The sequence below is a fragment of the Lactiplantibacillus sp. B652 genome (genome assembly GCF_023806745.1).
GTDB classification, from domain to species: Bacteria; Bacillota; Bacilli; order Lactobacillales; family Lactobacillaceae; genus Lactiplantibacillus; species Lactiplantibacillus pentosus.
In genome coordinates this window covers 1-115,343 of the sequence record NZ_JAMSKY010000009.1, presented here as the reverse complement: position 1 = coordinate 115,343, position 115,343 = coordinate 1, and the positions used below count along the sequence as shown (strand labels likewise).

The window sequence follows — 115,343 nt, the reverse complement described above, 5'->3', positions numbered from 1 at the left end:
CAAGACGAGGGTGCATAGGTCTTCTTCCCCGATTCCACCTGCAACGAATGGATCGATTCCGAGCACACGTGAATTGGTGGTGATGGTTTCAGTCGCGGACATTGCGATGTTCTCGCTGTTGATTCCGGCAGCCGGCCAAGTCCCATTGGTCAGAATCGAGTTTGGAATCGACGTGTAGCGCATCGGATTGTCTGGCAGGTCAACTTCGACCTTACTAATGACTGATTGATAGTGACGTGGTTGGTCTTCGGGGTTAACCACAACTAATCGTTCTGGGTCAAGCGCTTCGTGACCATCATCATTCCGTGAAATAATGGTGGAGCCATCGATTGAGGCATCTTTACCGACTAAAATCGTGGTACATGAACCTTTGATACGTTTTTCCATGATATTAAAAACACTCCTTTTAAGCTATTAATATCATTATACGCTTTCTGAACTAGTCCGGATAGGACGGGCTTTTTTGAGAATGTAATTGATGCCACTGATACTAAAACCAGTGACGGCTGCAATTTCACGATAGGTCTTGCCTCGAGCACGTAATTGATGGACCTGCGCGTAACTGGCGCGGTGCTCATTGGTGTCATCCTGCGAGGCTGGTTCAGTTGTTGATTCAGGATGCGAGGCTTGCAGTGGCACAATGGTCGAGAGTGGTTTCGGTGTCGCGGTAATTTGAACGGGTTGATGACTGAGTTCGGCGAGCTTAACTAGCATTAGTTCAGTTGTCTGAACATCCCAAATTGCATTGTGTTGATGGGGATTGGTGATGCTGAATAGGGCTGCTAAGCCGTTTAATGGTAAGTCGTGGTTGCCACTCTTGTGATTGCCGCGATTGATGAGCATGTTGGTATAGGCTTGGGCATCGAAAATGACGACGGGTTGTTGGACCAGTTCCTGCTCAGACGTGGTCAGTTGTGCATAATACTCGCTTAATAACAGGCGAATATGCTTGATGTCCTGGGTCTGATCCCAGAAGACTAATGGCAGTTGTGGTTGAATGACTTGTTGAATAAATGCTTTGAGCACCGTGAGCGGGGCGCCTTGGGCTTCATAGGCGGCCATCGTTAGCCCAGTCTCGGCTAACCCCGCTAATTTTTTGTCAGGTAAAAAATTGGGGTTGTCGAAATAGCGATTGAAAAAGGGCACGGTCTGGTGGTGCTGACTGAAACCGATGGCACTAAGTTGGAAAATACTGGCATGAGTCCCGGCAGTATCCTGAACCCGCCAGCTGATGGCCTTAGAGGAACCACTTTTGCGAAAGAGTGTGCCAAATTCACAGTCAATGACGATGTAGCTGGTGGGTGCTGCATTCAACGGTGAAGCAGCGGGTAACATTGGGGGAATCGAGGCTGCAGCCTCAGCACTACCGACTGGTTCGTTAGGCACGAACTGGTAGCCAAGCGTCGCCAAAAACTGGCTCGTGCTTTGTTCAAGCATGTTATTGGTCACTTTGACCACTTTTTTTTCGGTCAAGACGAGCTCCTTAGTGGCTTCAAAATCAATATGGTAGCGTTGCTGGTCGTCGCAATTGATTGCAGTCACGCGACCAGCACTCGCATATTCAGGTGCCAGGACCAGCTGATGGTTCTTTTGGATACGATAGACTGGATGGTCAACGAAATAGAGACAGTTCAGATTGTTGGAAATTTTACGTTCAAGTAGAGTTAGATTAGTTGGCATCATATACACAGCTCTTCTGATCTAAGTATCTTCATTCTAGCTGTTTGACGTACTAGCTTGCCAGTGTTTGCACTGCAGATTGGACCATAAATTTAGTAATAACAAATTGATGACGGAAATTATAGTGGCCGTATAGGGCGAGCTTAGCATCCGGTTTTAGTTGATAAAATAGTGTTAGTGCGTGGTGAACGACGATACAATTAATCGGCTTTGCGGATGTATCGCCCATGGGTATCACTTGTAAATACAGCATAAATGGATCTAGTTTGAGAATTTTGCTCTCATTCAAATATTTAACCGTTAAGTTTTCTGATTGAATCGTCATTATCATCACCTCACTTATTGAGTATACGAACACATGTTCTAAAATGCAAGTAAAATTGATCCGATTGCAAAATTATTTTAAGACGACCACTATCGACCCCTGAGCAGTCGTGAAGTTTGCTTGAAAAAATAATGAATCGATAAACTCGTTGGAAAAATGCTACAAAAAATTCGCAAGTCTTGGTATGATAAAAGTTAGTGAATGAGAGGAGGCCGTGCGCCATGGATCGAGGACGACGCGTCACGTTAGAAGAGCGAATTGCAATCGTCAAGTATACGTTGGACCATGCCAACGACTATCAGGAAGCCGCCAAGCATTTCAACGTTTCATACCCCCAAGTGTATACCTGGGTACGGAAATACCGGCAACGGGGGATGGAAGGATTGGTTGATCACCGCGGCCGACCAAAACGAGATTAAACACAGCGTTGTACATAGGAGCGACGGCTGTCACGAGGCTTAACGCCATGCGGAACGTTAAGCCTATCCGAACCTTTTCCAATGGTGGAAGAGGTTTTTTATTTTCTTTCGTGGCTTCGGATGGTTTTGACGTATTTAGTTGGTAACGGGGCCACTTCTTGTCATGGCGTCCCATTCTCGGTAGAATGAAAGTATTAATTCCAAAAAGGAGAGTACCTGCGATGATTGACTTAGCGGCGGCACAGCAAGTATTGAAGACAACGTTTGGGTATGATGAATTTCGTCCCGGGCAAAAAGCGGTCATTGAACAAGTGTTAGCTGGTGAAAACACGCTGGCCATCATGCCAACTGGTGGGGGTAAATCACTCTGTTATCAGATTCCCGCCTTACTATTTCAGGGCATCACGGTCGTCGTGTCACCTTTGATTTCCTTGATGAAGGACCAAGTTGACGCGTTAAATGACAACGGCATTGCCGCGACGTTTATCAATAGCTCACTTGATTTTCAAGCCATCAATGAGCGGTTACAAGAACTGCGCGCTGGTGACTATACTTTGCTTTACGTCGCACCAGAACGGTTGGACTCGGAATACTTCATTCAGGCGCTCGGGCGGCTACCGATTCAACTATTGGCAATCGACGAAGCCCACTGTATTTCCCAATGGGGACACGATTTTCGGCCAAGTTACTTAGCGTTGAGTACGGCGATCGAGCAGTTGCCGACTCATCCGCAAGTGCTCGCACTGACCGCAACCGCGACCGAACAAGTGGCGGCTGACATCTGCGGTCGGTTAGCCATTGATCCGCAACATGAAGTCAATACCGGGTTTGCGCGTGATAATCTCGATTTGACCGTGGTCAAGGATCAGGATACGGACCGCTATATCCTGGATTATTTAAAGGTGAACCATGGGGAAGCCGGCATCATCTACGCCAGCACCCGTAAGGAAGTCATGCGACTCACTAGCCTGCTTCAAAAACACCACATCAATGCGACCCCTTATCATGCTGGGTTGGACCCTGAAGTACGGCGGCATAATCAGGAAGATTTCTTATATGACCGTGTCGACGTGATGGTTGCGACCAACGCGTTTGGGATGGGCATCGATAAAAGCAACGTCCGGTTCGTGATTCACGCGCAGGTGCCTGGAACGCTGGAGGCTTACTATCAAGAGGCTGGGCGTGCTGGACGGGATGGCCTGCCGAGTGAAGCGATTTTACTGTTTCGGCCTAACGACATTCAGCTGCAACATTACTTCATTGACGAATCCGAAATGGACACGGAACACCGCCATTTGGCCTATCGCAAGCTGCAAGTGATGACGCGTTATGCGAATACGCAGGGGTGTCTGCAGCAGTTTATTTTGAAATACTTCGGTGAAGACTCGGAGCCGTGCGGGCGTTGTAGCAATTGTACGGATAAACGGGAAGCTAAAGACATCACGACGGCGGCCCAACAAGTCCTGTCGTGTGTCGTGCGGCTGCACTCGCGATTCGGTAAAGGCGTCGTGGCGCAAGTCTTGACGGGTGCCAATAATCAGCGTATCCGCGAGTCCCATCTCGAAGGCCTGTCAACGTACGGCTTAATGTCCGGTCAGCGCCAAAAAGCCGTCGTTGAACTGATCGACTTTTTGACTGCCAGTGGGTATTTACAAGCGGTTGGCGGGCAATATCCGACATTAACGGTAACGGCGAGTGGCGTCGACGTGCTAAAAGGTAACACGACGGTCCACCGGAAAACGGCGCAAACCGTTCAACAGACGGTTCCTGAAAACAGTGCGTTGTTCGAACAGTTGCGGACATTGCGGCGACAATTGGCAGAAGAACAGGGCGTTCCACCGTTCGTGATTTTCTCTGACAAAACGCTGCATTCGATGTGTGAAGTCATGCCAGAAGATGATCAGGCCTTTCTCACCGTCAAAGGGGTCGGTGCTAGCAAGCTTGAAAAATATGGTGAGACCTTTATGGCGACGATTCGTGCAGCAGCGCACGCTGAAGCGGCAACCGAAGCTGAAACACCTGCGACGGACTAACGGTTGGCGTGTAATTTGAAGAGAAGGGTGACATAACGATGCAATTTACTTGGACCCACCACGGGGAACCACTAGCGATGAAGCGTTTTTTGACGCAGCATGGCATCAGTATGCGGACCATTAAAGCCATCAAACACGGCGCAGGCGATTTTTTGGTCAACGACCAGGCCAAAACGGGTGTTATCACCATTAATACCGGCGATGTCGCTGGTATCCAGCTACCAGACGAGGCGGCAGATGAAACGGTTGCCGTTAGCCATCAACCGCTCCAAGTCCAATATGAGGACGCCAATTGGTTGGTGGTCGACAAGCCTGCTGGATTGACGAGTGTGCCGGGCCCCAGCAATCGGGAGGATACCTTGGTCAATCGCATCAAGGGTTATTTGGTTGCGACCCAGGCACCTAATCAACGACCCCATCTGATCACGCGCTTGGACCGTGACACGAGTGGGTTAGTTTTGGTGGCTAAGCATCACGTGGCACAGGGGATGTTAACTGACCCGAAGTTGGCTGACCAATTAGTCAAAACTTATTTGGCCTGGATTGAAGGCACTTTAACGCCAGCCAGTGGGACGATCGACCAACCGATTGGCCGACTAGATGACAGTCCGAGACGTGGCGTCACGGCTAACGGACAGCGTGCCATCACGACCTACAAGGTTGAGACGTCGACGTTAGCGCACGCCGTTAGCCGGGTTCGACTCCAGTTGGTGACGGGGCGGACGCATCAGATTCGCGTACACTTGTCGGCGCTCGGACATCCCTTGCTCGGCGACGCTCTGTATGACGGTAATCAGACCTGGATCAAGCGCCAGGCGCTGCATGCGGCCAGTTTGCAATTTTATGACCCGTTTGCCGAACAGACCCGACGGTTCGAGGCACCATTACCGGCAGACTTGCAAGCGTTGAACAAGTAATAAGTTGCGTTTAATCGCGGTCGATGGCGACTGCAGTAAGTGTGGTAACGACTTAATGAATATAAAAATCGGGTTCGGTCAAGCCAAGCTGACGTAACTGACCCGGACTAAAAAAGACCTGCACACCAAGGTAAATTCCTAGTGTGCAGGTCTTTTTTAGTAGATGGCGCCTTTAAGCATTTCCCAGTGTGGCATTGTCCGCTGTTAACGTGGCAATGGTCGACTGCAACTGCTGCAATGGCGCAGTTAAGGTCAGAAAATAGATATGTTCGACCCCGTTGCTCCGCATATCGATCACGCCGGCTTCACGCATCAAACGCAAGTGGTGTGATACGGCTGGCCGCGAAATGTTGACCAGGGCAGTAATATCCGTCACGTTGAGTCCGTTATCACTGTTCCCCAATGCAATGATAATTTGACGCCGAATCTTTTCGGCAAAAATATTGATTAATGTGGCACTTTCAGTGAGTGCCGTTTCGGATTGTTGAAAATTAGCCATGGTGACTGCGTCCTTTCAAATTCAATTTACACTTAAGAGCCAATTTCCCCCATCGGCAGTACGCTAAAATAGGTGTTAAGTGTTGGTGTGACAACTTTAATCGTGGGCGATTTGCCCGGCCTTGGAAAATACAAGACATTGAAAGCCTACAAGTTGTCAGGTAGACTAGGTATTATTTGCACGTTCGTACTTATGTATAATTAAAGCAAGTCATTAATCGATTGTCAAACCTTTTTGTTAAAAGTGAATACGATTAGCGGGTTTAATGATTATTGTTCGTTTGATAACCATATTTTTATGTTGAAATGCGTTAAAATATAAGTATATTTGATATTCAAAAAGGAGTGGTTGTGGTGAAAGTTATTGGAATATTGGGCGCTCATCGATCAGATGGGGTGACTGCTCAATTATTGAAAGCGGTGTTAAAGGGGGCGTCGGCCAGTGCTGAGACCGAACTTGTCGACCTCAATGACTACCAATTACGCCCAGATTATGATAACCAATCAAATCCAAGTTTGGACAAATTGGAAGCTAAACTGCTAGCCGCAGACGTCTGGGTCCTGGCAGCACCGACTTATCTGGGCAGCTTGTCCGGGGTCATGAAGAATTTTTGCGACTGTTTTCGGGGACGAATCGCGCGGTTTAACTCGGTTGGTGATGCCGTGCCAGACCGGTTTAAGAACAAGCACTATGTGACGATTACGGACTGTTATGCTGGTGGAATTGAAAACTATCTCACTGGTGTCACCGATGCGGCGTTTAAGACGCTCGATAAGTTTTTAACAATGGGTGGTTTAATTAAATTACGCGAAATTGTGGTGACGAATACTTGGGGCATGCAGACGATTAGTGCGGCTAAGCAAGCCGAATGTGAACGAGTGGGCGCACGCGCTGCGCATAAGAAGGAAAGGGATGACAGTACAGTGAAACGTTATATTCAATTATTCTTTATGATTGCCGTCATGGCATTACTGACAATGGGGATTGAGGCTGGAATCCAGCAATTTATTCCGTTGAATAACTTCTGGGCGTACTACGGCGTCTTTGTCGTCGTCTTCTACGTTTTATTAGCGATGATTCTGCACTTCTTTACGGTTGTTAAACATCGGCGGCGTTAAACAAAAGTCAGATTGTGACTTGGACTGGTGCAGTTCATGATTCATTGTCATTATTTATCAACATAAATAAAATTATCATGTGCTTATCAAACAAGCGACTCCGGGCGTTTTCATCGTCTGGCAGTCGCTTGTTTTGCTATAATGAGAACACTTATCGTCTGATTTGGCGCCTAGAAAGCTGGTACCTCAATTGCGGAACAACGCGTATAATTGAAATTGGTATTATGGTCAAATTAGGAGCAGACTCGCCAGCAATCAATGGTCAGCCGCCGACACGATGACGTTGCGGCAGGCATCATGGCCAGCTAATGATTGCTGAATCAAACGAGTACGCCACATATAAATTTAGAAATATTTACGAGGAGGTAACCTATGCAAGCAGTGGGACAATTTATTGAAACGGTCGGATGGCTCGGACTGGCGTTGATTGCCAGTGAGTTCGGTGCCACCTTGATTTATTGGCTCGGCCAGTGGATTGGGTTTCGCCTGATTGGTGCGCGAATCGTACGTATCGCGGGCTTTCGACTGCAACTCAGTCATTTTCAAGGCCATTGGAAGCTGGAACGCCCCTTAACGCGTCATCCGCACTTAGTGGCGATGCCGCCAGCGGATGCCAAACGCTTCAATCACGCGATTTACTGTTTTAGCGGTGGCTTATTGAACTTATTAACAGTCATGTTGAGCTTGATTACGCTGAACCAGTTCAAGTTTAGCTTCGACTTATGGTTGTTTGCCTTTATCATCTGGATTTGGGTCAACACGTTGAAGGCCGCTCAACTACTGCCAATGAACTTGCACGGCTATCCGACGGCAGGTCAGGAGTTTCGGCAGGCGCGTGCGTCAACCGCTGCGATGACGGCGGCCTATGTGACGGCGGTCGCAGCAGCCATCAAAGTGCAGACGGGGAGTGTGCGTGATTTGGATGCCAGCATGATTGTGATGCCCAGAGACGGCGGCAATCGTAACTATTTGGTCGTTCGTCAAGCCTGGCTGATTTTGGCGTGGGGCGTTCAACATGGTCTCGATACCCCTGAATTATTGGCGGGATTGGCGCGGCTGGAACCGAGTTTTAATACGTTGCCACCGGCTGATTTAGCGCGGTACTTAGATGCGACGTTGTATTGGAATTTACTCACGAATCATCGTGAACCGCAAATTATTGCCTGGTATCAGGACGATGGCGTCCAACAGATTTTGCGTCGTCATCAGCCGTTAGCGCACTACAAATTAACTGCCGTATACGAATGGCGTGTCCACCAACAGCCAGCAGCGGCGTTGACACTGATTGAAAAGGGCCTCAAACTAGCGCAACGTCTGCACGATGAAGACGAAGTGGCGTTGCTCAAAGCGCTCCGAGTCCAAGTCGAGGCGCAAGCAGACTGAAAGCCGATGTTAGCGGTGATGGCGCTTGCCAAAGCCAGAACCGGGTAGCCCCAGTTGCCCATTGACTTTGCCAGGTAGAAGCTTAGGTTCTGGTAAAGATTGCGATTCAAAGCGGTCTGTCAACTAGGCGCGTGCTACACTGAGAACCATTGAAGTGAAAAAAGGTGAAAATGTGAAACAGCGAATCAAACAGCGATGGGGTTGGTGGTTGACGCTCGTGGTGATTGTCCTCGGATTGATTGGAGTGGGGCTGACCCGCGTCAACGCCGGACTTTATCATCAGACGGTCGCGCAGGTCACTCATGTTCAGACCACCGACCGCAGTACGACGACGGATGAGTTTGAGAATAAGGATAAGACGCTGGTCCAAATGGTAACGGTCCGTGTCCTCAATAAAGCGCACCGGGGTCGGACTTATCGCATCAAGAATACTTACACGCGGTCTGGCGCGATGGATCAACCCTACCGTGTCGGCGACCAAGTCTTCTTGCGTATTCCTAGTAGTCAGCACAATGCAGTCACGATTCAGGGGCTCAAACGTGATACCGCGCTCGCATTCGTGGCGTGGTTAGCGCTTGCGTTACTGTTACTAATCATGCGTTTCAGTGGGCTGATGGCGTTTTTAAGCGTGGCACTAAACGCCGTTTTATTTTATGCGGCGATTCAAATTGACCTCGCAACTAACGGGGGTCATATTTACTTGCTATTCGGGGTGTTAGCGGTGCTGTTTGCCGTTCTGACACTGTGGCTGGTCTTGGGGTTCAGCCGCCAGATGGTCGTGACGTTGGGGGCGACCATGGCCGGGACCGGGTTAGCTGTGATCATCAGCCTGATTGTCTTTGCGGTGACCCATGAACGTGGGGTGACCTACGAATCGATGCAATATGTGACCCAGGTCCCGCGGCCGCTCTTTTTGGTGGAAACGGTTCTGGGCTCGCTGGGAGCCGTCATGGACGAATCCACGGATATTGTGGCGTCACTCTTTCAGCTGAAGACGGAACGACCAGATATTGCCCCACGACAAGTCTTTAAGTCGGGCATTCAGATTGGCCGCTCAATTATGGGACCACTGATTAATGTGCTCTTTCTGATTTTTATGGCCGATACGTTTGCGATGACCTTATTGTACTTGTGCAACGGCAATAGCTGGGGTTACACCTTCACGATGAACATGTCGCTCGGGATGGTTCAAAGCCTGATTTCAGGAATTGGGATTGTCCTCGCGATTCCGGTCGCCAGTTGGTTAGCCAGCCGCTTGATGCCTAAGGAGGTGGTCGCATGAACACGATTACCGTGCTTGGGCTGATTCTATTCGGACTGATGACGTTGATTGGCGGTAAGACTGGTGCGACCGCCTTTCTAAGCTTGCTATTTAACTTTGGCTTGCTATTTTTGGCCGTCGTATTGATTTCGTGGGGCTTTCCAGCGATGGGCGTCTCACTCGTGATTGGCACGATTATTTTAGCCTTCACGATTTTCTTCGGTGAGGCGAATGAGGTCGCTGCCAAACCGGCCTATATGGCGGCGTTGATTGTCATGGTGATTTTAGTCCTGATTATTTTTCCGGTCGAAAATTGGATCATGGCCCAAGGATTTAGCCTAGAGGACAGTGAGGACCTGGAAGGCATGTCGTTGGCAATCGGGGTCTCGTTTATTGGCGTCGCGGTCACCGAAGCAATTTTGAGTACGTTGGGTGCGATTGCTGAGGCGGCGATTGCGATTGCGGCGGGATTGAGTGAAATCTTGGCACAACATCCGCAGCTGCCAACTAAACGACTTTACATTGATGGTATCAGCATTGGTAAGCAGATTATCGGGACGACGTTTAATACGCTTTTCTTTGGCTTCTTTGGTGGCTTTTTAGCCCTGTTTATTTGGTTCTCGGGGTTACATTACTCATTTGGTAGTGTCATCAATAATAAAATATTTGTCGCCGAAGTCCTGATGGTTTTATTTTCACTGATTGGCGTCATCCTGGTCGTGCCCGTCACGACATGGGTGATGACGGTTCAGCATCGGCAGCAGGCTAAACACAACGATTGACGCTCGCCAGTAGATTTGCTAGGGTTAAGAAAACAAGTGGGAGCGTTGTTCTTATGGAAATTCGAATTGCAACACCGCAAGACGCGGCGCAGATTGCACCGTTGATTGCGATGATTTATCGAGATATGGAGATGCCAGTGCTCAAACGGGTCAGTGATGCTGATTTAAATGCGATGTTGACGACGTTGTACCAGCAGCCTGCTAATTTGGACGGGTTAGCACAGACGTTTGTGGCTGTGATCGATGACCGAGTCGCGGGCGTGGCCTTTGGGCATCTCGCACAAAATGAAGTGGCCGTTAATGACTTGTTGCGGCAGACATCTGGTCAGCACGCTGGTTTTGAAGCACCCTTGGAACTAGGCGGGGAGACGCGACCGGGCGAATGGTACCTGAGTATGTTAGCGGTTGACCCTAAAGCTCAGGGACACGGCGTCGGCAGTGCATTGTTGGACGCACTCCCACAATTAGTTGGTGAGCTGGGGGCGCACAAGCTGAGTCTGAATGTTGATGACGGTAATCCGCGGGCGGCAAAGTTATACCACCGCTACGGGTTTACGGCGGATGGGCAGCTCATGATTGGGACTCATCCGTATCAGCACCTGGTAAAATCACTATAAAAATGACTAAAACCGTGGTTGTTAGTTATCGACCACGGTATTTTTTTGACCTGATTAGGCCCAGCATTCTTTGAATATTTGAGGTCAGACGGTTAAACTTAGATTATGAGCAAATTAGGAAGGTGAACGTGTCATGCAGATTTATTTTATTCGTCACGGCCGAACGCAGTATAACTTGGAACACCGGTTTCAAGGCGGCCGGGCGGACTCGCCACTGGTCGAAAGTGGTATTGCCGGCGCCAAAGCAGCGGGGACTTATCTACAAAACGTTGAATTTTCAGCCGTGTATAGCAGTCCGCAACAACGGGCGTTGGATACGGCCAAATACATCGTCGCAGCCAATCATTGGCAACCTGAGATCCAGGTCGACGACGGTCTTCGTGAGTTCGATTTTGGTGATTGGGATGGCTTGAAAGAAGACGAGGTTCAGCCACAATCTTACGCACCAATGATTTTCACGAGTCCCGCCGAGTATCAGCCCGAATTAGCAGGTGGTGGTGAGGACTATGCGACATTTGTGTCCCGAATCACAGGCACGATCCATCGACTAGTCGATCAGGTCGGTGTGTCTAACGCCAAGCCACTATTGGTCGTTTCACACGGACTGGTCACCACGATGACAGTCAAGGCGCTGATGGGCGTGCCGTTGGCCAAATTACGAGCACCGTTTATCATCAATGGTCAGGAGATGAAAACGGTCGGCCATGGTATCGTCGATAATGACAGTCTGACGGTATTATCAACCCCTGATAACCGCCAGTTTGAATTGACCCGTTGGAATGAGACGACGTATTTGGAATAGGGTGGCAAGTATAAAGGAGCTAGTATCAGTGCGATAAACGCATGTGGATACTAGCTCCTTTATTTAACTTAATTACCCAAGAAAATCTGTTGCTTCTAAGACCCGCACACAAGCATCATGCTTGATGTGCCGCTGAGCCACGCTGAGAAAGCCTGATTCTGGGTCGCGCCGGTAGAGGATCAGTTCGTTACTGTTCTGATTAGCGCAGAGTAAGAAATGGTTATCCTTGCTCAAACCAAAGTCACGAGGGAAGACCCCTTCAGTCTTGATTTGTTGAATCTTTTCAAGTTGACGCCCATCGTCAAAAATTCGGTAGACGGCTAACGAGTTGTGCCCCCGGTTCGTCACGTACAGGAATTGCTCGTCTGCGGATAAACGAATCGCGGCAGAGCCATTATGACCAACGTAGCCTTCAGGAATATTGGAATAGTCATTTAACCAGGTGATTCGACCAGTAGCGTGGTCATATTCAGCAACTGCCACCCGACTGGCAACTTCGCCAAGGACGTAAATATGGTTCGATTTTTGGGCGATTGCAATCTGCCGTGGCCCGAATCCTGGCTTGGTGCTGAAGGCAGTGACTAAGGTTAATTCACCGTTGTCAGCGACGTCATAGACGAATAGTTTATCGCAACCAAGTCCGCAGACGATTAAGCGGCCGTCTGGTAATAATCGGGTAAAGTGAATGTGAGCGTGGTCTTGCTCGACTTCTGGCCCCGAACCTTCAATTGGATAGTTGTGCTGTTCGCTAATATGCCACTGGTCGTCCAATTTGAACGTGTGAACCGCGTTAGTATTGTAGTTAGCGGCAAAGATGATTCTGCGCGTCGCATCTAGGAAAATGTATGATGGCACGGTGTAACTTAATTCGTTCCAGAAGTACCGGTTAGTTGCGGTATCGTAGGCTTCATAGGCTGGTGTGACACCATTTTGGTCCAACATCTTGGTATCAATCAATTTTCCGGCATCGGCTGTGGCGTCAATCACACCAACACCACCTGTATTTTCATTCTGAGTTAAAACAGTCACTAATTTATGTTGATCGTTGGCAGGGTCAAAATTGAAAAACGCTGGATTATCTAATTTGACGTATGGCTCGATTGAGACGATCTTAGCTTGTTCGGTATCCAGTGTAGCAACGTAAATACCTTCAGATTGGTTGTTTGGCGTATAGTTATCACTCGTATAACCACCGATTAAAAATTTATCTAACATGTTTAAGACTCCTTTTTTATTCGACTGTGAAGATTTGTGATTTAGCAATGGCTTCTGGGGTCAATTCTTGGCCTAGTCCAGGGAGATCAGGAACTTTGAAGAAGCCATTTTCAGGTTGGTAATCGTGAATACAAGTTTTACGGTCGTTTTCATTAAGCGCACGTTGATACTGTTCATGAATTACGAAGTTGGAGATGGCCGCTTCGGTTTGGAGTGCGGCAGCCGTCGCGATTGGACTTCCGCAAACGTGGATCTGCGCATTGATATCGTAAACTTCAGCCATATCGCAGATTTTTTTAGCCTCTGAAATTCCGCCACATAAGCATAAATCGGGTTGGACGACCTTGATGGCACGTTTTTCGAAAAGTTCGCGGAATCCCCAGCGAGTGAAGACCCGTTCACCGGCAGCAATTGGAATATTGACGTGTTGCGCAACTTCCAAGGTATTATCTGGATTGAGTGGGCTGACGGGTTCTTCGTAATACCAGATGTGTAATGGTTCCAACAATTGACCGATTTGAATTGCCGCAGTCGTATCGGTATTGGCGTGCATATCAATAATAATGTCTAAATCATCGCCACCAGCATCTCGCATGGCTTTAACCCGATCATAGGTTGTTTTCATGACCTTGGTCGTGAGGGGACCAGTCGTCGGCCACTGCCCACCGCCATCTGGCTGGTCACTGAAAATAATTGGGTCAAACTTGAGGGCGTCGTAGCCTTCACTCATGACTTTACGAGTTACTTCCGCGTAATCTTCAGGAGTAAGTAGGCGTTCTTTTTCGATATGGGCGCCCCAGTTGTACTGCAACTGACTGGCGTAAGTGCGCAGGTGGTCATTGGTTTTGCCACCGAGTAACTGGTAGATAGGGGTGCGATAATACTTACCTTTAATATCCCAGAGTGCAATATCGATGGCACTGATTGCTGAGTTGACGACGACACCGCCGGCCAACCCCCAGTAAGTCGTCGTTTGTAATTGGTGCCAAATCTTTTCAATATTTAATGGATCTTCACCAATAATGACGTGGCAGAAATCGCGTAGCATCCCGAGGCCACCCCGCCAACCTTTACCGTAAGCTAACCCGGCTTCACCAAAGCCAGAGATGCCCGCGTCGGTATTAAGACGCAGGACGATTGGGGACCAATCTTCTGTGGATCCCTTAGAATTACCACTGAAGCTTGGATCTGCACTTGGAACTTGCATGACATCGGCACTAATAATTTTCATGAAAAGACCTCCAGTAATATTGTGGTTGATAAAACGCTTTCAATAATTATTATAGATACCTTGTGAATTATTCTACAGAGAGCAAACGGACCGCAGGCGAACCAATCGTTGCTGTGATCTTTGCCAAAACACCGCTAGAATAAAAATTAACAAGGTGAATTAAAATAGCTATTGAATAAATCAGGTCGATGATTTATTTTTTTGAAAAGTAAAGTGAAATACATCACATATTAAGGGGTGAGCGGAATGCCATTGTTCATTATTGCGTTAGGTGTTGCGATTTTAGTGTTATTGATTGTTAAGTTGAAGTTGAACACCTTTGTCGCGTTGATTATTGTGTCGACTTTGGTTGGTCTCTTATTAGGGATTCCTATTACGAAAATCAACACGGTAATTGAAAATGGCATTGGTAGTCAGCTAGGTAGCTTGGCAATTGTTTTCGGACTTGGAGCGATGCTAGGCCGGCTGATTGCGGATTCAGGTGCTGGTTACCGGATTGCGATGGTGTTAAGTGAAAAGTTTGGTCGGCGGCAGATTGAATGGGCGATTGTTTTGGCTTCATTCATTATTGGCTTAGCATTGTTCTTTGAAGTCGGTCTGGTCGTTTTGTTGCCAATCGTGTTTGTAATTGCCAACGAGCTAGGAATTGCGATGCTTTATTTGGCCATCCCAATGGCGGCTGCATTGAACGTTGCCCATGCCTTTTTACCACCGCATCCGGCTCCAGTGGCGATTGCTGCAATTTTCAACGCACCACTAGGACACGTGCTGGTCTTAGGCATTTTGGCCGCAATCCCAACGGTTATTATTACTGGACCAGTCTACAACCATGTTCTACATCGGCTTTATCCGAGCGCCTATCATATTAAAACGACCAACAAAGTCCTTGGTGATTACCATCCCTTCGAACTTGCAGATACGCCTGGTTTTGGCATCAGTATTGTCACCGCAACGATGCCGATTATTTTAATTGCCGGTGCAACGATTTCAAAGTATTTGTTATCGGCCAAAACGTTGCCTGATCAAGTCATTCAACTGATTGGCTCACCGGATAGCGCCATGTTGCTGTCATTATTGTTAGCAATTTATACGTTAGGGATTCGGCGACACGTGCCAATGAAAAGGTTAGGACAATCCATGCGTACCGCCGTTGAACAAATTGCGATGATGTTGTTTATTATCGGTGGTGGTGGCGCCTTCAAGCAGGTCCTGGTTACGGGTGGTGTTGCCAAGTATGTAGCGACTTTATTTTCATCCGTTCATTGGTCCCCAATTATCGCAGCTTGGATCATGACTGCCGTTTTACGTGTCTGCATTGGGTCGACTACCGTGGCGGCCTTGACTGGTGCGGGACTAGCGGTGCCACTGATGCAAGCCACTGGTGTCAATCCTGCACTAATGGTATTGGCGGTGGGTGCTGGTTCAGTATTTTGTGACCACGTTAACGGCGCCGGTTTCTGGATGATCAAGCAGTATTTCGATTTGAGCCTCAAAGAAACGTTGCTTACTTGGACGCCATTAACGATGCTCATGTCAGTCGTGGGTCTGGGCTGTGTACTGGGGCTGTCGTTGCTGTTCTAGCAAGCACGTGTCGTGAGACAATATAAATTTAGAGGAATTGACAGTGCGATTGCCTGCCAATTTTTTAGTTTATGGGGCAGAATGCATCTGTATTTATGAAATAATTGTCCCAGTATTTTGTCATGAATCATACCAGTTTGTAGATTCTTGTTCGTCAACTGGGGTGCGTCTTATTCCGACCTCCAGGGCTGGCTGACAACGCTGGAACAGGGCGGACATCGATTTGAACTCACGCAGAAGACCACTGCGCAATTTCAAATACGAGTCTTCTTCTAGCCCGGAAAGTTCACCCGGACAAGAAGAACTTCGCCCTTGAGCATTGTCAGCCAGCCCCTCCGATCGGGAAGCCGCTCGAATAGCGGATGAACGGCCACCTATCTGGGTACAATTGGCAATAAAACTCATCTGGAATTTGCAAGTCAAGATTTTGTTGAGCGAATCTAATCGAAACTACCTTGTCGGTAAGTGACAGGATTACTGATTTCAAAGCATTAATGACTAGTTCATATTTAGTCTGATTCGAAAACGTATCAAGTAAGGGATAATAATCCAGACACTCCTGTACTGACGACACTAGACGATAGCCTAATGATTAAGCAAAAGTTTTAGCCAAAACAAATCTGATAGTCATATAACAGCTGTACCGTTATATGAGTCAGTGATCAATCTTTAAAAAGTTTGGCCCACACATGTCTGCCTTTCGAATACAATCCCGGCTGGAAGGTGTTCTGGGTAAGGCCCAGTTGTGAAATTTCACTTAGCAAGCGTCTTTGGCTTGGTTAGTGAAAGACCAGTATTTAAGACGTGGGTTGTCGGCTTAAATCTGTGTCCACCACGTTACGGCCATTGCCCAGAATGCCTGGAAGCCGGCCTAGGACGAACCTACAACAGCAAGTTTACGTGAACTCGCTTTGTTTCCAGCGGGTCACAGCTGGCAGCTCTTGAACTTAGAAGTAGCATGATTGAATCACCTTTAATATTAGATGATAATGGCGTCTCACGATGAACTTGACCTGAAGTAATAATGCCGCAAAAAAACTCGTTTAGCCACAGTAGCGCTAAACGAGTATGAAGTATCGAATATCGGATTATACGACACCAAGTAATTGCCAAACGGGCACGCAGCAGAGCAAGCCAACGATGTTGATCACCATGTAGCCGAGTGAAGAAGTGGCTAATGAGCGTTTAGAAGCCATCGAGTTATTAACCGCAGCCGATCCAGTTAGGAAAGGTGCATCCATGTAGGACAAGAGCCAAATATTGACACTGGTCGTCACGATGAAGACGATTACGGCTGGGTTGAACGGGGTGGTTTGGAAAAATGGCAGTAGTGCGATAATAATTAAAGTCCCTGTGGAGATTAAGGAAACCACGACAAACTTGCAGATGTAGATAATGATTGGCAGTGCAATGACGGTAATCCAAATATTGCCTAAGATTGGGCTGATGACTGGTTTTAAGATGACACGAAGCCAGGTAGTTAAGCCGACCGTTTGCATAACGTTTCCTAAAGCCATCACGGTCCCGATGAAGATAATCGTATTCCAACTTAAGCGGGTTTTGAAGTCATTAGGGGTCAGAACCTTTGTGGCAACTAAGACACTGACGCCGACAAGTGCGGTGACCGCGGCCGGAATGTTGACGGTTGATTCGAGAATCCAGAAGACGATTGCAACGAGAATGACACCACCAGTGATTTTTTCTTCCCGCGACATTGGTCCTAGGTCCGTGAGTTGTTGATTGATGAACGCTTTAGAAACGGTTTGATCGTTATGTGGTCTAAATAAGAACCGCAAGAGGAAGAAACCACCAACTAGTGCGATAAGCGTCCATGGCAACATCATAATGAACCAATTGCCCCAACTTAATACTGATTGAAATTTATTGGGTAATAACCCTTTGAAAGCGTAGTTCTGAGCAGTCGCACTCAGAAAACTAGCTTCCATGACCAGAAATCCCCAGATGGCGGCCAGAAACAAGCCGGAACTTCCCTTACTCATTGGTTTATAGCCGAGTGCGTTGCTAATCCCCTGGGCAATCGGGGTACTCATCGCTGTTTTGGGATGGGCACTTGGAATCATCGGTGAAATGATTGTCCCAGCCGTAAAGAGTGCTAAAGTTTGACCACTAAAGTTAGCGGGAAACCACGACATAATTTTCAAAGCGATTCGATTAATCAATCCAGTTTTAGTCGCAGCAGCACCTAATCCCAGGCCACCAATAATAATCCACATCGTTGTGGTCGAGAAAATATTGAAAGCCGTTGGAAAGTCGGTTGCGCCTAAAATAACCCATGAAGACAACATCAACAGCCCAGTGGCAAAGCTTGGAATGACATTAAAAATCCAGAAAATATTGGCGGTGACTAACGATGCCAAGACGACCATCCCAGCATGGGTCAGGCCGTGGGGCGTCGGAATCGCGAATGTAATGATCAAACCAAGAATAATACCGACCAAGCCCGCAATCCATTTAGTATGTTTCATAATGGCTACCTACCTTAGTTGTCAAAAACGTCGGGATTAACTGGAAATTGTGGAAGTTTGCCATTTGAAAAATCAATGATTGCTTGTGCCGCACCGATACCCAATGCAGCGTTAGCTTCTTTGGTCGTTCCAGCAATGTGACTGGTCAAAATTGTGTTTTTGCTGTCAAAGAGTGGGTTGTCAGGAGCGGGTGGTTCTGGATTGAATGAATCAATCGCTGCGCCGGCAAGACGGTCATGATTGAGTGCATCTGCCAAGTCAGCTTCGTTAATAATGCCACCACGTGCTGAATTGATAATATAAGCAGTTGGTTTCATCAACGACAATTCTTTCGTTGTGATCATATTTTTCGTTTCTGGTGTCAATGGCATGTTAACGGATAAAAAGTCAGCTAAGGGATAGATATCAGTCAATTGGTCATAAAGTTTTACTGGCGAATCCTTGATGTAGGGGTCATAGCCAATGACGTTCATGCCAAAAGCTTCTGCCAAGGTGACCAACTGTTGACCAATTTTTCCTAGACCTAAAATCGCGAGTGTCTTACCGCGCAGCTCATGGCCGTTCAAGTCATAGTCAGTTGAAAATCCAGGAAGTGAAGTGCCACTCAACTCAGATTTGTGAGCGCGTAACGCCGTATCTGATTTAGTGATTCTCCGGCTGAGGCTCAACATGGTGGTCATCACGTATTCCGCCACGGAAAAGGCATTTGCGCCATTCACTTTGGCAACTAAAACGTGCTGTTTGGTCGCCGCATCAACATCAACATTGTTGATTCCAGTCCCATTACGTGAAATGATTTTCAATTCTTTTCCGGCAGCAATCACATCGGCTGGCAACTTGGATGAGCGCATAATGACTGCGTAGGCGTCTTTAATTGCGGCTTTCATAGAGTCTGCGTCGGTATTTGGGGCGACTTGAACGTCAAAATTATTCTTTTTCAACAAATTGATTCCGGCATCGTCAATTTTTTCACTTAGCAAAACTTTTTTCATAATCGTGTCCTCCCAGATGATGATAGTTTAGTAAATCGCTTACAACTATATTCTAGTGATTAATTTCACTAAAACACAGTACCGAAATGGACAGCTGGTGAACTAAATCGACCATCGAACAGAGGCTAAGCAATAATTGAATCGGTGCTGTTGGCCTTGGAAAGCTGCTGAATTAATTGCTGGAGAATCATGTTCTGATTACTCTTTTTATAAAATAACGTTGAAGAATAGGCCGTGTTAACGTCATCAGTGATTGGCAGAAATTTGATCAGCGGATTTTTACGCTGTTCCAGTGCCAGGAAGGGACTTGGGTAAAACCCAATCGCTTGATTGGCGGCAATCAACATGTCACGTAGCTCAAGTGACGAGACACGATTGATCTGCTGTTCTGGAAAGGCTTGGTCGAACTTTTCATAGAAGATCTTTTTCAAGTAGTGCGACGCGTAAGGACTATAATACAGCACTTCAAGTCCCCGTAAATCAGTTAAACTGACGGCATTGGCATGGGCCAGTTTATTAAGTGCGCTGATACCAACGACTAGATTCCCCTTGGCGAGATCAATTCTTGAAAGACTTGGGTCAGTCATATCGGTTTTCATGTAATAATAGGGAGATACGGCGATGTCCAACGTACCAGTATGGACGAGTTGTTGCAGTCGTTGCCCACTTTCTTGGCGGAATTCTAGTTTGATGTCGGTATCCGTTTTAAGTAGTGGAATGAGCATTTTTTGAACGGTGATTTCTTGGTTGGAAGAAGAAAAGCCGATTCTGAGTCGTTTTTCTTTTGTTTGTTGTTCCGTTTGGATGCGAATTAGTTCATCATTGTAGGTGTTAACAATATCTTCGGCTGCAATCACGAACTTGGACCCGGTTGGGGTTAGGTCAGTGTTGTTATGGCGACGAATGAAGAGCTTGACACCTAGTTCATTTTCCAGCTGATCCATTTGCTTTGAAACGGCTCGTGGGGATAAGAATAGTAACTCGGCAGCTGATTTAAAACTACCATTTTTGGCAATCACTAAGAATGTTTTTAAACGGTTAATTTCCATTAAGTGTTCCTCCTCAGACGGTATTAGTGGCAAGTGAACGTTTGGTTCAGCAAGCGAACAATTTGGTACTGTTCTAATTATTGACCGGACCATATAATAAAGTCAATCAAGCATTGTTACAAAAATCACAAAAAGAGGTCGTTAAAAATGAGTATTCCAAAAATCGTCGACATGTTAGTTTACCCAGTTGCTGGTTATGATAGCATGTTATTAAACTTAAGTGGTGCACATGGTGCGTTCTTTACGAGAAATATTGTCATTTTGAAGGCGGACAATGGTCAGGTGGGGGTCGGTGAAGTCCCTGGTGGTGAGAAAATCACGGAGACGTTGAACGCGTCCAAAGACCTAGTTATCAACGAATCGATTGGTAATTATAAGGCTGCGTTACAAAAGATTCGGAGCAAGTTTTCATACCTAGACCAAGGTGGCCGTGGCAATCAGACATTTGATCAACGAATTATGGTCCATGCTTTAACTGCAATTGAAACCGCTTTTTTGGACTTGTTAGGTAAGCATTTCCATGTTCCCGTTGCGGCGTTATTAGGTGATGGTCAACAACGTGAAAAAGTTGGGGTTCTCGGTTACCTCTTCTGGGTCGGGGACAGCAGCAAGACGGATCTCCCATACTTGCAAGATGATGATGAGACGAGTGAGTGGGGCAAACTGCGCCGTAAACCTGTGATGGATGCGGATGCCCTGGTTAAGCTCGCCCAAGCAGCCTACAATAAGTATGGTTTCAAGACGTTTAAACTCAAGGGTGGCGTTTTTGATGGTGAGACTGAAGTTGCTGCCATCAAAGCCTTGCATGAAGCTTTTCCGGATGCCAAGCTAGACTTGGATCCGAATGGTGCTTGGTCGCTTAAAGAAGCACTACACTACGCGGATGAGCTCAAGGGTGTGCTACATTACATTGAAGATCCTTGCGGTGGTGAAAATGGCTTCTCTGGACGTGAAATTTTATCCGAATTTCAGCGGATTACACACATGCCGACTGCCACAAATATGGTCGATACTGATTGGCGGCAAATGTCACATGCGATTGCGCTAAATGCAGTCTCAATTCCATTGGCTGACCCACATTTCTGGACGATGGAAGGTGCGGTTCGAGTGGCACAGCTTTGCCATGAATTTAACTTAAACTGGGGTGTTCATTCCAATAATCATTTTGATATTTCATTGGCAATGGTTGCAAATGCTGCAGCGGCAGCGCCAGGCAATGTTTATGATGTCGATACGCACTGGATTTGGCAAGATGGTCAGAATCTGACGAAGCACCCATACGAAATTAAGAATGGTCAATTGACGGTACCACGGACCAACGAAGGCTTGGGCGTTGAAGTGGATATGGATGCTATTGAACGTGCTCATCAATTATATGTGGACAACAATTTGGGTGCGCGTGATGACGCGAAGGCCATGCAATACTTGATTCCAAATTGGCAATTTGATGCCAAACGACCTGCACTGGTTCGCTAATTTTTAATAACCACTTAATTAGACGCCATCCAACAGGCGCCATAAAAGGACGTTGCCACAATTGACAACGTCCTTTTTAATCTGCAATAAATTAATACCGTAACGGATGACGCAACTTACCACAAGCCACTAAGGATACTAGCAGCGGCGACACCCCAATAATATTCGGAAGTCCGAGCCGTCTGTTGGTAGAGCGTATTGATCGCAGCGAGTGGCTGTTGCATGTGCTCACGAATCACACGGGCAGCCATACCGTTGACCTTGGTGGCGATTAATAAATAGTTGCCGTTCTTATCCAGCTCGATGGCATAGCGTAACAGTTCCGCGCGCACCTGTTCATCTTGTTTTACTTCAGAATCATTGTAGGCTGTGTCAATTTGCGCCATCAGCCGTTGTGCCTTTTCATGGTTGTTCATGTCTGACGCCTCCCCCTGCAAGCAGTATAGCACAGTACTGCGGGTTCGGCGTCTGCCAAGTTGGGCCACATCATAAGTGTTCCAAATTATTGCGTGACAAAAAAACTAGCGCCGGCATCGTACCTGTCAGTCACTAGTTTTAATTGGTCATGTGGATTAAAATCTGCTAAAAGCTCTTGATAAAGTTAAACGAGCGCTTTAGCCATCACATCCGCCACATCGCAGCTCTGCCAGTATTGGTCAACGAGTGGGGCAAAGGCATGGTTCAAACCTTGATATTGAATGAAGGTCGTCGCGGTGTCTGCCGCCGCCAACCGTTGCGCGTACGCCCATGCTTGCGGCCGGAAGGGGTCGAATTCGCCGACCATAATCGTGGTTGGTGGCGTGAGCGTAAAGTTATCTTGACGTAGTGGTGAAATCAATGGTGAATGCGAGTCGAAGTTGTCTGGGACGTAATAAGCCGTCATGATGCTATCAAGTTGCCGGAAGAGGTCGTGATAGTTGGCTAAAATCGTCCGCTGTGAGTCGATAATTGGAAACGCGGCGAGGTCCCATAACGGTCCAGCGTGGTCAGCGTTGGGTGCAGTGACCGGATACAATAGCAGTTGCTGATTGATTCGGTTGCTGCCCAATTGCTGATTCAGATTGGTCGCCGCCATGATGACATTGGCGCCAGCCGAATCACCAGCCACGGTGATCATCGTTTCCGCATCGCGCTGTTCCAAGTACTGGAAGACAGCGAGGCCATCCAAAATTCCGGCGGGTGCGGGCGCTTCGGGTGCGAGACTGTAATCAACGTTTAATACCTCGCAGTGACTTTGCGCCGCGACCATTTTGAGTAATACGGTATTATTGCCCGGGACGCCGCCGTAGAAGGCACCACCGTGGAAATAAACGAGCACGTGATGGCTCAACACATTTTGTGGGGTCAGCCATTCCACGCTAACCGTCCGATTTAACGCGGTGATGCTCCGATTTTTAACGGTGACCGCCTGTCCAACTGGATCAGCGATTGCGGGTGTTAAGCTCCCAGTGCGCAAGTCGTCCAAGTTGTTTTCCAATATCGCTGGTTTTTCAAACGCGGTCAGGGTTTTGAGTACGAGTGGATCGAATTGCTCGCCACTAACTTCATTATTGAATGGTTTGACGATTTTAGTCACGCCATTGACCGTGGTTTTGACTGAATTAATTGTTGGCATCATATTCAACTTCCTCCTTTTCAGTCGTCACCGTCGCGGATTCATCATTAGCTTGTAGCTGCTTTTCATCCAGCCGGTAGAATTGCATCATGAAGATCATGGCGGCTAGTAAGATGATTGGCATCCAAATGAAGGCCAGGTTGATAAAAGTGATCGTGCGGCCAGATTGAACGGCTGCTTTGGCGTTGAATTGGCCCCATGCCAGGAATTGACCGGCGAGGAAGCCACCGATACCCATCCCGAGTTTGGCCCCAATCATTGGTACGGCAGACAAGAATCCGGTTTCATTTAAGCCTAGCACCTTCGTCGAGTAGTCAACCGTATCGGACAGCATCGCGAAGACGATCGTAAAGGTGATCCCCATCGCGATCAAGAAGATAACGGAGCCGGCAATCAGCAAGCTGACACTCTGCATCTTTTCGGCAACCGGTAAAAAGAGTTGCCCGACTACGCCCAAAATCAGCGAGAACTGCAAAACGTTGCGGTTCTTAAAGTGTTGTGAAAGAAATGGCACGGAGAGGTTCCCGATAACGGAGACGAACCCAATTCCGAGGAAGATGGGGGCCAGTTCTGGTTTGCCATAGACATACTTGATAAAGAAGATGGCGGAGTTCCCCCGGAGCATCCAGAAAGTTTGTAGTAAAATAAATGAGCATGCCAGTAGGAGCCATGGTTTGTTGCGCGCGGCACCTTTCAGACTTTGCCAGATGGACAGTGATTCCGGCTTTTCACCCGTGTTGTTCGGATTCTCGGCACCGTTAGTTTCCTTAAGGTTGAAGAAAGCGAAGACGAAGAGGCCCATGATCACTAATCCTAAAATAACGGCCCATAAGGTGAACCCTTTGGACTGGTTGCCGTTACCAAGCATTTTAACCATTGGTAAGGTAATTGCCGCAACCGCACTGGTCCCAATCGTCGTCATGACCATCCGGGCACTCGCCAGTTTTGTCCGTTCAACACTGTCATCCGTCAAACTTGGCAGAATCGACGTAATTGGCGTGTTGGCGCCTGAGTAAATCAAGCTAAAGAACGTGTAAGTGATTGAAATGTAAACGAGTCGCATCGTGGTACTGCCACCAAACGATGGAATCATGAATAACGACATCGCCAGTAAGCCTAATGGAATCCCGAACCAAACAAAGTACGGCCGTGACTGCCCATATTTAGTATGCGTATGGTCGATCAAGTAGCCATAAATCAAGGCATCGAAGGCGTCAATGAAACGAACCACGAAGAACAACGTCCCCGCAAACGCCGCGGAAATGCCCGCAACCGTCGTATAGTAGAATAGTAAGTAAGTGCTGACCATTTGCCAGATAATATTTCCGGCCATATCTGTGGAACCGTATGCAATTCGCCGTTTCCAAGTTTGAAAAATCGACATAATAATCCCCCCAAACTGTTTTAAACCCCAACAAACAAATTAAACCTAAACCGACAAAGAAGCTTGTGCGTTGAAATGATAACACACATTTGTAATGATAATTAACCCCTTTTATCATCACAATTATATTTCCCGATTAGGTTAATTGTCAAAGAAAGGTGATAGTTTGACCAGTCAATAACCGAAGCGAGTGCAATGCGGATTCTGGACCGTTTGTTAGGGGGAGGGAGCTTGGGTTCGGGACAAAAGCAGCCAGTAGAGGTTCGCTTAAAGCAGATGAGTTAGCGTCAGTCAGCAGTGGTGGGCTGGTTTTCAGGCATTGATGACAATGCTGGAAGGCGATGGGAACGCCAATCCACATCTTAACTAGGAGCCGGCCGCGCTGTCAGCCAGTCCCTAAAGTCGGATGAACACGCGCAGTTGATGATGAACGACACGCAAAAAGAGGCACCATCAGCATTAACAATTCTGATGGTGTCTCTTTTAAATAATCATAGTTTTAGTCAATCGTGGGCTTCAATGCGAGGGCTTTAGCCGCTTCTTCACTGTCATCAAAGTGGTGCTTGGTTCGACCGATGATTTGGTAATCTTCGTGGCCCTTACCAGCGATTAAAACGACGTCGCCAGGTTGTGCAGCTTCAATCGCCTTGGCAATCGCTTCGTGGCGGTCTTCGTAGACGGGCACGTTTGCATCTGGAACGCCTGCGACCATGTCGTTGAGAATCATGGTTGGGTCTTCCGTTCGCGGATTATCTGAAGTGAAGATTGGCTTCGTGCTGTGTTCCACGGCAATTTTGGCCATCTTCGGTCGTTTGGTCTTATCACGGTCACCACCACAACCGACAACACAGTAGATATCCTTAGTCGCAAAGTCTTGAATGGTTTCAAGGGCATTCAGCAAACCATCCGGCGTGTGGGAGTAATCCACGATCACGCTGACGCCGGTGTGTGAAGGAACGGATTGGAAACGACCTTTCACACCAGTAACCTTTTCCAGTGACTTGATGATTTGGTCTTCCGGAATACCACTCGCATAGGCTGCGGCAAAGGCAGCCAGCATGTTGTAAACGTTGAACTGGCCAATCAACTGCATGGTGACGTGGGTCACATGACCGAACACGGAAAGGTCGAATTCAGTGCCGTGGCTCTTGATTTCGACGTTTTGGGCGTTGATCATGGCGTCGGGTTTGAGCCCGAACGTCAAAACGTGGGCAGCGGTATACTGTTCAAACTCCCGACCAACAGGGTCATCGGTATTTAATACGGCGACCTTGTTGGTGCCATCCGCGTTGTACTTGTTGCCAAGTTGGGCGAATAACATGGCTTTGGCTTCCGTGTATTTCGCCATCGTCTTGTGGAAATCCAAATGATCCTGGGTCAAATTGGTGAAGACGGCGATATCGTAATCGATGCCCCAGACCCGACCGAGGACGAGCGCGATTGAAGAAACTTCCATGGCGACCGTTTCAACGCCAGCATCGCGCATGGCGGCCAGGGTTCGTTGCGTCGTAATCGAATCGGGAGTCGTGTTGGCAGTCGGCAGTTTTTCATCTTTGATCTTTCGATACATCGTTCCAATCAGGCCGGTAGCTTGTTGTTGGTCGCGATAAATCTGTTCAATCAAATGGGTGACGGTGGTCTTCCCGTTAGTCCCGGTCACGCCAATCATCCGCATCTTTTGACTAGGTGCGCCGTAGAAGACGTCGGCTAAAATCGCCATCGCTCGTTCGGTATTTTCGACATAAATCACGGGCACGTTGACATCGAGTGGCTTAGAGGCGACAATGATTTTGGCCCCCTTTTCGATGGCTTGGCCGACCAAGTCGTGGCCGTCAACGTGGTAGCCGACAACGGCGATGAACATTGCACCTGGCTGAACTTCGCGCGTATCCTGTGTCAGCATGGTCACGTCAAAATCCGTGGTTAGGGCGGGGCGAACCTGCTTAAATTTTAAACTATTAATTAATTGACTTGCTTGCATAGTATTAGCGTCCTTTTCAATAAAGTTACTGTTTCTAGAATACATGCAAATGCGGCAATTGTCACCCTAAATGAGGACAGAAATCCACCCGAATGACTCGTAACTGGTGATAACTGAACGCAACATTAATCGGGTTTGACGGCTGGTTTCCAGAAATGAGGGTTCAAACAGCAGTTTCGCGAAATGTCGATTTATACAGCGGGTTTCAGAGAATGAAGTCCAAACGGGTGTAAATGAAAATGAACTTAAACGCTGAACAGCCCCACTGAACGCACAACAGAAACTCGCGAAATAGATTGCCGACTTCAGAAGGTCAGCTCGGATTGACGGTAAACAAAAACGTCGCCACAAGAATTAACCGTTAATCCTTGTGCCGACGCCCGTTTATTCGAAACTTAGTTATTCAATCCCTAAGAATTCATCATGGAGTGCGTTCATCGCAGCCTTTAAATCGGCTTGCTTGACCAGCACCCAAATCGTGGTGTAACTATCCGTTGACTGCAAAATATCAATATGCTGAGCGGCCAGTGCCGTGACGATGCGGGCGGTCACACCGGGAGTCCCAGTGATTCCGGCACCGACAACCGAGACTTTCGCACAGTCGGCGATCGCCTGGCAGTGCACGTGGGCATCAGTTAGGAGCTTTTTCGCGACATCCGCATCACCATTCACCAGGTTAAAGACGACTTGGTGGGTCGTGATGTTGATGAAATCAACACTGAGGCCATGTTGGGCCATCAGTTGAAAGATTTCACTAGAGCTCAACGTGTCAGTTGGCACTGTGAATTGAGTCAGATTGGTCTGATGCGCAATACCAGTGACGGTCCGATAGTGCTCGATTTGCGTCGTCGTACGATCGGTGACCAGGGTACCTAATTCATCAGGTTCCTGGTACGTCGAGCGAATCCGCATTGGCACGTGAGCCTGTTCGGCAATTTCAACGGCCCGCGGATGAATGACCTTGGCGCCTTCGTGAGCCATGTTGGCGAGTTCTTCGTAGCTGATCGCCTTGATGAACCGCGCATGTGTCACGAGCCGTGGATCAGCAGTCATCATCCCATTGACGTCGGTAAAAATGTCGACGCGTTTGGCCTTGAGGGCTGCCCCTAAGATGGCTGCGGACGTATCAGAACCCCCGCGACCAATTGTCGTAATGTGACCAGCTTCAGTCGCACCTTGAAAACCAGTGACGACCACCACGTCAGCGTCAATAAACGCATCGGTGATTGGTTTTGGATCAACGCGCAAGATTTTGGCATTTTGAAAATCATCATTGGTGACAATGCCGGCATCTTGACCCGTCATCGCCGTCACGTTCAAGCCTTGTTTGCGGGCGAGTTCCGTGAAAACGGCCGTTGAGATCGTTTCACCAACGGAGACTAACATATCCAACTCCCGATTCGTCAGGCGGGAATGTTCAGCCCCGACTAAACCTAAGAGTGAATCGGTTGCGTATGGCGCGCCTTTACGGCCAATTGCGGAGACGACGACGATGACTTTATCGCCCTGGTCGACCGCGTATTGAACGTGCTTGAGGGCTTGCAGACGAGCGGCCTCATCCTTGACGGAAGTGCCACCAAATTTTTGAACAATAATTTCCATTGGACTAAAACTCCTCGACTTTTTCGGCCACTGCATTGGCTTCAGGACTATCCATCAAGTGGTCGGATTCCACGTATAACTTGTGCCACATCATGAAGGTCAAGACGGTCCAGAGTTTACGTGAGTTATCGCGAACACCGGCACGATGGTCATCCAAGAGCTTCAAGAAGTAATCTTTGTTGAAGTATTGGTCCGTCTGCGAGTCGGTGATAATTTGCTTAGCCCAATCATACATTTCATCTTTGAGCCAGAAACGAATTGGCACTGGGAACCCAAGCTTCTTACGGTGTAGGACGTGGGCTGGCACAATGTCTTCAACGGCTTTACGTAAGATGTACTTGGTCGTGCCGTGACTGATACGCAAATCAGCAGGAATTTCCGCAGCCAGGTTGTAGACTTCACGGTCCACAAATGGGGTCCGGAGTTCCAAACTGTGCGCCATCGTGGTCCGGTCCGCATTGTGTAACAAGTCACCGTTCAACCAAGTGTGCATATCGATGAATTGCATCCGACTGATTGGATCATAGTCGACCGATTCATCATAGAATGGTTGGGTGATGGATTGGAACGGATGGTTCTGATTGTAATTCTTGAAGAACTTTTGTTTTTCTTGTTCGCCAAAAATAAAGGCATTCCCAACGTAACGGTTTTCAAGTGGTGTGGTCCCACGCATTAAGAACGAACGACCGCGCATCCCTTCAGGCATCATCAATGCGATCTGCTTGAGGGCCCCGTTGATCGGTTTCGTATAACGGAATGGCTTCAATGATTCAGGTTCGTGATAGATCGTGTAACCACCGAAGAGTTCGTCCGCGCCTTCACCGGTCAAGCAAACTTTGACGTGTTTGACCGCTTCTTTGGCTAAGAAGTACTGCGGCACAGCGGCCGGGTCAGCCAACGGATCATCCATGCTCCAAACAAAGTGGGGGAAGGCCTTCATAAAGGCTTCTGGTGTGATCGTCATGCTGTAGTTCTTCACGTCTAGTTTTTCAGCCGTTTCTTGGGCGACGTCTAATTCGCTATAACCTTCACGTTCGAAACCGACAGAAATCGTTTCGAGATGCGGGTTAAAGTTCTTCGCAATCGCCACGATGATTGACGAGTCGATCCCACCAGAGAGGAAGGAGCCGACGGGCACATCGGAGCGCATGTGAATCTTGACTGAGTCGATCAAGGCGTCCTTGATTTTTTGAGCATAATCTTCTTCAGAACGTTGGACTGGGTGGAATTCCCGGTGGTAGTAACGTTCGATTCGAGGTGCTGAACCGAGTTGCTTCGTTAACGAGCAGCCAGGAGCCAACATTTTAATTTCTTTGGTTAAAGTTTCAGGTTCTGGAACGAACTGGAACGTCATGTAATCTTGCAAGGCATTCTCGTCAAACGTCTTGTCCTTCAAGATTTTGTAGATGGCTTTACTTTCAGAAGCATAGTAGAAGTCATCGCCACTGATGGCGTAGTAGAACGGTTTGATACCGAACTGGTCGCGGGCAGCAAATAACGTTTTTTCTTGCTTATCCCAGATAACGAATGCAAACATTCCCCGTAAGTACTTGGTAGCGTCGGCATGATATTTGGCGTACATCGCAAGAATAACTTCGGAGTCAGAACTCGTCTTGAATTCGTAGCCTTCTTGTTTGAGTTGTTCACGTAATTCAACGTAGTTATAAATTTCACCGTTAAATGTCATCCAGTAACGTTCATTATCATAAGATAAAGGTTGGTGACCACCGGCTAAGTCAATGATACTCAGGCGCCGAAACCCCATGGTAATGTTGTCGTCAGCAAAATAACCGTCATCATCGGGTCCCCGATGGACAATCATTTTAGTCATTTCGTGGATGGTTTGATCGTATGCAGCGTTATCCGCTTTGGTCCGATCTGTTAAGCAACCAGCAAAACCGCACATGTCTGTTCATCTCTCATTCTTTAAAATTTAGACAGTTCTCTTCAACTTGTGTACAGATGATTCGTTGTTAATTTACCCGTTTTAATGGCGAAAGTAAAGCAATCTGGCCAATTGTAACGGATTCTTACCAATGCTAAGGTCGGCAAAACTTGACAATCGCAAAGTACACTTTCACCATTATACTTGCTTTAATTCATAAGTTAAAGCGATGACGATGCAGTGAACGCTTTCATTCACTAAAATCTTAGTGTTTATCCAGATTAAGACCCGGTTAACCTAAAAATGCCACCACACCCCCAAAGGCTGTGATGGCATTAATTATGTTGATTAACCCCAACCGACGAAGCGTAGGGCGGCCATAGCGACGATGCCGGTAATGACGACTGCCAGCAAGCTTTTTGTCAGCACGCCCGCCAGCACGGCCGGAATCGATGCGTAAATATTAGGTAAGTTGAAGCCTGGCCAGTGTCCAGCGTGATAAACGAGTAGGCTTTCCACAAAAATGGCGGTCATAATGGCGACCGGAACAAAGGATAGAAAGTTGATCAACCAGTGGGGCACCGTCAGATTTTTAATGATGGCAAACGGGACGATCCGTGAGAGCCAGGTGACGAGGCCACAAAGTAAAATCGTGATTAAAATGTAGCTACTCATCTTGACTCACCACCATTCCAAAGCCGCAACCGAGGAGGGTCGCAAAAATCAGGGCCAGATTACCAGGCATCCAGCGCATCAAAAAATACATCGCAAGTGCCACGAATAACACGACCCACAGCTGCGTCGGCAGTGATTTGCTGCGGTCGGTAATGATTTGTAAGTAAAGTAAGCCAATGAACATGCCGACAACGGCGAAGTCCAGCCCAAATTGGTCGGGGTCGCTGATCAGGTTGCCCAGCAAACACCCGACCACGGTGGCGGCAGCCCAGACCAAATAAGCGACTAGATTGGCGGCGTGCAACCAGTGCGGATTAAGCTGTTGATCCGTCTGGTTGAGTTTGTTCATACTGAGCGCAAACGTCTCGTCAGTCAGTAGTGACCCGAGGCCGACGTTTTGCAATAAGGAATCTTTTTTGAAATACTGGGCGACCGACATACTCATCAGAATCATTCGCGAGTTGATTAAAAAAGTCGACAGGACAATGGCTGAGATAGGGCTGCCAGCGAGGAGCATGCTGACAATAATAAATTGCGCTGAACCGGCGTAGACAATTAGCGACATCAACAAAACCGCCCACACGGATAGGTGGCTGGTATTGGCGACGATTCCCATCGCAAGGCCGACGCAGATATAACCAAAGACGGTGGGGATGACGTCCTTGACGCCGGAACGAAAAGATAAACTAGAATCCATACACGTTGACCTCCAATTTTAATGATTAATTTGCTATTGATTTGCGCGCGGTCGGCTGCAATCCTATGTATCACCATGTGGCTAGTGGCATTCGACGCTGATTTTCGGGAAAGCAGCTAGTCGATCATTCAATTAGACTGTCCGAGTAACGTTAATTAGATTAGCGTGCGCGTCGGTTGTTAAACAGCCTGATAAGTTGGGCACTATGATGTAGCATGTTTAGCGAATAGCCAGTGGGGTCTGGTAATTACCCAGTTGCTGGTGGTCACGAGTCCTCACCAGGCCACGTCATCAGATGCAGGGACGGTTAAATTTCAGTGTACTATAGTTGGTGAAAATAATGAAGAAAATTATCACTAAAATTTAATTAATTGCCCATAAAACTTTTGCTTGCATTTATATAGTGGCGGGCGTAACATAATCACATTGATTTTTTGAAAGGACAAATGGTGGGAGAAATGACTCTGGAACAATTAGCAGCCCATAGTGGGGTCGCTGCTGATAAAATCATCGCCTACACCAAGGCCGGGTTATTACCTTGCAAAGATGTCAACGCGCATTTTAGTGCCGATGATGAATATTGGCTAGATATGGTCAATTGCTTCTTAGAAAATGGCTCATCCGTTGAGGATTTGAAAGATTTAATGCCACTTTGTGAACAGTGTGCAGCACAATAATGAACTCATGACAATCACGTCGAGGCTTGCTTGAATCGGTGTGATTGTTTTTTTATGGAAATTGAAATAGCTAGAAACGGCGGACGCATCAGCAATTGACGGGTCCGCCGTTGTTTTAGCTGCAGGTCTCATCCGCAGCAATGTTACTGGTTGATAAAATGCGGTTCAAATCGAATACAAATAAATTAATAATAGCTAGCAGGATCCAGTGACTAACGGTATACTTATTTGAGCATAATCATCAATCAAAAGGATAGTGAAGCAGGGATGAAAACGGGGAAGCACAAAGTCGCATTATTAATGCTGTTATGTTTGATGGTGGTCGGGTTGGCTGGCTGCCGTAATAAGGATTATTCACGGTCCATTGAGAATGGGCTAAACGCGGTCGCTGAGAATAAGTACCAAAAAGCGCTGACGTATTTTGATAACGCTTTAACGCAGAAGCCCAAAGACGCTCAGGCGCAGGCCTACCGCGATCAAACCCAGGCCTATTTGACGACCAAAGCTAAGTTGAAGTCGGGGGAGCTCAAAGCAGCGTTAACGACGGTTGATAAGGGGGTCAACATCGCCAACGGGGCTACTAGTTTGAAGACCAAGTTGAAACGGTTAAAAACGACCGTCACCAGTGATTATCAGGAATATCAACAATTATCGGATGATATTCAGGCTCAGTTAAAGGTCAAAAACGGCAAGTATTCAGCGGACGTGCTCAAACGCTGTGCAGCCATCAACTGGCATAAAAAGCCCTATTTGAAAGCGCTGAAGCCTAAGGTCAAGCAGTTGTTAGCTGCCGCCAAGAAGGCCAAGACAAACTTGAAAGTTAGTGCGGCTGAAGCGAAGCGAGCGGCGGCATTGCGCCAGAAGATTGCCGCTGCCAAAAATAAGTGGGACATGGATTCGTTAGCCGACGTGCCAGACTGGTTCATTTTGGCGCTCTTTGCAGACGATAGTGATATCGATGATGCGGTCGACTGGTTGGATGACGAGTACGACGACAGTGATGCCGATTCGGATCCTGAGACGCAAACGAACGATTCCGATGACGACACGGATGATTCTGATGAAGATACTGCGGACACTGACGATGACGATACTGATTCAAATGAGGATTACGACAGTGACTCGGATACTTACAGTGATACCGATGATGATGCGTCAGACAGCGATGAAGATTCAAATGATGATTACGGAGACGACACTAGTGATTCCGAGTACGAGGATGATAGTGATGAAGAATCTGAAACTGACGATGATTACGCTAATGATGGCGCTGCGTCAGACGATGACGATTACGATTCCGACACTGAGTCTGATGATGACACTGATTATGAAGACGATGACGATGGTGATGACGACGAAGATTACGACGACGTCCAGGGCCTCATTAATCCAGTACCAGCTGAACCAGCAATAACGGACCAATCGTTTGCGTAAATCGTTTAATTATAGTAGTGAGTTTGAGACCAAACAATCATAGCCAATCTAAAAACGAGCACCTACGCTGGCCTGAAGTGACCAACGTTGGCGCTCGTTTTGTTAGTAGAATTGTAATCGTTCACTGAATCAGTGTTTATTTGGTACTGATTAGCGATTATCAGCTACCCTTTGTACGGAGTCGAAACAGACAAATTGTCAGAATGCCCATCAAGATGATGACCATGTTTCCTAATAGGCCGGCCGGGTATTGGACTTGTCTGAGAATAAAATAGGCTAGGAGACCCAAGCCTATTAGCCAACCAAAGCGGCGTAGCTGTCTAAAGATAAAACGATCAGCGTATTTTTTACCTGCGATATAAAGTGTGACATAGAATATGGTGGTCATCAGAAGCCAAAGCCACACTGGCGTTGAGTTGGGCACATAATCATTCCTTTGAGGCGATTAGTCTTAGCAGGCACGCGCATTGTATAAATGCCAGCTAGATTAAGCACCATGTCATTTTGATAGTGTGGTGCAGTAACTGCTTAGGTCCAGCAACTTGATGTGTCATTATCTTATCATTTGCGGATTCCAACAAAAACGGGTTTTCGGTAAACATTGTGTATTGTTTTGGAAAATAAGTATGAAGGTTTTGTAAATGCTCGTCATGGCACGCATGGTGTTAGTTGATTTGTCATGAATCATGATTAAATCATGCTATTTTCAAAGTTCAAGGGCTGCCAGCTGAGACCCGCTGGAAACAGTGCGAGTTCCCGTAAACTTTCTGTTGTAGCCGCGTCCTATGTCGGCTTCCAGGCATTTCTGACAACGCTGGAACGCGATGGACACAGATTTAAGCCGAAAGCCCACGTCTTAAATACTGGTCTTCCACTAACCAAGCCAAAAACGCTTGCCAAGTGGAATTTCATCGCTGAGCATTGTCAGAAACGCCTTCCAGCCTGGATGGTATTCGAAAGGCGGACATGTGCGGACCCAACCTTTGAGGAGCTGGTCGTTGACGCTTAAGTAAACAGCCATTTGACATCTAACTGTAAAGCCGGGCCCCACTAGTCGCCATGTTGGTAGACTCGTGTTCGCGAAACAGCAGCGTTGCCGAGACGTTATATGGATCTTGTCTAATCACCTAAAATAGCAAAGACTACATGCTAAACGAAAGCCAATTCTATCGACTGATTTCAAGATTAGTTGCTATTGAAGTTAATAAATAATCCTCCTAGCATTTAAATACCATAAACCATTATCGATACTGATTAAGCCTTTACCGGAAGGATCAGTCTCTCAAAATTCAATGCCCAATTGTACCCAGATAGGTGGCCGTTCATCCGCCATTCGAGCGGTTTCCCGACTGGCCGGCCCGCCGGACAATGCTCAGTAGTCAAATTATTCTTAGTCGGAAGTGGTCTTCTTCCGGCTTAGAATAAGACTCGTATTTGAAATTGCGCAGCGGCTTTCTGCGTGAGTTCAAATCGACGTCGGCTACGTTCCAGCATTGTCAGCCGGCCCCGGAAGTCGGATTAGGACGATCGCCAACAGACGAACAGTAAACCAAACAATTTGCATGATTTAATCATTTTTAATGCTAAACCTAGCACAATGCGTGTCATGGCTAACCGACGCGCTAATTCTTTGGCGACTACTCCCGCTGAATTATGGTCTGATTATCGAACAAATTGTTGGTTGACGAAGCTTCTATTGAACTGTTTTTTGCCAGTGATATTGTCGAAACGTGTTCGGGCCAGACTGGGACTTCCGGTTAGCTACGCCAGAACGCCAAGCGGAAATTCACCGCTTAACGCTCTAGCTAGGCTAATCCTCAGTCCCAACCCGTCTGGACCTCACACTCCCAAATCATTCGAGAGACAACAAAAGCCCCGGACCTGCCGGGGCTTTTGTGTCGATATGCAACTGTTAATGAACCTTATTTGCTAGCCTTGACCGTTTTAACCATGCTTTGGATCGCATTGGCTTGGTACTGGGCAGCAGCGGCCTTTTGAACTTTGGCCAATTGGGCCTTAGTCATTGACGGGTTCTTAGCCATTGCGGCTTTGACTTGGTTAGCGACGTAGACTTTCGCACGTGCTTTTAGGGTCGCTTGTTGTTGCTTCATCAACTTGCTGAATTGTTTGGCTTGAGTGGTACTTAAGACGACCCAGCTCTTGTTGATGTAGAAGTAATTGGTGCGCTTGATCAACTGTTTATCATTGTTGGCTAAGCCGAACCAGAACTTCATCGCGTTACTTTGATACGTCCACCGCGTGGTCTTAGTGACCAGTTTTGGTGTTGCGGTCGTCGTTTTGACTTGGTTAGCAGTCTTGACGCTCGCAGTCGTGTGACTCACTTTTTTCTGGTTCGTGGTGTTCTTGTAAATGTAGACCCGGTGCTTATCGGCAGTCCCGACGCTTTGGTAGAGCAGTAAGTCTAATTGCTTACTACTACCAGCTGATTTCAAGGACTTAGTGGTCGTCGTGGTCGTTTTGACCATCCCGTAGTGCTGACCGTCATTCAATGAAATGAAGAAGATCGAGCCTACGAGCAAAATTCCGAAAACGACCGATAAACTAATTCGCAAACTGGTTCGGTGAACGTAGATAAATGATAGGAAGAGCGCAACTGCGCTGGCAACGAGTAAGACGAGAATCATTAGTCGTTCACCTCCTTAGTGTTGTTCATGACTGGTTTAACGGAGTGTTGCTTGTTCTTCATGAAGAAGGCAACAATCAAACCAACGACTGAGAAGCCCACGGCAACCCAGAATGCGGCGTGGTAACCATTCAACGTAGCGTTGTAATAGCTATCTTGGTAGCCGAGTGGGTTACTCTTGATCAAGCTGTGCGCTGGTTTGGTGGCATCCGTCACGTTAGACAACACAGAAGTCAAAATGGCGGTCCCAATTGAACTAGCAATTTGACGGGTCGTGTTGTTAACGGCAGTCCCGTGTCCCATCAATTCAACAGGCAGGGCGTTCATCCCGGCAGTGGTTGATGGCATCATGACCATGGCGATCCCGAACATCCGAACGGCGTACAAGACCACGATATAAACGGTGGCCGTATTCCGTGTAATGAAGGCGAATGGCAACGTCCCGATGGTTAATAGGAACATCCCTAAGATGGCCAAACGTTTGGCACCAAAACGGTCAAAGGCCCGGCCAGTAATTGGGCTCATAATCCCCATCATTAGGGCACCAGCCAAGAGTGACAGTCCGGATTCAAATGCTGAGAAGCCGTGAATGATTTGCAAGTAGAGCGGAATAACCATTTCGGCTCCGACCATCGCCATGTTGGCAACGGAACTTAAAACAGCGGCAATCGTAAATTCAGCGTGTTTGAAGACGCGTAATTGTAAGAATGGATTTTCCATTGTTAATTGACGCCAGATGAACCCAATAATAAAGATGACCCCGATGATCAAGGTTGAGAGGACAACTGTGGAAGTCCAACCATTGTCACCAACGGATGAAAAACCATAGAGTAGGCTCCCGAAACCAATCGTCGATAAAACAAGTGAAGCAAAGTCTAATTTTGGTTTGGACGTTTCAAGCACGTTCGCCATGAAGAACAGGCCGGCAATCAAGACGATTGCCACGATTGGGACGATCAAACCGAATAAATCACGCCATGATAAGTTATCAATGACCCACCCAGACAAGGTTGGGCCGATCGCTGGGGCTAAGCCGACAACGATTCCGGCAGTCCCCATGGCAGCACCACGCTTGCTAGCGGGGAAGATCGATAACATGATAGTTTGAAGTAACGGCATCGTGACCCCAACACCGACGGCTTGAATGAGACGTCCGGCAAGTAAAGTCCCGAAGTTAGGTGCGGTCCAGCAAATGATGGTTCCAATTTCGAAAATCCCCATTGCTGACAGGTAGAGCCACTTGGTAGAAATACGTGAACTCAACCAAGCACTAACGGGAATCATAATCCCGTTGACTAACATAAACCCGGTTGTTAACCATTGAACGGTCGACGTTGTAATATCAAAATCTTTCATCAACGTTGGGAAGGCAGTGGTTAAAATCGTTTGATTAAGGACGGTACAAAAGGTACCGACTAACAAAACTGCAATGAGCAAGCCACGATTATACGGCTTCCCATGCGTATCAACAGGAGTTGACAAGTAAATCTCTTCTCTCTAAAAAAGTACGTTGTCTAATATAATCGGATTTATTGCTTTTGTCAACAAACTTGACATTAATATTAAAAACCATATACTGAGTATTGAAAATGTTAGAAAAGAGGTTGACCCGTGGATAATCAAGAAGATGGCGTATTTTTCAAAAAATTCAAAGACCAACTGCGCAAGCACCAGTTTACGATTGGTATCACTGATTTAGCGAAAATGACGGGGGTCTCCCAGACCCAATTACGCTACTGGGAACAGAAAAATTATATTCATAGTTTGCAGACAGGTGAGAAGAACACGACCCACCGCTATTCGTATGGCACGTTAATGCGCGTGCATTTTGTAAAGATGATGTTAGATGAAGGATTCACACTGGCGGCTGCGGTCGAACGGGCCAATGGCTATAGTAATCAGATGGAGATGATGCGCATCTTCATGATGACGGCCTTTCAAGGGATTGAGGAACGCGATGGGCATCACATGGTCAAGCTCGGTTACTTTGATGAGGACCAGACCCAACAATTGTACTGCTATATTTTAGATGGTAAGCCACATTATCGACTGTATCCGGCAAAATCGGAAGGTTAGCGACCTTCAGCTTGTGTAACCGGTTAATTAATGTTAAATTTAAGTTGGCAAGTATCGGTAAGTCATTTGGGCATTTAAGTTTCCCGTTCGTCAACCGATCTTATGGCTGGGTTGACCGTTGTCATGTTGGTCGTGTTTTGAAGTTTAACTTTGCAAAAGGATTTACAACGGAGCGCGAATAAGCGCTGAGAGATGCCTAGCTCGGCTAGGTAGTAATCGTGCATAAAACAACGTGTAATTGAAACTAGTAGTAGTCTTCAATCGCCCGGTGATGATACTTGCCAGAGGTCCCAAGTGCTGCGGGAAAGCTTGGGGCTTTTTTGATACTTAGCCTCGACGAGGGGCCGCAGCGGTGGCAATCTTGCCAGTGAGTTGCTGTGACAGTGTTGGGCGGTCAAAAAATGGACATCAAAAAAGAGGATTGGGGTCAACTCAATCCTCTAGTGTGAGATAAAACTGCGGGTGCCCTATGAATTTGCGATTTGAGCAAATTGGGTGGCGAGCCATTCGTCCCATGGTTGGGCCGGGTTGCCGCTAGTGTAGTATTTCTGGTCGAGACGGTCGATCAGGTTAAGGTAAGCGGTAAACGAAAAGCTGACCGTATCACTCAAACGCTGTGCTTTGGTCATATAGCGACCATAAGTAAGGTGTTCATTGATATCCGTCATGTACGCAGCAACGTCAAAATTTGACATCACTTCAAGGTTGTTAGCGTCAAACAGCGGGACGTAGAATTTAGCAAAATCTTCGACAGCTTTATGTTGTAAAGCGTCATCCAATTGCGTAATTGATAATTGAGCATCATCATTCACGATGCGGTTCCTCCTTAGTTGAACAAGCACGTTTCTAAATTAGTAACCAAATGGGTTATTTTGCGCTACAATTAATTATGTCACGATTAGGCCATTATTTCAAAGCTTTGTCGTTGATTAGGGCTAGAACTGGTGTCTTAATTGTAGTAAGATGGTAGAATTATCTTAAAAGAGATTTGTCATACGATAGATTAATCAAAGCAGTAACTATTTAGTTGAGGTGAAGAATATTCATGACCCCCATGAAGGAAGATTACTTAAAAATTATTTTCGAGCTTGGTGGTACGAAGAAAAAGGTGTCTAACAAGCAGATTGCGTTAAGTTTGGACATCGCGGCTGGTTCCGTAACGGAAATGGTCGGCAAATTAGTGCAGGAAGGCCTCGCCAAACATACCCCGTATGCGGGAATTTCACTGACGAAAAAGGGTATCCGGTATGCGGAGACCTTGGTGCGCAAACATCGAATTTGGGAAGATTTCTTAGTCGATAAGCTCGATTATGACTTACCTGATGTGCATACCGAAGCCGAAGTACTGGAACATGTTACCAGTGAGCGCCTAGTCGATTCTTTGGAAGCCTTTTTAGGGCACCCAACGCACTGCCCACACGGTGGCGCCATTCCCGATAAGGACGGCCACTATCAAGAAGATAGTCATACGAGTTTGGCGGATACGGCGGATGGTGAATCCGTAACCATTGAACGCTTTATCGATAACCATGATTTGTTAGTTTACTTACATGATACGCCACTGAAAATTGGTCAGGACGTGACGGTTTTGAAGCATGATCCGTTTGAAGGCCCTGTGACCGTTTCCATTAAGGCCACCGGTGAAGAGATTCCGGTTAGCTTTAAAGCGGCCCACAACGTGTTTGTTAAATAAGACTTGTGGTCATATTCCGAACAAAATTACTAATTATTAGTTAGTTATTCTGTTTCATTTATCATCACATAAACATTTCGTGGAAAAACTAGTGTTTAACTACCTTTTTTAGAAACAATATGCTACAATTACTCATGTAGCTTGGTTAGGTAATTGTGGTCAGATCGTTTCAATAAACTATCCCCATTTGTACCGAATCATGATTTACATTAATTTATACGTGCAAAATGCACTAGGAGGATTTTTTATTATGGAACACGGAACAGTTAAATGGTTCAACGCCGATAAGGGTTTTGGTTTTATTACTCGCGAAAACGGTAGCGATGTATTCGTACATTTCTCAGCTATCCAAGAAGACGGCTTCAAGAGCCTTGAAGAAGGCCAAGCCGTAACTTTCGACGTTGAAGAAAGCGATCGTGGCCCACAAGCAGTTAACGTTACTAAAGACTAATTAACGCTTAAATGGCTTAAGCCGGTGATGAGATTAAATGCTCATCGCCGGTTTTTTGCGCTCATTTGAGCGTTGCCAGTCATCGCCAGGGCGGTGCGATCAGCGACCAGGATGGCAAACAGATTCGTTGCGAAATAAGCCTTTACTAACGGCGCGACTTTGGCTACAGTTAAGTTACTAAATCTGAAATGTGGTGTGTGGGGGTGTTCAAATGACAACGGATGAAATGATTATTGCGACTTGCCTCAAAGCCGGTAAAATCATGGTCGAAAATGGTTCGGAAATCTCGCGGGTCGATGATACGATGATGCGAATCGCACAAAATGCGGGTGTCGTCGCGGCGAATACGTACGTGACGATTACCGGCGTCATGATGTCGATTCAAGGCCGCAATGCGACGCAGATTGCAGCCGTCAATCAGCGGACGATCGACCTGGAGAAAGTGGCACAAGTTAATCAATTATCGCGGGAATTTGCGGCTACGACGATTGATTTGCCAACGCTGTATCGCCGATTGAATCAGTTAGATGCCGCCTCCCGTTCGTTTCCATTATGGCTGCAGCTCGTTGGGGCCGCGCTAGTCAGTGGGCCACTGATGATCATGTTTCGACAAGAAACCATCAATACGTGGCCGACCGTTTTGATTGGAACGGTCGGTTACTTGGTCTTTTACTTATTAAATCGGTATCTGAAAATCAAATTTTTGAGCGAATTGACGGCCGCACTGCTGATTGGATTAGGCGCAGAATGGGTCTGCCAGCTTGGGTGGGGGACCAACGTCAATGATATTATCATCGGTTCGCTGATGCCATTAGTGCCCGGGGTACCGTTGACCAACGCGGTCCGTGATACCTTGGCCGGCAACTTTGTCAGTGGCCCGGCCCGTGGGGTGGAAGCCATGTTGAGTGCGGCGGCCCTGGGCTTCGGCATTGCCGTGGTCATTACGTTATTTTGATTGCGTGTAGGAGGTCGTAAGTGATGGGAACAATTGGACAATTAGTGCTGGCATACATTGCAGTACTGGGCTTTGGCCTAATTATTAATATTCCACATCAAGCCTTAAATGTTGCTGGTTGGATTGGTACCCTGACATGGGGGAGTTATCTGATCGTGCAGGCATTTGATGGTGGCGTTGTGCTTGGAAGCTTGATTGGTTCCGTTGGCATCGGTGTCTTGAGTAGTTTAGCGGCTCGCTATAAAAAGATGCCAGCCATTATTTTCAACATTCCGAGTCTGGTCTCGTTCGTGCCCGGAAGTCAAGCCTATCAGATGGTCCGTAACTTTGCGTTGGGCAATTACCGTGAAGCCGTTGCCTTTACGCTACAAGTCATCATGATTACGGGTGCCATCGCACTAGGCTTCTTATTAGCGGAATTATTGAACCGGTTAATTGCATTTTGCATTCGCCAGTGGCGCTTACAGCATTTGGAATCATAAGGCTGTCAGTGTATTTGCGGCCGTTATCCGATTCTGCATTCAAGATGATAAAAACGTGCTGGTTGGTGGGTTTACTGCTCGTCAGCCGATGCGCGTCCCATTCCGACTTCCGGGGCCGGCTGACAATTGCTGGAACGTAAGCCGACATCGATTTGAACTCACGCAGAAACCCACTGCGCAATTTCAAATACGAGTCTTATTCTAAGCCGGAAGCAGCCCACTTCCGACTAAGAATAATTTGGCTACTGAGCATTGTCAGCCGGCCCCTCCAGTCGGGAAGCCATTCGAATGGCGGATGAACGACCATCGAATTAGGTACAATTGGCCATCGAATATTAGGAGACTGGTCCTTCATGTAAACTTAAAAACAGCATTGATGATGATTTTATTGATTTATTGAACTTAAAGACTTGTCTGACTTAAATACTTGTACGAAATTCTTAAGATTGATTTCAAAGGCACTATCCTCGAAATTGATCGATAGAATTTCCCTCTCGATTGGTATCCCAGGCCTTGTTATTTTAGGTGAGTAGAGAAAGTTCTGAAATATGCAGTAATACTGCTGACTCCCATGATTAGAACGTGAATATGATAGCTTTTACCAGAAACTAATCTTACAGTTCATTACAAAAATGATTGTTTACTAGGACACAACGACCAGTTCAATTAAAGTTAGGTCCGCACATGTCTGCCTTTCGAATACCAGCCCGGCTGGAAGGTGTTTCTGACAATGCTCAGCGATGAAATTCCACTTAGCAAGCGTTTTGTGCTTGGTTAGTGGAAGACCAGTATTTAAGACGTGGGCTTTCGGCTTAAATCTGTGTCCATCGCGTTCCAGCGTTGTCAGAAACACCTGGAAGCCGGCATAGGAAGACGCCACCACTGCAAGGTTACGCTTACTCGCACTGTTTCCAGCGGGTCTCAGCTGGCCGCTTTTGAACTTAGAAACCAGCACGTTTTTATCATAATTAAAGCCGAATTAACTAACATAATGGGTATCAGCGGTTTGTGGCTTTAAACATCACCACTTCAGACAATAGAAAAGCGCTACCCACATCTCTAAAGAGATGTGAGTAGCGCCTTTTTTAATCAATAATCAGTGTTGATGTGATTAGTTTTGGTTGGCGAACTTTTCACCAGTTTTAGCGGCTTTCAAGTTAAGTGATTTCCGCAGGACGTTGGTGACCCGTTGCTTTTCAGATTGTGAGACAACTTCGAAGGATTGGCCGTCGATCATCTTACCAGTTCCTTGAGCGTGGTCGGAAACGATGTTCTTGGTGGCGCTCCGGTAGTTGGTAACGATGCTGGTCAGGTTACTGAAGGTCAAGTCAGTCCGAGTTTGTTTAGCTAATGAATCGAGGAAGTCTTGTTTCAACAAGTTGGAAGCACTGGTACTTTCACCGAGAATAGCGGTGATCAATTGCCGTTGCCGTTGTTGACGACCGTAGTCACCAAGCGGATCGTCATACCGCATCCGTGAGTAGGCTAAAGCTTTGGCCCCGTTCATGTGTTCCTTTTGACCCTTCGTGAAGGTGTAGCCTTCGTAAGTGAATGTCCGAATTGGGGTGATGTCCACGCCACCGATTTCATTGATGACTTTCTTCATCCCACCCATGTTGATCAGGGCATAGTAGTCAATCGGCACGTTCAACCATTTTTGAATCGTCTTGATAGTGGTCCCAGCACTACCGTATGCGTAAGCAGCGTTCAACTTAGTAGGGAAGTCCTGTTCAAATCCTGAAACAGCAACTTCGGAGTCACGCGGCAAACTCATTAAGGTCGTCGTCTTGGTCTTCGGATTGATGGTTGCTAGGATGATCGTATCGGTCCGACCTTTATAGTTCCGGCCAAGCGCCCCGGTATCCGTACCGAGTAACAGAATCGAAACGGGTTTTTTACCATTCAAAACGGCACTGGTATTACGAGATTTCTTGATCCCACTGCTTTTGAATACGGTGTTAGCCGCATTCTTAGCATTAAAGTAGGTCCGCGCAGCAAACGCGCCGGTTCCGACTAATAGGACGGCAATAATAATTAAAATCGTATTACGAACAGGGTGCTTTTTCTTCGGTCCCTTGCCGTTTCCCTGTGAATTGTTTCCCTGCGATTTGTCACGATGCATTTCTGAGCGACTTGGCATGTCTTCCATGAACTCTTCCTCCAATGGTAATAGTTATTCATAGTTTAGCATTTTTTTCACCGGTCGGATACCGAATCCACATAAGAATTAGGATGCAATCCGATGAATTATCAAATTAATCATAACCTTTTTGTTAACAAAACGTGATGAAATTGCGACTTCTTTCTTTTTTTTTAAGGTTCAGCCGTGGATATTAAGGATTCGTTCAGTCGATTAATAGACTATGGTATAATTTTGGTAATTTATATATTAAATGGGGGTTCTTGTTTTGATGATCGATAAGTCGCGTAGTCGGCCGGTCAAGTTTGTCATTGGGGTAATTCTATTTGCCTATCTGAGCTATTTTATTAGTGACGGCGCGATTGGAATTGATTTATTAGATGTGGCCCTGACGTCGCTTGTTCAAATCAGTAATAGTGGGATCTGGACTGTGTTTTACAAGCTCATTGCTTGGCTGGCGTCACCGGGAATGGATGTGCTGTGGATATTGATTCTGGCCTTCCTGATGTATGGGTTTAAGTACAAGATTCAAGCATTTTGGGCGCTGGCGTACATGGCGGGGGCGATGATTCTGGGGTTTATCGTTAAGCACCTCGTTGGTCGTGACCGGCCCATCAGCCATCTGGCACAAGATACCGGTTATAGTTTTCCGAGTGGCCACGTGCTGGGGACGTTTGTTCTCGTAAGCGTCATTATCATGCTCGTTGTGCCGGAATTACCAAGTTATCGGGCCGCGATGATTGTCAAATGGGGTAGCGTGGTGTGGCTGTTACTGGTCATTTTCTCGCGAATCTATCTCAACGCCCATTACCCGACTGATACGATCGGTGCGGTCTTGCTGGCATGGAGCTGGAGCCAGGTAATACAGTGGTTTTACGTCTTTTGGGCGCCGGGCTTACTCAAGTGGCCGTTATTTTATCGCTCCTATTTATAAGGTATGTTAACGAATTTAATTTTTTGATTTGTTAGTAGTCGCCAATCGAAATCGTTACGTTAATCAACTAAAAAACGTTTGTCCGTTTCAACTGTGAAATCGAGTTGAAATCTGGACAAACGTTTTTTTCAGCTTTGATTGTCGTTAAAATAAAGGTACAACTGACTGCCTGATTAGCGACGATTATCCGCCAACCACTCGAGGGCTAACGTCAACCAGTGGGCGACGTGCGGCTGGTCTGCATCTGGTTTCCAAGCAGTTTGAGCATTTGCGAGTGCCAAACCGTGGGGCCCATGTTTAAAGACGTGCAATTCGTATGGAATTTCGGCAGTGGCTAAGGCTGTCGTGTAGGCCAAGGCATTTGCGGCGGGCACGATTGGATCATCGGCCGTCACCCAAATGAAGGTCGGCTGGTTGTCAGCCGTGACGTGTTGTTCCGCTGCTAGCACGTCTGGAGTAGCCGTCCAAGTTGCAATCGTGGCGTCATCTTTAGGAAAACCGAGTTTCGGACTAATCACAGGATAGCCTAAAATAACGGACTTGGGTTTGAGCATTGCAGACTCAATATCGAGGGCCGTTGCCACCTTGGTCCGCCAATAATCGTTGTAGAGCGCGACGATGTGGCCGCCGACACTAAAGCCGGCCGGTGTGATCTGGTCAGGATCGATGTGCCATTCGTCCGCGTGTGCGCGCAGTAAGGCCATCGCGCGTCCTAAGTCGAGAACGGGAGCCAATTCCAACGGTTGTTGATCACCGAGGAGGGTGTATTCTAAGTAAAAGGCCTGATAGCCGTGACCCGCAAACGCCATCGCGAGACTTTCGGCCTGGGCTGTTGGAATATGCGTGTAAGACCCACCCGGAACAATAATGATTGCTGGTAAGGTCGTTTGGTGCGCGTTAGCATCCGGTTGATGCAAATAACCGGTCAATTGCGCGCTCGATGCGGTTAATTTTTGTGTTATAACTTGCATGCAATCACCTCAATTTGATATGGTTAACATAACTATTATAACGCAAGTCAGGTGGAACAGATATGGGCATGGTTACGGTTACGGCACGAGGCGAAGCACTCACGCTACGACCATTTACGTTAGCGGACACCGCGGATTACTATGAATTGGTTCGTGACCCGCGGATTGCGGCGTCGGCGGGTTTTGCACCGGCGCACAGTCTAACGGAGGCCGAATTTTTGTTAAAGCAACAAGCAAAGCTCCCGCAGATCTTTGCGATTGAACTAGAGGCGACCCAGCACGTCATTGGGAGTGTTGGGTTATATGAACGGATGACCAATACTGGTGAGCCAGCCGCTAAGGAAATGGATTTAGGGTACATGCTAAACGCGCAGTATTGGCAGCGGGGCATCATGACCGCCGCGGTAGCACGCATCTTGAAATACGGATTTGAAACGTTACAGTTGCGGCGCATTACCGCCAGTTGTTTAGCCAATAATCCGGCATCCAAACAAATTCTGTTGCATGCTAATTTTCGCCAGTATGATTCGGTTCGACATCCGGAGTACGCCCCGTTTGGCCCTGGACAGACTGAATTATTTTATGACTGTGTCGCATTAAACGTTTAGGAGATGGGTAGATGCAACTCGCAAAATCATTTGAACAGGCGGCTTGTGTGCTCGTACTACTAGCGACACAGCAGCCGGAGATTCCGTTAACAGCGGACGTGCTTCACGAACGAATCGGCGGTTCTGCGTCGTATATTCGCAAAATCATTCGCAAATTGGTCGTTGCTGGACTAGTTACCTCAACTAGTGGTAACAACGGGGGTGTCCACCTGGCACGACCAGCTGAAGAGATTTCAATTACTGACGTGGTCGCGGCCATCGAGGGGACGCTGCAGACCTTTCCGAACTACGGCTATTTTGACCAAGTTTTCAAGGACGTGGAACCAGTCGCCCATGAAGGGACTAAGGTCGTTAATCAAATCTTTTCGCAAGCTGACCAGTTATGGCTGAACTTTTTGGCCCAACAAAAATTGGCCACGCTCATCAAGGAATTGTTAGCCGTCCAGCAGATACCGGTCCTAGATTGGACCAACTATTCTGATGACAAAATGGCGCAATTAAACGGATTGTTAGCGCGGATGCGAACGAACAAGTGAGCCATCCTACAAACTTAAAAAATTTTGAGAGCGGTTTCCATCGGTAAATCAATGTTGACGCGCTTTTAGTATTTGGATTTGATTTTCGATCAGATATACTTTATTTCACAAGGCGGAAATTGCTGTTATTAAGGCATTAATTATGGTATTCTAACAATGAATTTCACAAGATAGAGGAGATCAACATGGCTGATAAAAAGTACTATGGGGCCGACGCAATCGTCGATAGCCTTGTAAACCACGATGTTAAGTATGTATTTGGGATTCCCGGTGCCAAGATCGACCGGGTGTTTGAACGCTTAGAACATCCCGTTAACCCTAAGAGTCCGCGGTTGATCGTGACGCGCCACGAACAAAACGCTGCTTTTATTGCGGCTGGAATTGGCCGGATCACGGGTAAACCCGGGGTCGTTATGACCACTTCTGGTCCTGGTGCTAGTAATTTAGCAACCGGCTTAGTGACTGCCACCGCTGAAGGGGACCCGGTCCTCGCGATTTCTGGGCAAGTTCAACGGGCCGACTTGTTACGTTTGACTCACCAGAGTATGAATAACGCGGCGCTGTTCAAGCCAATCACTAAGTACAGTGCTGAAGTCCAAGAACCTGAAAACATTTCTGAAGTGTTAGCAAATGCCTATCAGGAAGCCACGGCGGCTAAGCAGGGTGCTAGCTTCGTCAGTGTTCCACAAGACGTGACGGACTCAATCGTTCGGACGCCGGTCATCACACCGATTCAAGCACCAAAATTAGGACCTGCTAGTCCAGTTGAAGCCACGTTACTGGCACAAAAGATCAAAGCAGCCAAGTTACCCGTCTTATTAGTTGGGATGCGTGCTTCCTCACCAGAAGTCACTAAGGCGATTCGCAACCTCGTGACGGCCGCAAACTTACCAGTTGTCGAGACGTTTCAAGCAGCCGGTGTGATTTCACGTGATTTGGAAGCCAACCATTTCTTTGGTCGGGTCGGTTTATTCCGGAACCAACCAGGGGACATGTTATTGAAGAAGTCTGACTTGGTCATTGCGGTGGGTTATGACCCAATCGAATACGAACCACGTAACTGGAATGCAGAAGGTAAGGCCCGCATCGTGGTGATTGACGCCATGCGCGCGGAACTTGATCATAATTTCCAACCAGAGACGGAATTGATTGGAGACATCGCGCAGACTCTGGACTTCTTGTTACCATACATGAAGGGTTATAACATCAGTGATGATGCCCAATCGTATTTGAGTGAATTACAAGAACGCCTGCAAACGCGGGACTTTGTGCCTAATATTGATAAGCAGTCTAAGCTAAATCATCCGCTATCAGTCATCGCAGCTTTGCAACAACGGGTCAGTGATGAAATGACGGTCACCGTTGATGTCGGGAGTCACTACATCTGGATGGCACGGCATTTCCGGAGCTATGAACCACGCCACTTACTGTTCAGTAACGGGATGCAGACTTTGGGTGTCGCACTACCATGGGCGATTGCCGCAGCGCTAGTTCGGCCAAACACCCAGATTGTTTCCGTTTCGGGTGATGGCGGCTTCTTGTTCTCCGCTCAGGAACTTGAGACGGCTGTGCGCTTGAAGCAAAACATCGTGCACTTGATTTGGAACGATGGGACCTACGATATGGTGAAGTTCCAAGAAGAGATGAAGTACGGTGAAGATGCGGCCGTGCACTTTGGCCCAGTCGACTTTGTCAAGTATGCTGAAAGCTTTGGTGCCACCGGTTTACGGGTCAACCAACCTGCTGACCTAGAAAAGGTGCTCGATCAAGCTTTTGCCACGGATGGTCCAGTCGTTGTGGACATTCCAATCGACTACTCTGACAACAAGGCTTTAGGTAAGACGATGTTGCCAGATCAATTTTATTAAAATTAACGATTAAGACCGGTTGTCAAATGAGGACTGGTCGGATATAATGGTTGAGTATATCGAAAGAAGAGGACGCGGTTAACAATAGTAACTGACTAGAAGTGGGTCATCACTAGTGAAGGTCAGTGAACGGGGCAACCGCCGAAATAGATGAATCTATGACCGATTTATCCGTTGGGCCTTGGTTGAATAAATCAAGGACTGTCGCAGCTAGAATAGTTGCGGGGCGCTATCGACGATGAAATCAGCAATTATGTCAATCAATCTGATTAAAGTCTTTTTGCGCACGTTTTCGCGTTGCAAGAAGGCTTTTTATTTTGGTTGTGCTAAACCTGAATCGGTGTGAACACTTTTAGATATAAATCGATTTTTGGAGGTTCTGCAATGGCAGAAGAACAACATCAGGATGTGCACCGGTCCTTAAAGACCCGGCACTTATCCATGATTGCACTAGGTGGTAGTATCGGGACTGGCCTGTTTGTGGCATCCGGTTCTGCAATTTCAACGGCCGGGCCAGGCGGGGCGCTACTGGCGTACGTCGGCATCGGTATCATGGTCTACTTTTTAATGACGAGTCTGGGTGAGATGGCAACGTACTTGCCAGTCTCCGGGTCGTTCTCAACGTATGCAACCAAGTTTGTCGACCCAGCGCTGGGATTTGCGATGGGCTGGAATTATTGGTTCAACTGGGCGATTACGCTGGCAGTCGATATCAGTACGGCAGCAATCGTCATGCAATTCTGGTTGCCGACCGTGCCCGGCTGGGTCTTCAGTCTGATTGCCTTAGTCTTGATTTTTACGATCAACGCTTTGTCGGTGCGGTCGTTTGGCGAGACGGAATACTGGCTTTCACTGATCAAAGTTGTGACGGTCCTGGTCTTCTTGGTCATCGGGGTGTTGACGATCGTCGGCATCATGGGTGGTCACGCGACGGGCCTCAGCAACTTCTCGTATAAAAAGGCGCCATTTGTGGGCGGAATTCCAACGATTCTCAGCGTGTTCGTTGTCGCTGGTTTTTCATTCCAGGGGACGGAATTGATTGGGATTACCGCGGGCGAATCCGCAACGCCGGAGAAGAGTATTCCGAAGGCCATCAAACAAGTTTTTTGGCGGATCTTATTATTCTACATTTTGGCCATCTTTGTGATTGCGGCCATTATTCCTTATACGTCTAAGGACTTGCTGGGTTCATCAGCGAGTGATATTGCGATCAGTCCGTTTACCTTAGTCTTCAAACGAGCCGGGTTGGCAGCGGCTGCCAGTGTCATGAACGCGGTGATTTTGACCTCCGTCCTGTCTGCAGCCAATTCAGGGATGTATGCGTCGACGCGGATGCTATACTCCTTGTCATTACAAGGCTACGCGCCAAAGACGTTCGGTCGGGTCAACCGGCGTGGAATTCCAATCATGGCATTATTAGGAACCACGGTCATTGGCCTCTTGACGTTCCTATCGAGCCTGTTTGGTCAACGAATCTACATCTTCTTGGTGTCTGCAAGTGGATTGACCGGCTTCATCGCCTGGTTAGGAATTGCCATCTCACATTTGCGGTTCCGGCGGGCGTTTGTCAAGCAGGGCCATCAGCTCAGTGAGTTGCGTTACCATGCCAAGTGGTTCCCATTTGGGCCATGGTTCGCCTTTATCCTCTGCTTGGTCGTCATTATTGGACAAGACTTGCATTCCTTTGCGACACTGGACTGGCAAGCCATCGGGGTCACTTACATGAGTATCCCATTATTTATTGTGTTATACGTCTATTACAAGATTCGTTATCATACCAAAATGATTCCGCTGGATAAGGTTGACTTAACCCGCCATCATCATGGTAAAGATTAACTCGTGTTTAGAATGTGCTTAACTCGCAGTTGGAGTTAGGTGCATTTTTTGTCAAACGGGGAGTCGGCTGGCAATCAAATTAGATATGATTATGCGAGGATTGATGAACGATCTAAATGAAAAAATCATTAAAAATTATCAAATATCGACTGGAAAACAAGTTTTAAATCCGTCCTCTATGCTAAGCTAGGACAGAGAAAGGCAGCGAGAGAAATGTGGAAGCGTAATTTAGTAAGAGGTTTAGCATTAGTAACGTTAGTCGGCGTCCTGAGTGGTTGTGGCGCTAACAGCCAGTCGAGTGCGTCAAAATCATCAAGCAGTTCGGCGAAAACGACCAAGACGCAGACCAAACGACAACGATTGATCAGTGAATTGCCGAAGGGCGTCAAGTCGACGGATGCTGATTTGGTTGTCGTCAACAAGTGGAACAAGCGCTCAGAAATGAGTTTCAGTAAGTCGAGTGTCAACGGGATCGATGTCCGGACATCCATCGTCAAGCCGCTGGAAGCTTTCATGGCTGGCGCTAAGAAGGCCGGGTACCCGGCAACCATCGTTTCTGGTTACCGGTCCGTTGCCTATCAAAAAGAGGTTTGGAGTCAATCGATTCAAACCTATGAGAACGAGGGCAAGTCGGCCAAAGAAGCCTTGAAGCTGACGAAAGAATACGTGGCGGTACCACGTGGTAGTGAGCATGAGACCGGCTTAGCCGCTGATATCATGAACACGCATTGGTATAACACGCATGGCAATCAGTTGCTCTCTTCATCAGACAAGAACAAAGGGCAACAATGGTTAATCAAGCACGCCCCAGACTACGGTTTCGTACTACGCTTTACGAAGAGCGGGACCAAGTCAACGGGGATTGATTATGAATCATGGCATTTCCGCTACGTCGGCAAAAAGAGTGCCCAATTCATGACCAAGCACAACCTGACCTTGGAACAATACGTGAGCCTGTTAAAGGCACGTGAAAAGGCGGCTAAGTAATACTTAGCTTAGGAACATGACTGACGCGATATAAACGGGGTTACGCCCCTAAGTCGCGGATGTTCTTGATCAGCAAATTGAGTAGGTATCTCCAATCTGGGGGATGCCTTTTTTAGTGGGCATGAAGTTACGAATTACGCTAGTCATCATCTAGCATGAAATTAAAACGTGATAGCTGTTTGGCTTGTGCTTGTCGGTCGCTACAGCCAGGAAGCCAATCGCATGGTGGCGGAACGGCCGCTTTTGACCTTGAAAACCAGCACGCTTTAATCATGCACTCAAGACAAATTAAGCCAAACTAAGTTTTTTATGGAATTGACTCACCAGATATTGCATTTTAGGACTTGGGTGCGTACAATATGTAGTGTTGCTTTTAAAGATAATCAAAATTTTGACGTGACTAAAAGGAGAGACGCCCCATGCTTGTAATGTCAGGAACAATCGGTGCCGGCAAGACGAGTTTAACGCAATTAGTAGCCCAACATTTCGGCTCCAAAGCGTTTTACGAATCAGTTGATGATAATCCCATTTTGCCGTTATTTTATAAGGACCCTAAGAAGTATGCGTTCTTATTACAAATCTACTTTTTAAATAAACGGTTGGATAGTATCAAATCAGCGTTTGCCAACGACTTGGACGTCTTGGACCGCTCAATCTTCGAAGATTCATTATTGTTCCATTTAAACGGGGATTTGGGACGGGCGACCAACACCGAAGTTGACATTTACGACTCGCTATTGAATAACATGATGCAAGAATTGCCTGAAGCTGAGCATCAGAAGAGCCCAGACTTGTTGATTCACATCAATATTTCGTTCGATACGATGCTCAAGCGAATTCAAAAGCGGGGCCGCTCATATGAACAAATCGACCAAGATCCAGACCTATACCAATACTATCAAACGTTGAACGAACGGTATACGGACTGGTACGCTAACTATGACCACAGCCCTAAGATGCAAATAGATGGCGACCAATTAGATTTCGTTGCGGACCCGAGTGCTCGTCAGGAAGTCATTCGCTTGATTGATGAAAAGGTTAAGAGTCTCGGCTAGTTGCCTTTTGGACATCAATGATTTATAGTAGACAGTGAATAGTAAACACGGCGCGTTTTAAGTAGACGTTCAGAGAACCGGTGGGTGGTGTGAACCGGCAGTCGAAACTCCGGCGCGACAATGTGGGCAGGTAATACTGCACGGCACGGCCGTTATCCGTTTAAGGGTGGGATTAACAAATAATCCTGAACTTGGGTGGTACCGCGAATCGCAGTCTCTTCGTCCCAATATGGGAGGAGAGACTGTTTTTATTTACAACTAATTTCTACAAAGGAGACGTCGTTATGTTAGATGTTAAAATGATTCGGCAAAATGCCGATTTTGTCAAAGAACAACTTGGTCATCGGGGCGTTGCTGCTAGTGATATCGATGACTTGTTAGCTGCGGACGAACAACGCCGTGAATTGATTGCGAAGAGTGAACAACTCAAGTCTACTCGGAACAAGGTCTCAGGTGAGATTTCAGAAAAGAAGCGCAATAAAGAAGATGCCAGTGCTGAAATTGCTGAAATGCAAAAGGTTAGTGCGGATGTTAAAGACTTGGATGAACAACGCCGGACGATCGACGCGCAAGTCCAAGACATGGCAGCTCATTTACCAAACATGCCTCATCCAGACGTGCCGGTCAGCTTGAAGGAAGAAGACGCGGTTGAAATACGTCGGATCGGGACGCCACGGAAGTTCGACTTCACACCAAAAGCCCACTGGGACATCGGTGAAGATTTAGGTATCTTGGACTTCGAACGGGGCGCCAAAGTCTCAGGAAGTCGGTTCTTATACTACATTGGTGATGGGGCCAAACTTGAACGGGCCGTCTACAACTTCTTCTTGGACCAACATGAAGCAGAAGGCTATACCGAAGTCTTACCACCATACATGGTGACGGATGAATCAATGTACGGGACTGGTCAATTCCCTAAGTTTAAGGAAGACGCCTTCCGGATCACAACGCAAGATTTAACGTTGATCCCAACTGCTGAAGTCCCATTGGTAAACTACTACCGCGATGAAGTTATTCCGGCAGAAAAATTACCCGTTTATTTCACAGCGCTATCGCCAGCATTCCGGGAAGAAGCCGGTAGTGCCGGTCGCGATACCAAGGGCTTGATTCGTTTACACCAATTCAATAAGGTTGAAATGGTCAAGTTTACGAAGCCTGAAGATTCATGGGATGAACTTGAAAAGCTGACCAATAATGCTGAATCATTATTGAAGAAGCTTGGCTTACCATACCACGTGATTACGTTAACGACTGGTGATATGAGTTTCACCGCGGCCATGACGCATGATCTAGAAGTATGGTTCCCAGAACAAGACAAGTACCGTGAAATTTCAAGTTGTTCAAACTGTACTGATTTCCAAGCACGGCGCGCACACATCCAGTATCGCGACGATGATGGTAAACTCCAATTCGTCCACACGTTGAATGGGAGTGGCTTAGCAGTCGGTCGGACCGTCGCAGCTATTTTGGAAAACTACCAAAATGAAGACGGAACGGTTACGATTCCAGATGTCTTAGTTCCTTACATGCACGGTAAGACTAAAATCGAAAAGCAAGGTTAAATCGAATTGATGATTTAGTCAAACGCGGATTCGCAGTGATGCGGGTCCGCGTTTTTGCATAATTTATGAGTATAAAATTAACGCGTATCGGCAGTAAAATTGGTGGAAAGCAGGCTTTATGGAAGATAAAGGTTAGTTTTTAATGGAGATTTACAGCCGTATTTCAGCCGTCAAAAGGCGGTTTCAGTGGCTTTTTTGAAATTAAATAGAATTTTTTTGAAAATAGGGTTTGCTATTTTAGGCTACCGTGCTATAATATTTCTTGTCGGAAAAATAGAACTTGTTTATCCATTAAAAAAGTATATTTATCCAATTAATTGAAAAAGTTGTTGACAACTATTCAACAAGATGATAAAGTTAAATAGTTGTCAAGGCATACCAGTAAGAACTGTTAGACCGGCAACGGGCATGGTTAATATCATGCGGGTGTGGCGGAACTGGCAGACGCGCTAGATTTAGGTTCTAGTGTCTTACGACGTGGGGGTTCAAATCCCTTCACCCGCACATGCCGACTTAGCTCAGTTGGCAGAGCATCTCACTAGTAATGAGGAGGTCGGAGGTTCGAATCCTCTAGTCGGCATTTACAATTGAATAGCTTTATTATGCGGAAGTAGTTCAGTGGTAGAACATCACCTTGCCATGGTGGGGGTCGCGGGTTCGAATCCCGTCTTCCGCTTTTAATTTGCCGGGGTGGCGGAATTGGCAGACGCACAGGACTTAAAATCCTGCGGTTAGTGATAACCGTACCGGTTCGATCCCGGTCCTCGGCATTTTAAATAAGCACCCATAGCGCAATTGGATAGAGTGTCTGACTACGAATCAGAAGGTTGTAGGTTCGACTCCTACTGGGTGCATTAGTATCGGGAAATAGCTCAGCTTGGTAGAGCACCTGGTTTGGGACCAGGGGGTCGCAGGTTCGAATCCTGTTTTCCCGATCGTTTAACACAGTCTTAGTGATTACTAAGGCTTTTTATTTAATTTTCTCGGGAAGTAGCTCAGCTTGGTAGAGCACTACGTTCGGGACGTAGGGGTCGCAGGTTCAAATCCTGTTTTCCCGATTACGGTTAAACCAACTAATCCAGTCATTTGACTGGATTTTTTTATGGCCACTTTTGACGTGTGGTGTACTGCTGTGTTGTGACTGGTGCTGAGGTGTGATCGCCCCATCATTTTGAAATGCCTTTTTCGAGTTGGCTCCGCCCAATGAATTGATGAGATTCACCAGTAGTGCGCCTTGCGTTAATTATTTGGCATTAAAGATGATTTAAACGTGCCTGTTGGTCGGTTTACTGTTCGTCTGCCGAGACGCGTTCTATTCCGACCTCCGGGGCCGGCTGACAACGCTGGAACAGGGCGGACATCGATTTGAACTCACGCAGAAACCCACTGCGCAATTTCAAATACGAGTCTTCTTCTAGCCCGGGAAATTCACCCGGACAAGAAGAATTTCGCCCTTGAGCATTGTCAGCCAGCCCCTACAGTCGGGAACCCGCTCGAATGGCAGATGAACGGCCACCTATCTAGGTACAATTGACCACTGAATATTAGGTTTCTGGTCCTTCAGGCAAGCTCTCAAACGGGATCAATGCTGAATTATGGCATCTAGTTACTGAAAAGATTACCTGAATGCGATTCACGAATCTCAATGTCAGCTAGTCTTGCGTTTAGTCGAATAAATTGTCTTCACTTATAATTCAAGACTTTGCTATCCCGGGTGATTAGAGGAAGTTTTGACAATCTCAGTGAAACCGCGTGTTCGAAGTCTTAAATCATGGGTCAGGATGCTTGGTTATTGTTAGAACCAGTCTGACAGTTTATTTCAACATTCCCGTATACTAAGGAACCAACAACTAATCTAACAAAAAAGTTGGGCCCGCCCACGTCCGCCTTTCGAATCATATCCAGGCTGGAAGGTGTTTCTGACAATGCTCAGTGGTGAAATTCCACTTAGCAAGCGTTCTTGGCTTGGTTAGTGGAAGACCAGTATTTAAGACGTGGTTTTTCGGCTTAAATCTGTGTCCACCACGTTCCAGCATTGTCAGAAATGCCTGTAAGCCGGTGTAGGACGCACACGATTCTGCAAATTTACGCCAACTCGTACTTGTTCCCAGCGGGTCTCAGCTGGCAGCTCCTGAATTTAGAGAATAGCATGATTTAATCATGATTCATGACGAACAATCTATATATGAAGTATCTGTTCAAAATGACGTTAAGCGTGGCCGGTCGTAAATAAACAAGTGGCGTATTAGTCGAAATTCAGGCGGACAACCTGTAGTATAGAAACTCAAGCTGTTGGATAAACGACGAGTCCCAGACAAAGTTGACCAAATTCAGACGCCAACACTTGACATATTTTAAATAGGTAGTTGAATGAATATGAAGGCCTAACAAAGTTAACGAATCAGGGTCGAAAATCCGGTCCAATCAATTGAAAGCAAGTGCTTGGCGTGCTATGCTGTAACAACCGTTAAGCACATACTGGGTCGCCAGTTGGGTGAAATTCTTTGCTTTTTTCCATTATCCTCGTATAATAAAAGTCAATATTAGTCAAAGATAATGAAAAGGGTGAAGCACATGCAAAGTCAAAATATCTCGGATATTATTGAAAAGTATTTAAAAAGTATTTTGGCGGACTCGGAGCATGTTGAAATTCGGCGTTCAGAAATTGCCGACCTTTTCAACGTGGTACCCTCACAGATTAATTATGTGATTAAAACGCGGTTTACGATCCAAAATGGTTACTTAGTTGAAAGTAAGCGTGGCGGTGGCGGTTATATTCGCATTGAAAAGGTTAATTTGGTCGATGATGCTGATGTGTTGGACGCCCTCATTCAAGTGATCGGCGATTCCATCACACAACGGGATGCCTACGCAGTTGTTCAGAGTCTGTATGAGGACGACGTTTTAAATCGTAGGGAAGCGCAGTTGATATTAGTGGCAATCGATCACGACACGTTAGGACTGACGGACCGAGACCTTGAAAATAGTCTCCGGGCTCGAATAATTATCGGGATTTTGAACCACTTGCGTTACGAAAGCTAAAGAAAGCGAGGAATCGCAATGGATAACTTATTTACACCTAGTGCCAAAAGTGTGCTAGTACTAGCACAGGAACAGGCCAAATATTTTAAGCATCAGGCAGTCGGTACGGAACATTTGTTATTAGCACTAGCCATCGAAAAGAACGGTATTGCTAATAAAGTCTTGCAACAGTACGCTGTGAGCGAAGATGACATCCGTGAAGAAATTGAACGGTTCACTGGCTACGGGACGTTGAGCAATATTGGCAAAGATACGTATTTGCCATATTCACCAAAGGCTAAGGAGATTTTATCCGTTGCTGGTGATGAGGCCAAACGGCTTGGCGCCAACAAGATTGGGACTGAACACCTCTTGTTAGCGATGCTCTCTGATGAAAGTATCCTCTCCTCGCGTATTTTGATGAATTTGAACTTAGATTTGAGTCAAACACGCAAAGTTGTTTTGCGTAAACTTGGTGTCAGTGATGCGATGAGTAAGCGTAAGGGCAGTGCGGCTAACCGTGGTGGTAAGAAGACGGAAGGCACACCGACCTTGGACTCCTTGGCGCGTGATTTGACACAGCTGGCGAGTGAACAGGAAATGGATCCAGTTGTGGGCCGTTCCAAAGAAGTTAAGCGGGTCATTCAAATCTTGTCACGGCGGACGAAGAACAATCCAGTCTTGATTGGTGAACCCGGCGTTGGTAAGACGGCGATCGCTGAAGGGCTGGCACAAAAGATCGTTGCTGGCGACGTACCGAATGACATGGCTGACAAACGGCTGATGATGCTTGATATGGGCTCACTAGTTGCCGGAACCAAGTATCGTGGTGAATTTGAAGACCGCTTAAAGAAAGTGATCGACGAAATCTACAACGATGGGCATGTCATCTTATTCATCGATGAATTGCATACCTTGATTGGTGCCGGTGGTGCTGAAGGGGCCATTGATGCTTCTAACATTTTGAAGCCAGCATTAGCACGAGGCGAACTCCAAACCATTGGGGCGACGACCTTAAACGAATATCAAAAGTACATTGAATCCGATGCCGCACTTGAACGGCGGTTTGCCACGGTCATGGTCAATGAACCGACTGAAGACGAAGCGGTTGAGATTCTCGATGGCTTGCGGCCACGGTATGAAGAACATCATCATGTGACAATTACTGATGAAGCCGTTAATCAAGCGGTGAAGTTGTCTAGTCGCTACATCAGTGATCGGTTCTTACCAGATAAGGCGATTGATTTGATGGATGAAGCGGCGGCGAAAGTCCGCATCGACCAGATGGATCAACCGACTAAGCTATCCAAGAACCAGGACAAGCTCGCGCAGTTACGTGAAGAAAAGGAAACGGCGATTGAAGCTCAGGACTTCGAACAAGCCGCGGATATTCGCAAGCAGGAAATGCAACTCAAGCAACGTTTGGATCGCATTGAAGCTGATGAAGAAGCACAAATCACTGAAGGCGACACACCGCACTATGACTTACAAGTGACCGGAGAAGATATTGCCCAAGTGGTTGCTGAATGGACGGGTGTCCCACTAACCCAATTGCAAAAATCCGAAAGCGAACGCTTAGTTAACTTGGAAAAGATTTTGCATGAACGGGTCGTCGGTCAACCAGAAGCCGTTTCTGCAGTAGCACGGGCCATTCGCCGGGCGCGGAGTGGATTGAAAGATCCAAGCCGGCCAATTGGTTCCTTCATGTTCCTTGGCCCGACTGGGGTTGGTAAGACCGAATTAGCGAAGGCCTTAGCTGCAGCCATGTTTGGGTCAGAGGACAACATGATTCGGATCGATATGTCTGAATACATGGAACGGTACTCGACCAGTCGTTTGATTGGGTCAGCACCCGGCTATGTCGGCTACGATGAAGGTGGTCAGTTAACTGAAAAGGTACGCCAGAAGCCATACTCAGTCGTGCTGTTTGATGAAGTTGAAAAGGCTCATCCAGACGTATTCAACATTCTGTTGCAAGTCTTGGATGATGGCTACTTGACTGATTCGAAAGGCCGCAAAGTCGACTTCCGAAACACGATTCTCATCATGACGTCGAACTTAGGGGCCACGACCTTGCGGGATGAAAAGTCCGTTGGGTTCGGTGCTACTGATAAGGCTAATGATTACAATGCAGTTGCGGCGACGATTCGTGCTACCTTGAAGCAGACGTTCCGGCCAGAATTCTTGAACCGGATCGATGAGACGATTGTCTTCCATTCATTGAATAAGGAAGAGTTACACGAAATCGTTAAGTTGATGTCACAAGAAATCGTGAACCGGGTTGCGCAACAGGGTATCAAGATCAAAATCACGCCAGCCGCCATTGATGTGGTTGCCAAGGCTGGGTTTGACCCTGAATACGGTGCACGGCCAATTCGCCGGGCATTGCAAACTGAGATTGAAGACCGGTTAAGTGAAGAATTATTAACGGGTGCGATCAAGGTCGATGACCAAGTCACGATTGGTGCCAGCAAAGGTGCCATCACCATTAATATTAAAAATCAACCGAAAACAGACGGTCGTTCGACGGTCTCATCAAAATAGGTGAATGATACAGTGGACGTTTGGAGCCGGGGTTGGCTTCAGGCGTCTTTTTTTGAGCGATGGAACCTGAATTGTTTCACAGCCCGGATTTCCGTAGCGCGTGAGTGTGGCCACTTAAAGCACCAACTGATGAAATTCCTGATGAAGTAGCCATGGCTATCCATGGCCGCTGGATTATCGGACTTCTTCGCGGGTCGGGATTAACGATCACGCCAATCCGAATGCATTCAGCGAGTTTTGCGGCTGGTGGTTCGCTACTGATTGGTGTAAATTATAATAGGAAATAAAAGATGAAAGAAGATGATGACATGACGACGCGAGCCGAACAAATGGCGAAGACGCACCAAGCAATTTTAGATACGGCACGGGAACTGTTCTTGAAGAACGGGTACGCTGCGACGAGTACGCGTGACATCGCCAATGCGATTGGAATCACTCAGCCGGCACTGTATCACCATTTTAAAGATAAGGAAGTTATTTTTCTAGCGGTGATTACAACGGTTGGCGCAGAAATTAAAGCTGGGATTGAGGAAATTCAGGCCCGCACGGATTGGTCACCACTCGAACAATTGACGGAAGTATCACTACTACTGACGCACAAGCATCCCGCCGATGTCTTTACGCTGATTCATTCCAGCTTCAAGGCTCTGAAACGGGACCATATACGCGAACTAGGTGGGATCTTTGCGACCGACTACGTAAAACCGATTCAAGCGGTCTTTGAACAGCCAGCTATGCAACTGCACGCTGGTGTGACCCCGCAGATGGCCGCTAGTTTTTATATCACTAGTTTGAGCCCACTGTTTAATACGTTCCATCGCATCGGTGATCCGCATGCCGATGAGCGGACCCGGGTCCAAACGTTGTTGAAGATGATCTTATATGGGGTTGCAGTTAAACCAGATGCGCAATGAGTGTCACGAGTTTCTGGGTTGACAACCTGGGTAAAAGGCTGTATATTATAACTTGTCTGTAACCGTGAACTCGAGCAATCGCGCAATCTATTGTCTGCGCGGCTCGCTAATATAAATCCAAAAATAGTCAACTTAAGCGACTATTTTTGGTTTTTTTATGCCTAAAATTCGGTCAAAAACGCATTTGTAACACAAATGTAACATTTGACTGAAGGTGGGCCGGGTTCCGGAATAATAAGAAGGGGTGAACAACTTGGCCGGACATTTAGTAAAATACGGTAAACACCGTACCCGTAGAAGTTATGCACGTATCAAGGAAGTTCTTGATTTGCCTAACTTGATCGAAATCCAGACCGATTCCTACCAATGGTTCTTGGATGAAGGTCTCCGGGAAATGTTTGAAGATATTATGCCGATCGACGATTTCGCAGGAAAACTTTCACTTGAATTTGTCGACTATCAATTATTAGAACCAAAGTACACCGTCGAAGAAGCTCGTGAACATGATGCCAACTATTCGGCACCATTGCACGTTACCCTACGTTTGACTAACCACGAAACTGGTGAAATCAAGTCGCAAGACGTATTCTTCGGTGATTTTCCATTAATGACTGAACAAGGGACGTTTATTATCAACGGTGCCGAACGGGTCATTGTTTCACAATTGGTTCGTTCACCCGGCGTTTACTTTAATGAAGAATTAGATAAGAATGGGCGTCCTAGCTACGGCACCACGGTTATTCCTAACCGAGGCGCTTGGTTAGAACTTGAAACTGACGCTAAGAATGTTTCGTACGTGCGGATCGACCGGACACGGAAGATTCCATTGACTGAATTAGTACGGGCTTTAGGTTATGGCTCGGATGATGACATCATTGACATGTTAGGTGAAACTGACAGTTTGATGTTAACGTTGGAAAAGGATGTTCATAAGAACACTGACGACTCACGGGTCGAAGAATCTTTGAAGGACATCTACGAACGGCTACGTCCTGGCGAACCTAAGACCGCTGACAGTTCACGGAGCTTGTTAACGGCGCGGTTCTTTGATCCAAAGCGTTATGATTTCGCACCTGTTGGTCGTTACAAGGTCAACAAGAAGTTAAGCATGAAGACGCGTTTGATGGACCAAACCTTAGCTGAAACGTTGGCTGACCCAGATACTGGTGAAGTTATCGCGCAAAAGGATACGGTCATTGACAAGAACGTCATGGCGAAGTTAGCACCATACTTGGAACGTGACGACTTCAAGACGGTTACTTACACACCATCTGATGAAGCGGTTGTTACTAACCCAATGGTCTTACAAGTGGTTAAAGTTTATTCACAAAACGATCCTGAAAAGGTCGTTAACGTGATTGGTAATGGCAACATTGATTTGAAGTTCAAGCATATTTTGCCTGCTGATATCATTGCTTCTATTAACTACTTCTACAACTTGCAAGAAGGTCTTGGCTCAACTGATGATATTGATCACTTGGGTAACCGGCGGATTCGTTCCGTGGGTGAATTATTACAAAACCAATTCCGGATCGGGTTATCCCGGATGGAACGGGTTGTTCGTGAACGGATGTCAATTCAAGATGCTGCTACGGTAACACCACAACAATTGATCAACATTCGTCCAGTTGTGGCCTCAATCAAGGAATTCTTTGGGTCATCACAATTGTCACAATTCATGGACCAAACCAACCCATTAGGTGAATTAACGCATAAGCGGCGTTTATCGGCCTTAGGACCTGGTGGTTTGACTCGTGATCGTGCCGGTTATGAAGTTCGTGACGTGCACTATACCCACTACGGTCGGATGTGCCCAATCGAAACGCCTGAAGGCCCGAACATTGGGTTGATCAACAGTTTGTCTTCATATGCCAAAGTTAACCGTTACGGCTTCATCGAAACGCCATACCGGCGGGTTGATTGGACGACGCATAAGGTTACTGACAAGATCGACTACCTAGCAGCCGACGAAGAAGACCAATTCGTGATTGCACAAGCCAACTCACCGTTGAACGATGATGGTTCATTCGTTGAAGACACTGTTTTAGCTCGTAACAAGGAAGAAAACTTGGAAACGCCAATCGAAAATGTCGATTACATGGACGTTTCGCCTAAACAAGTGGTTGCCGTCGCAACGGCATGTATTCCTTTCTTGGAAAACGATGACTCGAACCGGGCCTTGATGGGTGCCAACATGCAACGGCAAGCTGTGCCATTGCTTGATCCACACGCCCCATTGATTGGGACTGGGATTGAATACAAAGCCGCCCATGACTCCGGGATCGCGTTGATTTGTCGTCATGAAGGGACCGTTGAATATGTCGATGCACGTGAAGTTCGTGTTCGTCGTGACGATGGTTCATTAGACACTTACAAGTTAATGAAGTTCCGTCGTTCAAACGGTGGTAAGAACTACAACCAACGTCCAATCGTTAAGGTTGGCGACCACGTGGATAACGATGAAGTCTTAGCCGATGGTCCAGCAATGGAAGGCGGGGAACTTGCCCTTGGACAAAACCCATTAGTTGCCTTCATGACTTGGAACGGTTACAACTTCGAAGATGCCATCATCATTAACGAACGGTTGGTCCGTGAAGATGTTTACACGTCGATCCATATTGAAGAATATGAATCAGAAGCGCGTGACACGAAGCTTGGACCTGAAGAAATGACCCGTGAAATTCCTAACGTTGGGGAAGACGCTTTGAAGAACCTCGACGAAGATGGGATTATCCGGATTGGTGCCGAAGTTAAAGACGGCGACATCTTAGTTGGTAAGGTAACGCCAAAAGGGGTTACTGAATTATCAGCTGAAGAACGGCTCCTACATGCCATCTTTGGTGAAAAGGCGCGTGAAGTTCGTGATACGTCATTGCGGGTTCCTCATGGTGGCGGCGGTATCATCCAGGATGTTAAGATCTTTACTCGTGAAAACGGGGATGAATTATCACCTGGTGTTAACATGATGGTTCGGGTCTACATCGCGCAAAAGCGGAAGATCCAAGTTGGTGACAAGATGGCCGGCCGGCATGGGAACAAAGGGACCGTTTCAATCGTGGTTCCTGAAGAAGATATGCCGTACATGCCAGATGGTACCCCAATCGATATCATGTTGAGTCCCATGGGTGTGCCTTCCCGTATGAACATCGGGCAAGTGCTCGAATTGCATTTGGGAATGGCTGCTCGTAAATTAGGGATCCACATGGCAACGCCTGTTTTTGATGGTGCTCAAGATAAAGATATCTGGGACGCTGTTCGTGAAGCCGGTGTTGATTCAGACGCCAAGTCGATCGTTTATGATGGTCGGACTGGTGAACCGTTTGATAAGCGGGTCGCTGTTGGGGTCATGCACTATATGAAGCTTAGTCACATGGTTGACGATAAGATCCATGCTCGTTCAATCGGACCTTACTCTCTGGTTACGCAACAACCACTTGGTGGGAAAGCGCAATTTGGGGGCCAACGGTTTGGTGAAATGGAAGTTTGGGCCTTGGAAGCATATGGTGCTGCTTACACCTTGCAAGAAATCTTGACTTACAAGTCAGATGACGTGGTTGGTCGGGTTAAGACTTACGAAGCCATCGTTAAGGGCGAACCAATTCCTAAGCCAGGCGTACCGGAATCATTCCGTGTGTTGGTCAAGGAATTACAAGCACTTGGTCTGGACATGAAGGTCTTAGATTCTAACGATAAAGAAATCGAGCTACGTGACATGGACGACGATGACGATGATGTCGTTAACGTTGATGCCCTTAGCAAGTTTAAACAACAACAAGATGAGAAGGCCGCTGAAAAGGCGAAAGCTGACGCAGCCGCAAAGCCTTCCGAAACAACCAACGCTCAGCAAGATAATCAATAAAAAGGGAGGTCGGTCCTTTGATCGATGTCAACAAGTTTGAAAGCATGCAGATCGGTCTGGCATCACCAGACAAGATCCGTAGCTGGTCATATGGCGAAGTCAAAAAGCCAGAAACCATTAACTACCGGACATTGAAACCTGAAAAAGACGGTCTGTTTGACGAACGGATTTTCGGTCCTACTAAGGATTGGGAATGTGCTTGTGGTAAATACAAACGGATCCGTTATAAGGGTATTGTCTGTGACCGTTGTGGTGTCGAAGTGACACGTAGTAAAGTCCGTCGTGAACGGATGGGTCATATCGAACTTGCCGCACCAGTGACACACATCTGGTACTTTAAAGGAATTCCTAGCCGGATGGGCTTAGTCTTGGACATGAGTCCCCGTGCACTTGAAGAAATCATTTACTTCGCTTCATACGTCGTTATCGAATCTGGTAACACGCCACTTGAAAAGAAGCAATTGCTTTCTGAACGTGAATACCGTGAGAAGAAGGCGCAATATGGCAACGAATTTGAAGCTGCTATGGGTGCCGAAGCCATCAAACGGTTACTCAATGACGTGGATCTTGAAAAAGAAGCCCGTGATTTGAAGGAAACTTTGAAGGATGCTTCTGGTCAAAAACGGACACGTGCCGTTCGTCGGCTTGATATCATCGAGGCGTTCGTGACATCTGGTAACGAACCTGCTTGGATGGTAATGGATGCAATTCCGGTCATTCCACCGGACTTGCGGCCAATGGTTCAATTGGAAGGTGGCCGTTTCGCCACTTCTGACTTGAACGACTTGTACCGGCGGGTCATCAACCGTAACAACCGGTTGAAGCGCCTGTTGGACTTAAATGCACCTGGGATTATCGTGCAAAACGAAAAGCGGATGTTACAAGAAGCCGTTGATGCGTTGATCGATAACGGTCGTCGTGGCCGTCCAGTTGCTGGTCCTGGTAACCGGCCATTGAAGTCTCTTTCACACATGTTGAAAGGGAAGCAAGGGCGGTTCCGTCAAAACTTACTTGGTAAGCGTGTCGACTACTCTGGTCGTTCGGTTATCGATGTTGGGCCTTTCTTGAAGATGAACCAAATGGGCTTACCACGTCAAATGGCGTTGGAATTGTTCAAGCCGTTCATTATGAAAGAATTGGTTAAACGTGAATTAGCTTCTAACATTAAGAACGCTAAGCGTAAGATCGAACATGCTGACGACGATGTCTGGGGCGTGTTGGAAGACGTTATCAAGGAGCATCCGGTACTGTTGAACCGGGCCCCTACGCTTCACCGTTTAGGGATTCAAGCGTTTGAACCCGTCTTAGTTAGTGGTAAAGCGATGCGGTTACACCCATTAGCTTGTGAAGCCTACAACGCCGATTTTGATGGTGACCAAATGGCCATTCACGTGCCGCTTTCAGACGAAGCTCAAGCTGAAGCACGGCTCTTAATGTTAGCTGCCCACCATATTTTGGCACCTAAGGACGGGAAGCCCGTTGTTACGCCATCACAAGATATGGTTATCGGTAACTACTACTTGACTACTGAAGAAATCGGTCGTGAAGGCGAAGGCATGATTTTCAAAGACTTGAATGAAGCTCAAAAGGCTTACCAATCTGGTTATGTGCACTTACACAGCCGGGTCGGAATTCAAGTTTCATCAATGCCTGACAAGCCATTTACCGACGAACAGAAGCAAGCCGTCTTAGTGACGACAGTTGGGAAAGCCATCTTCAACGATATCTTGCCTGGTAAGTTCCCTTACTTGAACGAACCAACCAACGATAACTTGATTGCTGGTACACCTGACAAGTACTTCTTGAAGCCTGGTGAAGATATTCATCAATTCTTGGATGCACAGGAAATTATTCCACCATTCAAGAAGGGCTTCTTGGCTGACATTATCGCCGAAGTTTACAAGCAATATCATGTGACTGCAACGTCACTCTTGCTTGACCGGATGAAGGACTTAGGTTACAACATTTCAACTAAGTCTGGTTTGACGGTTGGGGTTGCCGACATTACTGGTTTACCAGAAAAGCCAGAAATCGTCGCTGAAGCCCATAAGCAAGTTAATACGATTTCGAAGCAGTTCCGTCGTGGTTTAATTACTGACGACGAACGTTATGAACGGGTCATTGGTGTCTGGAACGACGCTAAGGACCAAATCCAACAAAAACTGATTGAAAGTTTCAACGCGGATAACCCAATCTTCATGATGAGTGATTCCGGTGCGCGTGGTAACATTTCAAACTTTACTCAGTTGGCTGGGATGCGTGGTTTGATGGCTGCCCCTAACGGTAAGATCATGGAATTGCCAATCCTTTCTAACTTCCGTGAAGGTTTGTCTGTCTTGGAAATGTTCATTTCAACCCACGGTGCTCGTAAAGGGATGACCGATACGGCCTTGAAGACTGCCAACTCAGGTTACCTGACTCGGCGTCTGGTTGATGTGGCCCAAGATGTTATCGTTCGTGAAAAGGATTGTGGCACTGACCGTGGTTTGCGGATTCACGCAATCATGGAAGGTAACGAAGTCATCGAACCATTGTATGACCGGATTTTAGGTCGTTACACGATGAAGACGGTCTTCGATCCTGAAACGCATGATGAAATTGTCGGTAACAACGTCTTGATCGATGAAGACTTAGCTCATAAAATCGTTGATGCTGGTGTTACGGAAGTTACGATCCGTTCTGCATTTACTTGCAACACGAAGCACGGGGTTTGTGAACATTGCTACGGCCGTAACATGGCTACTGGTGATGAAGTTGAAGTCGGTGAAGCTGTTGGGACAGTTGCCGCACAGTCTATCGGTGAACCTGGTACTCAATTGACCATGCGGAACTTCCATACCGGTGGTGTTGCCGGGGACGATATTACCCAAGGGTTGCCTCGTGTGCAAGAAATTGTGGAATCACGGAATCCTAAAGGGCGTGCCGAAATCTCAGAAGTTACTGGGACAGTTGAATTGATTGAAGAAAACCCAGCGGAACGGACCAAGGAAGTCACAGTTAAGGGTGAAACCGATACTCGGACTTACACGTTGCCGTTAACTGCACGGATGGCGGTTAGTGAAGGCGACTTTATTCACCGTGGTGCACCGTTGAACATTGGGTCAATTGATCCTAAGCAATTAATTCAAGTGCGTGATGTTTTATCAACTGAAAACTACTTGCTCCGTGAAGTTCAAAAGGTTTACCGGATGCAAGGGGTTGAAATCGGTGATAAGCACGTTGAAATCATGATTCGGCAAATGTTACGTAAAGTTCGGGTCATGGATCCGGGCGATACCGACGTCTTGCCTGGTACGTTGATGGATATTGCAGACTTCAAGGACGAGAACTACAAGACCTTGATTGCCGGTGGTATTCCTGCAACGTCACGGCCAGTTATTCTTGGGATTACCAAGGCCGCTCTTGAAACGAACAGTTTCTTGTCAGCTGCTTCATTCCAGGAAACGACGCGTGTCTTAACTGATGCTGCTATTCGTGGTAAGAACGATCCACTGATCGGTCTGAAAGAAAATGTTATCATCGGTAAGATTATTCCTGCTGGTACTGGTATGCCGGTTTACCGTCATATCAAGCCTAAGGAAGTTGGCAACGTTGCTGATGGGGTTTACTCAATCAGTGATCTTGAAAAACAAATGCAAGAACAGGATGCTAGCAAGTAATTGCTAACTGTTCCCGAAAAGGGCGGCCATGATGGTCGTCCTTTTTGTCTGGGCTAAATTATGGGGCGTGCTGGGTTGTGGTGCCGGTGTCGATTGATGGCTGTAGCTGGATTTGGGATGCGACACTTTTCCGCGTGAGGTCCAATCGCCGTCGAGCACGCTTCAGTGTTATCAGCTGACCGGTCGCTGAAATCGGACAAGAACCTGCAGTGACTGTCGAGCCATAAGTGATTTGGTGTCACTAATTGTGTGAGGCGTTTTGACTAATTGGTAGGCATTTCAACCGACACACATACCGCGGTAATCACCAGACGGGTTTCAGATTTAAGTTGGACCGACCAGCTGTGTCACCAGAATAAAGCCCCAGCTGATAAACGGAACGAACGGCAGGCGTCGCTTAGATGAGCCAAGAATAAAAAAGACAAGGGCAGCAGTTGAGGCTAAGGCCAAACTGGTGAGAATCGCGTTCGCCGTGGCTAAGCAACCTAACATCAATAAGACATCAACGTCTCCCAATCCAAATGTCGGCGTCAAGCGGGCGAGCAGGTAGAGTGTGACGATCAGCACGAGCAAAATATAAAAGCCGATGTCGAGGTTGGGGCGTTGCTGCCAGAGACCAAGCGCTGCTGGTGTAATGAGCGTCAACGGATAGACGTCGTAGTTCAGGTAATCAGTCAGACTATTGAAAATTAAGACTAGGTAGCCGATAATAAGGGGCAGTGCAGTCGTGAGTGGGCCGGTGCTCGTCGCAACCAAGACGCCACACAACCCTTCAACTAGACTAGATTGTAGTGGAATCGGCTGCTGGCAGTCATGACAACGTCCGCGTTGCAAGAGAACGCCTAGTAGTGGGATGAGTTGCCAAGCACGCAACTGGTGTCGACAATTAGGGCAAATCGAACGTTGCGTCCCCCAGACGGGTTGATTACTGGATAGTCGTTCGGCGGTGCAGACGATAAAAGACCCTAAGCACAGACCGAGTATGAAATGGAACAGGGTTAACATGATAAAACCACCTTTCATATGAGTAGTTACGTAAAACGCTCGCAAACTATTTTTCTGCAACATTTATTGACAACTTCGGGATGTCATGATAGTCTAGTAAAGGTGCTTTTTGCAGACAGATTCCTGTATCAGGAATACAGACATGCTGACTGGTCGGCTAAGCGCACAATAACCATGATTCGGGTTTTTCTTTTTACTCAAAAAAGAACCACCTGGATGTGTGGACTTAAAAATACAGATTTTTGGAAGGAGGACACTTTAGAACATGCCAACAATTAACCAATTAATTCGTAAAGGCCGTAAGTCTAAAGTATCAAAATCAAATTCCCCAGCATTAAACTTTGGGTATAACAGTTACAAGAAGGTTGCAACTAAGAACCCAGCACCACAAAAGCGTGGGGTTGCTACTCGTGTCGGTACCATGACTCCTAAGAAACCTAACTCGGCTTTACGGAAGTATGCCCGTGTACGTTTATCAAACTTAATCGAAGTTACAGCTTACATTCCTGGTATTGGTCATAACCTCCAAGAACATAGTGTTGTTTTAATTCGTGGTGGTCGTGTTAAGGATTTACCTGGTGTTCGTTACCATGTTATCCGTGGTGCCTTGGATACTGCCGGTGTCGAAGATCGTCGCCAAAGCCGTTCCAAGTACGGTACCAAGAAGCCAAAGAAATAATAAGGAGGTAAGTTAAATGCCAAGAAAAGGTGCACCTGCAAAACGCGAAGTTTTAGCAGATCCAATGTATAACTCTAAATTAGTAACGCGTTTAATTAACCACTTAATGTTAGATGGTAAGCGCGGTACTGCATCAACTATTTTGTATGATGCTTTTGATCAAATCAAAGAACAAACTGGTAACGATCCTTTGGAAGTCTTCGAAGAAGCGATGAAGAACGTTATGCCAGTACTTGAAGTTAAGGCCCGCCGTGTTGGTGGTTCTAACTACCAAGTTCCAATCGAAGTTCGCCCAGATCGTAAGACGACTCTTGGCCTTCGTTGGATCGTTCAATATGCTCGCTCACGTGGCGAACATACCATGTCCGACCGGTTAGCTCGTGAAATCATGGATGCTGCTAACAATACTGGTGCTTCTGTTAAGAAGCGTGAAGATACGCATCGGATGGCTGAAGCCAACCGGGCCTTCGCTCACTATCGTTGGTAATATATCCGTGAAATGGTTAAAGGTCGCCTTTAACTAATCACAAAAAAGGTGGCTATTATATGTGCGCATATAGTAGTCATTTTTTGAAATAAGCTTTATACTGTTAATTCCATTTAAATTGAGAGGAGTAACACATTTTCTAATGGCTAATACACGAGAATTCTCACTCGATAAGACCCGTAATATTGGTATTATGGCCCATATCGATGCTGGTAAGACCACGACTACTGAACGTATCTTGTACTACACTGGTAAGATTCACAAAATTGGTGAAACCCATGATGGTGCTTCACAAATGGACTGGATGGCCCAAGAACAAGAACGTGGGATTACCATTACTTCAGCTGCCACGACTGCGCAGTGGAAGAACCACCGGATCAACATCATCGATACCCCAGGACACGTTGACTTCACTGTTGAAGTTGAACGTTCACTTCGGGTTTTAGATGGTGCCATCGCTGTTTTGGATGCCCAATCTGGTGTTGAACCTCAAACTGAAACGGTTTGGCGTCAAGCATCAACGTATAACGTTCCCCGGATCGTTTTCGTTAACAAGATGGACAAAATTGGTGCGGACTTCAAGTACTCTGTAAGCACGATTCATGACCGCTTACAAGCTAACGCCCACGCCATACAATTACCAATCGGTGCCGAAGACAATTTCGAAGGGGTCATTGACTTAATCGAAATGAAGGCTGACCTTTATGATGAAGATCAACTTGGTACTGAATGGGATACAGTTGACGTTCCTGATGAATACAAAGAAGAAGCCCAAGCTGCTCGTGATGACTTAATCGAAGCCTTAGCTGACATCGATGACGGCATCATGGAAAAGTACCTTGGCGGTGAAGAAATCAGCAAAGAAGAAATCAAAGCTGCTATCCGTAAGGGTACGTTAGCACTTGAATTCTTCCCAGTATTAGCTGGTTCAGCCTTCAAGAACAAGGGTGTTCAAATGTTAATGGATGCCGTTGTGGACTACTTACCATCACCACTTGATGTTAAGCCATACAAGGCCACTGATCCTGAAACTGATGAAGAAGTTGACTTGATCGCCGGTGATGACAAGCCATTCGCTGCCTTAGCATTTAAGGTTGCCACTGACCCATTCGTTGGTCGTTTGACTTTCATCCGGGTATACCAAGGTACTTTGGAATCTGGTTCATACGTCTTGAATGCCACTAAGGACAAGCGTGAACGTGTTGGTCGTTTACTTCAAATGCATTCTAACCAACGGAAAGAAATCCCAGAAGTCTTCTCTGGTGATATCGCCGCTGCGATTGGTTTGAAGAACACCACGACTGGTGACTCATTGACTTCTGTTGACCATCCATACCACTTGGAATCAATGGAATTCCCTGACCCAGTTATCCAGGTTGCCGTTGAACCTAAGACTAAGGCTGACCAAGATAAGATGAACGTTGCCTTACAAAAGCTTTCTGAAGAAGATCCTACTTTCAAGGCTGAAACTAACCCTGAAACTGGTGAAACTTTGATCGCCGGGATGGGTGAATTGCATTTGGATATCATCGTTGACCGGATGCGGCGTGAATTTAACGTTGAAGCCACTGTTGGTGCGCCTCAAGTTTCATACCGTGAAACCTTCACCAAGAGCACTCAAGTTCAAGGTAAGTTCGTTCACCAATCTGGTGGTAAAGGTCAATATGGTGATGTTTGGATCGAATTCACTCCTAACGAAGAAGGTAAAGGCTTCGAATTCGAAGACGCCATCGTCGGTGGGGTTGTTCCTCGTGAATACATTCCTTCAGTTGAACAAGGTTTGAAGGAAGCTATGGCTAACGGTGTGTTAGCTGGTTATCCTTTAGTTGACGTTAAGGCTAAGCTCTATGATGGTTCTTACCATGATGTCGATTCTAGTGAAGCTGCCTTCAAGATTGCCGCTTCATTAGCATTGCGGAATGCCGTTAAGTCAGCTGGTCCTGTTATCCTTGAACCTATCATGAAGGTTGATATCGTTGCCCCAGAAGATTACTTAGGTGATGTTATGGGTCACGTTACTGCTCGTCGTGGTAACATCGAAGGTATGGAAGAACGTGGGAATGCCCAAGAAGTTCATGCTTACGTTCCTTTGGCTGAAATGTTTGGTTATGCAACCACACTTCGTTCAGCGACTCAAGGTCGTGGGACATTCACGATGACCTTTGATCATTACGAAAAGGTTCCAAAGTCAGTTCAAGAAGATATTATCAAGAAGAATGGCGGCACTCCTGCCAACTAAGCTTGATTAATCATATGAAGAACGTTCAGCTTCGGCTGGGCGTTCTTTTTTTGCACTTTTTTGATGTGTGGGGTGTCGTTTGGTTGAAACGAGTGACTTGTGTGCCTTAATCGAACTTGTGAGCGTGCTGAGGGCAGGTTGAGGAGAATATAGGGAAAGAGAGCGCCAGATGCGACTGACAGCTCAAAACGGGCGCTGTGAGGTCTCACTAAGCCGGTTTTAAACATCAGTGGATGTCATATTATAGTAGAACACGTTGTGCTAGTTATTATTTAGCATGAAAGATGATTAAAGCATGCCGTTTTTAAGTTCAAAAGTGCCAGCTGAGACCCGCTGGAAATAGTGCAAGTTCGCGTAAGCTGTCAGGTGTGGCGTCGTCCTAGGCATTCCGGCCATTGCCCAGAATACCTTCCAGCCGGATCTGTGTTCGAAAGGCGGACATGTGCAGACCCAAACTTTTATTGCATGAGACGTTGGTTCTAAGCACACGTTCACTTTGACGTTCGACTGTCAGACTATTTTCTCACAATTGCTAAACTTCCTTACACATGCTTTAATGCTTCGGACACACGCTTCACTGGACCTTTCAGAATTTTCTCCAGTCCCCTGAGATAGCAAAGTACTGAGTCTAAACGAAGGAAATCTAATCAACTAATGTACAGACTGGTTGCAATTAAAGCTAATGAATAATATTCAAGTAATCTTTCAAATACTCAAATGCGATCAGTCATCATCAATATCGCTCAAAAGTTTGTTCAAAGGACCTGTCTCCTAATATTCAGTGGTCAAATTGTACCAAGATAGGTGGTCGTTCATCCGCCATTCGAGCGGCTTCCCGACTGGAAGGGGCGGCTGACAATGCTCAGTAGCCAAATTATTCTTAGTCGGAAGCGAACTTCTTCCGGCTTAGAATAAGACTCGTATTTGAAATTGCGCAGTGATTTTCTGCGTGGGTTCAAATCGACGTCGGCTTACGTTCCAGCAATTGTCAGCCGGCCCTGGAAGTCGGACTAAGACGCACACCGGCTGACGAATAGGAACCCAAACAAGTGGCATGCTTTGATCATGACGCAGACTGCATTAACTAGCACAATGCGTGTCCCAAAAGACTCGGGTATTACTGACGAGTCTTTAACGTTGCCACCTGCACCATGTAAGTTGCGGCTAGTAGGGGCAATTAAGGCATGAGTAATGTCTCATTGGACAAGTTGCTTCTATAGATAATACTGTGTCGTGAGATTGTGGCGGCTCGGCACAAAAGTGAGTGGATAAGAACTAAGATGGTCAGCTCGTTTAGCTGAGAGCGTGTTTAGTATTTAATATGGAGGGCGTTAATTTGGATCGGGGCCTTCAGAAAATTAGTGAACATCGTTAGTAACCAAAAAAATAAGCACAAACGCTATTAATTGCCAGCAATTTATGTTACATTAATTGAGCTGGTTCAAAAAAGGTAACACGGTTTACAGCGATGGTTATAAAAAAAGTGCGAAAACACTTGCTATTACAGAGCTTTTCATTTATTATAGATTGTGCTTGGTATTTAGAAGGGGATTACTATACCCCCCATCATCAAGTAGTCGTAGTTAGCTTTGATGTGAAAGGTTGCGACACGCCCGGCCACATTGTCATGGGACGTGGCGGTAATTTTCACGGAGCTAGTCTTATTTTCAAAATAGACGAAGGAGGTCACAACAATGGCAAAGCAAAAAATTCGTATTCGCTTAAAGGCATACGAACACCGCATTCTTGATCAGTCAGCTGACAAGATTGTCGAAACGGCAAAGAGAACTGGTGCTACTATTTCAGGTCCAATTCCATTGCCTACTGAACGGACTATTTATACCGTTCTACGTTCACCACATAAGTTTAAGGACTCACGTGAACAATTCGAAATGCGGACTCACAAGCGGTTAATCGATATCGTTAACCCAACGCCTAAGACGGTCGACTCATTAATGAAGTTAGACTTGCCTAGCGGTGTAGATATTGAAATCAAGCTTTAATTTACAAAACTAAAATCAATTAATTGGAGGTGTACTCATGACCACTAAAGGAATCTTAGGGAAAAAGGTAGGAATGACGCAAGTCTTCACTGAAAGCGGCGAATTAGTTCCCGTTACAGTTGTTGAAGTTCAACCTAACGTTGTGTTGCAAGTTAAGACTGTTGAAAACGACGGTTACGAAGCAATCCAATTAGGTGTTGACGACAAACGCGAAGTCTTGACGAACAAACCTGCTCAAGGTCATGCAGCAAAAGCAAAAACGACTCCTAAGCGCTTCATTCGTGAAATTCGTAATGTTGAGCTTGGAGATTACACAGTAGGTGACGAAGTCAAAGCGGATATTTTCGCAGCTGGCGACGCCGTAGACGTTACGGGTATCACTAAAGGTCATGGTTACCAAGGTAATATCCATAAGGATGGCCAAAGTCGTGGACCTATGGCTCACGGTTCTCGTTACCATCGTCGTCCTGGTTCAATGGGTGCTATTATCAACCGTGTCTTCAAAGGTAAGAAATTACCAGGCCGGATGGGTAATCGCCAACGGACGATGCAAAACTTACAAATTGTTCGTGCCGACGTTGAAAACAACGTTTTATTAATTAAAGGGAATGTCCCTGGCGCTAACAAGTCATTTGTTACAGTTAAAACATCAGTTAAGAGTAAATAAGGAAGGAGGACATAATACATGACTAGCGTAGCATTATTTAAACAAGACGGTACGCAAAATGGTGACGTTACTTTGAACGACGCTGTGTTTGGTATTGAACCAAACGAAAACGTGGTTTTTGATGCCATCTTGATGCAACGTGCATCAATGCGTCAAGGAACTCACGCAGTTAAGAACCGTAGTGCTCGTCGCGGTGGTGGTCGTAAACCATGGCGTCAAAAGGGTACTGGTCGTGCGCGTCAAGGTTCAATCCGTTCACCACAATGGCGTAAAGGTGGGATTGTCTTCGGACCAACCCCTCGTTCATACAGTTACAGATTACCTAAGAAGGTTATGCGCTTAGCTTTGAAGTCTGTCCTTTCACAAAAGGTCTTAGACAACAGCTTAGTTGCAGTTGATAGCTTAGCTTTCGACGCACCAAAGACTAAGGAATTTGTAAATGTGTTAAACAACCTCAACGTCGATACCAAGACTCTTGTTTTGGTTGAAGAGGACAATGAAAAGGCTGCTTTGGCAGGTCGTAACTTACCAAATGTTAAGATCCTAAAAGCCAAAGGTGTTAACGTCTTAGATGTCGCTAATAGTGACAAATTAGTCGTTACCCAAAAAGCCCTCGATCAATTAGAGGAGGCGCTCGCATAATGGAAGCACGCGATGTAATTTTACGCCCTGTCGTTACTGAAGCATCAATGGCTGACTTGGACGACAAGCGCTATACATTCGATGTCAACGTACAGGCGACAAAAACGCAAGTTAAAAAAGCAATCGAAGAAATCTTCGATGTCAAAGTCGTTAAAGTTAACGTTATGAACGTTAAAGGGAAGCTTAAGCGTCAAGGTCGTTACGCCGGCTACACTAAGAAGCGTCGTAAGGCGATTGTTACCTTAAGTTCTGATTCTAACGAAATTAAGTTGTTCAACGACGATCAACAATAAATCTAATTTAGGAGGTAACTCTAGTGGGTATTAAGAAGTATAAACCAACCACTAACGGCCGTCGTAATATGACTGCTTCTGATTTCTCAGAAATCACTAAGACGAAGCCAGAAAAGTCATTATTAGACTCACAAAGTCACACTGCCGGTCGTAACAGTTATGGTCACATTACTGTTCGTCATCGTGGCGGCGGTCATAAGCAACAATACCGTTTGGTTGACTTTAAGCGGATTAAGGACGAAGTTCCAGCAACCGTTAAGGCAATCGAATATGATCCTAACCGGACAGCAAACATCGCATTATTAGTTTACGCTGACGGTGTTAAATCATATATCTTAGCACCAAAAGGTTTGGAAGTTGGTATGCAAGTACAATCAGGTGCCGAAGCCGACATCAAGGTTGGTAACGCATTACCATTAACTAACATCCCTGTTGGTACTGTTATTCACAACATCGAATTGAAGCCTGGTAAGGGTGGCCAATTGGCTCGCTCAGCCGGTACTTCAGCTCAATTACTTGGTAAGGAAGGCAAGTACGCAATCGTTCGTTTGTCTTCTGGTGAAGTTCGTTTAGTTCTTTTAACTAGCCGTGCCACTGTTGGTACTGTTGGTAATGAACAACATGAATTGATCAACTCAGGTAAAGCCGGTCGTTCACGTTGGCAAGGCAAACGCCCAACGGTTCGTGGTTCTGTAATGAACCCTAACGATCACCCTCATGGTGGTGGTGAAGGTAAAGCGCCAATCGGTCATCCATCACCAATGTCTCCATGGGGTAAGAAGACCCTTGGTAAGAAGACTCGGAACAAGAAGGCTCGTTCAAACAAGCTTATCGTTCGTGGTCGTCGTCCAGGCAAGCATTAATAAAATTTGAATTTACTGTAGTTATCGAGAGGAGGTCACACGATGGGTCGTAGTTTAAAGAAGGGACCTTTCGCAGATGCGCATTTATTAAAGAAAATCGATGCACAATCTGATTCTGACAAGAAATCTGTCATCAAGACGTGGTCACGTCGTTCAACAATTTTCCCAAGTTTCATTGGGTACACAATCGCTGTTTATGATGGTCGCAAGCATGTCCCAGTTTACATCCAAGATGACATGGTTGGTCATAAGTTAGGTGAATTTGTACCAACACGGACGTTCCATGGTCATGGAACTGACGATAAGAAAACGAAGTAATAGTTAGGAGGATATAAAGAATGGCTGAACAAGTAACATCTGCACGTGCAACTGCAAAAACTGTTCGTATTGCCGCTCGTAAGGTCCGCCTAGTTGTCGATCTTATCAGAGGTAAAAGTGTTGCCGAAGCTTTAGCAATCCTGAAGTTCACTCCACGGGGTGCTTCTCCAGTAGTAGAAAAGGTTTTGCTTTCTGCTGTTGCTAACGCTGAAAATAACTTTGACTTAGATCGTGAAGATTTGGTTGTAAGCGAAGCTTTTGTTAACGAAGGACCAACCTTAAAACGGTTCCGTCCACGGGCAAAGGGTTCTGCTTCACCAATCAACAAGCGGACTAGCCACATTACGATCACAGTTACTGAAAAATAGGAGGGATAACGCGTGGGTCAAAAAGTAAATCCAACCGGATTACGTGTAGGAATCATTCGCGACTGGGAAGCAAAATGGTATGCTGAAAAAGACTTTGCTGCCTACTTGAACGAAGATTTACGCATCCGTAAGTATATCGAACAACGACTTGCCGACGCTTCCGTCTCCACCGTTGAAATCGAACGCGCGGCTAACCGCGTCAACATTTCAATCCATACCGCAAAACCAGGGATGGTTATTGGTAAGGGTGGTTCTGAAGTTGAAGCACTTCGTAAGGAATTAAACAATTTAACTGGTAAGCGAGTACACATCAACATCATCGAAATCAAGAAGCCTGATTTGGATGCCAAATTAGTTGGTGAAAGTATTGCGCGTCAATTGGAAGGCCGGGTTGCTTTCCGTCGTGCTATGCGTGGCGCAATGCAACGTACAATGCGTTCCGGTGCCAAGGGTATTAAGACACAAGTTGCTGGCCGTTTAAACGGTGCCGACATGTCTCGTGTTGAAGCATACTCAGATGGTACTGTTCCATTGCATACGTTACGTGCCGATATCGACTATTCATGGGTCGAAGCACGGACCACATACGGTAAGTTAGGTGTTAAGACCTGGATCTACCGTGGCGAAATCTTGCCAGAAAAGAAATCTGCTAAAGGAGGAAACTAAACATGCTGGTACCTAAACGGGTTAAGTATCGTCGTGTTCACCGTGGTAAAATGCGCGGTGAAGCTAAAGGCGGTAAAACAGTTGCTTTTGGTGATTACGGTTTACAAACCCTTGAATCACACTGGATCAGCAACCGGCAGATTGAAGCTGCCCGTGTTGCTATGAACCGTTACATGAAGCGTGGCGGTAAAGTATGGATTAAGATTTTCCCTCACAAGTCCTACACTGAAAAAGGTGTTGGTGTCCGGATGGGTAATGGGAAAGGTACTCCTGCAGGTTGGGTAGCACCAGTTAAACGTAACAAGGTTATGTTTGAAGTTGCCGGTGTCCCTGAAGAAGTTGCACGCGAAGCTTTACGCTTGGCTGGAACTAAGTTACCTGTTAAAACTAAGATTGTTAAGCGCGAGGAAGTAGGTGGCGAATCAGATGAAGGCTAAGGAAATTAAGGCATTGTCCACTACTGAAATGCTCGAAAAAGAAAAGTCTTACAAAGACGAACTTTTCAACTTGCGTTTTCAATTGGCCACTGGTCAGCTTGAAAACACCGCTCGTTTAAAACAAGTTCGTAAGAACATTGCGCGTATTAAAACTGCGTTGCGTGAACAAGAGTTAAACAAGTAGAGTATAAAGGAGGCAATCACGAATGAGTGAAGATACTCGTAACAGCCGTAAGGTGATCCAAGGACGCGTTGTTTCTGACAAGATGGACAAGACCATCGTTGTTATTGTCGAAACTTACAAGAACCATCCAGTTTACGGCAAACGTGTTCGTTATTCAAAGAAATTCAAGGCTCATGATGAAAAGAATGAAGCCAAAATTGGCGATATCGTCAAGATCATGGAAACTCGTCCTCTATCAGCTACTAAGCGTTTCCGCTTAATTGAAGTTGTTCAAAAAGCTGTTATTATCTAGATTATTAGCTGAATAAAATTACATGAAGGGAGGACACTTACTGTGATCCAACAAGAAAGTCGTTTAAAAGTTGCTGACAACTCCGGTGCCCGTGAAATCCTTACTATTAAGGTATTAGGTGGCTCTGGTCGGAAAACTGCTAACATCGGTGATATCATTGTTGCTACGGTCAAACAAGCAACACCCGGTGGTGTTGTCAAAGCTCATGATGTCGTTAAAGCCGTAATCGTCCGGACTAAGTCTGGTGTTCACCGTGCTGACGGTTCATACATCAAGTTTGATGAAAATGCTGCAGTTATTATTCGTGATGACAAGACGCCACAAGGTACTCGTATCTTTGGCCCTGTCGCTCGTGAATTACGTGATAAAGACTTCATGCGTATCGTTTCATTAGCGCCAGAAGTACTCTAGTCACACACCGTAAATAAGGAGGTGCGCAACCTAATGTTGATTAAAACTGGTGATAAAGTTCGAGTAATCAGCGGTAAGGATCGTGGTCAAGAAGGTACTGTTAAAAAGGTTATCTCTGCCAAGAACCGGATCGTTGTTGAAGGTGTTAACAAGATCAAGAAACACCAAAAACCAACGAACGTTAACCCACAAGGCGGTATCGTGGACATCGAAGCACCAATCGATGCTTCAAACGTTATGTTCCTTGACCCATCAACCAACGAACCTACACGTTTAGGTGTTCGTCGTGAAGATGGCAAGCGTGTCCGTTACGCTAAAAAGTCTGGTAAAGACTTAGAAAACTAAGACTGACTGAAAGGAGGAAGCAAGTTTCATGGAAAACCGTTTAAAAGCTCAATATGAAAAAGAAATCGTCCCAGCATTAGTTGACAAGTTCAACTACACTTCAGTAATGCAAGTGCCAAAGCTGGCTAAAATCGTTTTGAACATGGGTGTTGGTGATGCAGTTACCAACGCTAAAAACTTAGACGAAGCAGTTGAAGAATTAACTTTGATCTCCGGTCAAAAGCCATTGGTTACCCGGGCAAAGAAATCTATCGCTGGTTTCCGTCTTCGTGAAGGTATGGCAATCGGTGCCAAGGTTGACTTACGTGGTGAACGTATGTATGACTTCTTGGACAAGTTGATCAATGTTTCATTACCACGTGTTCGTGACTTCCATGGTGTAAGTACTCGTTCATTCGATGGTCGCGGTAACTACACATTGGGTGTCCGTGAACAATTGATCTTCCCAGAAATCAACTATGATAATGTTAACCGTGTTCGCGGTTTAGACATTGTAATCGTTACGACAGCTGATAGTGATGAAGAATCACGTGAGTTGTTAACTCAATTTGGCATGCCATTTGCTAAATAACCGAAGGGGGTTAATCGAAGTTGGCTAAAAAATCACAAATTGCTAAACAAAAGCGCGGTGCTAAGTTTAACGTACAAAACTACACCCGTTGTGAACGTTGTGGTCGTCCACATTCAGTTTACCGTAAATTCCACTTGTGCCGTATCTGCTTACGCGACCTGGCCCACAAAGGTCAAATCCCTGGTATGAAAAAGGCCAGCTGGTAAAAATAAACCCAAGTTAAAGGAGGTTAAACTTTCATGATGACTGATCCAATCGCAGATTTCTTGACTCGTATCCGTAACGCTAACATGGTACGCCACGATTCATTAGAAGTTCCTGCATCAAAAATCAAACGGAACATTGCTGAAATTTTAAAGAATGAAGGTTTTGTTCGCGACGTTGAATATATCGATGATGACAAACAGGGCATCATCCGCGTCTTCTTGAAGTATGGTAAGGACAACGAACGTGTAATCAGTGGCTTGAAGCGTATTTCAAAGCCAGGTTTACGTTCATACGTCAAGGCTGATGCTGTTCCTAAGGTTTTAAACGGTTTAGGGATTGCTATCATCTCAACTTCAGAAGGTGTTATTACTGATAAAGAAGCTCGCGCCAAGAAGCTTGGTGGCGAAGTATTAGCTTACGTTTGGTAATCATTAATTAAGACGGGAGGTGCAAGTAAGTGAGTCGTATTGGTTATAAAGTAATTGAACTACCTGCTGGGGTAGAAGTATCACAAGCTGGTGAAGTCGTTACGGTTAAGGGTCCTAAGGGTACTTTGACGCGCAACATTGCCAGTGATATTACGATGACGGTTGAAGGCAACGAAGTTAAATTCACTCGTCCATCAGATGACTACAAGATGAAGGCATTACACGGTACTACCCGTGCTAATGTGAACAACATGGTTGAAGGAGTTACTAAAGGCTTTACTAAGAACCTTCAATTGGTCGGTGTTGGTTACCGTGCCCAATTGCAAGGCAAGAAGTTAGTATTAAGCGTTGGTTACTCACATCCTGTTGAATTCGAAACGCCAGAAAACTTGACAATTGAAGTTCCTGACAACACGCACATCAATATCTCTGGTATTGGTAAGCAAGCTGTTGGTGACTTTGCTGCCGAAGTTCGGGCCGTTCGTTCACCTGAACCTTACAAAGGTAAAGGGATTCGTTACGTCGATGAATATGTTCGTCGTAAGGAAGGTAAGACTGGTAAATAATGCAGCTTAAAGCTGTCCATACTAATATATAGAGGTGACTATTGTGATTTCCAAACCAGATAAAAACAAAACACGTCAACGTCGTCACGCACGTGTTCGCGGTAAGATTTCTGGTACTGCTGAGCGCCCACGCTTAAATGTTTATCGTTCAAACAAAAACATCTACGCTCAAGTTATTGATGATGTAGAGGGTGTAACGCTCGCAAGTGCCTCAACTTTAGATAGCGAAGTTAAGGGTAACAACAAAACTGAACAAGCTGCGTCTGTCGGTGAAGTTGTTGCTAAACGGGCTGCTGAAAAGAAAATTACTGATGTAGTTTTCGACCGTGGCGGTTACTTATATCATGGTCGGGTTCAAGCTTTGGCTGAAGCCGCTCGTGAAAACGGACTTAAATTCTAACAAAGGAGGAATAATACCATATGACTTTCATTGATCCATCAAAATTAGATCTTGACGATAATGTTGTTGCCATTAACCGGATTACCAAAGTTGTTAAGGGTGGTCGTCGCTTACGTTTTGCTGCATTAGTAATCGTTGGGGACCACAAAGGACACGTTGGTTTCGGTACTGGTAAGGCTCAAGAAGTTCCAGAAGCAATTCGGAAAGCTTCCGAAGCTGCTAAAAAGAACTTGATCACTGTACCAATGGTTGGTACCACCATTCCTCATGAAGCACTTGGTGTTTACGGTGGTGGCCGCATCATGCTTAAGCCAGCCGTTGAAGGTTCTGGTGTTGCCGCTGGTGGCGCCGTTCGTGCCGTCATGGAATTAGCCGGTGTGGATGATGTTACTAGTAAACGATTAGGCTCAAACACGCCAGTTAACGTTGTTCGTGCAACGTTCGAAGGCTTGAAGAGCTTAAAGACTGCTGAACAAGTCGCTGCTTTACGTGGCGTTTCAGCCGAACATTTAGCTGAATAGGGAGGACAAACAACATGGCTCAATTAAAGATCACTTTAGTACGCAGTGCTGCTCATCGTCTTCCTAAGCAACGTAAAATCGTTAAGGAATTAGGTTTAGGCCGGATCAACAGTTCCGTTATTAAACCTGATGACGCGGCTACTCGCGGTCAAATCTTCCACATCGCACACTTAGTCGATGTCGAAATCATCAAGTAATTCAAATTTTCAAAGAGGAGGTGCCTACTAAATGAAGTTACATGAATTAACACCTAGTGAAGGTTCACGTTTTTCACGTCGTCGGATTGGTCGTGGTGACTCAAGTGGCCAAGGTAAGACTTCTGGTCGTGGCCAAAAAGGTCAAAAGGCGCGTGGTAAGGTTCGTGTAGGTTTCGAAGGTGGCCAAATGCCATTGTACCGTCGGATTCCTAAACGTGGATTTACTAACATTAACCGTAAAGAATATGCGGTTGTTAATCTTGACGGCCTCAACCGTTTTGATGATGGTGCCGAAGTTACACCAGAATCATTAAAGGAAGCTGGCTTAGTTAAGAAGAGTTCTGCTGTTAAAGTTCTTGGTAATGGTAAACTCAACAAAAAGTTAACAGTTAAGGCAAGCAAGTTCTCTGCAACGGCGGTTGCAGCCATTGAAGCTGCTGGCGGTAAAACTGAGGTGATCTAATTTGCTGACTACCATGAAGAACGCTCTCAAAGTAAAGGATATTCGGAATAAACTTCTATTCACATTGGGCGTTTTGATTGTATTTCGTCTTGGCTCTTATATCACAGTTCCCGGAGTCAATGCCCAGGCGCTTCAGTCGGTGGCATCTTCGGGGCTGATAAGTATGTTGAATACATTCAGTGGTGGCGGTTTAACAAATTATTCCATCCTTGCTATGGGGGTATCCCCTTACATTACTGCACAAATCATCGTTCAATTGTTACAAATGGACATTGTTCCGAAGTTTGTTGAATGGGGCAAACAAGGTGAAGTTGGTCGGCGTAAGCTTAATCAAGCGACGCGTTGGTTAACGATCGTCTTGGCCTTTGTTCAATCGATTGGGATCACAGCTGGGTTTAACTCATTGAGTCAACTTAAGCTGGTTGATAATCCAAGCATTTCAACTTACCTGACCATTGGGGTTATCCTCACTGGTGGGGCAATGTTGACCACTTGGATGGGTGATATGATTACGGATCGTGGGATTGGTAATGGGGTTTCCATTATCATCTTCGCCGGGATCATCGCCCGTATGCCAACTTCGATTTATCAAATTTATCAAGAACAGTTCGTTAACGTTTCACAGAGCGACTGGTGGAAGAGTGGGTTGTTTGTTGTCGGTTTAGCGCTGCTTGTGTTGATTATCGTTATGTTTGTAACGTGGGTCGAACAAGCGAACGACCGAATTCCAATTCAATATACTCGACGTGCAGCTGGTGCACCTGACAGTAGTTACCTACCATTAAAGGTGAACGTTGCCGGGGTTATTCCTGTCATTTTCGCGAGTTCCTTCATTGCAACGCCCCAAACGATTTTACTTGGTTTCCAATCCAGTCATGGTGACGAAACTTGGTATACCGTTTTGAGTAATATCTTCAATATGCAGTCAACGACTGGTGCGATACTTTATACCGTTCTAATCGTGCTCTTCACGTTCTTCTATGCGTTTGTTCAGGTCAATCCTGAAAAGCTCTCTAAGAACTTACAAAAGCAAGGCAGCTATATTCCTGGTGTTTGGCCAGGTAAAGATACTCAAAACTGGGTTTCAAAATTGTTAATGCGGTTAAGTACGGTCGGTTCCCTTTACCTTGGGTTGATTTCATTGATTCCATTATTAGCTTCTGATATTTGGGGTCTGGATGAATCCATTGGTTTAGGTGGGACGAGTTTACTGATCGTTGTCGGGGTTGCCCTTGAAACAATTCGTCAAATTAAAGGATTAATGATGAAACGAGACTATGTCGGTTTCATTCGTTAATCAGCGAATGTGTTGGGGAGACTCAGCACATTTGTGCATTCTGGAGGGAAAAACATGTCAACAATGAACCTGATTTTAATGGGACTACCTGGTGCCGGTAAAGGGACCCAAGCTCAGAAAATTCTTGAAGATTTTGATATTCCACATATCTCAACTGGAGATATTTTCCGGGCAGCCATTAAGAACGAAACAAAGATGGGCTTGGAAGCCAAAAAGTATATTGATGCTGGTAACCTGGTTCCAGACGAAGTCACTAACGGCATCGTCTCAGACCGGTTGGCCGAAGCGGATACGAAAAATGGTTTCCTATTAGATGGTTACCCACGTAACATCGATCAAGCTCATGCTTTAAAAGAAATCGGCGAGAAGCTCAACAAACCTTTAGATGGGGTCATCAACATTCATGTTGAACCCGATGTGTTAGTTGAACGGCTTTCCGGACGGTTTATCTGCCGGACTTGTGGCGCAACTTATCATAAGTTGTACAACAAGCCTAAGGTAGAAGGAACCTGTGACGTCTGTGGTGGTCATGATTTCTATCAACGGGATGATGACAAGCCTGCAACCGTTAAGAATCGTTTGGATGTCAACGTTAAGTTGAACACGCCATTGATCGATTATTACGGTCAAGAGAAGTTACTCTACAATGTCGACGGTGATCGCGACATTGATGATGTCTACAAAGATATCAAGCACATTCTTGATAACCTCTAAAACCAGGGTTCCTAAGCTTCGGCGTTTGCTTTTCAAAGGCCGTTGTGATAAACTTATTCAGGTTTAGCCGTTGACTGATTTAATATTTTCTTAATGTTATGATTAGACAATGACTGGTTCATAAAAGGACCAAATACGTGGCAGCACGGAATCTGAGAATAAGGAGGGACAGTATTTGGCAAAGGAAGACGTCATCGAAATTCAAGGCACCATTAAAGAAACATTGCCTAATGCGATGTTTAAGGTTGAACTTGAAAACGGCGCTGAAATCTTGGCACACGTTTCAGGTAAAATTCGGATGCATTACATTCGGATCTTGCCTGGTGACAAGGTTACAGTTGAAATGTCACCTTATGATTTAACTAAGGGCCGGATTACCTACCGTTTCAAGTAGGCTCGGTCTACGTACCTTATAGGAGGTAAAAATTCATGAAAGTAAGACCATCTGTAAAGCCAATGTGCGAACACTGCAAAGTTATTCGTCGTAAAGGCCGCGTGATGATTATCTGCTCTGCTAACCCAAAGCATAAGCAACGCCAAGGTAAATAATTTAATTAAGTTGGAGGTGAAATATTAATGGCTCGTATTGAAGGAATTGACTTACCACGTGACAAGCGTATTGTCATTGGTTTGACTTACATCTACGGTATCGGTAACACTTCTGCACAGAAGATCCTTGCTGAAGCCGGTGTTTCAGAAGACGTTCGTGTACGTGACTTAACTCCTGACCAGGAAGATAAGATCCGTGCCGTTGTCGATGGTTACAAAACTGAAGGTGACTTACGCCGTGAAGTAAGTATGAACATCAAGTTATTGCAAGAAATCGGTTCATACCGTGGTATGCGTCATCGTCGTGGTTTACCAGTTCGTGGTCAACACACGAAGAACAACGCTCGTACTCGTAAGGGTAAAAAGGTCAGCATCGCTGGACGTAAAAAATAATAATAAAGGAGGTTTTCGAATTTTATGGCAACTAGAAAGACAACCCGTCGTCGTCGGGTAAAGAAGAACATTGAATCTGGTGTGGCTCACATCCATTCAACGTTCAACAATACACTTGTTATGATCACTGACATGCAAGGGAACGCCGTTGCATGGTCATCAGCTGGTTCATTAGGTTTCAAGGGTAGCCGTAAGTCAACACCTTTTGCTGCTCAAATGGCCGCAGAAGCTGCTGCTAAGGCATCAATGGAACATGGCATGAAGACTGTTGAAGTCGCTGTTAAGGGCCCTGGTTCAGGTCGTGAAGCCGCTATCCGTGCTTTACAAGCTACTGGTTTGGAAGTTAGCGCCATTCGCGATGTTACGCCAGTGCCTCACAATGGTTCTCGTCCTCCAAAGCGTCGTCGTGTTTAATCTGTGACGTTCATTTTGAGGGCAAACTTCATTTTGTACACACAACTACTAAACACCACGCGTTTTGAAAGGGGTAAAAGATAAGAATGATTGAATTTGAAAAACCTAACATTCATAAAATTGATGAAAACGACAACTATGGTAAGTTTGTTGTAGAACCGCTTGAACGCGGTTATGGTACAACTTTAGGGAATTCACTTCGTCGGATTCTTCTTTCTTCTTTACCTGGCGCTGCTGTTACTAGTATTCAAATTGATGGTGTTCTTCATGAATTTTCAACGGTAGAAGGCGTAACGGAAGACGTTACGGCAATTATCTTGAATGTTAAGAAGATTGCACTTAAGTTAGAATCAGACGAAACCAAGACGTTGGAAATCGACGTTAAGGGACCTGCAAACGTGACTGCCGGTGATATCATTGGCGATGCTGATGTAGAAGTCTTAAATCCTGACTTGCCAATTTGTACTGTAGCAGACGGGGCACACTTCCATATGCGTATGACCGCAAATACTGGTCGTGGTTATGTTTCCGCTGAGGATAACAAACATCGTGAAGATGACATGCCAATTGGCGTTTTAGCTGTTGATTCATTGTATTCTCCAATCGAACGTGTCAACTACCAAGTTGAAACGACTCGGGTTGGTCAACGTGATGATTTCGATAAGTTAACCTTAGACGTTTGGACAAATGGTTCAATCACTCCAAGTGAAGCCATTAGTCTATCAGCCAAAATCCTGACTGATCACCTTTCAATCTTCGTAAATCTCACTGATGAAGCTAAAAACACTGATGTGATGGTCGAGAAGGAAGAAACGCATAAGGAAAAGATGTTAGAAATGACGATTGAAGAGTTAGATCTCTCCGTCCGTTCATACAATTGCTTGAAGCGTGCTGGTATCAACACGGTCCAAGAATTAACTAACAAAACTGAAGCTGATATGATGAAGGTTCGCAACCTTGGACGCAAGTCACTCGAGGAAGTTAAAGCAAAATTAGCTGACCTTGGGTTATCATTACGCAAAGAAGACTAATACAAGGGAGGATATCCGTTCATGAGTTACCGTAAATTACAACGTACAAGTTCACAACGTCGTGCATTATTACGTGATTTGACCACGTCATTGATCGTTAACGGCAAGATCGAAACGACCGAAGCCCGTGCCAAGGAAGTTCGTTCAACTGCTGACAAGATGATTTCATTGGCTAAGAAGGGTGATTTAAGCGCCCGTCGTAAGGCCGCTACGTTCATGCGTGACGTCGTTGCCGATGTTAAAGAAGATGGCGACAACGTGGCTGTACAAACTGCATTGCAAAAGCTATTTAGTGACTTAGGTCCTCAATACGCTGACCGCAATGGTGGTTACACTCGAATTTACAAGACTATGCCTCGTCGTGGCGACGGTGCACAAATGGTTGTCTTGGAACTCGTTGACTAGTTAAAATTGTTTTACGGATCACTGGGACTGATGATTGACGGACGCTATGATGGTGGTTGCTTGCAGAATAGCAACTAAGTCTAGTTCGGAAGTTGTTTATGGTTAGACATAGATGGCATATCGCAGTTCTAAGTGATTTTTTTTGGTGCTAGTTACAAGGCCGTTGATCTGGATGCTTTCCGGGTCAACGGCCTTTTTTGATCCGACGAAAAAATCGCCTTCTCCAGTCTCGAATGAGACCCTGAGAAGGCGATTTTGAGATTTGCACAGATGAAGATGTGAAGAGCCAGTCTTTGTCAATGTGATTCAGTGGTGACATGAGACCGCCTATAAATCGAGGATACATTGACGGTGCTGCTACCAACGTGTCACGCTTAGTTAGCCCTGGGACGTAACGCTATGTTACTAGCATTGCAAGTCGAAGTGCTGAAGCTGAAGTTGAATTGGCCCTCAGATCAGTGCCAGCGCTGAATGCTTACGACAGCCGTATTGGGGGCTAATTATGGCGATTCAGCAGTTGCCGCGTTAAGTTGATCAGGTCAGTTCTGGCTGGCTGATCAGGGAGTTTTTCTAGTAGGGTGAGGGCCTCCTGCGTGTACTTAGTCGCTAATTCCTGTGCACGTTTTACGCCACCAGCATCAATGACCAGTTGCTGGACTCGTTGGCGTTGAGCAGGCGTGATTGTCCCTTGTAAGCTCATTAACGGCAATAAATCGGCCTTGGCGTCTGTCTGGAGGGCATAGATCAAAGGCGATGTATACACGCCCTCAGCGACGTCTTCGAGAATTGGCTTACCCGTCTCAGCTGGACTTTCTTGGTAATCCAAAATGTCATCTAAGATCTGAAAGGCCATCCCGATTGCAAGTCCTGCTTGGCGGGCCCGCTGTGCGAACCGCTGACTTTGACCAGATTCATAGGCGCCTAAGAAACAGCTCAATGCGAACAGTTCCGCCGTCTTACCTTGAATCTGTTGCAGGTATTCCGCCATAGTAATGTCAACGTGATAGTGGCGATCCTTTTGTTGGACCTCGCCCATCAGAATCTTTTCCATGTTTTCCGAGTTAAGCTGAATACTCTTAAAGCTACTCGAGTAGTGCGCTAGGATTTTAAAGACGACCACGAACAGGTAATCACCCGCGTACACGGCCGTATCCTTACCGAACTGTTTTTGAATCGTGACATGGTGTCGCCGCAGCGCTGCATCATCCACAATGTCATCATGGATCAGTGTGGCGGTATGCAATGTCTCTAGTGAGGCGGCGAGTGCAACCATGCGTTGACGGTCGGTCGTCTTGAATTGTGAGAATAGGAGACAGTAAGCTGGCCTGAGAAGCTTACCACCCCCATGAATCATTGCCAAAATGGCGTCATTGATGGCTTTATCCGGGATGTTGATGTTCGTCGTCATCAGTTGCATGACGTCTTGCAATTCAGGCTGCAGCGCCGGATAATCACGCCAAATTGGATGTAATTGCGTTGTCGATGGCATAAAATGTTACTCCTTTTTTTGACCTGAGAGGTGTTCTCGATTGAATCTGAGATAACGAAGCGTCGTCACGTGCGTGAACAAGTAATTGGCTGCGATACCCAGTGCGATACCAGCTGCCAAGCCGATAATCGATAGTATCGGCAAGTATAGCATCACCGTCCAAGTCTGCGCGATGAGACTTGCGACGAGCAGTTGGCCCACGTTATGCATGACGCCCCCGGTCGCTGAAATACCGATGATGCTTACGCGTCGTGGCCCCAGTTGTTTCACGGCTAGCATCGCAAACAAGCTGAGAAACGCGCCGCCAAAGCTATACAGAAAGGTCGACAGGGTGCCGCCAATCAGGGCCGTTAAAATCAGCCGTAACCAAGTCAGGGTGATGACATCTCGTAACGAAAGCGTGTAGATGGCGACGATCGTAATGAGGTTAGCCAGTCCCAGTTTGGCACCCGGCGCGAAGGCAAACGGGAAGGGAATCATCCGTTCCAGAATCCCAATAATGACCCCCTGGGCGACGAGCAGTGCAATATAAATATTGCGATGAGTTTTATTCGATTGTTCAAATGAATTATGCATGCTTTACTCCGTAACTAGCCCGTTGCCACCTGATTTGACGTGACCATTGCTGGACTTGATCTCGATCAAGAGTTTGTGTGGCAAACAAACGATCGTCTGGCCAGGTTTATGAATCCATCCCCGGCGCACACAAACTTGATCAGAACAGTTGGCCTTCGTGATGGCGACCCGCTTGGGGGCAAAAGTGATGGTGTTGTAATGACCATGACTGTCACGATACGTGAAGGTCGTCGTCCGTTTCAGCTTCGTAATATTGACGCGCTTGAGGACCGTACCATCGTGTGAAACGACGGCGGTATATGTCGCTTGCTGCTTGGTCCTTTTTTGCTTTTTGGCGACTAAGGTTGCGCGGTCGGCCTGCTGTTTTTGCTGATATGAAAAAATCGCTAGTGGGGTGAACGATAGGATAATCAACGCAACAATAATAATGATATCAAACGGTTTGATCATATCCCCGTAGCGCTTGAACGTTCGAATCATTGCCCGTAATTTACGCATCGTCAACCCTCCAATCAGTCACGTAAAAAATGGTTCAAGGGAAAATAATCACCCTCGAACCATCGGGAAAGGATTTAATTAATTATAACGCATCTAGCGGGTTTTAACACCGTCGTAATGGGAACGAACATTGCCGTACCACCAGTGCCCGAGGTGCTTTTGCATCCACGGAACGACCCAGTAGTCCAAACCAAATGTCCGACCAGACCCGTTCATCAAAGCGAGTGCGACGAAGACCATCCAGATGTTGACCCAGTAGAACATGCCAGATAAGCAGAAGACAACGACTAAGCCGATGGTGACTGCATTGGCAAACCAAGTAAATAGTCCGAAGAAGATGCAAAGGGCGATGACGATTTCGACACAGGTCATAAACTTCTGGAAGAAGAGCGCCATTTGCATGTTTGGTACGAAGAACTTGGTGATTGATTCGAACCAGTGTGGCATTTTATCAAAGACCATCAGTGGTTCCTTACCATACATATAGGAAAGACTGAAGACACCCTTAGCCGCTGTGGCAGTCGATGAAGCCGCTTCTGAGGCCCCACTGGTTGCAGCCGCCTTAGTTGCTTCGGAAGCGCCACTAGTTGCGGCGGCTTGTAGCCAGGCAAACGGTAAACGTAACTTGTCCGTGAACCACGATTCAGAACCCTGGACTTTTGTCCAGCAATCCCACAACCACATTGCGCCGTAGAAGAACCGTAATGGCACACTCCAGAGGACGTTACCAGCACGTGAGACCCAGCCACGGAAGACGTTCCGGTTGTTGCGTGTCCGGAAGAATTCGTGCATGAAGTACTGGAATAGGTAGTAGCCAGAGAAAATCTGAACATAATACAACCAGTTGATCGCGTGCTTCAATAGAACGGCAATAAAGCCTGAAACGTTCCACTTGCCGAGGACTTGAGCCACGGCGTACTTAGAACCAATCGAGTCAACGGATGCTTGATAAGCGCCTTTGAATGGCTTGATCGTTACATCGGTCTTGTCGACGTTCTTGATGATACCTTCGACCGCTTTAGCCGCAGTTTCTTCAGCCCCTTGAACGATTTGTGGGACTGGGCGTGGTTGGCCAGGTTCTTGGTAACTCGTCGAATCACCAGCTAAGAAGATGTTATCGCTGTCCTTAGCTTGCATGAATTCGTTGGCGACCAGCCGACCACCCCGTGGATTGGTTTCGATACCGAACTTCTTGACAATACTGTTGGCCCGCACACCGGCTGTCCAGATCAACGTATAAGTCTGAATCGGATCTTTGCCCTTTAAGTTGACGTGGTCTTCGAAGACTTCCGTAATCATGGAGTTGGTCATGATATCCACACCATGCTTCTTCATGTAGGTTTCAGCCTTACCAGCTTGCGTCCGATTGAGCATGTTGATGATGGTTGGGGCGGCTTCCACTAATTGTAAGGTGATCTCTCTCGGGTCGAGCTTGTTGTCCCGTGCTAAGACGTCCCGATATTCAATCAGTTCACCAATTAGTTCGGACCCCGTGAATCCAGAACCACAGACGGTGAACGTCAACATCGCTTTGCGTTTTGCAGGGTCGAGTTCTGCCGCGCCCCGCCGAATAATTGCTGATAAATGTGACCGCAAAGCCATCGCTTGTTCGAAGGACCACAATTCAAAGCCGTGTTCCTTAACCCCTGGCGTACCGAAATCATTGGATTCACCACCAAGACTAATGAGCAGTTGGTCATATTGATAACTCCCATGCTCAGTTGTGACCGTTTGGGCATCCTTATCAATGCCGGTAACCGTATCCGTAACTAAACGGACATTTTTGCGTCGTGCGAACAACCGTTGCAAATCATATTGAATATGCTCAGGTTCCACCCGTTCCGTGGCAACTTCATGTAATTCAGTCATATACGTGAAGTATGAATGTCGGTCAATTAACGTAATCTCAACGTCCGGATTTTTCTTAAAATGCTTGGACAGTTTTTTGGTTGCGTAAACGCCAGCAAACCCCGCACCGACAACGACAATATTTTTCTTTGCCATTGCGTAACAACTCCCTTGAATAAATAGTGTAAAAAGATAATTCCACTAACAATTATAACGATAATGTAAGCGGTTGTCTATGGATTATGGGATAGAATGAATAATAAATCACATTATATGGAACCCAGAAAAAGTGGTATGATAGTTATGACCTAAAACGTTACCAAATGCGTCAATACTGGGACTAAATATCATTTATTTAATGAAATAGGATTGACTATTTGCAGGTAAAACGTTAAGATTAATGTGAATTTTCATACAAAAAAGGTTAGGAGTGGGATATCATGAAAATCAAATCAGTTATTACGGGTGCCTTGGTTGTGGCAATCTCCGCATTAGCTTTAGCAGGTTGTGGTAGCAGCTCTTCTAGTTCAAGCTCAAGTTCATCGAAGAAATCTTCTTCAAGTTCTTCAGCTAAGACAACGAAGGTTGCTAAATTAACCGCCGGCAGCAAAATGAAAGCGGGTACTTACGCGCTCGAAGAACAAAACTATTCACATGGCTACCGCACTAAGATGAGCATCACCGTCAACAATAAGGGGAAAATCACAAAGTCCAGTTATGACCAAGTGAACAAGAACGGCAAGTCCAAGGTTGACGATACTTCATATAACAAGCAAATGAAGAAGATCGCCGGTACCAACCCTAAGACTTACATGCCTAAGTTGAACAAGACGTTGACCGGCTCCGCTGCAACTGGTAACGTTGGTTCCATCGACGTTGTTACGGGTGCTACGGAATCTTCCAAGACGTTCCAAAACTACACGCAACAACTCGTTCAAGCTGCGCAAGCGGGTAACAAGTCTACCATCAAGATCGACAATGGCGCTAAGATGAAGGATGGCACTTACAAGCTGAACGAAAAGAACTACTCACATGGTTATAAAGTTACCTTTGCCATCACGGTCAAGGACAACAAGATTACTAAGTCTGAATATAACCAAGTTAATAAGAACGGCAAGTCCAAAGTTGACGATGCTGCTTACAACAAGCAGATGAAGAAGGTTGCTAAGACCAATCCTAAGACTTATCAACCAGCTTTGAACAAGTCCTTGGTCAAGAGCAGTGATCCAACTAAGGTTGACGTTGTGACGGGTGCGACTGAATCATCCAGCACCTTCATTCTTTATGCGGAACAATTACAAAATGCCGCACAAAAGGGTGACACTAACACGATCACGGTTGACAACATGATTTTCTCTGAATAAGCAAGTTAACGATTAAATTTTTGAGGCCTGAGGCGCATGCTGAGGGCCTTTTGTTTTACTTAAGCGAAATCAGACGACATAGCTGGTGAAGGCAGAACTCGTTTTGGCCTTAAAAAGGGTCGCAGCGACTGTATCAGCATCACCGGATGGCGTCAATTTTGGTATAAATGTTAGGACAATTTTTGGTATAATGACGATTGAAATTATAAACTAGGGGAAGTATTGGGCATGAAGCTAAAAAAATGGATTCAAATTGGGTTAATTGCGGTACTGATTTTACCGCTGTCTGCTTGTGGAATCACTTCCAGTAAACAAAAAAACGCTAGCAGTCGGCCGAAGCCAACCAAGGTGATCAAGACACCGATCGAAGATACCCAGTTCATGATGGGGACCGTGGTGACGCTACGGATTTATAATAAAGGGAAAGACAAGGTTTTGGACGGTGCTTTTAAGTTGCTGAAATCTGAAGCTAAAAAGATTACGGTCAATCAAAAAGGGTCCGAAATCGACAAAATCAACGCGGCTGCTGGTAAGCACCCGGTCACCGTTAGCAAGGACATCTATCCGATGATCAAAGCAGCCTATTACTACAGTGAAAATTCGGATGAATCCTTTGATTTAGCCATTGGACCAATCACGTCGCTCTGGCACATCGGTTTTTCCGATGCGAAGGTGCCGACGAAACAAGAAATTGCGACCAACGTCAAACTGGTCGACTATCGCCAAGTTAAATTGAACGATAAAAAACGGACGGTTTACCTGAAGAAAAAGGGGATGCAGCTTGACTTGGGCGGCATTGCGAAAGGCTACATGACTGATCAAGTGAAGACTTACTTGCTGGACCACGGCGTTTCTACGGCTATTATTGACCTTGGGGGTAATATTTATGTCTTAGGTGACAGTCCAAAGGGCACTAAGTCTGGCAATTGGACGGTCGGCATTCAAGACCCGAAAGCATCACGGGGCACGGCGATTGGCTCGTTACCGGCTAAGAATATGTCGATCGTGACTTCCGGTATTTACGAGCGTTACCTGAAAAAGAATGGTAAAGTTTACAGCCATTTGATGGATCCGCAAACCGGTGCGCCTTATCAGAATAACTTGATGGGTGTCTCGATCATTTCGAAAAAGTCAGTTGATGGCGATGCGCTGTCGACGGCCACGTTTGATAAAGGCTTGCGCAGCGGCATGAAGTACATCAATAGTAAAGCAGACCAAGGAATCGGCGCTATTTTTATTACCAAGGACAAGAAGGTGTACGTTTCTGATAATCTGAAGAAGAAATTCACGCTATTTGGCGATGACGGCTATAAATTTGGTCCGACGAGTGATTTAAAGTAGGTCTGTGTGAGGTTTGCTTAAACCAACGCGCGTGAGATATGGTATGATAATAACCATGAATTTTAAGGAAATGAGGGACAATGGTGAATCCGATTATTGACGTTCAACATTTAGATTATCGCTACCCGCAACAGGCAGCGGACCAGTTAACGTTACATGATATTTCATTTACAGTCATGCCGGGTGAGTGGGTCGCCATTGTCGGCCATAACGGTTCAGGTAAGTCGACACTGGCTAAGAACCTGAACGGCTTACTCGCACCAGCAGCGGGTACGATTAAAATCGACGGGCAAGTGTTATCTGAAGACACCGTCTGGGATATTCGTAAAGAAATCGGGATGGTCTTCCAAAACCCGGATAACCAGTTCGTGGGGGCGACGGTGGAAGACGATGTTGCCTTTAGCTTGGAAAATCAAGGGATTCCACGCCCAGAGATGCTGACCCGTGTCAAAACGGCGCTGACTCAAGTCAATATGCAAGACTTCGCGACCCGGGAACCGGCCCGGCTGTCTGGTGGTCAAAAACAACGGGTGGCACTGGCTGGGATGATTGCGGCGCGACCACAGATTTTGATTCTGGACGAAGCCACTTCGATGTTGGATCCCCGCGGACGGCAAGAAGTTCTGGCAACGATTCGCGAGATGAAGGCCAATTCGGAATTGACCGTGCTATCGATCACACATGATATTGACGAGGCGGCAAGTGCCAACCGCGTGCTGGTTATCAATGACGGCCAATTGAAGGAAGAAGGCACGCCCGCTGAAATCTTCCAACACGGTGAAGCATTGATCAAAATGGGACTCGATATGCCGTACGCGGAACGGCTAAAAGCGGCATTGAAACGTCAAGGCTTACAAGTGCCCACCAATTATTTAACAGAGAAAGGAATGGCGGACTGGTTATGGCAATTACGTTCAAACAAGTAGATTTTACTTACCAACCGGGTACGCCGTTCGAAACTAAGGCGCTAAGTGACATCAACGTGACGATTCCCACCGGTTCGTATACGGCACTGATTGGGCATACCGGTAGCGGCAAGTCGACCTTGCTGCAACATTTGAATGCCTTACTGAAACCCACTAGTGGGACCGTGACGATTGGTGAACGAGTGATTACACCAACTACCAGCAACAAGGATTTGAAGCGACTTCGGCAACACGTGGGCATCGTTTTTCAATTTCCAGAAAGTCAGCTGTTTGAAGAGACGGTTGAAAAAGACATTGCCTTTGGCCCCCAGAACTTTGGCGTCAGTGAGGCAGATGCCTTGAAAACCGCCGCTGAAATGCTGGATTTGGTTGGCTTAGATGAATCACTATTGTCGCGGTCACCTTTTGACCTGTCAGGTGGCCAAATGCGACGGGTCGCGATTGCTGGTGTTTTAGCGATGCAGCCCCAGGTGCTGGTGTTGGATGAACCGACTGCCGGTTTGGACCCCCAAGGACGCTTGGATATGATGGAAATGTTTGCCAAACTGCGCCATGAGCGGAATTTGACGGTCGTATTGGTCACCCATCAGATGGACGACGTTGCCAATTACGCGGATAACGTCATCGTGATGGACCAGGGAAAAATCGTGAAGACCGGCACGCCACGGGATATTTTTAAAGACCCCGAATGGCTGACGGCTCATCAATTAGGATTACCGAAGACGACTGCCTTTGCTCGGACTTTGCAAGCACAAGGCTGGCAGTTTGATACGCTGCCACTGACGGAGGATGAATTTGCGCACGATTTGATGCAACAATTACCACCGGCCGCCTTAGCGAAGGGGGTGGCGACCCATGATGAATAAATTGATTTTTGGGCGCTACATTCCCGGCGAGTCAGTGGTCCACCACATGGACCCGCGCGCCAAGTTGTTACTGAGTTTTTACTTTATCGGGATCATTTTTATCGCCAATAATTGGCTGACGTACGCGGTGTTGTTTGCCTTTACGCTGTTTGCGATTTATTTGTCAGGTGTCAAATGGTCGTTTTTCATCAATGGGGTTAAACCATTGATTTGGCTGATTTTGTTCACGGTGATTTTGCAGATCCTATTCAGTGCCAGTGGTGGCCACGTTTATTTCAAATGGGGCATTATCACCATTAGCCAGTTTGGACTCGTCAATGGGGTCTACATCTTCTTCCGGTTCGTGCTGATCATTTTCATGTCCACGCTCTTGACGCTAACGACGCCACCGCTGGAATTGTCGGATGCCATCGAGTATCTGCTGATGCCATTGCGGGCAGTCCGGTTTCCGGTCTATGAAGTGGCACTGATGCTCTCAATTGCGCTACGCTTCGTGCCGACATTGATGGACGAAACTGAGAAAATCATGAATGCCCAACGTGCGCGTGGTGTCGACTTCGGTGAAGGCAATATTTTTCAACAAATGCGTGCCGTCGTGCCACTATTGATTCCACTATTTGTCAGCTCATTCAACCGGGCTGAAGATTTAGCTACGGCCATGGAAGCCCGTGGTTATCAGGGTGGCGAAGGCCGCAGCAAGTATCGAATTCTCAAGTGGCATGCTCGTGACACTTGGGCGACCGTGAGCTTTGCGGTATTAACGGTCGTATTGGTCTTTTTACAAGCCTAAAACAAGTCAATTCAACGTGGGCGTCAGACGATGGCGGCCCACGTTTTTAAATGATGGAGGGATACTGTGACGACGCGTTATAAAGTTGTTTTAGCGTATGACGGAACTAATTTTGCAGGATTTCAACGCCAACCACACCAACGGACGGTCGAACAAGTTCTGACGAAGGCGGTCAATAAAATGGCGAAGGACCCGGCCGAACCGATTGTGATCTATGGTGCTGGGCGGACGGATGCCGGCGTACACGCCTTTGGCCAAACGCTACATTTTGACTTGCCATATGAAATCAAGCCAGAGGGGGTCCGACGGGGATTAAACAGTATGCTGCCCACGGACATGATTATCAAGGCCGTGTCAATCGTGGCGCCGGACTTTCATGCGCGCTACGATACCGTTGGCAAGCGCTACTGGTATCGGGCCTACCAGAATGAATTTGTCGACCCGTTTAAACGCCACTATACGGGACACTTCAAATTTCATGCCGACATTGAGCGGATTCAACAGGCGATTGGCGATCTAGAAGGACGCCATGATTTTTCGACCTTCGTGGCATCTGGGTCGCAAGCGCATGATCACGTACGGGAGATTTATTCTGCCAAAGCGTGGGCGCTACCGGATGAAGATGAGATTCAATTCGAATTTTGTGGCAGCGGCTTTTTATATAACCAGGTGCGTATCATGGTGGCCGTCCTGATGGAAATCGGGCAAGGCCGCCGCGCAGTCGACTGTATTCCGGCCTTGCTGGCGACTAAGGACCGTGAACAAGCCCGCGGAACGGCACCAGCGGCTGGACTTTATATGAAAAAAGTGTATTATGAACAAAATGAATTACAAGCAGATTTGATTAAGTATTGACTTCTATGGCTAAGTTAGGTAAACTAATCGTTGGTATTGTTTGCCCCACGATAAGCCCCGGAAATCTTATTGAGTGTCAAACAAACACAGAAAATGGAGGAACACAACGTGCGTACAACATATATGGCTAAACCAGGTGAAATTGATCGTAAATGGTATGTAGTTGATGCAACCGATGTACCTTTGGGTCGTCTTTCAACTGTCGTCGCATCAATCTTGCGTGGTAAGAACAAACCTACCTTTACCCCTAACGTGGATACTGGTGATAACGTTATCGTTATTAATGCAAGCAAGGTCGCTTTAACTGGGAAGAAAGCAGAACGGAAGATTTATTATCATCATACTGCTTATGCTGGTGGTTTAAAGGAACGGACTGCCGGTGACTTCTTAGCAAAGGAACCTACTAAATTGATTGAAACTTCAGTTAAGGGTATGCTTCCTCACAACTCTTTAGGCCACAAGATGGGCTTGAAGTTGCATGTTTATGCTGGTGCAGAACATACGCAACAAGCGCAAAAGCCTGAAGTTTTGGACATCACTAACTTAATCTAAGGAGGAAACTACATTGGCTCAAGTACAATATCGCGGCACAGGCCGTCGTAAAGATTCAGTAGCCCGCGTACGCTTAGTACCAGGTACTGGTAAAATTGTTATGAATGACAAATCTGTTGAAGATTACATTCCATTTGCAGATATTCGCAAGGAATTGTTACAACCATTCGAAGTAACTGAAACAACTGATCAATATGATGTTTTAGTTAACGTTAATGGTGGTGGCTTCCATGGTCAAGCCGGCGCAACTCGTCATGGGATCGCTCGTGCTTTGCTCGAAGTTGACCCAGATTTCCGTACTCCTTTGAAGCGCGCGGGTCTCTTAACTCGTGATGCTCGTATGAAGGAACGTAAGAAGCCAGGTTTGAAGAAAGCCCGGAAAGCTTCACAATTCTCAAAACGTTAATATTATCCAAAAACGTTGGTATAACAACATTTTCTGGCTATATGAGAAAGCACCTGTCTGCGGACGGGTGCTTTTTTTGGCGAAAATATCAAATAATGGCAGGATATAGTGTAACAAGGCAAGCGCTTGATGGCTAGGAACGTGATGTGGTAAGTCTTTTGAATCTTGATACTAATCTTTAATTTTCTTGGTTAGATTGAGAAGTGTTTCAAGTACTGTGGTATAGTCAAGTTCCTTTGCATAGTCGTATTGTCGGCGGTATTGTTGCCATGAAGTGCATAGACTTTCAGAATTAGATAGGGCATTAATTTCAGAAACGCGATTCTCAACGGTTTTCGTTGGAATGTGGTCAAATGCAGCACTCTTGAAAAATTCTTTTGTTAGAAGTGTTTGCTGGATATCCTGTTGATAGAGTATCGATAATGAGTAAACGTCGAATAAATCTTTAGCTCGAGTGTTTAGCATACCATGATTTAGAAACGCAGATAATTTATCCGCTAATATTTTTTCGACTGGAATGGCATAAATTTTAAATGATTCATCACTATTTAAAATACTTTTATGGTTAAACGTGATTGGAATTGTTTCGTAGTGGTTACCTTTGGAAATATCTAATTTGACGTTGATTTTGCTTTTACCCATTTTGGCTAATAAAGTAACCCGAATTCCAGGATAATCATCATCAAGTTGTTTTTGCACGATTGACTTAATGCTAAAGCCGATATAATCATCGGATTTTTCAAAAACTTCATTGAGGATGGTTTTTAATCGATTTGGTTGTAAAGTTGGCCCAATATAGATTGCATCTAAATCCTGAGTCATCCTGTTTTCAATTCCAACTAAACTTTGAATTTCAAATCCACCTTTAAGCACAAAGTAATGGCCATAATCAGATTCAGAAATCTGCTTTAAAAAATGTTCTAGAAAAAATAGTTTCTGAAAATGTTGAATATTATAGCCTAGTTCACGAGCACGTTTGCTGATTTGTGGTAAAATTTTATCCACTTCTGTCATTGTTGATAAACCTCCATTACTTTTAGTAACGTACTGTTAGGATATAAGTTGTTTTTGAGCTCAGTTAATGCTCTGATTTGTGCTGCAGCAGGTGAACTGGCCAAATATCTTTGTAGGGCATCATTTTTGATGTAGGGTTGGAGTTGCTTTGATTCCCAAACATCGAGTAATGTTCGCTCTTTAGAATAGACATTAACCGTACCGCCATTTTCGGTTTGGCGGGTTGTGATGTCAAGTAAATAACGATTCTTTGAAAGGTAGCGCGCATTGAGATGGTATTTGGTGATAGCTGACGAGCTTGGGTGATAGCCTTGTGGAAAAGTCACATCATAATGCAGCGGCATTTCATCAGTTAAATCATAAATAATCAAGGCACTAACTAATGACAAGATACCACGAGAGAATTTTTGACTGATTAAGCTAAATTCATCAAGTAGATAGCCGGGAAAAACATAAATACCACGGTCAACCTTTTCGATAGCCCCATCGGTTGATAACTTCCGAATTTGATCTTTTGATAGTCCGTATTCTCGCGCAGTTTTAAAAGTAAATGTTGGAAAATCACGTTCAAGTCTCCTTAAATCATCCATGATTGTGAAAGCCTCCCTATATACTATGTTTCATGATGTTTATAGTATATAGGGTGGGAGGGAGACATGCAACTTTTAATGTGTTTTCTGAGGATGGACCTAATTATTTATCAAAAAAACATAGTGTCTGCAGTTAGTGCGATGCTCCACATCATCATGTTTAAAACTGCGCGATCAATAGTTATTTGCTAACAATCAAGTCGTATTCGCAAAAGCTTGCATACCTGTACGTAAAATTGTCTAATTAAAGTTAGAGAAAGGGTGAATGTCATGCGTGCGGTTCCATACAACCAGTTTCAACGGAATCTCAGTACTTACATGAAACAAGTTAATCATGATTCTGATCCGCTGCTGGTAACGACGAAACAGCCTGAGAATGCAATAGTGGTTATCGGAAAACGCGATTACGATGCCATGCAAGAAACGATGTATCTGTTATCGAGTGAAAAAACGCGCGCTGAGATTAATCGTGGCGCCGCACAGTTCAATGATCATAGTGGTGGATAGTATAATCTCGTCCTTGAAATATCATTATTAATCATTCTGACCAATGAACAGACATGGTCGCAGGGCCCAATGCACCAGTACCGCTGGAAAGTGGCAGTATAAAATTTCTACGGCCGTTCTGTCAATGAGTGACGACGATAAGCGATTATTGAGGATATAGGACTGTTGAAATGAATTAAGAACGTTAATTTTGGAGGAGGGACAGACCGATGGGCGATGAATCACTAAGCTATGCCAAACAACACAAACTAGAATTTTGGGAGATGCTCGTTAAAGATAGTCCTGTCAATCAGCGGCAACAAGCGATTTTTATGGCGGGTACACCTGGAGTGGGGAAGACGGAAGTCGCTGAAGAATTTGTGAAACTTGGCACCGGACTAGTGCGATTGGATGCGGATTGGTTCAGACAATATTTTCCTGGGTATACTGGTCAGAACGCTGCCGATTTTCAGCGCGGATCAGCCTGGTTAGTGGACTGGTGTTTCACACGCCTGATTAAAAAACACTATTCATTTATCCTTGATGGGACGTTTGCTTTCTCGCGTGCCACCATGAATATTCAGCGCGCGTTAGATCATGATTATGACACGACCATCTATTTTGTCAATCAAGATCCAGTGGTTGCCTGGGATTTCACTAAAGCTCGCGCGATTAAAGCCGGCCAGGTTGTCCCTAAAGAGCGGTTCATCAATGCTTATGACAAGTCTCAAACCAATGTCGCGGAAGCCAAGCGTTTGTTTGGCGACAACATTGAATTATCTTTAATCCTGAAAAATTATCAAGATAATATTGAGGATATCATGGAAGATGTTGAAAATATTGACCTGATTCTGCCCACTTTGTTTAGTAAAACTGAATTGGAGGCCCGTTTAAATGATTGAAAAAAAAGAAGTCGATGCCATTATGGCAAAATATAATCATGATTTTGCGTTATTTTCCCAACAAGCGACGCGTCAGGAATATAAAACGGTACTTCATTACGTGGCCCAACAGGCTAACAAGAAGCAACGTCAAGTCGCCGGACTAGAATAGCAATTATGGCTGAATGGTTTACAAGCAACGTTATGTTGTCCTGAAATTTATGCCCTGCAAAATTCCAAACGAGTGCGCCGGCAGCAGCATCATTTGAAATCACCCGTCGCTCAGTCGCCTAACTGCACGGCATTGCACTTGCATCCGAACTAAAAAATCACGTTCACCCACCAACACAACTGTTGGATCGAGCCGAACGTGATTTTTAATTTATTGACGTTTAGTTTTTCCAAATGAGAAGACGGCGACACAACCCAGGCCAGTGTGACTCGTAATGGTCGGTCCGATGTTGGCGAGAATGATTTCGGCGTTCGGAAGTTTGGCTAGGATCTGGTCACGAACTGTTTGTGCCGCATCATCGGCATCGCTAGTTGCGACAATAATGCGCGGGTCGTCCTGATTACGACAATCAGCCAGCGTGTTTTTCACGAGGGCTGATAATGAACGACGCCGTGAACGCACTTTTTGAACTGGGCGCAAATGGCCTTGGGGATCGACATCCATCACCGGCTTGATTTGTAGTAATGAACCAACTGTGGCCGATGTCCGGGACACGCGCCCACCGTGATACAGGTAGTTGAGATCATCGACCGTGAACCACTGATGATAGTATAGACGGTTGGCCGTCAGCCAGGCTGCGAGTTCGTCAATTGGCATCCCAGCGTTGCGTTTATCGATGGCGTCGAGGAGCATCAACCCCTCACCGCAGCAAGCCGCTAAGGAGTCGACCAGATAGATTTCCGCGTCCGGGTAGTCTTGCAGGAGCATTGTTTTGGCTTGCTCAGCGTTGTTAAACGTCCCGCTCAAGCCGGATGAAAAGCCGAGGTACAGGATTGGCGTTCCAGCTTGGACGTACGGTTTGAAGAATTCGACAAACTGGCCGATATTGATTTGGGCGGTCGAGGGCATGACGCCGTTACCGATCTGTTGATAGAACTGGTCTAAATTAAAATGGTGTCCCAGATCATCCACGTATTCCTGGTTATTAATGGTGACGTTCATGGACACAAAGTGCACGTCATTGTCCTGAAGCAGTTGATATGGTAAATCAACGGTTGAATCTGTTAATAACTGATACATATGCGTTCTCCCTTAAATAGTCTTACCGTTACATTGTACGCTTATTTACGGTGGCGTGTGGGATTTATCATGAAAATGAATCGGTTATTTCTGAAAGTCTCACAGGTGTTGTGCACGAACTGTTGTGGCAAACGAAAAGTGGCAATGCTTGCCGAAACAGGCTATGCGACGGCTGAAGCTAGTCGAGGAGTCGCGACAAACTGATCGTCAAAACGCGGTCGATGGCGTCGGGTTGTTGCTGGCGATATGCTGCGGCCCCGGTTTCATACAGCAAGTGCAACCGATGACCGTGAACGGTGATTTGTTCCAGCTGCGGTGGTAACCGATACGTGGCTATGACGGTCGGGGCTGGCACTGCTGAAGCGGCGGCCATTTTGAGTATGACTAATTTTGATGCGTGCTGACCGTATGATTGTGAGCATAAGGCGTACTGACGATAAAACGTGATGCCTTGGAGGTTGGCAGGTAAATTGCTTTGCCAGTCGCTGACAGCACGTTGCAATCGGTGTGTGTGCGTTGGATTTGAATTTGCGGTTGGTACTGCGGCAATCGGGTGACCAGCCGTGTTTAATGGAAAACGGGCCATCAGGGTGGGGTGGCCAGATTTGAATTGCCCAACGTACAGCGCCTGGTGATGATACGTCAGCATCGAAGCGTTCGATAAGTTCGGCAGTAGCCAGCGTTGTTGGTAATGTACGGCCCGCATCGTCACTGGATTAAAGCGGTGGACGGTGGCTAATGGCAGACTGGCGATAAGACCGTGATTACGACGATGACTGCATAGCCAGATCCGGCGGTGACGCGGGTCGTACGCGATACCACCAACGTGTGGTTTACCGCGTAATAGGACCGTGTTTTCCAAGCGGTTGGTGCGACGATTTTGAACGTAAATCACTGATTGCGTTTGACCAGTGGCATCGTACGCGGTGATGAGGCGATAGCGACCGGCGAGTGTCATGCCTTGTGGAATCATATTGGGTGATGTGACTAACGCACCGTTGTGCAGGTTACGCGACAGGGTAGTTTGCAACCCCGGCTGAACGGTGGCGGTAGCCGGGGACAGCGGTGAGTCGGATGAAATGAGTCGTGCTAAGTCCGGATAGTGCTGAATCGTTTGATTCAAGGTCGTGGGTGAAAAAACGGCGGTCGTTGACGTGGTGCGACTCGGATTAAACGGGGTCGGTAGAACAGACCGGACCCGGCTAGCGTCAGCGGACGTGACTGCTAGCGTGATGATTGCAACTAGTGTCAACCAGCCTAAACCCCAATAGTATTTCTTTCGCATAACCTCGCCCCCCAAGCGTTGTTTAGTCATACTATAGCATGGGACCCCGGAGAGATTGTTCACGAGCAGAAGGTTAGTTAAATAACAAAATGAGTGATGAGGAAAAATCAAAAAGTTGTTAAAATGAAACTGGCTCACATTTTAATTTAATTATATTTACATATTCTCTTGAAATTCTTAATTAACAACCGGATAATAGTCGGTATAAAAACGACCGGCAACTCATCTGGTATGCGGCCTTAATTATGGAGGATGACATCATATGCGAATTAGTGCGGAAGCAGAACGACAATTTTTGGAAGCGGTGTTTAAAGCGCAACAGTTTAGTGCTAAGGATGGGGCGTTACTAGCTGACACCTTAGTGGACGCGGACTTACGGGGGATTTCCTCACATGGGATTCAACGCCTGGCTTGGTATACGCGGATGATTCAGGACCACACGTTGGAACCGGCACACCAACCGAAGATTTTAAACGAAACCCCGACGAGTCTACTGATTGACGCCAATCAGAGCATGGGACAGATTGCCTCCGCTTTTGCGATGAACAAATTGATTGAAAAAACGAAGAAGCTGGGCGTCTCCTTAGCCGTCATTCGCAATTCAAACCATTTTGGTACCGCGGGATATTACTCGCGGATGGCTTGCAAAGCTGGCTTGATCGGGATTTCGAAGACCAATACACGTCCATTAGTGGTACCGACGAACGCGACAGAAGCCTTTTTAGGCTCAAACGCCCTAGCATTTACTTTCCCGGCCGACCCACATCCGTTCGTTTTCGATGGGGCTACGGCGGTCGTGTCTAGTGGGAAGATTCAAGTGCTCGCTAAAAAGGGCGCACAAATTCCCGGTGATTGGGCGGTTGATGAGCACCGCAACGTCTTACACGACGCTCAGACGGTCGAGGATAATTTAGCCAAGATTGCCTTTTCGGAAGACCGTCCTGGTGGGGGTGTCCTGACACTGGGTGGCCCAGATGAAGTCAACTCCAACTACAAGGGCTTTGGTAATTCGTTGATCATTGAGTTACTGACCGGAATCCTGGCGCAGGGGTCGTTATCAGCGGACACCAATACGGGTAAACATGATTTCAGCCAGTTCTTCATGACGATCGACCCGGCACTGTTTGGTGACCCCGATGTGTTAAAGGCCAATGTGACGACTATGTTTGACCGGATTCGCCACTTGAAACACTTGCCAGGAACGAAAATCATGATTCCAGGTGACCGCGAATACCGGCATTATGATGAAAACCTGGTTCAAGGAGTCAGCATCGATCCCCAGACATTGACGGAAATGCAGCAAGTTGGAGCGCAATTTGGCGTGGCGGTTCCTGCTGAATTGAAGGCGTCCTTGAACGACTAAATTAGTGTAACTGTGACAATGATTGTGACTAAAATTCAGGTCACATCAACTGACGATAGTGTGGTCGGTATCGAATGATGATGCTGGCGACGCTATTTTTGGTTACCGTGGGTGGCTATCAGTGATTGGGGAGGAGTTCGTCGTGCTGATTGTGATTGTGTTGTACGGGAATGAGGAGGTACGATTTGAGCAGTCGTTCGGACAAGTCATTCAATTAAGATGAACGACGGAAGCTGGCGATTTGTTTGGTGGAATGGCCCGGTATGATACTGACTTGTGGGGGTAAACTGGCCGCTTTGACGTTGACGAGTAGGTATATTTAGACGAGTTCGCCCGTGAACATCGATAAACGCCGTCCTAAAATTTATTTTTGAAAAAATTCTGGAAGTTAATTTCAAAAATCATCTCATGAGCAGTGTCTTAAAGAATGTTGATTTGTCAGCGCTGGTTAGCGATAGTGATTGATCAGATTGCTGATTAAATTGGTTGTGATAGCCGTCATTTTTGACGATTAATAGAAAAAGTTTGCAAAAATCATTTGACAATTCTATCGGTTAGCCGTATATTTGAAATCATCAAATACACATTAGAAATTAAGGAGATTTTAATCATGACGATTACGAGCAATGCACAATTGAATTCGTATTATTATTACTGGTTTACTTAGTGCCTCGGCATCCACTGCGAGGCACGCCCTCGCAACGGATGTGACCAGTAAATTTTGACATGATTAAAATTTATGGAAAGTCATATCAGTGTTGTGAACAACCACTGTGTGACTTTCCGGCTTCTTAGCCGCGGTGTCGATTGGGATACCCGGGGACGAGGCAAAAGGCTCACAGTTGGTGAAAACTGTGAGCCTTTTTTTCGACCTAATATGTTACCTAATATGTTACCTAATATGTGATCCAATATGTGACCGACATTCGACTGAACACGCAAAAGGAGCGAATTATATGCAAAAATTTGATGAAATTGATGATTTGGCCGTGGCCAACTTACGGGTATTGAGTGCAGAAATGATTGAACGTGCGGGTTCTGGGCATCCGGGACTACCACTGGGTGCAGCGCCAATGTTATGGGCGTTGTGGAGCAGGCACTTACGCATTGATCCGCAACAGCCACAATGGTCTAACCGTGACCGCTTCGTCTTATCGGCTGGGCATGGTTCAGCGATTCTCTACAGCTTGTTACATATGAGCGGTTTTCAGGTGACAATGGCAGACCTGCAGCACTTCCGCCAGTTTGGCAGTCATACACCGGGGCATCCGGAATTAGGGGTGGTTGATGGCGTGGAGGCGACGACCGGACCACTCGGACAAGGCTTAGGCATGGCAGTCGGGATGGCACTGGCAGAACGGCACTTAGCTGCCCAATTCGCGAACGCGCCACAATTGGTTGACCATTACACCTACGCGTTGGTCGGGGACGGCGATTTGATGGAAGGTGTCTCACACGAAGCCGCCAGCTTTGCCGGTAATCAGCAGTTGAGCAAGCTAATCGTGTTGTACGACGATAACAGCGTCTCACTAGATGGACCGACCAGTCGCTCATTTCGCACTGATGTCAACCAACGCTTCGATAGTTACGGCTGGGCCACGCAAACGGTCACGGATGGGAACGATTTGAGGGCCATTAACGCGGCCATCGAACGGGCCAAGCAGGAGACCCGCCCGAGTCTAATTGCCGTTAAAACAACGATTGGCTACGGCGCACCCCAAGCTGGCACCAACGCCGTTCATGGGAATCCATTAGGCGCCGCCGGTTTGGCAAGTTTGCGCGCAACGCTGAATTGGGATGCCGCCCCGTTCACCGTCTTACCAGCGATTGCCAAACGCGCGCACGAGTTGATCCAACGGCGCGGTCAAGCTGCTCATGTCCAGTGGCAAGCACAACGAGATCAGTTACCCGTTGCGACTCAGCGCCAGTTTGACCAACAGCTGCATAATGGATTGCCAGTCGACTTGGCAACTAGCCTGCCAACCTTTGACGAAGGGGCGCAAGCATCACGCATGACCAGTCATACGGTGATTCAACAATTAGCTGACCGGTTACCGGGCTTGCTCGGTGGCGCAGCGGACCTGGCGAGTTCAAACAAAACGACCATTGAAACGGACCAACTAGCCACGCCAGCGAGTCCTGAACAACGCAACTTGGCTTTTGGGGTTCGCGAGTTTGGAATGGGGACGATTCTGAACGGACTGGCACTTCATGGCGGCTTACGCGTCTTTGGTGGAACTTTCCTCGTCTTCTCCGATTACACCCGTGCGGCAATTCGACTGGCAGCGATGATGAAGTTACCCGTCACTTACGTCTTCACCCATGATTCGATCGCGGTCGGTGAAGATGGACCGACCCATCAACCGATCGAACAAGTGATGAGCTTGCGGTTGATACCGAATGTGACGGTGATTCGACCCGCTGATCCAAATGAAACCGTCGCTGCATGGTGGCAGGCAATCAATGCGACGAATCATCCCACTGTGTTAGTTTTGACCCGCCAAAACTTAGCGGTGTTACCGCATTCCAAGTCGTTGGCGATGACCGGGGTCGCCCGCGGCGGTTACGTGTTGTCACCACAACGCGGCAAGCAACCGATGGGCATTTTGATTGCGAGTGGATCCGAAGTTGATTTAGCGTTGCAAGCGCAAGCCAAATTGGCGGCGCAAGGCACAGACGTCAGCGTCGTTTCCATGCCATCAATGGAGAATTTCGCACGGCAATCAGCCACGTATCAAGCGCAAGTCTTGCCACCACAAGTTCGGCGGCGCGTCGCTATCGAGATGGGGGCGACCCTCGGTTGGGAACGCTACGTCGGACTGGATGGCGCGGTCATCGGCATCGACCATTTTGGCGCGAGTGGCGCGGCTGAGCAAGTCTTGGCCGCCAACGGGTTTACCGCTGAGGACATCGTGCAGACCTACCAGCGTTTGCCTATTGATACGACACAACAGTTACGCGTTATTTAGAAAGGAAGTCGTCATATGATTGATGGAGAAACGGCGTTATTTGGATTTATCGCGCACCCCGCACGGCACAGTCGCTCACCGCGGATGCATAATTTAAGCTTTGATCACTGGGGGCTAAACGCCCGCTACTTAGCGTTTGACGTTGCCCCCGACCAGCTAGCAGGCACGATTGCCGGAATTCGCAGCATGGGCATCGCCGGGGTCAACTTATCGATGCCCTTCAAGCAAACTGTCGTCCCACTGCTGGATGAGTTGACCCCGCGTGCACAACGCATTCAAGCAGTTAATACGATCAAGAACGTTCATGGCAAGTTGATTGGTGATAGCACGGATGGCGCAGGCGTTTTTCAAGATTTACAACACCAAGGTCTGCATTTGACAGGCAAACGGGTGATGGTGCTCGGCGCGGGCGGGGCTGGTAAGGCGATTATCGCTGCCGCACTGGATTATGGTGTCGCGAGCGTGACGGTCTTCAAGCGCAACAATGAGCGCTTTTCCGCGGTCAAACGCTGGCTCGAACAGCTAAGCCAGACGACCAGCGTTGAGTTGAAATTAGTTGCTTATGAAGACCATCAGCAGATGCAACAAGTGGCGCAGTCCAGTGACTTGATTATTAATGCGACGAATATTGGGATGACAACAACTGGCATCCCGTTACCACTTGAGACAATTCGTCAGTTAAAACCGCAACAAACGGTTTATGACGTGATTTACCAACCACTGGAAACGACTTTTCTACGACTGGCTCGTCAACAGGGCTGTCACAATCATAATGGGCTCGGTATGTTGATCTGGCAGGGTGCCCTGGCCTTTGAGTTCTGGACGGGGAAGCCGATGCCAGTCGCAGCAGTCCGACAAGATATGTTAGCAAGTATTCAAGCCAGCCAGCCACTTGCGGCACGGGCCTAACGCATCAAAATTTGAGACCTAAAATTTGAGAATTGATATTGGAGGAATTATCATGATTATTATTTTAAAACCAGCAACTGCCCAGGCCATGCAGGCCAAATTAGTGAGCCAATTTGGCGCCGACCACGAGATCTTCACACATAACGAGCGCATCGCGATTCAAGGTATCACGGCCAATCAACTGCCAGCGGATGTTAAAGCTGCCAGTACCGAAATTTTGACGGATGTACCCGCTGCTGTGCAAAGTAGCCGTTTATTTCATCCCGAAGATACGATTATTAAAACACCCCATAGTGTGATTGGCGGTGACCAGTTCGTCATGATGGCCGGCCCTTGTTCGGTTGAGAGTGCTGAACACGTTGATCAGATGGCCGCTGTGGCCAAGCAGGGTGGCGCGACGATCGTCCGGGGTGGCGCCTTCAAACCGCGGACCTCACCATACAGTTTCCAAGGACTCGGTGAGACCGGGCTGCAATACTTACGAGCGGCTGCCGATAAGCACGGCCTCGATATGATTACGGAAGTCATGGATGATGAACACGTTGCCATGGTTGCGAAATACACGGATATCTTCCAGATCGGTGCCCGCAATATGCAAAACTTCTCGTTACTCAAAGCGGTGGGGCAAACCCAGATTCCAGTTGCATTAAAACGCGGCATGTCGGCGACCATCGATGACGTTCTCAACGCAGCTGAATACATTGCCGCGGGTGGTAATCATCAAATCATGATTTTAGAACGGGGCATCCGGACGTTTGATAATAAGTACACCCGCAACACGTTTGATTTAGGGGCCGTACCGGTCTTGCAATCGCTGACGCACTACCCCGTTATCGTCGACCCTAGTCACGCGGTCGGTACTTGGGAGCTGGTGACGCCAATGGCCATGGCCGGGGTTGCGGCGGGGGCTAGTGGAATGATCGTCGAAATCCACGACCAACCGACTAAGGCCTTGTCGGACGGTCCTCAGGCACTCAAGCCCGCGACTTACTTGAAGATGGCGCGCCAAGCCTTCCAGTTGCACGACTTGATGCGGACTTGGGCGTAGGCACGCTTATGAAAACAATTAACGTTACCACTAAAACCAAATCTTATGCCATCAAAATTGGAACCGGCGCCCTATCACAGCTCGGCGACCTGGTCAAAACAGTCTGGCAACCCGGTCAAGTGGCCGTTGTCACGGATACGAACGTGCATCCGCATTACGCCCAACCAGTGGTCACGGCACTGAAGGCGGCCGGGTTTCAGGTGCACGTGCTGACGGTGCCGGCTGGCGAGCAGAGTAAAAGTTGGGCACAAGTTGAACGACTGATCGACCAGCTGAGCCGCGCCCATTTTACGCGCAGCGATGGGGTACTGGCACTCGGCGGCGGTGTCGTGGGTGACCTAGCCGGATTTGTCGCGGCGACCTATATGCGGGGCATCGGCCTGATCCAAGTGCCGACCTCCTTGTTAGCACAGGTCGACAGTTCGGTCGGTGGCAAGACCGCAATCGACCTGCCAACGGGTAAAAATTTAGTTGGTAGTTTCTATCAGCCAGACCTCGTTGTCATTGATCCTGACACGCTAAAAACACTGCCAGCGCGGATGTTGGCGGAGGGATACGGGGAAATCGTCAAGTGTGCTGCATTGGTCGGTGGCGATTTCTGGTCATTATTACAACCCATTACTGATGTCACCGCAATTTTACCAGCGGCACCAGCGTTGATTGCGGCCAGCGTGGCGTTTAAAGCCCAAATCGTGATGGCAGATGAACACGAGCAAGGTCAGCGCCAGCTCTTGAACTTTGGTCACACGATTGGTCACGCCCTCGAGCTACTAGCACGCGGCTGTTTGATGCATGGCGAAGCGGTGGCAATTGGCCTCGTTCAAGTCAGTCGATTGTTCGCCATGCACGGATTAGCACCTGCTGAGTTGGCAGAAACGATTGCTGCCCGGTTGAGCGCGGTCGGCTTACCGACCAAGTTGCCAGCCATTGCATCCGCTGAGGTGGTGGCAGTGATGCACCATGATAAAAAAATTCATCACGACGCGTTAACCTGGGTCTACTTGGATGCAATCGGTAAGCCCAAATTAGCACCGGTACCTGTCGCAGAACTTCCCGCCTGGGTGGCGCCCTTGTGGCAGTTACCGACAGAGGTGGCGGGGCCGACTGACAACTGACGTCAAGATGACTGATAGGTGCGTGATTGAGTCGTACAGAAAATTGAACGTTCAGGTTTCTGTACGAAGCGTGCACTCACGCTAACACTTAAAGATGATGTTGGTAGATGCCATGAGCCCGGATTGAATCAAGCCTAATACGAAATAATAAAGCGCACCAGGTGTCCTACGCGCAAGCACAAAAAACTCGGTTCAGCATTGCTGACCGAGTTTTTGTATTGGCTGGCCCATGTTTTGCCAGCACTAATTTGAGCACAGCATGACAATTTACCAGTATCCCAGCACGTGCATCCAGAGGGTTCCGCCGACACCCCAAACGAGTAAGTAAAAGCCGCCCAGGATGAAATTCAAGCGCCACCAAGTTGCTTGAGTGACGTAGCCCGGGCCAAACATGATGGATGCGGGACCGTTGGCATAGTGGGTCGTTGAACTGAAAATCGCACCATCAAAGCCGAGTAACAGGGCCGCTAACATTGGCGGTGCGCCAGCTGAGATCGCAACACCTAAGAATGCAGCGTACATGGCTGAGACGTGGGCAGTTGCGCCGGCAAACAGGTAATGGGTGTAGAAGTAGACCAGCATTAACGCTGCCATGACCCACATCCAGTTGACGCCGTGCAATGCTTGTCCAATAGCGGCCGATAACCACGGGATAAAGCCGAGATGGTTGAGCTGTCCGGCCATGAAAATCAAAATTGAGAACCAGACCAGGGTGTTCCAAGCACCAGTTTCGTGCAGCAAGTCACTAACGCTGAGGACCCCGGTAATTAAGAGGAGGGAGACGGCGATAAACGCCACCAGAGTCGCATCTAGGCCAATCAAACTGGCGAGGATCCAGAGGATGAGCGCCAAGCCGAAAATCAACGCCATAAATTTTTCTGGTAACCGCATCGGTCCCATTTTAGTTAATTCTTGATGGGCCCAGGATTGGGCGTTCGGCGTATCTTTGATTTCAGGTGGATAAAGTTTGTAAATGATGGCAGGAACACAAATCAGACTGATGAGACCGGGCAGCAGGGCGGCCAGTAGCCAGCCAGTCCAAGTAATATTAACGTGCAGAGCCGCCGCTAAAGCAACTGCGACTAGGTTTGGCGCCATGGCTGTCATGAATAGGCCACTGGTTGCGATGTTGCCATGAAAGGCGGTCATCATGAGAAACGCGCCGATTTTGCGCTGGGTCCCTTGTTGCGGGTCGGAACCGTACGCTTTGGCTAGTGATTCGATAATCGGAAAGACGATGCCGCCAGCACGCGCAGTGTTACTCGGTGTCGCGGGACTCGTGACTAAGTCCACACCAATTAGGGCGTAGGCTAGTCCGAGTGTTCGTTTGCCGAAGCATTTGACGAACACTAACGCGACTCGCCGACCCAGACCCGTTTTGACAAAACCGCAAGATAAAAAGTAGGCCATCGCGATCATCCAGACCGTACTATCACCAAATCCTGCAATCGCGGTATCAATCGGCGTGACGCCCAATAGCACACAACAGGTCAGGCCGATGATTGCGACCCCAGCGATGGGTATCGGTTGGGTAATACATCCGATGATGGTACTGACAAAGATTGCCAACATTTGCCATTCGAGCAAACTCAAATCACTTGGACGCAGCGGGGCAGCCAGCCAAAGTATCAGGCCACAACTGAGCGGCCAAATGAGTTTTCGATAGTTGACTGGATTCAAATGTGACATACGTAAAACCGCCTTTCAATTAACTTCAGCTGAGGTACGCTAGTCTGAACTGGCTCGGTCAGGCTGTGGGGTATCAATCACAACTGGCATACTTACCAGTCGTTTGGTCATCTCTGAATGTTCAACTAGCCAATCGGTCCTCAGAGTAGACATGTCAGTGTAAACCGAGTTCTAGCTTGGCAGCTCGTGACATCTTAGCGACTGACCATGCAGGTTCCCAGACAAGATTAATGAGCACCTGGTCAACATCATTCAACGCGCCTAGTGCTGCCTTGATGTGGTCGTCCAGATAGCCCGTCAATGGGCAGCCCATAATGGTGAGCGTCATCGTGACGGTACACAGTTGAAGGTCGGCGTCATAAGCAACGTCGTAAATTAACCCCAGGTCGACGATGTTAACGCCGAGTTCGGGGTCGATGACGGTTCGTAAGGCGGTTAACGCCGCTTCCTTAGAACTTGTTTAAAATCTAATATATTTGGTATGATAGTTCAAAAAAGGTGATTAGTCATGAACTACCCAAGCAATATTTCCCGCCAACAATTTGAACTCATTCGTCCCGACTTA

At 46.7% G+C, this 115,343-nt stretch carries 111 protein-coding genes, 7 tRNA genes, 1 pseudogene and 1 riboswitch (1 of these 120 running past the window's edge); of the genes and pseudogenes, 86 read left to right on the top strand and 33 right to left on the bottom strand.

Annotation, left to right across the window (positions count from 1 at the left end):
• The 3 genes in view from MZO40_RS11805 to MZO40_RS11795 are tightly spaced (at most 49 nt apart) and all read right to left on the bottom strand, a layout consistent with a single transcriptional unit that may run on beyond the window.
• On the bottom strand, window positions 1-387 hold the 5' end (the start) of the coding sequence (locus MZO40_RS11805; protein ID WP_021337553.1) for a C69 family dipeptidase. Its footprint begins 1,020 nt before the window's first position; 387 of the gene's 1,407 nt are visible here — the first part of the coding sequence; its start codon is at window positions 385-387; its stop codon lies beyond the left edge, outside the window.
• Window positions 388-423: 36 nt separating this feature from the next.
• The gene (locus MZO40_RS11800) at window positions 424-1,683 is read right to left on the bottom strand and encodes a hypothetical protein (protein WP_105961138.1); all 1,260 of its coding nucleotides are present in this window, start codon (window positions 1,681-1,683) and stop codon (window positions 424-426) included.
• 49 nt (window positions 1,684-1,732) lie between these two features.
• The gene (locus MZO40_RS11795) at window positions 1,733-2,005 is read right to left on the bottom strand and encodes a hypothetical protein (RefSeq protein WP_225367190.1); all 273 of its coding nucleotides are present in this window, start codon (window positions 2,003-2,005) and stop codon (window positions 1,733-1,735) included.
• 221 nt (window positions 2,006-2,226) lie between these two features.
• On the opposite strand from MZO40_RS11795, the gene MZO40_RS11790 reads away from it, so the two are divergent.
• The 3 genes from MZO40_RS11790 (at window position 2,227) to MZO40_RS11780 (ending at window position 5,374) form a co-directional block, all read left to right on the top strand.
• Window positions 2,227-2,424 carry a helix-turn-helix domain-containing protein gene (locus MZO40_RS11790; RefSeq protein WP_050339020.1) on the top strand — a complete coding sequence of 66 codons (198 nt, stop codon included), beginning with the start codon at window positions 2,227-2,229 and terminating at the stop codon, window positions 2,422-2,424.
• Window positions 2,425-2,645: 221 nt separating this feature from the next.
• Window positions 2,646-4,457 carry a DNA helicase RecQ gene (gene recQ / locus MZO40_RS11785; protein WP_050339019.1) on the top strand — a complete coding sequence of 604 codons (1,812 nt, stop codon included), beginning with the start codon at window positions 2,646-2,648 and terminating at the stop codon, window positions 4,455-4,457.
• 38 nt (window positions 4,458-4,495) lie between these two features.
• Window positions 4,496-5,374: an RluA family pseudouridine synthase gene (locus MZO40_RS11780; protein ID WP_105961137.1), complete on the top strand. Its 879-nt coding sequence runs from the start codon at window positions 4,496-4,498 to the stop codon at window positions 5,372-5,374.
• Window positions 5,375-5,546: 172 nt separating this feature from the next.
• Here the strand turns inward: MZO40_RS11780 and MZO40_RS11775 are convergent, their stop codons facing one another.
• Window positions 5,547-5,873, bottom strand: a complete 327-nt coding sequence (locus tag MZO40_RS11775) for a metalloregulator ArsR/SmtB family transcription factor (RefSeq protein WP_050339017.1) — start codon at window positions 5,871-5,873, stop codon at window positions 5,547-5,549.
• Window positions 5,874-6,226: 353 nt separating this feature from the next.
• On the opposite strand from MZO40_RS11775, the gene MZO40_RS11770 reads away from it, so the two are divergent.
• From MZO40_RS11770 to MZO40_RS11745, 6 genes are all read left to right on the top strand, one after another.
• Window positions 6,227-6,991, top strand: a complete 765-nt coding sequence (locus MZO40_RS11770; RefSeq protein ID WP_101873907.1) for a flavodoxin family protein — start codon at window positions 6,227-6,229, stop codon at window positions 6,989-6,991.
• 372 nt (window positions 6,992-7,363) lie between these two features.
• Window positions 7,364-8,374 (top strand): hypothetical protein, encoded by a 1,011-nt coding sequence (locus MZO40_RS11765; RefSeq protein WP_088769896.1) that lies wholly within the window; start codon window positions 7,364-7,366, stop codon window positions 8,372-8,374.
• 139 nt (window positions 8,375-8,513) lie between these two features.
• A complete protein-coding gene (locus tag MZO40_RS11760; protein WP_286208176.1) occupies window positions 8,514-9,656 on the top strand; it encodes a YibE/F family protein in 1,143 nt (380 codons plus the stop codon).
• Window positions 9,653-10,417, top strand: coding sequence for a YibE/F family protein (locus MZO40_RS11755; protein ID WP_050339013.1), 765 nt, complete (start codon window positions 9,653-9,655; stop codon window positions 10,415-10,417). Before MZO40_RS11760 ends, MZO40_RS11755 begins: the two co-directional genes overlap by 4 nt.
• 53 nt (window positions 10,418-10,470) lie before the next feature.
• On the top strand, window positions 10,471-11,034 hold the full coding sequence (locus MZO40_RS11750; protein ID WP_122217945.1) for a GNAT family N-acetyltransferase: 564 nt from the start codon (window positions 10,471-10,473) through the stop codon (window positions 11,032-11,034).
• Window positions 11,035-11,167: 133 nt separating this feature from the next.
• Entirely contained in the window at window positions 11,168-11,836 is a 669-nt protein-coding gene (locus MZO40_RS11745) for a histidine phosphatase family protein (RefSeq protein ID WP_050339011.1), read from the top strand.
• 72 nt (window positions 11,837-11,908) lie between these two features.
• Here the strand turns inward: MZO40_RS11745 and MZO40_RS11740 are convergent, their stop codons facing one another.
• Together MZO40_RS11740 and MZO40_RS11735 are read right to left on the bottom strand one after the other, a co-directional pair.
• Complete coding sequence (locus MZO40_RS11740; protein ID WP_252133296.1) at window positions 11,909-13,051, bottom strand: lactonase family protein; 1,143 nt, start codon at window positions 13,049-13,051, stop codon at window positions 11,909-11,911.
• Window positions 13,052-13,067: 16 nt separating this feature from the next.
• The gene (locus MZO40_RS11735) at window positions 13,068-14,282 is read right to left on the bottom strand and encodes a mandelate racemase/muconate lactonizing enzyme family protein (protein WP_105961733.1); all 1,215 of its coding nucleotides are present in this window, start codon (window positions 14,280-14,282) and stop codon (window positions 13,068-13,070) included.
• Between the two features lie 246 nt (window positions 14,283-14,528).
• On the opposite strand from MZO40_RS11735, the gene MZO40_RS11730 reads away from it, so the two are divergent.
• Window positions 14,529-15,863, top strand: a complete 1,335-nt coding sequence (locus tag MZO40_RS11730; protein ID WP_065674535.1) for a gluconate:H+ symporter — start codon at window positions 14,529-14,531, stop codon at window positions 15,861-15,863.
• A 1,088-nt stretch (window positions 15,864-16,951) separates the two neighbouring features.
• Here the strand turns inward: MZO40_RS11730 and MZO40_RS11725 are convergent.
• The 3 genes from MZO40_RS11725 to MZO40_RS11715 form a co-directional block, all read right to left on the bottom strand.
• Window positions 16,952-18,349 (bottom strand): SLC13 family permease, encoded by a 1,398-nt coding sequence (locus tag MZO40_RS11725; protein WP_050339007.1) that lies wholly within the window; start codon window positions 18,347-18,349, stop codon window positions 16,952-16,954.
• A gap of 14 nt (window positions 18,350-18,363) precedes the next feature.
• Window positions 18,364-19,341 carry a hydroxyacid dehydrogenase gene (locus tag MZO40_RS11720; protein WP_105961732.1) on the bottom strand — a complete coding sequence of 326 codons (978 nt, stop codon included), beginning with the start codon at window positions 19,339-19,341 and terminating at the stop codon, window positions 18,364-18,366.
• 125 nt (window positions 19,342-19,466) lie between these two features.
• On the bottom strand, window positions 19,467-20,390 hold the full coding sequence (locus MZO40_RS11715) for a LysR family transcriptional regulator (protein WP_252133295.1): 924 nt from the start codon (window positions 20,388-20,390) through the stop codon (window positions 19,467-19,469).
• A gap of 147 nt (window positions 20,391-20,537) precedes the next feature.
• Here MZO40_RS11715 and MZO40_RS11710 point away from each other — a divergent pair, with 147 nt between their 5' ends.
• Window positions 20,538-21,866 carry an enolase C-terminal domain-like protein gene (locus tag MZO40_RS11710; protein WP_105961731.1) on the top strand — a complete coding sequence of 443 codons (1,329 nt, stop codon included), beginning with the start codon at window positions 20,538-20,540 and terminating at the stop codon, window positions 21,864-21,866.
• 116 nt (window positions 21,867-21,982) lie between these two features.
• On the opposite strand, the gene MZO40_RS11705 is transcribed toward MZO40_RS11710, so the two are convergent.
• The 8 genes from MZO40_RS11705 to MZO40_RS11670 form a co-directional block, all read right to left on the bottom strand.
• On the bottom strand, window positions 21,983-22,282 hold the full coding sequence (locus MZO40_RS11705) for a bacteriocin immunity protein (protein WP_105961730.1): 300 nt from the start codon (window positions 22,280-22,282) through the stop codon (window positions 21,983-21,985).
• A gap of 185 nt (window positions 22,283-22,467) precedes the next feature.
• The gene (locus MZO40_RS11700; RefSeq protein ID WP_105961729.1) at window positions 22,468-23,484 is read right to left on the bottom strand and encodes an alpha/beta hydrolase; all 1,017 of its coding nucleotides are present in this window, start codon (window positions 23,482-23,484) and stop codon (window positions 22,468-22,470) included.
• On the bottom strand, window positions 23,468-24,865 hold the full coding sequence (locus MZO40_RS11695) for an MFS transporter (RefSeq protein WP_050339002.1): 1,398 nt from the start codon (window positions 24,863-24,865) through the stop codon (window positions 23,468-23,470). The genes MZO40_RS11700 and MZO40_RS11695 overlap by 17 nt, the downstream gene beginning before the upstream one ends.
• A 499-nt stretch (window positions 24,866-25,364) precedes the next feature.
• Window positions 25,365-26,846, bottom strand: a complete 1,482-nt coding sequence (locus tag MZO40_RS11690; protein WP_105961728.1) for a UDP-N-acetylmuramoyl-L-alanyl-D-glutamate--2,6-diaminopimelate ligase — start codon at window positions 26,844-26,846, stop codon at window positions 25,365-25,367.
• 399 nt (window positions 26,847-27,245) lie between these two features.
• Window positions 27,246-28,448, bottom strand: a complete 1,203-nt coding sequence (gene dapG, locus MZO40_RS11685) for an aspartate kinase (RefSeq protein ID WP_050339000.1) — start codon at window positions 28,446-28,448, stop codon at window positions 27,246-27,248.
• 4 nt (window positions 28,449-28,452) lie between these two features.
• On the bottom strand, window positions 28,453-30,354 hold the full coding sequence (gene asnB / locus MZO40_RS11680) for an asparagine synthase (glutamine-hydrolyzing) (protein ID WP_050338999.1): 1,902 nt from the start codon (window positions 30,352-30,354) through the stop codon (window positions 28,453-28,455).
• Between the two features lie 327 nt (window positions 30,355-30,681).
• Window positions 30,682-31,008 carry an AzlD domain-containing protein gene (locus MZO40_RS11675; RefSeq protein WP_050338998.1) on the bottom strand — a complete coding sequence of 109 codons (327 nt, stop codon included), beginning with the start codon at window positions 31,006-31,008 and terminating at the stop codon, window positions 30,682-30,684.
• A complete protein-coding gene (locus MZO40_RS11670) occupies window positions 31,001-31,705 on the bottom strand; it encodes an AzlC family ABC transporter permease (RefSeq protein ID WP_252133294.1) in 705 nt (234 codons plus the stop codon). The genes MZO40_RS11675 and MZO40_RS11670 overlap by 8 nt, the downstream gene beginning before the upstream one ends.
• Before the next feature lie 458 nt (window positions 31,706-32,163).
• On the opposite strand from MZO40_RS11670, the gene MZO40_RS11665 reads away from it, so the two are divergent.
• Window positions 32,164-32,382: a helix-turn-helix domain-containing protein gene (locus MZO40_RS11665; protein WP_021337934.1), complete on the top strand. Its 219-nt coding sequence runs from the start codon at window positions 32,164-32,166 to the stop codon at window positions 32,380-32,382.
• A gap of 267 nt (window positions 32,383-32,649) precedes the next feature.
• Entirely contained in the window at window positions 32,650-33,816 is a 1,167-nt protein-coding gene (locus tag MZO40_RS11660; RefSeq protein ID WP_105961726.1) for a hypothetical protein, read from the top strand.
• Between the two features lie 1,922 nt (window positions 33,817-35,738).
• Here MZO40_RS11660 and MZO40_RS11655 read toward each other — a convergent pair.
• Window positions 35,739-36,461 (bottom strand): DUF4811 domain-containing protein, encoded by a 723-nt coding sequence (locus MZO40_RS11655; RefSeq protein ID WP_050338995.1) that lies wholly within the window; start codon window positions 36,459-36,461, stop codon window positions 35,739-35,741.
• Window positions 36,461-37,942, bottom strand: coding sequence for an MDR family MFS transporter (locus MZO40_RS11650; RefSeq protein WP_050338994.1), 1,482 nt, complete (start codon window positions 37,940-37,942; stop codon window positions 36,461-36,463). Before MZO40_RS11650 ends, MZO40_RS11655 begins: the two co-directional genes overlap by 1 nt.
• A 129-nt stretch (window positions 37,943-38,071) precedes the next feature.
• On the opposite strand from MZO40_RS11650, the gene MZO40_RS11645 reads away from it, so the two are divergent.
• On the top strand, window positions 38,072-38,536 hold the full coding sequence (locus tag MZO40_RS11645) for a MerR family transcriptional regulator (protein WP_021337930.1): 465 nt from the start codon (window positions 38,072-38,074) through the stop codon (window positions 38,534-38,536).
• A 467-nt stretch (window positions 38,537-39,003) separates the two neighbouring features.
• Here MZO40_RS11645 and MZO40_RS11640 read toward each other — a convergent pair whose 3' ends face one another.
• Window positions 39,004-39,348 (bottom strand): hypothetical protein, encoded by a 345-nt coding sequence (locus MZO40_RS11640; RefSeq protein WP_003638035.1) that lies wholly within the window; start codon window positions 39,346-39,348, stop codon window positions 39,004-39,006.
• A 233-nt stretch (window positions 39,349-39,581) separates the two neighbouring features.
• On the opposite strand from MZO40_RS11640, the gene MZO40_RS11635 reads away from it, so the two are divergent.
• The 4 genes from MZO40_RS11635 to MZO40_RS11620 all read left to right on the top strand — a co-directional run bounded on the left by MZO40_RS11635 (window position 39,582) and on the right by MZO40_RS11620 (window position 42,117).
• Window positions 39,582-40,229 (top strand): metal-dependent transcriptional regulator, encoded by a 648-nt coding sequence (locus MZO40_RS11635; protein ID WP_050338992.1) that lies wholly within the window; start codon window positions 39,582-39,584, stop codon window positions 40,227-40,229.
• Between the two features lie 250 nt (window positions 40,230-40,479).
• Complete coding sequence (locus MZO40_RS11630; RefSeq protein WP_003638037.1) at window positions 40,480-40,680, top strand: cold-shock protein; 201 nt, start codon at window positions 40,480-40,482, stop codon at window positions 40,678-40,680.
• A 211-nt stretch (window positions 40,681-40,891) separates the two neighbouring features.
• Window positions 40,892-41,635, top strand: a complete 744-nt coding sequence (locus MZO40_RS11625) for a threonine/serine exporter family protein (RefSeq protein WP_088769888.1) — start codon at window positions 40,892-40,894, stop codon at window positions 41,633-41,635.
• Window positions 41,636-41,658: 23 nt separating this feature from the next.
• Window positions 41,659-42,117, top strand: coding sequence for a threonine/serine exporter family protein (locus MZO40_RS11620; RefSeq protein ID WP_003638039.1), 459 nt, complete (start codon window positions 41,659-41,661; stop codon window positions 42,115-42,117).
• 1,111 nt (window positions 42,118-43,228) lie between these two features.
• Here the strand turns inward: MZO40_RS11620 and MZO40_RS11615 are convergent.
• Window positions 43,229-44,266, bottom strand: coding sequence for an LCP family protein (locus tag MZO40_RS11615; protein ID WP_021337929.1), 1,038 nt, complete (start codon window positions 44,264-44,266; stop codon window positions 43,229-43,231).
• Window positions 44,267-44,528: 262 nt separating this feature from the next.
• On the opposite strand from MZO40_RS11615, the gene MZO40_RS11610 reads away from it, so the two are divergent.
• The gene (locus MZO40_RS11610; RefSeq protein WP_252133304.1) at window positions 44,529-45,191 is read left to right on the top strand and encodes a phosphatase PAP2 family protein; all 663 of its coding nucleotides are present in this window, start codon (window positions 44,529-44,531) and stop codon (window positions 45,189-45,191) included.
• A 173-nt stretch (window positions 45,192-45,364) separates the two neighbouring features.
• Here the strand turns inward: MZO40_RS11610 and MZO40_RS11605 are convergent, their stop codons facing one another.
• Window positions 45,365-46,162, bottom strand: coding sequence for an alpha/beta hydrolase (locus MZO40_RS11605; protein ID WP_105961724.1), 798 nt, complete (start codon window positions 46,160-46,162; stop codon window positions 45,365-45,367).
• A 62-nt stretch (window positions 46,163-46,224) separates the two neighbouring features.
• On the opposite strand from MZO40_RS11605, the gene MZO40_RS11600 reads away from it, so the two are divergent.
• The 19 genes from MZO40_RS11600 (at window position 46,225) to rpoC (ending at window position 68,611) form a co-directional block, all read left to right on the top strand.
• Complete coding sequence (locus tag MZO40_RS11600; protein ID WP_050338988.1) at window positions 46,225-46,770, top strand: GNAT family N-acetyltransferase; 546 nt, start codon at window positions 46,225-46,227, stop codon at window positions 46,768-46,770.
• 11 nt (window positions 46,771-46,781) lie between these two features.
• Complete coding sequence (locus tag MZO40_RS11595) at window positions 46,782-47,306, top strand: Rrf2 family transcriptional regulator (RefSeq protein WP_050338987.1); 525 nt, start codon at window positions 46,782-46,784, stop codon at window positions 47,304-47,306.
• 185 nt (window positions 47,307-47,491) lie between these two features.
• Window positions 47,492-49,174, top strand: a complete 1,683-nt coding sequence (alsS, locus tag MZO40_RS11590) for an acetolactate synthase AlsS (RefSeq protein WP_056952228.1) — start codon at window positions 47,492-47,494, stop codon at window positions 49,172-49,174.
• A gap of 58 nt (window positions 49,175-49,232) precedes the next feature.
• Window positions 49,233-49,414: riboswitch (Lysine riboswitch) on the top strand.
• 144 nt (window positions 49,415-49,558) lie between these two features.
• Window positions 49,559-51,010, top strand: coding sequence for an amino acid permease (locus MZO40_RS11585; protein WP_050338985.1), 1,452 nt, complete (start codon window positions 49,559-49,561; stop codon window positions 51,008-51,010).
• Between the two features lie 213 nt (window positions 51,011-51,223).
• Window positions 51,224-51,997 (top strand): D-alanyl-D-alanine carboxypeptidase family protein, encoded by a 774-nt coding sequence (locus tag MZO40_RS11580; RefSeq protein ID WP_105920554.1) that lies wholly within the window; start codon window positions 51,224-51,226, stop codon window positions 51,995-51,997.
• A gap of 419 nt (window positions 51,998-52,416) precedes the next feature.
• The gene (locus MZO40_RS11575; RefSeq protein WP_050338983.1) at window positions 52,417-53,052 is read left to right on the top strand and encodes a deoxynucleoside kinase; all 636 of its coding nucleotides are present in this window, start codon (window positions 52,417-52,419) and stop codon (window positions 53,050-53,052) included.
• Window positions 53,053-53,336: 284 nt separating this feature from the next.
• Window positions 53,337-54,614, top strand: coding sequence for a serine--tRNA ligase (serS, locus tag MZO40_RS11570; protein WP_105961723.1), 1,278 nt, complete (start codon window positions 53,337-53,339; stop codon window positions 54,612-54,614).
• Window positions 54,615-55,036: 422 nt separating this feature from the next.
• Window positions 55,037-55,118, top strand: a tRNA-Leu gene (locus tag MZO40_RS11565).
• A gap of 3 nt (window positions 55,119-55,121) precedes the next feature.
• Window positions 55,122-55,194 (top strand) — tRNA-Thr (locus tag MZO40_RS11560).
• A gap of 24 nt (window positions 55,195-55,218) precedes the next feature.
• Window positions 55,219-55,290, top strand: a tRNA-Gly gene (locus MZO40_RS11555).
• An 8-nt stretch (window positions 55,291-55,298) separates the two neighbouring features.
• Window positions 55,299-55,384 (top strand) — tRNA-Leu (locus MZO40_RS11550).
• A gap of 10 nt (window positions 55,385-55,394) precedes the next feature.
• Window positions 55,395-55,468, top strand: a tRNA-Arg gene (locus tag MZO40_RS11545).
• Between the two features lie 7 nt (window positions 55,469-55,475).
• Window positions 55,476-55,549, top strand: a tRNA-Pro gene (locus tag MZO40_RS11540).
• A 49-nt stretch (window positions 55,550-55,598) separates the two neighbouring features.
• Window positions 55,599-55,672: transfer RNA gene (locus tag MZO40_RS11535), tRNA-Pro, on the top strand.
• Window positions 55,673-57,188: 1,516 nt separating this feature from the next.
• The gene (locus MZO40_RS11530; protein WP_003638050.1) at window positions 57,189-57,656 is read left to right on the top strand and encodes a CtsR family transcriptional regulator; all 468 of its coding nucleotides are present in this window, start codon (window positions 57,189-57,191) and stop codon (window positions 57,654-57,656) included.
• A gap of 18 nt (window positions 57,657-57,674) precedes the next feature.
• Window positions 57,675-60,179 (top strand): ATP-dependent Clp protease ATP-binding subunit, encoded by a 2,505-nt coding sequence (locus MZO40_RS11525; protein WP_050338981.1) that lies wholly within the window; start codon window positions 57,675-57,677, stop codon window positions 60,177-60,179.
• Window positions 60,180-60,487: 308 nt separating this feature from the next.
• The gene (locus MZO40_RS11520; RefSeq protein WP_105961734.1) at window positions 60,488-61,093 is read left to right on the top strand and encodes a TetR/AcrR family transcriptional regulator; all 606 of its coding nucleotides are present in this window, start codon (window positions 60,488-60,490) and stop codon (window positions 61,091-61,093) included.
• A 244-nt stretch (window positions 61,094-61,337) separates the two neighbouring features.
• Window positions 61,338-64,952 (top strand): DNA-directed RNA polymerase subunit beta, encoded by a 3,615-nt coding sequence (locus MZO40_RS11515; RefSeq protein ID WP_050338980.1) that lies wholly within the window; start codon window positions 61,338-61,340, stop codon window positions 64,950-64,952.
• Between the two features lie 17 nt (window positions 64,953-64,969).
• The gene (gene rpoC / locus MZO40_RS11510) at window positions 64,970-68,611 is read left to right on the top strand and encodes a DNA-directed RNA polymerase subunit beta' (RefSeq protein ID WP_056952222.1); all 3,642 of its coding nucleotides are present in this window, start codon (window positions 64,970-64,972) and stop codon (window positions 68,609-68,611) included.
• A 324-nt stretch (window positions 68,612-68,935) separates the two neighbouring features.
• Here rpoC and MZO40_RS11505 read toward each other — a convergent pair whose 3' ends face one another.
• On the bottom strand, window positions 68,936-69,616 hold the full coding sequence (locus tag MZO40_RS11505) for an A24 family peptidase (RefSeq protein ID WP_105920551.1): 681 nt from the start codon (window positions 69,614-69,616) through the stop codon (window positions 68,936-68,938).
• Between the two features lie 265 nt (window positions 69,617-69,881).
• Here MZO40_RS11505 and rpsL point away from each other — a divergent pair, with 265 nt between their 5' ends.
• From rpsL to rplQ, 32 genes are all read left to right on the top strand, one after another.
• Entirely contained in the window at window positions 69,882-70,295 is a 414-nt protein-coding gene (rpsL, locus tag MZO40_RS11500) for a 30S ribosomal protein S12 (RefSeq protein WP_003638056.1), read from the top strand.
• Between the two features lie 16 nt (window positions 70,296-70,311).
• A complete protein-coding gene (rpsG, locus tag MZO40_RS11495; protein WP_003638057.1) occupies window positions 70,312-70,782 on the top strand; it encodes a 30S ribosomal protein S7 in 471 nt (156 codons plus the stop codon).
• A 142-nt stretch (window positions 70,783-70,924) separates the two neighbouring features.
• Window positions 70,925-73,021: an elongation factor G gene (gene fusA / locus MZO40_RS11490; RefSeq protein ID WP_003638058.1), complete on the top strand. Its 2,097-nt coding sequence runs from the start codon at window positions 70,925-70,927 to the stop codon at window positions 73,019-73,021.
• Between the two features lie 1,694 nt (window positions 73,022-74,715).
• Window positions 74,716-75,024 (top strand): 30S ribosomal protein S10, encoded by a 309-nt coding sequence (rpsJ, locus tag MZO40_RS11485; protein ID WP_003638059.1) that lies wholly within the window; start codon window positions 74,716-74,718, stop codon window positions 75,022-75,024.
• A gap of 37 nt (window positions 75,025-75,061) precedes the next feature.
• Window positions 75,062-75,691, top strand: coding sequence for a 50S ribosomal protein L3 (rplC, locus tag MZO40_RS11480; RefSeq protein WP_003638060.1), 630 nt, complete (start codon window positions 75,062-75,064; stop codon window positions 75,689-75,691).
• An 18-nt stretch (window positions 75,692-75,709) separates the two neighbouring features.
• Entirely contained in the window at window positions 75,710-76,333 is a 624-nt protein-coding gene (gene rplD / locus MZO40_RS11475) for a 50S ribosomal protein L4 (protein WP_050338977.1), read from the top strand.
• The gene (gene rplW / locus MZO40_RS11470) at window positions 76,333-76,626 is read left to right on the top strand and encodes a 50S ribosomal protein L23 (RefSeq protein WP_003638062.1); all 294 of its coding nucleotides are present in this window, start codon (window positions 76,333-76,335) and stop codon (window positions 76,624-76,626) included. Before rplD ends, rplW begins: the two co-directional genes overlap by 1 nt.
• A 23-nt stretch (window positions 76,627-76,649) precedes the next feature.
• Complete coding sequence (rplB, locus tag MZO40_RS11465) at window positions 76,650-77,489, top strand: 50S ribosomal protein L2 (protein ID WP_003638063.1); 840 nt, start codon at window positions 76,650-76,652, stop codon at window positions 77,487-77,489.
• A gap of 42 nt (window positions 77,490-77,531) precedes the next feature.
• The gene (gene rpsS, locus MZO40_RS11460; protein WP_003638064.1) at window positions 77,532-77,807 is read left to right on the top strand and encodes a 30S ribosomal protein S19; all 276 of its coding nucleotides are present in this window, start codon (window positions 77,532-77,534) and stop codon (window positions 77,805-77,807) included.
• Window positions 77,808-77,827: 20 nt separating this feature from the next.
• Window positions 77,828-78,175, top strand: a complete 348-nt coding sequence (rplV, locus tag MZO40_RS11455) for a 50S ribosomal protein L22 (RefSeq protein WP_003638065.1) — start codon at window positions 77,828-77,830, stop codon at window positions 78,173-78,175.
• A gap of 12 nt (window positions 78,176-78,187) precedes the next feature.
• A complete protein-coding gene (gene rpsC / locus MZO40_RS11450) occupies window positions 78,188-78,841 on the top strand; it encodes a 30S ribosomal protein S3 (protein ID WP_003638066.1) in 654 nt (217 codons plus the stop codon).
• Window positions 78,842-78,843: 2 nt separating this feature from the next.
• The gene (gene rplP / locus MZO40_RS11445; RefSeq protein WP_003638067.1) at window positions 78,844-79,278 is read left to right on the top strand and encodes a 50S ribosomal protein L16; all 435 of its coding nucleotides are present in this window, start codon (window positions 78,844-78,846) and stop codon (window positions 79,276-79,278) included.
• On the top strand, window positions 79,268-79,462 hold the full coding sequence (gene rpmC, locus MZO40_RS11440; RefSeq protein WP_003638068.1) for a 50S ribosomal protein L29: 195 nt from the start codon (window positions 79,268-79,270) through the stop codon (window positions 79,460-79,462). The genes rplP and rpmC overlap by 11 nt, the downstream gene beginning before the upstream one ends.
• A gap of 22 nt (window positions 79,463-79,484) precedes the next feature.
• The gene (gene rpsQ, locus MZO40_RS11435) at window positions 79,485-79,754 is read left to right on the top strand and encodes a 30S ribosomal protein S17 (RefSeq protein WP_050338976.1); all 270 of its coding nucleotides are present in this window, start codon (window positions 79,485-79,487) and stop codon (window positions 79,752-79,754) included.
• A 42-nt stretch (window positions 79,755-79,796) separates the two neighbouring features.
• A complete protein-coding gene (gene rplN, locus MZO40_RS11430; protein WP_003638070.1) occupies window positions 79,797-80,165 on the top strand; it encodes a 50S ribosomal protein L14 in 369 nt (122 codons plus the stop codon).
• Window positions 80,166-80,198: 33 nt separating this feature from the next.
• Window positions 80,199-80,510: a 50S ribosomal protein L24 gene (gene rplX / locus MZO40_RS11425; RefSeq protein ID WP_003638071.1), complete on the top strand. Its 312-nt coding sequence runs from the start codon at window positions 80,199-80,201 to the stop codon at window positions 80,508-80,510.
• Window positions 80,511-80,538: 28 nt separating this feature from the next.
• Window positions 80,539-81,081: a 50S ribosomal protein L5 gene (gene rplE / locus MZO40_RS11420; protein WP_003638072.1), complete on the top strand. Its 543-nt coding sequence runs from the start codon at window positions 80,539-80,541 to the stop codon at window positions 81,079-81,081.
• A gap of 20 nt (window positions 81,082-81,101) precedes the next feature.
• Entirely contained in the window at window positions 81,102-81,287 is a 186-nt protein-coding gene (locus tag MZO40_RS11415) for a type Z 30S ribosomal protein S14 (RefSeq protein WP_003638073.1), read from the top strand.
• Between the two features lie 33 nt (window positions 81,288-81,320).
• Window positions 81,321-81,716 (top strand): 30S ribosomal protein S8, encoded by a 396-nt coding sequence (gene rpsH / locus MZO40_RS11410; RefSeq protein WP_003638074.1) that lies wholly within the window; start codon window positions 81,321-81,323, stop codon window positions 81,714-81,716.
• A gap of 29 nt (window positions 81,717-81,745) precedes the next feature.
• Complete coding sequence (rplF, locus tag MZO40_RS11405; RefSeq protein ID WP_003638075.1) at window positions 81,746-82,282, top strand: 50S ribosomal protein L6; 537 nt, start codon at window positions 81,746-81,748, stop codon at window positions 82,280-82,282.
• Between the two features lie 34 nt (window positions 82,283-82,316).
• Window positions 82,317-82,682 (top strand): 50S ribosomal protein L18, encoded by a 366-nt coding sequence (gene rplR, locus MZO40_RS11400; protein WP_033618852.1) that lies wholly within the window; start codon window positions 82,317-82,319, stop codon window positions 82,680-82,682.
• A gap of 20 nt (window positions 82,683-82,702) precedes the next feature.
• Window positions 82,703-83,203, top strand: coding sequence for a 30S ribosomal protein S5 (rpsE, locus tag MZO40_RS11395; protein ID WP_003638077.1), 501 nt, complete (start codon window positions 82,703-82,705; stop codon window positions 83,201-83,203).
• Window positions 83,204-83,217: 14 nt separating this feature from the next.
• On the top strand, window positions 83,218-83,400 hold the full coding sequence (gene rpmD, locus MZO40_RS11390; RefSeq protein WP_003638078.1) for a 50S ribosomal protein L30: 183 nt from the start codon (window positions 83,218-83,220) through the stop codon (window positions 83,398-83,400).
• A gap of 31 nt (window positions 83,401-83,431) precedes the next feature.
• Window positions 83,432-83,863 (top strand): 50S ribosomal protein L15, encoded by a 432-nt coding sequence (rplO, locus tag MZO40_RS11385; protein ID WP_003638079.1) that lies wholly within the window; start codon window positions 83,432-83,434, stop codon window positions 83,861-83,863.
• 1 nt (window position 83,864) lies between these two features.
• Complete coding sequence (gene secY / locus MZO40_RS11380) at window positions 83,865-85,160, top strand: preprotein translocase subunit SecY (protein ID WP_021337916.1); 1,296 nt, start codon at window positions 83,865-83,867, stop codon at window positions 85,158-85,160.
• Window positions 85,161-85,223: 63 nt separating this feature from the next.
• Window positions 85,224-85,874, top strand: a complete 651-nt coding sequence (locus MZO40_RS11375) for an adenylate kinase (RefSeq protein ID WP_278186153.1) — start codon at window positions 85,224-85,226, stop codon at window positions 85,872-85,874.
• 175 nt (window positions 85,875-86,049) lie between these two features.
• A complete protein-coding gene (gene infA, locus MZO40_RS11370) occupies window positions 86,050-86,268 on the top strand; it encodes a translation initiation factor IF-1 (protein ID WP_003638082.1) in 219 nt (72 codons plus the stop codon).
• A 35-nt stretch (window positions 86,269-86,303) separates the two neighbouring features.
• Window positions 86,304-86,423 carry a 50S ribosomal protein L36 gene (rpmJ, locus tag MZO40_RS11365; protein WP_003638083.1) on the top strand — a complete coding sequence of 40 codons (120 nt, stop codon included), beginning with the start codon at window positions 86,304-86,306 and terminating at the stop codon, window positions 86,421-86,423.
• A gap of 27 nt (window positions 86,424-86,450) precedes the next feature.
• Entirely contained in the window at window positions 86,451-86,816 is a 366-nt protein-coding gene (gene rpsM, locus MZO40_RS11360) for a 30S ribosomal protein S13 (RefSeq protein ID WP_003638084.1), read from the top strand.
• Between the two features lie 24 nt (window positions 86,817-86,840).
• Window positions 86,841-87,230, top strand: a complete 390-nt coding sequence (gene rpsK / locus MZO40_RS11355) for a 30S ribosomal protein S11 (RefSeq protein ID WP_003638085.1) — start codon at window positions 86,841-86,843, stop codon at window positions 87,228-87,230.
• 86 nt (window positions 87,231-87,316) lie between these two features.
• Window positions 87,317-88,261 carry a DNA-directed RNA polymerase subunit alpha gene (locus tag MZO40_RS11350; RefSeq protein WP_003638086.1) on the top strand — a complete coding sequence of 315 codons (945 nt, stop codon included), beginning with the start codon at window positions 87,317-87,319 and terminating at the stop codon, window positions 88,259-88,261.
• 21 nt (window positions 88,262-88,282) lie between these two features.
• Window positions 88,283-88,666 (top strand): 50S ribosomal protein L17, encoded by a 384-nt coding sequence (rplQ, locus tag MZO40_RS11345; protein ID WP_003638087.1) that lies wholly within the window; start codon window positions 88,283-88,285, stop codon window positions 88,664-88,666.
• A gap of 496 nt (window positions 88,667-89,162) precedes the next feature.
• Here the strand turns inward: rplQ and MZO40_RS11340 are convergent, their stop codons facing one another.
• The 4 genes from MZO40_RS11340 to MZO40_RS11325 all read right to left on the bottom strand — a co-directional run bounded on the left by MZO40_RS11340 (window position 89,163) and on the right by MZO40_RS11325 (window position 93,233).
• Entirely contained in the window at window positions 89,163-90,155 is a 993-nt protein-coding gene (locus MZO40_RS11340) for a polyprenyl synthetase family protein (protein WP_105961503.1), read from the bottom strand.
• 6 nt (window positions 90,156-90,161) lie between these two features.
• Window positions 90,162-90,731 carry a Gx transporter family protein gene (locus MZO40_RS11335; RefSeq protein WP_050338974.1) on the bottom strand — a complete coding sequence of 190 codons (570 nt, stop codon included), beginning with the start codon at window positions 90,729-90,731 and terminating at the stop codon, window positions 90,162-90,164.
• A gap of 3 nt (window positions 90,732-90,734) precedes the next feature.
• Window positions 90,735-91,229 carry a NusG domain II-containing protein gene (locus tag MZO40_RS11330; RefSeq protein ID WP_252133293.1) on the bottom strand — a complete coding sequence of 165 codons (495 nt, stop codon included), beginning with the start codon at window positions 91,227-91,229 and terminating at the stop codon, window positions 90,735-90,737.
• Window positions 91,230-91,322: 93 nt separating this feature from the next.
• Window positions 91,323-93,233: an FAD-dependent oxidoreductase gene (locus MZO40_RS11325; protein ID WP_105961505.1), complete on the bottom strand. Its 1,911-nt coding sequence runs from the start codon at window positions 93,231-93,233 to the stop codon at window positions 91,323-91,325.
• A 284-nt stretch (window positions 93,234-93,517) separates the two neighbouring features.
• Between MZO40_RS11325 and pplA the strand changes: the two genes are divergently transcribed.
• The 8 genes from pplA (at window position 93,518) to rpsI (ending at window position 100,177) form a co-directional block, all read left to right on the top strand.
• Window positions 93,518-94,441 carry an extracellular electron transfer flavoprotein PplA gene (gene pplA, locus MZO40_RS11320; RefSeq protein ID WP_252133292.1) on the top strand — a complete coding sequence of 308 codons (924 nt, stop codon included), beginning with the start codon at window positions 93,518-93,520 and terminating at the stop codon, window positions 94,439-94,441.
• A 228-nt stretch (window positions 94,442-94,669) separates the two neighbouring features.
• Window positions 94,670-95,782 (top strand): FAD:protein FMN transferase, encoded by a 1,113-nt coding sequence (locus MZO40_RS11315; protein ID WP_050338970.1) that lies wholly within the window; start codon window positions 94,670-94,672, stop codon window positions 95,780-95,782.
• An 83-nt stretch (window positions 95,783-95,865) separates the two neighbouring features.
• Window positions 95,866-96,708, top strand: coding sequence for an energy-coupling factor ABC transporter ATP-binding protein (locus MZO40_RS11310; RefSeq protein WP_162985067.1), 843 nt, complete (start codon window positions 95,866-95,868; stop codon window positions 96,706-96,708).
• A complete protein-coding gene (locus MZO40_RS11305; RefSeq protein WP_252133291.1) occupies window positions 96,684-97,574 on the top strand; it encodes an energy-coupling factor ABC transporter ATP-binding protein in 891 nt (296 codons plus the stop codon). The genes MZO40_RS11310 and MZO40_RS11305 overlap by 25 nt, the downstream gene beginning before the upstream one ends.
• Window positions 97,564-98,364, top strand: a complete 801-nt coding sequence (locus tag MZO40_RS11300; protein WP_252133290.1) for an energy-coupling factor transporter transmembrane protein EcfT — start codon at window positions 97,564-97,566, stop codon at window positions 98,362-98,364. The genes MZO40_RS11305 and MZO40_RS11300 overlap by 11 nt, the downstream gene beginning before the upstream one ends.
• A gap of 66 nt (window positions 98,365-98,430) precedes the next feature.
• A complete protein-coding gene (gene truA, locus MZO40_RS11295) occupies window positions 98,431-99,219 on the top strand; it encodes a tRNA pseudouridine(38-40) synthase TruA (RefSeq protein WP_050338966.1) in 789 nt (262 codons plus the stop codon).
• Between the two features lie 108 nt (window positions 99,220-99,327).
• A complete protein-coding gene (gene rplM / locus MZO40_RS11290) occupies window positions 99,328-99,771 on the top strand; it encodes a 50S ribosomal protein L13 (RefSeq protein ID WP_003638098.1) in 444 nt (147 codons plus the stop codon).
• A gap of 13 nt (window positions 99,772-99,784) precedes the next feature.
• Window positions 99,785-100,177, top strand: coding sequence for a 30S ribosomal protein S9 (gene rpsI / locus MZO40_RS11285; protein WP_003638099.1), 393 nt, complete (start codon window positions 99,785-99,787; stop codon window positions 100,175-100,177).
• A gap of 171 nt (window positions 100,178-100,348) precedes the next feature.
• Here rpsI and MZO40_RS11280 read toward each other — a convergent pair whose 3' ends face one another.
• Entirely contained in the window at window positions 100,349-101,191 is an 843-nt protein-coding gene (locus MZO40_RS11280) for a nucleotidyl transferase AbiEii/AbiGii toxin family protein (RefSeq protein ID WP_252133289.1), read from the bottom strand.
• Window positions 101,188-101,781 (bottom strand): type IV toxin-antitoxin system AbiEi family antitoxin domain-containing protein, encoded by a 594-nt coding sequence (locus tag MZO40_RS11275; protein WP_050338964.1) that lies wholly within the window; start codon window positions 101,779-101,781, stop codon window positions 101,188-101,190. The genes MZO40_RS11280 and MZO40_RS11275 overlap by 4 nt, the downstream gene beginning before the upstream one ends.
• Window positions 101,782-102,051: 270 nt before the next feature.
• Here MZO40_RS11275 and MZO40_RS11270 point away from each other — a divergent pair, with 270 nt between their 5' ends.
• The 3 genes from MZO40_RS11270 to MZO40_RS11260 all read left to right on the top strand — a co-directional run bounded on the left by MZO40_RS11270 (window position 102,052) and on the right by MZO40_RS11260 (window position 103,320).
• Window positions 102,052-102,288 (top strand): type II toxin-antitoxin system Phd/YefM family antitoxin, encoded by a 237-nt coding sequence (locus MZO40_RS11270; protein WP_105962091.1) that lies wholly within the window; start codon window positions 102,052-102,054, stop codon window positions 102,286-102,288.
• Window positions 102,289-102,497: 209 nt separating this feature from the next.
• Entirely contained in the window at window positions 102,498-103,169 is a 672-nt protein-coding gene (locus tag MZO40_RS11265; RefSeq protein ID WP_252133288.1) for a zeta toxin family protein, read from the top strand.
• Window positions 103,162-103,320, top strand: coding sequence for a hypothetical protein (locus MZO40_RS11260; protein WP_165860950.1), 159 nt, complete (start codon window positions 103,162-103,164; stop codon window positions 103,318-103,320). The genes MZO40_RS11265 and MZO40_RS11260 overlap by 8 nt, the downstream gene beginning before the upstream one ends.
• Window positions 103,321-103,530: 210 nt before the next feature.
• Here MZO40_RS11260 and MZO40_RS11255 read toward each other — a convergent pair whose 3' ends face one another.
• Together MZO40_RS11255 and MZO40_RS11250 are read right to left on the bottom strand one after the other, a co-directional pair.
• Window positions 103,531-104,400, bottom strand: coding sequence for a DegV family protein (locus tag MZO40_RS11255; RefSeq protein ID WP_105962093.1), 870 nt, complete (start codon window positions 104,398-104,400; stop codon window positions 103,531-103,533).
• Between the two features lie 178 nt (window positions 104,401-104,578).
• A complete protein-coding gene (locus MZO40_RS11250; RefSeq protein WP_122217445.1) occupies window positions 104,579-105,685 on the bottom strand; it encodes a hypothetical protein in 1,107 nt (368 codons plus the stop codon).
• Window positions 105,686-105,947: 262 nt separating this feature from the next.
• On the opposite strand from MZO40_RS11250, the gene MZO40_RS11245 reads away from it, so the two are divergent.
• From MZO40_RS11245 to aroB, 5 genes are all read left to right on the top strand, one after another.
• Window positions 105,948-107,048 (top strand): Ldh family oxidoreductase, encoded by a 1,101-nt coding sequence (locus MZO40_RS11245; RefSeq protein WP_252133287.1) that lies wholly within the window; start codon window positions 105,948-105,950, stop codon window positions 107,046-107,048.
• Between the two features lie 956 nt (window positions 107,049-108,004).
• Window positions 108,005-110,017 carry a transketolase gene (gene tkt, locus MZO40_RS11240; RefSeq protein ID WP_105962096.1) on the top strand — a complete coding sequence of 671 codons (2,013 nt, stop codon included), beginning with the start codon at window positions 108,005-108,007 and terminating at the stop codon, window positions 110,015-110,017.
• Window positions 110,018-110,032: 15 nt separating this feature from the next.
• The gene (locus tag MZO40_RS11235; RefSeq protein WP_105962097.1) at window positions 110,033-110,926 is read left to right on the top strand and encodes a shikimate dehydrogenase; all 894 of its coding nucleotides are present in this window, start codon (window positions 110,033-110,035) and stop codon (window positions 110,924-110,926) included.
• A 52-nt stretch (window positions 110,927-110,978) separates the two neighbouring features.
• Window positions 110,979-111,974: a 3-deoxy-7-phosphoheptulonate synthase gene (aroF, locus tag MZO40_RS11230; protein WP_105962098.1), complete on the top strand. Its 996-nt coding sequence runs from the start codon at window positions 110,979-110,981 to the stop codon at window positions 111,972-111,974.
• Between the two features lie 8 nt (window positions 111,975-111,982).
• A complete protein-coding gene (aroB, locus tag MZO40_RS11225) occupies window positions 111,983-113,089 on the top strand; it encodes a 3-dehydroquinate synthase (RefSeq protein ID WP_252133286.1) in 1,107 nt (368 codons plus the stop codon).
• A gap of 267 nt (window positions 113,090-113,356) precedes the next feature.
• On the opposite strand, the gene MZO40_RS11220 is transcribed toward aroB, so the two are convergent.
• A complete protein-coding gene (locus MZO40_RS11220; protein ID WP_252133285.1) occupies window positions 113,357-114,778 on the bottom strand; it encodes a DASS family sodium-coupled anion symporter in 1,422 nt (473 codons plus the stop codon).
• Between the two features lie 154 nt (window positions 114,779-114,932).
• Window positions 114,933-115,229: pseudogene (locus MZO40_RS11215) on the bottom strand (metal-sulfur cluster assembly factor); the annotation flags it as partial.
• Window positions 115,230-115,343 lie beyond the last annotated feature (114 nt).

Bases quoted from the DNA above. Each gene is read 5' to 3' on its own strand.
- MZO40_RS11800 (WP_105961138.1), bottom strand. From the start codon at position 1,683: ATGATGCCAACTAATCTAACTCTACTTGAACGTAAAATTTCCAACAAT.
- MZO40_RS11795 (WP_225367190.1), bottom strand. From the start codon at position 2,005: ATGACGATTCAATCAGAAAACTTAACGGTTAAATATTTGAATGAGAGC.
- MZO40_RS11790 (WP_050339020.1), top strand. From the start codon at position 2,227: ATGGATCGAGGACGACGCGTCACGTTAGAAGAGCGAATTGCAATCGTC.
- recQ (WP_050339019.1), top strand. From the start codon at position 2,646: ATGATTGACTTAGCGGCGGCACAGCAAGTATTGAAGACAACGTTTGGG.
- MZO40_RS11780 (WP_105961137.1), top strand. From the start codon at position 4,496: ATGCAATTTACTTGGACCCACCACGGGGAACCACTAGCGATGAAGCGT.
- MZO40_RS11775 (WP_050339017.1), bottom strand. From the start codon at position 5,873: ATGGCTAATTTTCAACAATCCGAAACGGCACTCACTGAAAGTGCCACA.
- MZO40_RS11765 (WP_088769896.1), top strand. From the start codon at position 7,364: ATGCAAGCAGTGGGACAATTTATTGAAACGGTCGGATGGCTCGGACTG.
- MZO40_RS11755 (WP_050339013.1), top strand. From the start codon at position 9,653: ATGAACACGATTACCGTGCTTGGGCTGATTCTATTCGGACTGATGACG.
- MZO40_RS11750 (WP_122217945.1), top strand. From the start codon at position 10,471: ATGGAAATTCGAATTGCAACACCGCAAGACGCGGCGCAGATTGCACCG.
- MZO40_RS11745 (WP_050339011.1), top strand. From the start codon at position 11,168: ATGCAGATTTATTTTATTCGTCACGGCCGAACGCAGTATAACTTGGAA.
- MZO40_RS11740 (WP_252133296.1), bottom strand. From the start codon at position 13,051: ATGTTAGATAAATTTTTAATCGGTGGTTATACGAGTGATAACTATACG.
- MZO40_RS11735 (WP_105961733.1), bottom strand. From the start codon at position 14,282: ATGAAAATTATTAGTGCCGATGTCATGCAAGTTCCAAGTGCAGATCCA.
- MZO40_RS11730 (WP_065674535.1), top strand. From the start codon at position 14,529: ATGCCATTGTTCATTATTGCGTTAGGTGTTGCGATTTTAGTGTTATTG.
- MZO40_RS11725 (WP_050339007.1), bottom strand. From the start codon at position 18,349: ATGAAACATACTAAATGGATTGCGGGCTTGGTCGGTATTATTCTTGGT.
- MZO40_RS11720 (WP_105961732.1), bottom strand. From the start codon at position 19,341: ATGAAAAAAGTTTTGCTAAGTGAAAAAATTGACGATGCCGGAATCAAT.
- MZO40_RS11715 (WP_252133295.1), bottom strand. From the start codon at position 20,390: ATGGAAATTAACCGTTTAAAAACATTCTTAGTGATTGCCAAAAATGGT.
- MZO40_RS11710 (WP_105961731.1), top strand. From the start codon at position 20,538: ATGAGTATTCCAAAAATCGTCGACATGTTAGTTTACCCAGTTGCTGGT.
- MZO40_RS11705 (WP_105961730.1), bottom strand. From the start codon at position 22,282: ATGAACAACCATGAAAAGGCACAACGGCTGATGGCGCAAATTGACACA.
- MZO40_RS11700 (WP_105961729.1), bottom strand. From the start codon at position 23,484: ATGATGCCAACAATTAATTCAGTCAAAACCACGGTCAATGGCGTGACT.
- MZO40_RS11695 (WP_050339002.1), bottom strand. From the start codon at position 24,865: ATGTCGATTTTTCAAACTTGGAAACGGCGAATTGCATACGGTTCCACA.
- MZO40_RS11690 (WP_105961728.1), bottom strand. From the start codon at position 26,846: ATGCAAGCAAGTCAATTAATTAATAGTTTAAAATTTAAGCAGGTTCGC.
- dapG (WP_050339000.1), bottom strand. From the start codon at position 28,448: ATGGAAATTATTGTTCAAAAATTTGGTGGCACTTCCGTCAAGGATGAG.
- asnB (WP_050338999.1), bottom strand. From the start codon at position 30,354: ATGTGCGGTTTTGCTGGTTGCTTAACAGATCGGACCAAAGCGGATAAC.
- MZO40_RS11675 (WP_050338998.1), bottom strand. From the start codon at position 31,008: ATGAGTAGCTACATTTTAATCACGATTTTACTTTGTGGCCTCGTCACC.
- MZO40_RS11670 (WP_252133294.1), bottom strand. From the start codon at position 31,705: ATGGATTCTAGTTTATCTTTTCGTTCCGGCGTCAAGGACGTCATCCCC.
- MZO40_RS11665 (WP_021337934.1), top strand. From the start codon at position 32,164: ATGACTCTGGAACAATTAGCAGCCCATAGTGGGGTCGCTGCTGATAAA.
- MZO40_RS11660 (WP_105961726.1), top strand. From the start codon at position 32,650: ATGAAAACGGGGAAGCACAAAGTCGCATTATTAATGCTGTTATGTTTG.
- MZO40_RS11655 (WP_050338995.1), bottom strand. From the start codon at position 36,461: ATGATTCTCGTCTTACTCGTTGCCAGCGCAGTTGCGCTCTTCCTATCA.
- MZO40_RS11635 (WP_050338992.1), top strand. From the start codon at position 39,582: ATGACCCCCATGAAGGAAGATTACTTAAAAATTATTTTCGAGCTTGGT.
- MZO40_RS11630 (WP_003638037.1), top strand. From the start codon at position 40,480: ATGGAACACGGAACAGTTAAATGGTTCAACGCCGATAAGGGTTTTGGT.
- MZO40_RS11625 (WP_088769888.1), top strand. From the start codon at position 40,892: ATGACAACGGATGAAATGATTATTGCGACTTGCCTCAAAGCCGGTAAA.
- MZO40_RS11620 (WP_003638039.1), top strand. From the start codon at position 41,659: ATGGGAACAATTGGACAATTAGTGCTGGCATACATTGCAGTACTGGGC.
- MZO40_RS11615 (WP_021337929.1), bottom strand. From the start codon at position 44,266: ATGGAAGACATGCCAAGTCGCTCAGAAATGCATCGTGACAAATCGCAG.
- MZO40_RS11610 (WP_252133304.1), top strand. From the start codon at position 44,529: ATGATCGATAAGTCGCGTAGTCGGCCGGTCAAGTTTGTCATTGGGGTA.
- MZO40_RS11605 (WP_105961724.1), bottom strand. From the start codon at position 46,162: ATGCAAGTTATAACACAAAAATTAACCGCATCGAGCGCGCAATTGACC.
- MZO40_RS11600 (WP_050338988.1), top strand. From the start codon at position 46,225: ATGGGCATGGTTACGGTTACGGCACGAGGCGAAGCACTCACGCTACGA.
- MZO40_RS11595 (WP_050338987.1), top strand. From the start codon at position 46,782: ATGCAACTCGCAAAATCATTTGAACAGGCGGCTTGTGTGCTCGTACTA.
- alsS (WP_056952228.1), top strand. From the start codon at position 47,492: ATGGCTGATAAAAAGTACTATGGGGCCGACGCAATCGTCGATAGCCTT.
- MZO40_RS11585 (WP_050338985.1), top strand. From the start codon at position 49,559: ATGGCAGAAGAACAACATCAGGATGTGCACCGGTCCTTAAAGACCCGG.
- MZO40_RS11580 (WP_105920554.1), top strand. From the start codon at position 51,224: ATGTGGAAGCGTAATTTAGTAAGAGGTTTAGCATTAGTAACGTTAGTC.
- MZO40_RS11575 (WP_050338983.1), top strand. From the start codon at position 52,417: ATGCTTGTAATGTCAGGAACAATCGGTGCCGGCAAGACGAGTTTAACG.
- serS (WP_105961723.1), top strand. From the start codon at position 53,337: ATGTTAGATGTTAAAATGATTCGGCAAAATGCCGATTTTGTCAAAGAA.
- MZO40_RS11530 (WP_003638050.1), top strand. From the start codon at position 57,189: ATGCAAAGTCAAAATATCTCGGATATTATTGAAAAGTATTTAAAAAGT.
- MZO40_RS11525 (WP_050338981.1), top strand. From the start codon at position 57,675: ATGGATAACTTATTTACACCTAGTGCCAAAAGTGTGCTAGTACTAGCA.
- MZO40_RS11520 (WP_105961734.1), top strand. From the start codon at position 60,488: ATGACGACGCGAGCCGAACAAATGGCGAAGACGCACCAAGCAATTTTA.
- MZO40_RS11505 (WP_105920551.1), bottom strand. From the start codon at position 69,616: ATGTTAACCCTGTTCCATTTCATACTCGGTCTGTGCTTAGGGTCTTTT.
- rpsL (WP_003638056.1), top strand. From the start codon at position 69,882: ATGCCAACAATTAACCAATTAATTCGTAAAGGCCGTAAGTCTAAAGTA.
- rpsG (WP_003638057.1), top strand. From the start codon at position 70,312: ATGCCAAGAAAAGGTGCACCTGCAAAACGCGAAGTTTTAGCAGATCCA.
- fusA (WP_003638058.1), top strand. From the start codon at position 70,925: ATGGCTAATACACGAGAATTCTCACTCGATAAGACCCGTAATATTGGT.
- rpsJ (WP_003638059.1), top strand. From the start codon at position 74,716: ATGGCAAAGCAAAAAATTCGTATTCGCTTAAAGGCATACGAACACCGC.
- rplC (WP_003638060.1), top strand. From the start codon at position 75,062: ATGACCACTAAAGGAATCTTAGGGAAAAAGGTAGGAATGACGCAAGTC.
- rplD (WP_050338977.1), top strand. From the start codon at position 75,710: ATGACTAGCGTAGCATTATTTAAACAAGACGGTACGCAAAATGGTGAC.
- rplW (WP_003638062.1), top strand. From the start codon at position 76,333: ATGGAAGCACGCGATGTAATTTTACGCCCTGTCGTTACTGAAGCATCA.
- rpsS (WP_003638064.1), top strand. From the start codon at position 77,532: ATGGGTCGTAGTTTAAAGAAGGGACCTTTCGCAGATGCGCATTTATTA.
- rplV (WP_003638065.1), top strand. From the start codon at position 77,828: ATGGCTGAACAAGTAACATCTGCACGTGCAACTGCAAAAACTGTTCGT.
- rplP (WP_003638067.1), top strand. From the start codon at position 78,844: ATGCTGGTACCTAAACGGGTTAAGTATCGTCGTGTTCACCGTGGTAAA.
- rpmC (WP_003638068.1), top strand. From the start codon at position 79,268: ATGAAGGCTAAGGAAATTAAGGCATTGTCCACTACTGAAATGCTCGAA.
- rpsQ (WP_050338976.1), top strand. From the start codon at position 79,485: ATGAGTGAAGATACTCGTAACAGCCGTAAGGTGATCCAAGGACGCGTT.
- rplX (WP_003638071.1), top strand. From the start codon at position 80,199: ATGTTGATTAAAACTGGTGATAAAGTTCGAGTAATCAGCGGTAAGGAT.
- rplE (WP_003638072.1), top strand. From the start codon at position 80,539: ATGGAAAACCGTTTAAAAGCTCAATATGAAAAAGAAATCGTCCCAGCA.
- rpsH (WP_003638074.1), top strand. From the start codon at position 81,321: ATGATGACTGATCCAATCGCAGATTTCTTGACTCGTATCCGTAACGCT.
- rpsE (WP_003638077.1), top strand. From the start codon at position 82,703: ATGACTTTCATTGATCCATCAAAATTAGATCTTGACGATAATGTTGTT.
- rpmD (WP_003638078.1), top strand. From the start codon at position 83,218: ATGGCTCAATTAAAGATCACTTTAGTACGCAGTGCTGCTCATCGTCTT.
- rplO (WP_003638079.1), top strand. From the start codon at position 83,432: ATGAAGTTACATGAATTAACACCTAGTGAAGGTTCACGTTTTTCACGT.
- MZO40_RS11375 (WP_278186153.1), top strand. From the start codon at position 85,224: ATGAACCTGATTTTAATGGGACTACCTGGTGCCGGTAAAGGGACCCAA.
- rpmJ (WP_003638083.1), top strand. From the start codon at position 86,304: ATGAAAGTAAGACCATCTGTAAAGCCAATGTGCGAACACTGCAAAGTT.
- rpsM (WP_003638084.1), top strand. From the start codon at position 86,451: ATGGCTCGTATTGAAGGAATTGACTTACCACGTGACAAGCGTATTGTC.
- rpsK (WP_003638085.1), top strand. From the start codon at position 86,841: ATGGCAACTAGAAAGACAACCCGTCGTCGTCGGGTAAAGAAGAACATT.
- MZO40_RS11350 (WP_003638086.1), top strand. From the start codon at position 87,317: ATGATTGAATTTGAAAAACCTAACATTCATAAAATTGATGAAAACGAC.
- rplQ (WP_003638087.1), top strand. From the start codon at position 88,283: ATGAGTTACCGTAAATTACAACGTACAAGTTCACAACGTCGTGCATTA.
- MZO40_RS11340 (WP_105961503.1), bottom strand. From the start codon at position 90,155: ATGCCATCGACAACGCAATTACATCCAATTTGGCGTGATTATCCGGCG.
- MZO40_RS11335 (WP_050338974.1), bottom strand. From the start codon at position 90,731: ATGCATAATTCATTTGAACAATCGAATAAAACTCATCGCAATATTTAT.
- MZO40_RS11330 (WP_252133293.1), bottom strand. From the start codon at position 91,229: ATGCGTAAATTACGGGCAATGATTCGAACGTTCAAGCGCTACGGGGAT.
- MZO40_RS11325 (WP_105961505.1), bottom strand. From the start codon at position 93,233: ATGGCAAAGAAAAATATTGTCGTTGTCGGTGCGGGGTTTGCTGGCGTT.
- pplA (WP_252133292.1), top strand. From the start codon at position 93,518: ATGAAAATCAAATCAGTTATTACGGGTGCCTTGGTTGTGGCAATCTCC.
- MZO40_RS11315 (WP_050338970.1), top strand. From the start codon at position 94,670: ATGAAGCTAAAAAAATGGATTCAAATTGGGTTAATTGCGGTACTGATT.
- MZO40_RS11305 (WP_252133291.1), top strand. From the start codon at position 96,684: ATGGCAATTACGTTCAAACAAGTAGATTTTACTTACCAACCGGGTACG.
- MZO40_RS11300 (WP_252133290.1), top strand. From the start codon at position 97,564: ATGATGAATAAATTGATTTTTGGGCGCTACATTCCCGGCGAGTCAGTG.
- MZO40_RS11280 (WP_252133289.1), bottom strand. From the start codon at position 101,191: ATGACAGAAGTGGATAAAATTTTACCACAAATCAGCAAACGTGCTCGT.
- MZO40_RS11275 (WP_050338964.1), bottom strand. From the start codon at position 101,781: ATGGATGATTTAAGGAGACTTGAACGTGATTTTCCAACATTTACTTTT.
- MZO40_RS11270 (WP_105962091.1), top strand. From the start codon at position 102,052: ATGCGTGCGGTTCCATACAACCAGTTTCAACGGAATCTCAGTACTTAC.
- MZO40_RS11265 (WP_252133288.1), top strand. From the start codon at position 102,498: ATGGGCGATGAATCACTAAGCTATGCCAAACAACACAAACTAGAATTT.
- MZO40_RS11260 (WP_165860950.1), top strand. From the start codon at position 103,162: ATGATTGAAAAAAAAGAAGTCGATGCCATTATGGCAAAATATAATCAT.
- MZO40_RS11255 (WP_105962093.1), bottom strand. From the start codon at position 104,400: ATGTATCAGTTATTAACAGATTCAACCGTTGATTTACCATATCAACTG.
- MZO40_RS11250 (WP_122217445.1), bottom strand. From the start codon at position 105,685: ATGCGAAAGAAATACTATTGGGGTTTAGGCTGGTTGACACTAGTTGCA.
- MZO40_RS11245 (WP_252133287.1), top strand. From the start codon at position 105,948: ATGCGAATTAGTGCGGAAGCAGAACGACAATTTTTGGAAGCGGTGTTT.
- tkt (WP_105962096.1), top strand. From the start codon at position 108,005: ATGCAAAAATTTGATGAAATTGATGATTTGGCCGTGGCCAACTTACGG.
- MZO40_RS11235 (WP_105962097.1), top strand. From the start codon at position 110,033: ATGATTGATGGAGAAACGGCGTTATTTGGATTTATCGCGCACCCCGCA.
- aroF (WP_105962098.1), top strand. From the start codon at position 110,979: ATGATTATTATTTTAAAACCAGCAACTGCCCAGGCCATGCAGGCCAAA.
- aroB (WP_252133286.1), top strand. From the start codon at position 111,983: ATGAAAACAATTAACGTTACCACTAAAACCAAATCTTATGCCATCAAA.
- MZO40_RS11220 (WP_252133285.1), bottom strand. From the start codon at position 114,778: ATGTCACATTTGAATCCAGTCAACTATCGAAAACTCATTTGGCCGCTC.